The organism is Novilysobacter viscosus (assembly GCF_046600715.1).
In the GTDB taxonomy this organism is placed as follows: domain Bacteria; phylum Pseudomonadota; class Gammaproteobacteria; order Xanthomonadales; family Xanthomonadaceae; genus Lysobacter_C; species Lysobacter_C viscosus.
In genome coordinates, this window is the sequence record NZ_JBJMAV010000003.1 from 288,153 (window position 1) to 370,216 (window position 82,064).

Sequence of the window (82,064 nt, forward strand, 5' to 3'; positions counted from 1 at the left end):
CACCTGGTGGTGTGCGCGCAATCGGCCGCCGCCAACGTCAGCAAGTGCGTGCAGCGCTGCGGCCTGCAGGTCGATGACCTGGTACTGGGCGTGCTGGCATCGAGCCACGCGGTGCTGACCAGCGATGAACGCGAGCTGGGCGTGGTGCTGGTCGACATCGGCGCCGGCACCACCGACATCGCGGTGTTCGTGCACGGCGCCATCGCCCATTCGGCCAGCCTTGGCATCGCCGGCGACAAGGTCACCGAGGACATCGCGCACATGCTGCGCACGCCGACCCCCGAAGCCGAGCAGATCAAGGTCCGCTATGCCTGCGCGCTGGCGCAGATGGCCACCGCGGAGGAATCGATCCAGGTGCCCAGCGTCGGCGACCGCCCGCCGCGCCGCATGCCGCGCCACTCGCTGGCGCAGGCGGTGCAGGCGCGCTACGAGGAAATCTTCGAGATGGTCCAGGCCGAGCTGCGTCGCAGCGGCTTCGAGCAGCACGTCAGGGCCGGCATGGTCCTGACCGGCGGCGCCTCGAAGATGGAAGGCGTGGTCGAGCTGGCCGAGGAAATGCTGCAGATGCCGGTGCGGGTGGGGATCCCCCAGCACGTGACCGGCCTGGGCGAGGTCGTCGGCAACCCGGTGCACGCCACCGGCGTGGGCCTGCTGCTGATGGGCAGCCAGATAGAGAACCCCCGCCGCCCGGTGCTGCCCACGGGGCGTGCCGGCACCTTCTTCAACAAGCTCAAGAACTGGTACCGGGGGGAATTCTGATGTCCCCGGCAATTCATATGCAGTCCCGACGGCGAAGCAGGCGACGAACACGCAGCACCCCGGCAGCAACCCCCACGGCACACAACTAGCACCATATAAAGAGGACTCGGACATGGCACATTTCGAACTGGTAGAGAGCATGGCCCCGAACGCGATCATCAAGGTGATCGGCGTCGGCGGCGGCGGCGGCAACGCGGTCGCCCACATGGTCAGCGGCAACGTCGACGGCGTGGAGTTCATCACCGCCAACACCGACTCGCAGGCGATCAAGAACTGCGGCGCCAAGCTGCAGCTGCAGCTGGGCAGCAACGTCACCAAGGGGCTGGGCGCGGGCGCCAACCCGGAGGTCGGCCGGCAGGCCGCGCTGGAAGACCGCGAGCGCCTGATGGACGCCATGCAGGGCGCGGACATGGTGTTCATCACCGCCGGCATGGGCGGCGGCACCGGCACGGGCGCGGCGCCGGTGGTGGCGCAGCTGGCCAAGGAGATGGGCATCCTGACCGTGGCCGTGGTCACCAAGCCGTTCCCGTTCGAGGGCCGCCGCCGCATGCAGGTCGCGCTCAAGGGCATCGAGGAGCTCAGCCACCACTGCGACTCGCTGATCACCATCCCCAATGAAAAGCTGATCACCGTGCTCGGCCGCAATGCCACCATGATCCAGGCCTTCCGCGCGGCCAACGACGTGCTGCTGGGCGCCGTGCAGGGCATTGCCGACCTGATCGTCCGCCCCGGCCTGATCAACGTCGACTTCGCCGACGTGCGCACGGTGATGAGCGAGATGGGCCTGGCGATGATGGGCACCGGCTCGGCCCGCGGCGACGACCGCGCGCAGGCCGCGGCCGAGTCCGCGGTGCAGAACCCGCTGCTGGACGACATCAACCTGTCGGGCGCCAACGGGATCCTGGTCAACATCACCGCAGGCCCGGACTTCACCATGGCCGAGTTCGACGAGGTCGGCCGCACCATCGAGGCCTTCGCCTCCGAGGATGCGACGGTCGTGATCGGCACCGTGCTCGATCCGGACATGCAGGACGAGGTCAAGGTGACCGTCGTCGCCACCGGCCTGAATCGCGCTGTCGCACGCACCGGGCAACGCGAGACCGGGCGCGCCGTGAGCCACGTCCAGCTGGTGCGCGACGGCACCACCGGCCTGCCGATCGACGCGGTGGCCGACGGATTCACACCGGGATCGGCCACGCCGCCCACCGGATTCGGCCAGCTGCGCAGCCGCACCGCGTCGGCAACTGAAGCCTCGACCCCGGCGGCCAGCCCGGCGGTGGCCGATTTCGGCGGAAGCGACAGCTACCTGGACATTCCTGCTTTCCTGCGCCGACAGGCCGACTGATGCCGTCCTTGGCGCAGGACCGGGGCTTCGGCCCGTCCGGCCCGGCCATCCCTGGCCGGGCGTTCGGCCACGCGCCGGGCAGTGCCCGGCAAGCGCGTGGCCTCACCCTGCGCCGCCAGGCAGACTGATCCGCCGTCCGAGTCCTGCAACACGGCCGCCGGGGCGTCCTCCCCGGGGCCTTTTTGACCGGCCGGTCACGGCCGGCCGGTCAGTTTCCCGGACGTGGGTGACACTCCCGGGACACTGCGTCCTTTTCCGTTCAGGTTCAGCCACCTGCGTGGTACGCTTCCGCCGTTTCGAGGTCGCCGGTCCGTCGTTGCGGGCCCACCCTCGTTACAAGGCCGTTTCCCACCCGTGTCCACGCACCCAAGGCCTGCCCTCCGCCCATGCTGCGCCAGCGAACCCTCAAGAACGTGATCCGCGCCACCGGCGTGGGGCTGCACAGTGGCGAAAAGGTCTTCCTGACCCTGCGCCCGGCACCCGCCGAGACCGGCATCGTGTTCCGACGTGTGGACCTGGATCCCGTGGTCGAGGTGCCCGCACGGGCTGAGCTGGTCAGCGAAACCGTGCTGTGTACCGGCTTGAGCTGCGGTCCTGCCAAGGTGCAGACCGTCGAGCACCTGTTGTCGGCCCTGGCCGGCCTGGGCATCGACAACGCCTATATAGAGTTGTCCGCGCCCGAGGTCCCGATCATGGACGGCTCGGCCGGCCCCTTCGTGTTCCTGCTGCAGTCGGCGGGGATCGAGGAGCAGGACGCCCCCAAGCGCTTCATCCGCATCCTGCGGCCGGTCGAGGTGCGCGAGGGCGGCAAGTTTGCCAGGTTCGAACCCCACGACGGCTTCCGCATCGGATTCACGGTCGAATTCGACCACCCGGCCATCCCGGCGTCGCAGTCGCGGGCCGAAGTCGAGTTCTCCACCGCCTCGTACGTGAAGGAAGTCAGCCGGGCCCGCACCTTCGGCTTCATGCGTGACCTGGAGTACATGCGGGAGCGCAACCTGGGTCTGGGCGGGTCGATGGACAACGCGATCGTCCTGGACGAGTTCCGCGTCCTCAATGACGACGGGCTCCGCTACGTTGACGAGTTCGTACGCCACAAGATCCTCGACGCCGTGGGCGACCTGTACCTGGCCGGGCACCCGATCATCGGCGCCTACGAGGGCTTCAAGTCCGGGCATGCGCTCAACAACCAGCTGGTACGCGCGCTGCTGGCCGAGCGGTCCGCCTGGGAGGAAGTGTCCTTCCCGGGCGACGAGCCCGCGCCCGTCGTTTTCGGGGCGCCGTTGCCGGCCTGAGGCCTCCCCAGCGGCGCTCGCCGCGTTGCGACGCCTCGTTTTCACGAAGCGGGTGCCACGTCACAGAGGTGAACATCCCGTGACGTCATAACGTTTTTTTAACAGAATCCTTCCGAAACGCTTCTGAAGCCTTAACAAACAGGCAGGCAGGCGTCGCTAGGATGCCCCGTCACTTGATCACGCAGCCATCACCGGCATGAACCATGCCAGTGCCCTGCGGATCAGGCGGCGCCGCTGGAATCCGAAGGATCGGGCGTTTCCGATGGTGCCAACGCGGTCTTGAACGCCAACTGGGCGGCCGCGGACAGGGGGATGGCTGGAGCGGTGACCTGCAAGGGGCGGGGCATCGGAGGGGCGGTCTTGATGACCACTTCAGTCGCGGCAAGGCCGAGGGACCGGGCCGCAACCAGCAGTTCCGGCGTTGCGAGCCTCAATTTGGCCCGCCACACCGGTGCATCGACCAAAAACACGAGCCTGCCGTTTTCGACGTTAGCCAGCCGCGCATGCGCGGCCAGCGGATCCGGCAGGAGGGGGCGTAACCGACGGTCCAGCCCGTCGAGCCACAAGGCTCGACGGATCGGGTCGCCAGCAGGCTCCGCCAACAGCGCATCGAGCGCCGGCAGCGGGGATGAGGGCGGACGCGGGGACCTGGACCTGAATTCAGACATCGGACTTATGACCTATCAAACCATCGTAACCAAATCGCGTGCAGGCCTTGAGAACATCCTTGGCCAGGCAGGCAGCCACGGGCAGCGCCGTCCCGGTGCCGCACTGGCCCTCCTGCTGGGCGTCGGCTTCAGCGCAGGAGCGGCCGCCGGCATCGGCTATACCGCCAGCCTACGCGCCGAGGTCAACCAGCAGCAGGCGCAGATCGAAGAAACACGGCGCGACGCGCAGCGCGAGATCAACGCACTCGCCGCCCGGCTCGGCGAACTCCAGGCCGAGGCCAATCGCCTCAATGCGCTTGGCGAGCGGCTGACCCGCATCGGCCAGCTGCAGGATGGCGAGTTCGACTTCGACAAGCCGCTGGGCGTGGGTGGTGCCGGCCCGACCCGCGACATCAGCAAGGGCGAGATCGACGAGGACATGGCCTCCCTGCAGGCCAAGTTCCAGGCATCGGGTGAGCAGCTCACGGTGCTCGAGTCGCTGCTGTTCAACCGTCAGCTGGACCTGAACGCAGTGCCGTCGCGCGCGCCGATCGCCGGCAGCTACATCACCTCAGGCTTCGGCTTCCGTTCCGATCCGTTCGGCGGCGGTCGCGCCTCGCACAAGGGCATCGACTTCCATGCCCGCACCGGTGACCCGGTGCTGTCGGTGGCGGATGGCGTGGTGAGCTTCTCCGGTACGCGCTCCGGGTATGGCCATGTGGTCGAGGTCGACCACGGCAACGGCTACGTGACCCGCTACGCGCACAACTCGCGCCTGACCCGTCGGGTCGGCGAGCTGGTCCGGGCCGGTGGCGAGATCGCCAAGGCGGGCTCGTCGGGGCGTTCGACCGGCCCGCACGTGCATTTCGAGGTGTGGGAGAACGGTCGCGTGGTCAACCCGCGCAAGTTCCTCAACGAGGCCTCGCCGCTGCAGGGTTGATTCGACCCAGCCGGCCACGCGGTTTCGAAAGCACTAGACAACGCCCCGGTTCGCCGGGGCGTTGTCATTAGGGGGCTTGCCGGCCGGGTCGCTGCAGGGGTTCGAAAGACTGGCTTGCATGCGCGTTCCCTCGTTCCGGCCCTTCGCAGCACAGCTGCTACGGGCGCTCGTGGCGGCACAAGCCTTTGGCTTGTAAGCACCGCCCCTCGTTCCGGCCCTTCGCAGCACAGCTGCTACGGGCGCTCGTGGCGGCACAAGCCTTTGGCTTGTAAGCACCGCCCCTCGCCCCCAGCTACAATGCGCGATGCCATGGGGCGCTCGGCGCCCCTTCTTGTTGCCGGGAGTCGCGTGCCACCCATCCGGGTGCCCGCTGCTCCCCTTCCGATTCCCGATTCCGGTACTGAAATGCTCAACAACCTGCTTACCCGCGTCTTCGGCAGCCGCAATGATCGCCTCCTGCGCCAGCTGCAACGCACCGTCGTCCGGATCAACGCGCTCGAGCCGGAGATGGAGAAGCTCTCCGACGCGGAGCTGCAGGCCAAGACCCCCGAGTTCCAGCAGCGCGTCGCCGGTGGCGAGGCGCTCGACAAGATCCTGCCCGAGGCCTTTGCCGTCTGCCGCGAAGCCAGCCGGCGCGTCCTGGGCATGCGCCACTACGACGTGCAGTTGATCGGCGGCATGGTGCTGCATCTGGGCAAGATTGCCGAGATGCGCACCGGCGAGGGCAAGACCCTGGTCGGCACCCTTCCGGTTTATCTGAATGCGCTCGAAGGCAAGGGCGTGCATGTCGTCACCGTCAACGACTACCTGGCCCGCCGCGACTCGGCCTGGATGGGCAAGCTCTACACATGGCTGGGCCTGAGCGTGGGCGTGGTGTACCCGGGCATGCCGCATGGCGACAAGAAGGGGGCCTACGGTTCCGACATCACCTACGGCACCAACAACGAATTCGGCTTCGACTACCTGCGCGACAACATGGCGCTGTCGAAGGATGACCGCCACCAGCGCGGCCTGAACTACGCGATCGTCGACGAAGTCGATTCGATCCTGATCGACGAGGCGCGGACCCCGCTGATCATCTCCGGGCCGGCCGACGAATCCCCGGACCTGTACATCAAGGTCAACCGTATCGTTCCGCAGCTGACCCGGCAGACCGCCGAAGACGGCGAGGGCGACTACTGGGTCGACGAGAAGCAGAAGCAGGTGCACCTGTCCGAAAGCGGCCAGGAGCATGCCGAGGCGCTGCTGCGCGAGGCCGGCATCCTGGAAGGCGAGGAGGACTCGCTCTACGGTGGCCAGAACCTGAGCGTGGTCCACCACCTCAATGCCGCACTGCGCGCGCACGCCATCTACCAGCGCGACGTCGACTACATCGTCCGCGACGCCGAGGTGGTGATCGTCGACGAGTTCACCGGGCGCACGTTGACCGGGCGGCGCTGGTCGGACGGCCTGCACCAGGCGGTCGAAGCCAAGGAGGGCGTGCCGGTCCAGCGCGAGAACCAGACGCTGGCCTCGATCACCTTCCAGAACCTGTTCCGCATGTACGGCAAGCTGGCCGGCATGACCGGTACCGCCGACACCGAGGCGTTCGAGTTCCAGAGCATCTACGGACTCGAAGTGGTGGTCATCCCGACCAATCGCCCGATGCAGCGCAAGGACCACCCCGACCTGGTGTTCCTCAACCGCCCCGGCAAGTACCGCGCGGTGGTCAACGAGATCAAGGAGTGCCACGCCAACGGCCAGCCGGTTCTGGTCGGCACCACGTCGATCGAGGTGTCGGAGCTGCTGGGCAACCAGCTGCGAGAGGCCGGCATCCACCACGAGGTGCTCAACGCCAAGCAGCACGAGCGCGAGGCGACCATCGTTGCGCAGGCCGGCCGCCCGGGCGCGATCACCATCGCCACCAACATGGCCGGCCGCGGCACCGACATCGTGCTGGGCGGCTCGCTGGATGCGGAGCTGGCCGATCTCGAACAGGAAACCGGCGCGCCGATCGACGAAGCCACCCGTACCCGCCTGAAGGCGGCCTGGCAGGAGCGACACGATGCGGTCAAGGCCTCCGGTGGCCTGCACATCATCGGCACCGAGCGCCACGAATCGCGGCGCATCGACAACCAGCTGCGCGGGCGTGCGGGCCGCCAGGGCGACCCGGGCTCCAGCCGGTTCTACCTGTCGCTGGAAGACAACCTGATGCGCATCTTCGCCGCCGACTGGGTGCAGAAGGTCATGGCGCGCATGGGCCTGAAGGAAGACGACATCATCGAAAGCCCGCTGGTGACCAAGCAGATCGCCAACGCGCAGCGCAAGGTCGAGGCACACAACTTCGACATCCGCAAGAACCTGCTGGACTTCGACGACGTCAACAACGACCAGCGCAAGGTGATCTACGGCCAGCGCGACGAACTGCTGGAAGCCGAGTCGGTGGAAGACAACATCACCGGCATCCGGGAGGACGTGGTCTATGAGTTCGTCCACCGCCACGTGCCGATGAACTCGGTGGACGAGCAGTGGGACCTGCCGGGGCTGGAGGCCACCCTGGCCGAAGAGCTGGGCCTGCGCCTGGACCTCGCCGGCCTGGTCCGCGAGCGCCAGGAGATCGATGCCGAGGGCATTGCCGATCACGTCGCCGAGCGCGTCAACGCCCACTTCGCCGACCGCGAAGGGCAGCTGGGCGCCGAGACCATGCGCATGCTCGAGAAGCACATCATGCTCAACGTGGTCGACCAGAACTGGAAGGAGCACCTGGCACGCATGGATTACCTGCGCCAGGGCATCCATCTGCGCGGTTATGCGCAGAAGCAGCCCAAGCAGGAATACAAGAAGGAAGCCTTCGCGCTGTTCTCGGAGATGCTCGACAAGGTCAAGCGCGAGGTCATCACCCTGCTGGCGCGCGTGCGCATCCGCACCGAGGAGGAAGTCGCCGCGATGGAAGCCGCCGAGCGGGCGCAGGCACAGGCCCAGGCGCGGCAGATGCAGTTCCAGCACGCCGATTCGGGCGGCTATGGCGCCGACGAAGAAGCCGAGCAGGCCGAGGCGGCCGCGGCGCAGCAGGCGATGCCCAGCGTCGGCCGCAATGACCCGTGCCCCTGCGGCAGTGGTCGCAAGTACAAGCATTGCCACGGCCAGCTGGCCTGATCGCGTGAGCGGTCATGGGTGATCGGCCGCAACGGACGCCTCGTCGAATCGACGGGGCGTCCTGCATTCCGGCGCCGGGCGCTGGCCTCGCGGCCATGTCTGCGGGGAGCGTTGATCGATGAGCCCGGGCATTTCCCAGCCCGATGGCATGGCGCCGCCTGTCGAAGTCGTCGCCGGCGTCATTCGTGATGCGCGCGGCCGGGTGCTGCTGGCCCGCCGCACGGAAGGCCGCGACCTGGCCGGCCTGTGGGAGTTCCCGGGTGGCAAGCGTGAACCCGGCGAATCCGCCCAGGCCGCGCTGGCGCGCGAACTGCACGAGGAACTGGGCATCGAGGCCGAAATCGGACAGGCCGTGATCCGCGTGCCGCAAGCCTACCCGCACAAACGGTTGCGGCTGGACGTGTATGCGGTGGATCGCTGGAAGGGGACGCTGCGGGGGCTCGAGGGGCAGGCACTGGCCTGGGTGCCACAGGACAAGCTGGTCAAGTACCCCATGCCGCCTGCCGACCGTCCGGTGGTGGCGGCGCTGGAGCAGCCGGACCAGTGCGTGGTGACACCCGCGCCGAAGGACGAACAGCGATGGCTGGCGTCGCTGGAGCGCGCATTGGACGAAGGGGCCTCGCGGGTTCAATTGCGGGCTCCCGGCGTGGATCCGGGAAGGTGGTCGACGCTGGTGGCCCGCGCCATCCGTCGCTGCCGCAAGGCGGGGGCTGAAGTGCTGGTCAATGGCGATGCGGGGCTGGCGTTGGCCAACAACGTCGGCCTTCACCTCCGGGCCCGCCAACTGTTCGAACACGCCCACCGCCCGGTGCCCGACACGGTGGCCTTCTCCGCGTCGTGCCACACGCTGGAGGAGGTGCGACGGGCCGAGGCGCTGGGCTGCGACTTCGCACTGGTCGGCACGGTGACCGCCACGCCCAGCCACCCCGGCGCCGCGACGCTGGACTGGGACGGTTTCGCCATGCTGCGTGAGCAGGTGTCGCTGCCCATCTACGCGATCGGCGGCCTCGGTCCCGGTGACCTGGCCGAAGCCCGGCGGCACGGCGCGCAGGGCATCGCGGGCATACGTGCGCTGTGGCCTGACTCGAGGCCCATGGGAGCGGCTTGAGTCGGAGCATGAAGAGCGATTGCCTGCGGGTCCCCACCCGTACCCCGGCAGCGACTCGCGGCTCAAGCCGCTCCTACGGTTCGACGGTCTCTGCCAGCTCTCGATACATCCGATCAAGCCCGGCCACCCGGGCGTCCAGCGCCTCCAGCGGCCCATCATTGACGACCACGTCGTCGGCCAGGGCCAGGCGCTCTTCGCGCGAGGCCTGCGCGGCCAGCATCGACTCGGCCAGCGCCCGGTCGACGCCGTCGCGCTGCATCAGGCGGTGTACCTGCACCGCGGCAGGCACATCGACCACCAGGATGCGGTCAAGCCATGGGTACGCAGTCCGCCCCCCGCCTTCTGCCAGCAAGGGAACGGCCGCGATGGCGTATGGTCCGGGCGCGGTTTGGCACTGCCGCATCAGCACGGCACGCACGCGAGGGTGGATGATCGCTTCCAGTCGGCGGCGTGCCGACGGATCCTCGAATACCCGGCGCCGCATGGCGGCGCGATCCAGCTGGCCGTCACCTGCCAGCACTCCGGGGCCGAATTCGGCGATCACCTCAGCCAGTCCCGGTGATCCGACTGCAACGGCTTCGCGCGCAGCCACGTCGGCGTCGGCCACCGCCACGCCCAACGCCTCGAACCTGCGCGTGACTTCCGACTTGCCCGAAGCCACGCCGCCGGTTACGCAGATGATGAAATCACTCATGGAGGAAGCATGCCATGCACTCGGCGCGGTGATGGATCCCGTGTGCCGGATCCCGTTTGCCGTGGGGTGAATTGGCTTGCCAAGGAATGGTTCGCATGTCTGCCCGCGCCGGGCGGGCCCTGTAGGAGCGACGTGAGTCGCGACCCGATTTGCCACGGTCACCACGCGGGCGCGACTCACGTCGCTCCTGCAGACGGAGCGAGGGTGCGCGGTGCGGCCTGAGCCGCTGCGGGACTCGTCGTACCCGGTTTCGGGGTCAGGCCATGCCCGCGTAGCGCAGGTAGCCGTCAACCAGCTGGTCGCCCCAGAAGAACGTGATCCAGCCGGCCACCGCAAGGTAAGGCCCGAACGGGATCGGCGTGGCCTTGTCCCGACCCTGGGTGAACAGCCAGATCGAGCCCACCACGGCACCGACCAGCGACGACAGCAGGATGGTCGGCAGGATGCCGCTCAGTCCCACCCATGCGCCGATTGCGGCCAGCAGCTTGAAGTCGCCGAATCCCATGCCTTCCTTGCCGGTCAGCTGCTTGAACAGCCAGAACACCGTCCACAGGCTCAGGTAGCCGGCCATCGCGCCCAGCAGGGCGGCCTTGGGGTTCATGTAGAGGTTGTCGGCCGCGGCGACCAGGCCCAGCCACATCAATGGCAGGGTCAGCTGGTCGGGCAACAGCTGGGTGCGCAGGTCGATGCCCGACAGGGTGATCAGGAAACAGGTGAACAGGCACGCGCCGAACCCCTGCCAGCCGAATCCGAACTGCCAGACGCAGGTCAGCAGCAGCACCGCGGTCAGCAGCTCCACCAGCGGGTACTGGATCGAAATCGGCGTCTTGCAGGTGCGGCATTTGCCGCGCAGGGCCAGCCAGCTGAACAGCGGGATGTTCTCGTACCAGCTCAGCTGTCGCTTGCAGGCCGGGCAGTGCGACCGCTCGACCACGATGCCGGGCGGTGGCGGGTCGTAGGCATCGGGCTCGCCGAGCATCTCGCGGCTGTCGCGCTGCCATTGCCACTCCAGGCGGCGCGGCAGGCGCAGGATCACCACGTTGAGGAAGCTGCCCACCAGCAGGCCGAGGCCGGCCACCAGCGGATAGCCGATGGCCGGGTTTTCGTCGAGGAATGCCATGCGCCGGTCGCGTCGCCTTAGATGGTGGAGGCCAGCTTGAAGATCGGCAGGTACATGCCGACCACCATGCTGCCCACGATCACGCCCAGGATGATCATGATCAACGGCTCGAGCAGGCTCGACAGTGCATCGACGGCATTGTTGACCTCCTGCTCGTAGAACTCCGCGACCTTGAACAGCATCGTGTCCAGTGCGCCGGCCTCCTCGCCGATCGCCACCATCTGCACGACCATGTGCGGGAACAGGTCGACCTGCTTCATCGCCAGGTTGATCTGGTAGCCGACCGATACGTCATCGCGGATGCGGTGTACGGCCTGCTCGTAGACGATATTGCCCGTTGCCCCTGCAACCGTGTCCAGACCCTCGACCAGCGGTACGCCGGCCTGGAAGGTCACCGCCAGGGTGCGGGCAAAGCGCGCGATGGCGGAGTTGTGCAGGATCTGCCCGACGACGGGCAGCTTGAGCATCACCCGGTCGATGAAGTGGGCGAACTTCACCGAACGGTTCTTCGCCATCACGAAGCCGACCCCCGCCCCGATGACCACCAGCAGCACCAGCCACCAGTACGCGATCATGAAGTCGCTGGCGCCCAGGATCATCATGGTGAACGCCGGCAGTTCCGCGCCGAAGCTGGCAAAGGTCTTCTCGAACTGCGGCACCACGAACACCAGCAGGATCGCGCTGACCAGGATGGCCACCGCCACGACCGTGGCCGGGTAGAACAGCGCCTTCTTGATCTTGCCCTTCAGGCTTTCGATGTTCTCCTTGTAGCTGGCGATGGTGTCGAGCACCGTCTCCAGCACACCGGCCGACTCGCCGGCCCGTACCAGGTTGCGGAACAGCTCGTCGAACTGCACCGGGTGCTTGCTCAACGCTTCGTGCAACGACGAGCCGCCCTCCAGGTCACTGCGGATCGAATTGACCAGCTCCTTCATCTTGGGGTTCTTGTGGCCCCCCGCAATGATCTCCAGCGCGGTCACGATCGGGACGCCCGACTTCATCATCGTCGCGATCTGGCGGCTGAAGATCGCGATGTCCAGCGGCGTGATGCGCTTGCCGGCGGAGAACAGCGGCTTGGGCTTGACCTTGACGACCTTGGGGTTGATGCCCTGCTTGCGCAGTTCGGCGCGCAGCATGTTGGCGTTCTTGGCGGGCTGCTCGCCCTTCATCGTGGTGCCGCGCTTGTCCACGCCCTCCCAGACGAACATCTGCAGGGGGTTGGGGCGGCGGGCCGCGGGGGCGGGCTTGGCGGCGGTGCGGGATGCGGACATGGCTTAGTCCTTGGTGACGCGGTTGATTTCAGCGAGGCTGGTGACGCCGTGCTTGACCTTCAGCAGGGCGGACTGGCGCAGGTCGCGCACGCCGGACTTCTTTGCGGCTTCGGCGATCTGCATGGCGTTGCCGCCGGCCAGCACGATGGACTGGATGTCATCGGTCATCGGCATGACCTGGTAGATGCCGGTCCGGCCCTTGTAGCCCTCGGTGCAGTCGGGGCAGCCCACGGCTTCGTAGATGGTGAGCCCTGCGTCGAGCTCGTCCTGGGTGAAGCCTTCGGCCAGCAGCGCGTGGTCGGGCAGGTGCACCGGGCGCTTGCAGTCGTGCAGGCGACGGGCCAGGCGCTGGGCGATCACCACCGTCACCGAGGAGGTGATGTTGAACGGCGCCACGCCCATGTTCATCAAACGCGCGATGGTCTGCGGGGCGTCGTTGGTGTGGAGCGTGGACAGCACCATGTGGCCGGTCTGCGCGGCCTTGATGCCGATCTCGGCCGTTTCCAGGTCGCGGATCTCGCCGACCATGATCACGTCGGGGTCCTGTCGCAGGAAGCTGCGCAGCGCGGCGGCGAAGGTCATGCCGCGCTTGACATTCATCTGCACCTGGTTGATGCCCGGCACGCGGATTTCGACCGGGTCCTCGACGGTGGAGATGTTGCGGCTGTCGTCGTTGAGGATGTTGAGCGCGGTGTAGAGCGACACCGTCTTGCCCGAGCCGGTCGGGCCGGTCACCAGCACCATGCCGTAGGGCTTCTTCACCGAGCTGACGAAGATTTCCTGTTGCTCCGGCTCGTAGCCCAGCTTCTCGATGCCCATCTTGGCGGCGCTGCCGTCCAGGATGCGCAGCACCACCTTCTCGCCGAACAGGGTCGGCAGGGTGCTCATGCGGAAGTCGATCTGCCGGGTCTTGGACAGGTTGAGCTTGATGCGCCCGTCCTGCGGCACGCGCTTCTCGGCGATGTCCAGCTGCGCCATCACCTTCAGGCGCGCCGCGATGCGGGCCTGCAGCTTCACCGGCACCTTGGCGACCTGCTTGAGGATGCCGTCGATGCGCAGGCGCACCCGGTATTCGGTCTCGTAGGGCTCGAAGTGGATGTCGGAAGCGCCGCGGCGGATCGCGTCCACCAGCACCTTGTTGATGAACTTGACGACCGGGGTGTCGTCGCCCTTGGCGTCCACGCCGGTGTCGGTGGACAGTTCCTCGTCACCGCTGCTGACCTCGAGGTTCTCCATCCCCTCGTCGTCGTCGCCGTCGGCCAGCGCATCGCTGGTTTCGAGCATCTTGTCGATGCCACGGCGGATCGAGTCCTCGTCGACGAGGATCGCTTCCACCACCAGGTTGGTCTGGAACTTGATCTCGTCCAGCGCGCGGCTGTTGGTGGGGTCGGCCACGCCCACGAACAGGCGGTTGCCGCGCTTGAACAGCGGCAGCGCGTTGTGCTTGCGCAGCAGTTCCTCGTTGACCAGCCGCGCCGCCGCCTGGCCGGGGTCCAGGGCCAGGGCATCGAAAATAGGTACGCCGAATTCCAGCGAGTTGGCCGCAGCCATCGCCGGCGGGGCAACCAGCTTCTTTTCCGTGAGGTAGGCCGCGATGGGCTTGCGCTCGGCGCTGGCCGCGGCCATGGCCTCGCGCGCGGCACTTTCTTCCAGGGCACCGTCCATGACCAGGCGCCGGGCAATGCCGGTGATGCCGACCAGGTTGGCGGTCGCTACGGTATTCATCCTGCCCCCAGTATTTCCCCGGGCCGACTGTACCGCAATCCACCACTGGCGCGACCGTGCCTGATGCACGCTTCCCGAACGCAGGTCGCGCGGTGGCTCAGCGGCAGGTGGCCGGGAGCTGCGAGTCAGGGACGCCGGCGGTCTCGGTGCACTGCCAGCCGATGCGGCCAGGGGCGTTGTCGGGGCTCAGCTGGAATACCGCCAGCGGGTCCGCGCCCGTGCCCGCGGTTCGGGCGGTGATAACGCCAGCGTTCGAGATGGAGATTCCACTGCAGTACTTGCTCGCCACGAACTCGAAGCCGGTGTCTGCGCCCGTCCAGTTGCTGACGGAATGGATGGTTTCGCCCAGCGCGGCCTTGGCGCCGGAAGCGACGTTCAGGCACTCGGCGTTCTTGGAACGAATCGAGTAGTCACGGTACGCCGGCAAGGCGATGGCGATGAGGATGCCCAGGATGGCGATCACGATCATCAGCTCGATCAGGGTGAAGCCGCGTACCGGGTTGCGCCTGCACATAGCAACCTCCTTTCAGTGAATATCGGAGTCCACCTAAAGGAAACCCCGGCAAGCCGGGGTTTCTTACACGCGCTGATCAGGCCAGGTTACGGAGCCGGAGCAGCAGCGTTGTTGCGGCACTCGCCCGGGATCTGGGCGTCGTTGTCCTGGCCGGCAGCCGTGCAGGTCCACTCGAGGCGACCCTGTGCTTCTTCCGGGGTCAGGGTGAACGTCACATCGGGACCGCCGGTGTCGGCAGTGACTGCGGTAATGACGCCCGTGGTCGCGGCAACGGTAACGTCTGCACAGTAGTCGCTAGCGTCGAACTCATAGCCGGTGTTGGTGGCAGTGATCTGCGCCAGGGTGCCCCGGTCCTGTGCGGTTTCGGCCACTGCCAGCTTGGCACCGGCGGCGACGTTCAGGCACTCGGAGTTCTTGGTGCGGATCGAGTAGTTCTGGTACGCCGGCAGCGCGATGGCGATCAGGATGCCGAGGATCGCGATCACGATCATCAGCTCGATCAGGGTGAAGCCTTTCTGGTTCTTCATCATGGTGTATCCCCTAGGAGTGGTTGGAACTTCACGTGCCTGCAGGGCCGGCAGGTCCGGTCCTTCGGCTTGCCGTGCGTGCTGCACGTGCCAAGTAAGAGTACGCACAACACGTGCCAAGTGCGGGCGCCCGGTCGCCCCGGTCGGGAACTGGTGGGCGCGTCACGGTTTGGGCACTCCGGGGCGCCGGCGGATTGACGCGGTGGGGCAGGTTGGGGGTGTGATGTGACCTTGAGGGTCAGTTTTCCGGGTGCGCCGCCGCGGTCGTGCGCGGCGGTCCGCTGGCTATCGGGTGGCCGCGGGTGCGGGCGTCGGTGCCAGGGCAGGTCGGGACGGACGTCCAGGGTGAGCGGCCGTAGTCGCGGAGACGTCGCATGCGCACGGCTCCGTGCCCCACCAAGCGCGGGTAGGCTTGATTGCCTGTAAGCGTGTATCCGGTGGACCTGCAGCGCACCCGGGGGGCGGGGAGGTGGCGGGCCGTGGGGTGCTTCGCTTTAGCCGGGCTACGGCGCTACCGGGCCAGGCTGCGTGGAAAGCACCCCTCCCCGACCCTCCCCCGCACGCAGGGGATGGGGTCAATCGCGGTCAGTCGATGCCCAGCTTCTTGAGCTTGTAGCGCAGCGCACGGAAGGTGATGCCCAGTGCAGCGGCGGTGCGGGTCTTGTTGTAGCGGTTTTCCTGCAGCGCGTGCTGGATGGCGGCGCGCTCGATCTCTTCTATATAGGACGGCAGGCCGCTGGTGGCGGTGTCGCGGGGGTCCAGGGTGCGCGGGTCGACGCCACCCGGTGCGGTGGCCGCCCCCGGAGCCCCTGCCGCGCCAGTGGCGGCCACCGGTTGCGGCAGGTGCAGGTCACGCGCGCCCAGGCAGTCGCCCTCGGCCAGCGCCAGCGCGCGTTCCAGGATGTTTTCCAGTTCGCGCACGTTGCCGGGGAACGGATAGGCGCGCAGCGCTTCCAGCGCGTCGTCGCCCAGGGTCGGCACGGTGCGGCCCTGGTGGGAGGCCAGGCGGTCCATGATGCGGGCCGACAGGCCCGGCAGGTCTTCCAGGCGTTCGCGCAGGGGCGGCACGCGCAGCTCGATGACGTTGATGCGGTAGTACAGGTCCTGCCGGAACCTGCCGTCGGCCACCAGCTGCGCCAGGTCCTTGTGGGTGGCCGACAGGATGCGCACGTCGACGTTGACCTCGGTGTTGGCGCCCACCGCGCGGATGCACTTCTCCTGGATGGCGCGCAGCAGCTTGACCTGCATCGGCATGGGCAGCTCGGCCACCTCGTCCAGGAACAGGGTGCCGGCGTCTGCGGCCTGGAACAGGCCCGGCTTGTCGACGTGGGCGCCGGTGAAGCTGCCCTTCTTGTGGCCGAAGAACTCGCTTTCCATCAGCTCGGTGGGGATTGCACCGCAATTGACCGGCACGAACGGCCCGGTGGCGCGGCCGCCCTCGGCGTGGATGGTGCGCGCCACCAGCTCCTTGCCCACGCCCGATTCACCGGCGATGTACACCGGCGCCTGGCTGCGCGAGACCTTGGTGATGGTCTGGCGCAGCTCGGCGATGGCCGGGGACACCCCGTACAGGCGCGCCGCCACGGCATTGGCATCGTTGCGCTGGGTCTGCCCGAGTTCCAGGGCGTGGCGAACCAGGTCGCGCAGCACGGTGAGGTCCACCGGTTTGGCGACGAAGTCGAACGCGCCGGCTTTCAACGCCTCCACCGCGGCATCGACATTGCCGAAGGCGGTGATCATCGCCACCGGGGTCGTCGGGTGCTTCTGGCTGATCTCGGACACGATCTCCAGCCCCGAACCGTCGGGCAGGCGCATGTCGGTCAGGCACAGGTCGTAGCGGTTGTGGGCAAGCTGCGCGCGCGCGTCGCCCACGCTGGACGCGGTGTCACAGCGCAGGCCCATACGGCCCAACGTCATGACCAGCAGCTCGCGGATATCGCGCTCGTCGTCTACTACCAGGGCGCTGCGGGTTTCGGCCATCGGTCCTCCGGCCGTCACGATAGCGGAAGCGCCATGCCCGGGCCAAGCCGCGATGGTAGGGGATCACGCGCCAGAACGCGTTACCGCTGGGATCGGTCGCTTGCCCGGGAGGTGTCTCCAGCGACGGCCGGGGGGCGTGGCCGGGCGCCCTGGCCAGCGGCCAGGCGCATCCGGAAGCAGCTGCCGCCGCCCGGCATGGGCACGAAGTCCAGCGACGCCTGGTTGCCGCGGCAGAGCTCGCGGGCGATGTAAAGGCCCAGGCCGGTGCCATGGCCGGAGGTGGTGAAGAACGGCCGGAACAGCTGCTGTGCCACCTGTTGGGGGATGCCCGGCCCGCGGTCGTGCACATCTATCAAGGGCGTGCCGTTGCTGTCGCGATGGACATTGAGATGGATGCGCGCCGGTTCGCCCGGCAGGCGCCCGTACAGCAGTGCGTTGTGCACCAGCACGGTCAGCACCTGGTGGAGCTGGCGCGGATCGAACATGCCGGTGATGCGCGGCTCGCTTCCGGAGGCGCGCAGGTTGTCGTTCTCCAGCGGGTGGCTGGCGGCGTATTCGTCGATGAACTGGCGCGCCAGTGCCACCAGTTCGATGTGTTCGGGCTTGGCCGGCTCGCGCCGGGCCAGGCCCAGCACGTTTTCGATGATGCCGTTCATCCGCGACCCTTGCTGGCGGACGATTTCCAGCAGGCGGCGGTCGCCGGGGCGGATGTCGTCGGACTCCTCCAGCAGTTGCACCGCGTAGTTGATCGCCGCCAGCGGGTTGCGGATCTCGTGCGCGAGGCTGGCCGAGAACCGGCCCAGCGTGGCCAGCGTCAGCGATTCCGCCCGGCGGGCGGCCAGCGAGGTGTCGTCCAGGAAGACCAGGGTCTGGTCGCTGCCCGCCAGCAGACGGGTGAAGCGGGGCACCACTTCGGGCTGGTCGTGCGAGATCCGCAGCGGGGCGTCGCTGGAGGTGGCGTCCAGCCGCCACGCCGCCAGCCGCTCGGCCAACTCCGGCAGCGCCAGGTCCAGCGTTCGCTGGCCGTCGCCGGCTTCGCCCAGCAGCAAGGTGGCGGCTTCGTTGGCCAGGCGCACCCGGTTGTGGCCATCCACGAGCAACACCCCGGTGGGCAGGCGTCGGATGATCAGCTCGTTTACTTCGACCAGCTGGGCGGTCTCGTGCCCGCGGCGCTCCGCCAGCGCGTGGGCGGCACGCATCTGCCTTCCCAGCACGCTGGTCAGGGTGGCGATGGCCAGGTAGCCGATCGAGAACATGATCGGCTCGGCCAGCCGCCGACCTTCGCCTTCCTCGACCACGGCCGTCCAGGCGAACTCACCGATGATCCCCAGCACCGCGACGAGGGCCATGCCCAGGCCGTAGCGCGTGCGCACCAGCAGCGCCGCCGCACCGACGTTGAACATCAGCATCAGCGCAATGCCGGTGCCCGCTCCGGGTACCGAGTGGATGGCCAGGATGCCGAAGGCCAGGTCGGTGGCGATGCCCGCCAGCGCCTGGCCATGGAGTTCGCCCCGCCGCCCGAAGGCGAACAGCAGCGCGGCCAGGGCCAGGTAGGCCAGGGACAGCGAGCGGGCAAAGATGTCGTGGCGCGGCTCGCCGACCAGCCCCTCGATCGGCCCGAACAGCACGAACACCAGCAGCGCCGCTTCCAGCAGCCGGTACAGGGTGAAGAAATACAGCTCTCGGCGCAGCGCACTGTCGGCATCGGCGACGTCGATGGCATGCAGGCGTGGCAGCAAGCGGTGGTCCCCCGGGCGCGGTGCCCGGAGTATAGGCACGGACCCCCCGGAGCTGTAGGAGCGGCTTCCACCGCGAACCGGTGACCGTGGATATCCCGCAGGAGCGACGCGAGTCGCGCCGGGCGATGGCATCACGGGGTCGCGGTCGCGACTCACGTCGCTCCTACAGGAAAGTGGCAGGTCCGGCTCGCCGCTGAAGCCGCCACCACAAGCGGGGCGGAACCGCGCCCCGGCGGCCCTGGAACCCCGGTTTTGCCCGCCATGCCGCAATCGGCGACAATGGCCGGCCCCCTCGCGCCCGCACCGAGCTTTCGGTCGCCGCCGCGCGGGCATCTCGTTCAACTCCCTCGGTGACGCATGAATTTTCACGAATACCAGGCAAAGCAGCTCTTTGCCGAATACGGCATTGCCGTGCCGGCCGGGCGCGTAGCGCGCACCCCGGAAGAAGCCGTTGCAGCCGCCAAGGACATCCCCGGCGACCTGTGGGTGGTCAAGGCCCAGATCCACGCCGGTGGGCGCGGCAAGGCCGGTGGCGTCAAGCTGGCGAAGAACTTCGATGAAGTGAAGCAGTACGCCAAGGCGATGCTGGGTACGAAGATGGAGACCTACCAGTCGGCCGGCGTGGCACTGCCGATCGACACGGTGCTGATTTCCGAGGGCACCGACATCGCCAAGGAGCTCTACCTCTCCGTGCTGGTGGACCGTTCGACCCAGTCGATCACCTTCATCGCGTCGGCCGAGGGCGGCGTGGAGATCGAGAAGGTCGCCGAGGAGAACCCCGACGCGATCAAGGCGCTGCACGTGAACTACGTCCAGGGCCTGCAGCCGTACCAGTGCCGGCAGCTGGGTTTCGACCTGGGCCTCAACGCCAAGCAGGTCGGCCAGCTGACCCGGATCATGCTGGGCCTGTACAGGCTGTTCAACGAGAAGGACCTGGCGCTGGTCGAGCTCAACCCGCTGGCGATCCTCACCAACGGCGACCTCGCGGTGCTGGACGGCAAGGTCAACAGCGACGACAACGCGACCTTCCGCCACAAGGACCTGGCCGCGATGCGCGACATCCGCCAGGAAGACGAGACCGAGGTGGCGGCCAGCCAGCACGACCTCAACTACGTCACGATGGACGGCAACATCGGCTGCATGGTCAACGGCGCCGGCCTGGCGATGGCGACCATGGACGTGATCGCGCTGGAAGGCGGATCGCCGGCCAACTTCCTGGACGTGGGCGGTGGCGCCACCAAAGAGCGCGTGACCGAAGCCTTCAAGCTGATCCTGTCGTCCGACAAGGTGAAGGCGATCTTCGTCAACATCTTCGGCGGCATCGTGCGCTGCGACATGATTGCCGAGGGCATCATCGCCGCGGTCAAGGAAGTCGACGTCAAGGTGCCGGTGATCGTCCGCCTGGAGGGCACCAACGTGGAGGCCGGCAAGGAGTTGCTGAAGAACTCGGGCCTGGCGATCACCCCCGCCGACGACATCAACGACGGCGCCCGCAAGGCCGTCGCCGCCGTCGCCAACGCCGCCTGATCGTCGATTCTTGCAGGAGCGACGTATGTCGCGACCTGCACCGCCGAAGGTCGCGACTTACGTCGCTCCTACAAGAGCACAACAAGGAATACGTTCCATGAGCGTTTTGATCGACAAGAACACCAAGGTGATCGTGCAGGGCTTCACCGGCCAGCAGGGCACCTTCCACGCCGAGCAGATGGTCGAGTACGGCACCAAGGTGGTGGGCGGCGTCACCCCCGGCAAGGGCGGCACCGAGCACCTCGGCCTGCCGGTCTTCAACACCGTGCAGGACGCGGTCGACGAGACCGGGGCGGACGCATCGGTCATCTACGTGCCGCCGCCGTTCGCCGCCGACGCCATCCTGGAAGCGGCCGACGCCGGCATCCGGGTCATCGTCTGCATCACCGAGGGCATCCCGGTGCTGGACATGCTGCGCGTCAAGAACACCCTGAAGGGCTACGACGACGTGGTGCTGGTCGGGCCGAACTGCCCCGGCGTGATCACCCCGGGCCAGTGCAAGATCGGGATCATGCCCGGCCACATCCACATGCCGGGCAAGGTGGGCATCGTCTCGCGCTCGGGCACGCTGACCTATGAAGCCGTCAAGCAGACCACCGACGCCGGCCTGGGCCAGTCGACCTGCATCGGCATCGGCGGCGACCCGATCAACGGCACCAACTTCATCGACGCGCTGAAGCTGTTCCAGGACGACCCGCAGACCGAGGGCATCATCATGGTCGGCGAGATCGGCGGCAGTGCCGAGGAAGAGGCGGCCGAGTACATCGCGCAGTTCGTGACCAAGCCGGTGGTCGGCTTCATCGCCGGCGCTTCGGCGCCCCCGGGCAAGCGCATGGGCCACGCCGGTGCGATCGCATCGGGCGGGCAGGGCACCGCCGCGGGCAAGTTCGAGGCCATGGAAAAGGCCGGCATCACCACGGTCAAGTCGCCCGGCGACCTGGGCGCGGCGATCGCCAAGCGCCTGGCAAAGTAAGGCCGCTTCGCGGTGATCGGGAAGGCCACCTGCGGGTGGCCTTTTTCGTTGGCGCGGCCGCTGCTGACGTCACCTGCCCACCGCCTGCCCTACCATTCGGGGATGACCCAGACCCTTCGCCTCGCCCTCGCCCAGTTCGACTTCCCGGTCGGCGCCATCCGCAGCAACGCCGCGCGCATCGCACAGATGATCGTGGAGGCACGCGACGAGTACGGCGCGCAGCTGGTGCTGTTCCCCGAGCTGGCCATCAGCGGCTATCCGCCCGAGGACCTGCTGATGCGGCCGGGCTTCCTGGCCGACTGCGAGGCCGCGCTGGGGGAGATCGCCGCCGGCGTCAGCGGCATCACCGCGGTGGTCGGCTGGCCGCAGGCGGCGGGCAGCGTGGTCTACAACGCCGCCAGCGTGCTGCGCGACGGCCGCATCACCCACACCTACCGCAAGCGCGAACTGCCCAACTACGCGGTCTTCGACGAGCGCCGCTATTTCGATGTCGATCCCGATGGCGGCCCCTGCGTGTTCGAGGTGGACGGCGTCCGCGTAGGGGTGATGATCTGCGAGGACCTGTGGTTCCCCGAGCCGCTGGCCGAGACCGTCGCGGCCGGGGCGGAGCTGGTGCTGATCCCCAACGCCTCGCCGTTCGAGCGCGACAAGCACGCCCAGCGCGATGCGCTGATGGCCCAGCGGGCCAAGGAAACCCAGGCCCACGGCGTGGGCACGGCGCTGGCCTACCTCAACACCGTGGGCGGGCAGGACGCGCTGACGTTCGACGGGGCGTCGGTGGTCGCCGATGGCGACGGCGCGGTGCACCCGGCCGCCGCCGCCTTCACCGACCAGTGGCTGGTGGTCGATTTCGACCGGGAATCGCGGCGCTTCGAGGCGGTGCAGTGGATGGTTGATGGCGACGAAAGCCGCGATGCGCTGGCGTGGCGGGCCATCGTCCGCGGCACCCGCGACTATTTCCACAAGAACGGCTTCAGCAAAGCCTGGCTGGGGCTGTCGGGGGGCATCGACTCCTCGCTGGTGCTGGCGGTGGCGGTGGACGCGCTGGGGGCGGGGAACGTCACCGCGGTGCGCATGCCGTCGCGCTACACCGCCGACCTGTCCAATGACCTGGCCGCCGAGCAGTGCGTGTCGCTGGGGGTCGAAATGATCACCCTGCCGATCGAGAAACCGTTCCAGGGTTACTTGGACGCGTTGTCGGACATCTTCGAAGGCCACCCGGTCGACACCACCGAGGAAAACCTGCAATCGCGCATCCGCGGTGCATTGCTGATGGCGCTGTCCAACAAGTTCGGCGGCCTCGTGGTGACCACCGGCAACAAGAGCGAGTACGCGGTCGGCTACGCGACGATCTACGGCGACATGTGCGGCGCGTACGCCCCGATCAAGGACCTGTACAAGACCGAAGTGTTCGCGCTGGCGCGCTGGCGCAACACCGTCGGGGGCTCGGCGCCGCACGGCGGGCAGGTGATCCCGCAGGCGGTGATCGACCGCCCGCCCTCCGCCGAACTGCGCGAGAACCAGAAGGACCAGGACTCCCTGCCGCCGTACGACGTGCTCGATGCCATCCTGATGCGCCATGTCGACCAGGAACAGTCACGCGAGGACCTGGTGCACGCCGGCTTCGACCCGGCGACGGTGGACCGCGTGCTGCATCTGGTGCGCATCAGCGAGTGGAAGCGCCACCAGTCGGCACCCGGTCCCAAGGTCTCGCGCCGGGCCTTTGGCCGGGAGCGGCGCTATCCGATCACCAACGGATACGGGAAGTGACGCGCGGGGAAGTGCAGATCGCGCCGACCCTGCAGGCGCGGCTCCCGCCATGATCGTGGCTTCGACCCCTTTGTAGGAGCGACGTAAGTCGCGATCCACGTCACGCCGGATATTGGACGAGGCTTCGAGTTCGGTCGCGACTTGCGTCGCTCCTACAGGTGCATTGGGTTCGGATCGCGGCTGAAGCCGCTCCCGAAGTGGGTGTCCGGAAAGAAAAACGCCGCCCGGGTGGGCGGCGCTCTCGCATCGCGATGTCGCGTCGGCGTCAGTCTTCGTCCAAGGGCGACTGCTCGCCCGCGAACGGGTTCAGCTTGCGCCAGTCGCTGGGGTAATCCGGCCAGTCGCCGCGCAGGTACGGATGGTTGGGGTCGTTCTGCAGCAGCACGCGCTTGGCGTCGGCGGCCAGGGTCTCGTTGCCCAGCCCGGTGTAGGCGGCGGCCAGCGTCGCCACCGCGTCGTTCTGGTAGGCGCTCTGCGGGTAGGTCTCCAGAAGGTCGGTCGCGCGCCCGGCGGCTGCCACGTAGGCCGTGCGGCGCAGGTAGTACAGCGCGATGTCCAGCTCGTGGCGGGCGAACATGTCGCGCAGCTCGCCCATGCGCGCGCGCGCGTCGGCGGCGTAGCGGCTGTTGGGGTAGCGGTCCACGACGATCGAGAAGTCGTTGTAGGCCTGCATCGGCGTGGCCAGGTCGCGGCGGCTGGCATCCAGGCGCCAGACCTTCTGCAGGAACACGGCATCGCGGCGCGAGTTGGTCAGGCCGCGCAGGTAGTACATGTAGGGCGTGTTGCGGTGGGTCGGGTAGGTGCGGATGAAGCGGTCGATGCTGCTGATCGCCTCCTCGTGCTTGCCCGCCTTGTACTGCGCGTAGGCGGTTTCGATCAGCGCCTGCTCGGTGTACGGCCCGTACGGGTACTGCGCGACCAGGCGCTTGTAGGTGGTCTCTGCCGAGCTCCAGTTGCCGTTGCGCATCGAGGTGTGGCCCTTGTCGTAGAGGGCCTCCACGGGCTGGTTCTCGTCGACGTTGTCGTCCTTGAACCAGCCGCCGACGCGGGCGCAACCGGTGCCGGCGAAGGCGACGATCAGCAGCAGGGCAAGCAGGCGGAAGGCAGGGCGGTTCGGGGCGGAACGCTGGGTCATGGCAGGTCTTGGCGGGCGCCGGAGGCACGAAAGACCGATAATAGCAGCCCGTGGCGGGCCCCCGGCCCACCCGGCGCTTAACCGCCCGCCACCCCCCAGCCAAGCCGCAGACCCCATGGATCCCATCCCCCAGGAATTGACCTCCACCGTACCCGGCAGTGCCGCCGGGCGACGTTTCGACGCCGTCCTGGCCGAGCTGTTCCCCGAGTATTCGCGCTCGCGGCTGTCGGCCTGGATCAAGTCCGGCGATGCCCGGCTGGATGGCGAACAGGTGCGCCCGCGCGATGCCGTGCGGGGGGGCGAGGCGGTCAGCCTGAGGGTGGTGCAGGAAGTGCAGACGCACTCCGAACCCGAGGACATCGCCCTGGACGTGCTGTACGAGGACGAGCACGTGCTGGTCATCGACAAGCCGGCCGGGCTGGTGGTCCATCCGGGTGCGGGCAACCCCACCGGCACCTTGGTGAATGCCCTGCTGCATCGCGACGGGTCCCTCAACGCCCTGCCGCGCGCCGGCATCGTGCATCGGCTGGACAAGGACACCTCCGGGGTGATGGTGGTGGCACGCACGCTGCCTGCGCACACCGCGCTGGTGGAGCAGCTGTCGGCGCGTGCCGTGCACCGCCAGTACCTGGCGGTGGTGGTGGGCGCTCTGGTGTCGGGGGGGACCGCCAACCTGGCGATCGACCGCCATCCGCGCGACCGCATCCGCATGGCGGTGCGCGAGGACGGCCGCGACGCGGTCACCCACTACCGCCTGCGCGAGCGGTTCCGCGCGCACACGCTGCTGGAGTGCAGGCTGGAGACGGGTCGCACCCACCAGATCCGGGTGCACATGCAGCACCTCAAGCACCCGATCATCGGCGACCCGCTGTACGGCGGCGCGCTGAAGCTGCCCAAGGGCGCGACGCCCGAACTGATCGAAGCCCTGCGCGGTTTCAGGCGGCAGGCGCTGCATGCCGAGACACTGGAGTTCGCGCACCCGGTCGGGGGCGAGCCGGTGCGCTGCAGCGCACCGATGCCCGCGGACATGAAGGCGCTGGTGGCCGTGTTGCGCAGCGACAGCGCGGCGGCCGCGGAGCGGGCACGCTGACCGTGGCGCACCCCGCGCTGCTGCGGGCCGACTGGCCGGCGCCGCCGGGGGTGCGTGCCTTCACCACGCTGCGGCACGGCGCAGGGGCGTCGAAGGCGCCGTTCGACCGCTTCAACCTGGGCCTGCGCAGCGGCGACGCGCTCGAGTCGGTCCTGGCCAATCGCGAAGAACTGGCGCGCATCGCCAGCCTGCCCGCGCCGCCGGCGTGGCTGCATCAGGTGCACGGAGCCGCGATGGTCCGCGTCGACGCGGGCGCGCTGGCGTCGGAGCCGGAAGCCGACGCTGCGGTGACGTCCACGCCCGGGACGGTCCTGTCCATCCTCACCGCCGACTGCCTGCCGGTGCTGCTGTGCTCAAGCGCCGGTGACGAGGTCGCCGCGGCCCATGCCGGCTGGCGCGGACTGGCCGCCGGCGTGCTGGAGGCCACCGTGGCGGCCATGCGCACCCCGGCCGACCGGGTGCTGGCGTGGCTGGGGCCGGCAGCGGGCCCCGCCGACTACGAGATCGGGGTGGAGGTGTATGACGCCTTCGTCTCGCGCGACTGGCGTGCCGGCGCGGCGTTCAGCTGCACCCGCCCCAACCACTGGCGGGTCGACCTGTACGCGCTGGCGCGCCTGCGCCTGCAGCAGGCCGGGGTGGACGCCGAAGCGATCCATGGCGGGGGGCTGTCGACCATCGCCGAACCCGCGCGCTTCTACTCCCACCGGCGCGACGCACGCACCGGCCGGATGGCCAGCGTGGTGTGGTTCCAGTCGGGCGAAAAATAGGTCACGTCCTGCGCCGGGGCGACCGAGCCGCTGCGCGCGGTCCGGGGGGCTGCCGCTTGCGGCTGTCTTTTACGCGCGTGCGTTCCGGGCCAGCCAGGCGCGGACATCGGCCGGCGACGCCAGGCGATGGGCCGCCCGGCTGGGTTGGCGATCCCCGACCAGCACCGCGATTCCGCCGTGGGCGAGCACCGCGTCGAAGCCGTCCTCGTCGGTGTGGTCGTTGCCGACGAACACCGGGGTGCGGCCGGCGAACGGCGGCTGGTCCAGCATGCGTCCGACCGCGGCACCCTTGTTGTCGCCTTGCGGGCGCACTTCCAGCACGTGGTCGCCCTCCTGCAGCCGGTAGCCGGGCAGCCACGCCATGGCCGCCTCGACGAGCGAGCGCAGGGCCGGCTCGGCCTGCGGATTGCCACGCCAGTGCAACGCAATCGTCGCACCCTTGTCCTCGACCACCGCGCCGGGGTGGCGCAGGGCCACGCTGCGCGCCTCACCGCGCAGCGTGCGCAGCGGCGTGGGCGGCCTGGCGAACGGCGCGTCGTCGCGGTGCTCCAGGCCGTGCAGGCCCGCCGCTGGCAGCCGCAGCGGCGAGAACAGGTGGTCGATCTGCTCCAGCGAACGTCCGCTGACCAGTGCCAGGGCGCCACCAAGCCGGCCATGCAGGGTGTCCAGTGCGTCCAGCATGGCCGGGTCCACGTGGACCTGGTGGGGCGCGTCGGCCACATCGAGCAGGGTGCCATCCACGTCCAGGAACAACGCCCAGTGGTCGGACCAGGCGGGCGGTGGGGGCAGGTCGGTCGGGCGCATGCACGCCATGGTGAGCGTGCAGGTGTAAGCATCCGGTGGACAGACAGGCATACCGTTGAAGAGACCCGGCACCAGCCGCATCTAGCAGGCATCGCGGCCCGCGGCCGCACATCGAACCCGAGGACTCCCCCATGCGGATGGACAAGCTCACGTCGCGCTTCCAGCAGGCGATCGCCGATGCGCAATCGCTCGCGGTCGGCCGCGACCACACCATCATCGAGCCGGTACACCTTTTGGTGGCGCTGATCGACCAGTCCGGTGGCAGCACCCGGCCCCTGCTGTCGCAGGCCGGCGTCAACGTGCCGCTGCTGCGCGAGCGCCTGGGCGAGGCGCTGGAAAAGCTGCCCCAGGTGTCGGGACAGGCCGGCAACGTCAGCGTCGGCAACGACCTCTCGCGCCTGCTCAACGTGACCGACAAGCTGGCCCAGCAGCGCGGCGATGCCTTCATCGCCAGCGAGCTGTTCGTGCTGGCCGCGCTGGAGGACGGCGGCGAGGCCGGCCGCGCGCTCAAGGCCGCCGGCGCCGACAAGGCGCGCATCGACGCGGCCATCGCCAAGGTGCGCGGCGGTGAAAGCGTGCAGTCCGAGAACGCCGAGGACCAGCGCCAGGCACTGGAGAAGTTCACCATCGACATGACCGCGCGCGCGGAGGGCGGGAAGCTCGACCCGGTCATCGGCCGTGACGAGGAGATCCGCCGCACCATCCAGGTGCTGCAGCGTCGCACCAAGAACAACCCGGTGCTGATCGGCGAGCCGGGCGTGGGCAAGACCGCGATCGTCGAAGGCCTGGCCCAGCGCATCATCAACAACGAGGTCCCCGAGGGGCTGCGCGGCAAGCGCCTGCTGTCGCTGGACATGGGCGCGCTGATTGCCGGGGCGAAGTTCCGCGGCGAGTTCGAGGAGCGCCTCAAGGGCGTGCTCAACGACCTGTCCAAGAACGAGGGGCAGGTGATCCTGTTCATCGACGAGCTGCACACGATGGTGGGCGCGGGCAAGGCCGAAGGGTCGATGGATGCGGGCAACATGCTCAAGCCGGCACTGGCTCGCGGCGAGCTGCACTGCATCGGCGCGACCACCCTGGACGAGTACCGCAAGTACGTGGAGAAGGACGCCGCGCTCGAGCGCCGGTTCCAGAAGGTGCTGGTCGGCGAGCCCTCGGTGGAGGACACCATCGCCATCCTGCGTGGCCTGAAGGAGCGCTACGCGGTGCACCACGGCGTGGAAATCACCGACCCGGCGATCGTTGCCGCCGCCACGCTGAGTCACCGCTACATCGCCGACCGCCAATTGCCGGACAAGGCCATCGACCTGATGGACGAGGCGGCCAGCCGCATCCGCATGGAGATCGACTCCAAGCCCGAGGAACTGGACCGCAAGGAGCGCCGGCTGATCCAGCTGAAGATCCAGCGCGAGGCGCTGAAGAAGGAGAAGGACGCCGAAAGCAAGCAGCGCCTGGCCGACCTGCAGGCCGAGATCGACACGCTGGAGCGCGAGTTCAACGACCTGGAGGAGGTGTGGAAGGCCGAGAAGGCGACGCTGCAGGGCGCCACCCGGATCAAGGAGCAGATCGAGTCCGCGCGCCTGGACCTGGAAGCGGCGCAGCGCAAGCAGGACTTCGCGCGCATGAGCGAGCTGCAGTACGGCACGCTGCCCGAGCTGGAAAAACAGCTGAAGGCCGCGCAGGAGGTCGAGACCACCGGCTTCACGCTGCTGCAGGACAAGGTGACCGCCGAGGAAATCGCCGAGGTGGTGTCGCGCTGGACCGGCATTCCGGTCAGCAAGATGCTCGAGGGCGAGCGCGAGAAGCTGCTGCAGATGGAATCCCACCTGCACGCACGCGTGGTCGGCCAGGACGAGGCGATCAAGGTGGTGTCCGACGCGGTGCGCCGCACGCGCGCCGGCCTGTCGGACCCCAACCGGCCGAGTGGCTCGTTCCTGTTCCTGGGCCCCACCGGCGTGGGCAAGACCGAGCTGTGCAAGGCGCTGGCCGAATTCCTGTTCGACAGCGCCGACGCGATGGTGCGCATCGACATGAGCGAGTTCATGGAGAAGCACGCGGTGAGCCGGCTGGTGGGTGCGCCCCCGGGGTACGTCGGCTACGAGGAGGGCGGCTATCTCACCGAGGCCGTGCGCCGCCGCCCCTACAGCGTGATCCTGCTTGACGAAGTCGAGAAGGCGCACCCGGACGTGTTCAACATCCTGCTGCAGGTGCTGGACGACGGCCGCCTGACCGACGGCCAGGGCCGCACGGTGGACTTCCGCAACACCGTCATCGTGATGACCTCCAACCTGGGCAGCCAGATGATCCAGGAGCTCAGCGGCGAAGGGGGCACGGGCCCGGATGGCAAGGCCTCCGGTGAGGCCTACACGCAGATGAAGGCGGTGGTGATGGGTGTGGTGCAGAACCACTTCCGGCCCGAGTTCATCAACCGGCTGGACGACATCGTCGTATTCCACCCGCTGGACAAGGCGCAGATCCGATCGATCGCCCGCATCCAGTTGGCGGGGCTGGAGAAGCGCCTGGCCGAGCGCGGCCTGAAGCTGCAACTGTCCGACGACGCGCTGGCCCTGCTGGCGAACGTCGGCTTCGACCCGGTCTACGGCGCCCGACCGCTCAAGCGTGCGATCCAGCAGCAGCTGGAGAACCCGCTGGCGCAGCGGATACTGGCCGGCACGTTCGCCAGCGGCGAGACGGTGCGGGTCGATGCCCAAGGCGGCGAGCTGGTGTTCGACAAGGCCTGAGGGACACGGGGCGCGTCCGCCACGCGCCGTCGCGTCACGTGTACGGGTGGTTTCGGTTGTGATCGGGAACCCGGCTGGCGTTTCGCGACTTACGTCGCTCCTACAAGGGTGTCGGGTTACAAGGGTGTCGGGTTACGCCACCGCTGGCGGAAGGCGGTGGTCGCCGCGGTAGGGGGGCGTGGCCATCACCATCTCGGCCAGGCTGTGGGCGAGCTCGCGCTCTGCCATCACCGCGGCGTCCGCGCCGTGTTCCAGCAGGTGCTTGACCTCGGCATCGGAGTGCGCCCGGGCCACGATGGTCAGCCCCGGGTTGATCCGGCGCAGGTTGGCGATGACTTCGCCGGCCTCGAGCACGTTGGGAATCGCGACCAGCACCGTCTTGGCGCGCTCGGGCTGCGCCTCGCGCAGTACCCGCTCGTCGACCGCGTTGCCACGGATGGCCGGCAGCCCGGCTGCACGCGCCCGCTCGACCAGGTCGTCCTCGCCGTCGATGACCACCACCGGCACGTGTTTCTCGGTCAGCAGCCGGCCCAGCTCGCTGCCCACCCGGCCGTGCCCGATCAGGATCACGTGGTTCTGGATGTCGTCGGGGATGGGGGGTTCCATCAGCGACTGGGGAGCGGCCGGTCCGACCTCGTCGAGGGCAGCGCTCCGGTCCGCCCAAGCAAAGAGCAACGGGTTGACGATGATCGACAGCAGGGCGCCCGCCAGGATCAGGTCCTGTCCCTCCACGGGCAGCATGCCCAGTTGCAGGCCCAGCCCGGCCAGGATGAAGGAGAACTCGCCGATCTGCGCCAGGCTGGCCGACAGGCGAAGCGACATCGAGCGCGAGTTGCCCACGATTCGCATGGTCCCGAACGCCACCAGCGATTTGGCCAGCACGATGACCAGGAAGGTCGCCAGCACCTGCAGGGGCTGTTCGAACAGGATCGTCGGGTCGAACAGCATGCCCACCGATACGAAGAAGAGCACGGCGAAGGCATCGCGCAACGGCAGGGTATCGCTCGCGGCCTTGTGGCTGAACTCGGACTCGTTGAGCAGCATGCCGGCGAAGAACGCGCCCAGCGCGAATGACACGCCGAACATCTCCGCCGAGCCGAACGCCACGCCCAGTGCGATGGCGAGCACGCACAGCGTGAACAGCTCCCGCGAGCCGGTGCCCGCCACGCGCTCGAGGATCCACGGGATCACCCTGCGCCCGACCAGCAGCATGAAGGCGACGAAGCCGCCCACCTTCGCGAACGTGGTCCAGATCGCGGTCCAGAGATCGCCACCGCCGACCTGCTCCCCCTGGAGCACTTCGGCCAGCGGTGGCAGCAGCACCAGCGCCAGCACCATCGCCACGTCTTCCACGATCACCCAGCCGATGGCGATGCGGCCCATGCGGGTCTCGAGCAGCCGGCGGTCCTCCAGTGTCCGCAGCAGCACCACCGTGCTGGCGACCGACAGCGCCAGCCCGAATACCAGCCCGGCGCTGGCCGGCCACCCCATGAAATAACTGAAGCCAAGGCCCATCAGGCTGGTGGCGGCGATGCGCACCAGCGCGCCGGGCACCGCGACCGCCTTCACCTCCATCAGGTCGCGCACCGAGAAGTGCAGGCCGACCCCGAACATGAGCAGGATCACGCCGATCTCGGCCAGCTGGGGGGCCAGCTCCTGGTCGCCTACGAACCCCGGCGTGAACGGCCCGGCGATGATGCCCGCCACCAGGTAGCCCACCAGCGGCGAGAGCCTGAGCCGCTGCGCCAGCGATCCGAAGACGAAGGCCAGCACGAAGCCCGCGACCAGGATCGTGATCAGAGGGGTGTGGTGGGGCATGGGGGGTCCTTGCGCGGGATCGGTTCAGGATGGGCGTCCCCCCCGGCGGGGGCAAGCACGGCATCGGGCGCCGCCGGGCCGGCACGTACAATGGCCGAATGATTGCATTCCGAGATTTCGCCCTCCGTCGTGGCGAACGCCTGCTGCTGTCCAACGTCGACCTGGCCCTGCATTCGGGCTGGCGCGTAGGCGTGATCGGCCGCAACGGCACCGGCAAGTCCTCGCTGTTCGCCGCCATCCAGGGCGAGGTCGAGGCCGACCGTGGCGACATCGACGTGCCCAGCCGGGTGCGCATCGCCAGCGTCGCCCAGGAAACCCCGGCGCTGGACGACCGCGCGCTGGATTTCGTGCTCTCGGGCGATGCGCCGGTGCACGCCGCGCTGCAGGCCGAGGCGACGGCATTCGCCAACGAGGACTGGGAAGCCGTCGCCGAAGCCCACCACCGCATCGAGGAACTGGGCGGTTACGACGCCACCGCCCGTGCCGGCAAGTTGCTGCACGGACTGGGATTCTCGGCGGATACGCATGACCGGGCGGTCAAGGCGTTTTCCGGCGGCTGGCGGGTACGGCTGAACCTGGCGCGCGCGCTGATGACGCCGTCGGACCTGCTGCTGCTGGACGAGCCGACCAACCACCTCGATCTCGACGCCGTGCTGTGGCTGGAGCAGTGGCTGCTGCGCTACCCGGGCACGCTGCTGCTGATCAGCCACGACCGCGAATTCCTGGATGGCGTGTCGACCCACACCCTGCACCTGCACGACGGGCGGGCGAAGCTCTACACCGGCGACTACACCGCGTTCGAGCGCCAGCGCGCCGAACAGCTGCGCCAGCAGCAGATTGCCCACGACAAGGAGCAGGTCGAACGCGCCCACCTGCAGAGCTTCATCGACCGCTTCAAGGCCAAGGCCAGCAAGGCCAAGCAGGCGCAGTCGCGCATGAAGCGGCTGGAGAAGCTGGCCGGTACCGAGGCGGTGCGGGTGGAGCGCGCGCTGCGGATCGAATTCCCCGTGCCCGATCGCCTGCCGCACGCGTTGCTACGGCTGTCGGATGCCGATTGCGGGTACGCGACCGATCATTCCGAAGCCGCTGCCGGGGGGGGCGAGGCCATCACGATCCTGCGCGACGTCGGCTTCATCCTCGAAGCCGGCGACCGCGTCGCATTGCTGGGCCCCAACGGTGCCGGCAAGTCGACCCTGGTCAAGACCCTGGTCGGCGAATTGCCGCTGCTGGCCGGCGAGCGCGCCGGGCACCCGGACCTGCGCATCGGCTACTTCGCCCAGCACACGGTGGAATCCCTGCGCGAGGGCGCCAGCCCGATGGACCACCTGGCCGACATCGCCCCGGGCGTGGGCAGCCAGCCGCTGCGCGATTTCCTGGGCAAGTGGAACTTCCCGGGCAACCGCGCATTCGAGTCGGTCGACGGATTCTCCGGCGGCGAGCGCGCGCGCCTGGCGCTGGCGCTGATCGCGTGGCGCAAGCCCAACGTGTTGCTGCTGGACGAGCCCACCAACCACCTGGACCTGGACATGCGCGAGGCGCTGGCCGAGGCGTTGAGCGATTTCGATGGCGCGATCGTGATGGTCAGCCACGACCGCCACCTGATCGGCCTGGTCTGCGACACCTTCTGGCGCGTCGCCGACGGGCAGGCGCTGCCGTTCGACGGCGACCTGGACGAATACGCCAGCTGGCTGCGCACCCGCGATGCCAGCAACGACGGCAAGCCTGCACGCGCGGGCGCCGCGCCGGCTGCCTCCCCTGCGGCGGTGAAGGCCGCTCCGGCCGCCGCGCCGGCGCGCCGCAAGGCCAACCCGGTCAAGGTCGCCGCCGCCGAGGCCCAGGTGTCCACGCTGGCCGCCCAGCTGGCCGAGGTCGAAACGGCGCTCGCGGACCCGGACGCCTATGCAGGGGGCGGCGAGCGCGCGGCCGAGCTGGGACGCGAGCAGGTCAGACTGCGCACACGGTTGGACGATGCCGAGGCGGCCCTGCTGGCCCTGTACGAGTCCGACGCCGCCTGACCGGGGTTGCCCTCGCCCCGTCCGGCCGCGACCATGCGTGCCGGTCCCGGGCCCCAGGCGTTCATGAGCAACGAGTTGATCTACCTGCTGCTGATCTTCGGCCTGCTGGTCATCCCGCGGGCGCTGCAGCGGTTCAAGCTGCCCGCGCCGATCACCTGCCTTGCGCTGGGCATCGGCGCGATGCTGCTGTGGGGCGACCGCACCCACGACCCGGTGGTGGTGCTGTTGTCCACGCTGGGCATCTCCTCGCTGTTCCTGTTCGCGGGGCTGGAAGTCGATCCGGCGCAGCTTCGCCGCGGGCTGCGCCCGCTGCTGGCGCACCTGGCGATCCGCAGCCTCTCGCTGGCGGCGGTGGCCTGGCTGGCCTGGCGATGGCTGGGACTGGGCTGGCAGCCCGCCGCGCTGGTCGCGCTGGCGCTGCTGACGCCTTCCACCGGCTTCATCCTGGACACGCTGGAGCGACTGGGCCTGGACGAGGAGGAGCGCTTCTGGGTGACCAGCAAGGCGATCGCCGGCGAACTGCTGGCGCTGGTGGTGCTGTTCGTGGTGCTGCTGGCCGATGACCCCGTGCAGCTGGGGGTGTCGTCGCTGGCCATGGTCGGCCTGATCGTGGGCCTGCCGCTGCTGTTCATCGCATTGGGCCGCTGGGTGATGCCACACGCCCCCGGGTCGGAGTTCTCGCTGCTGGTGATGGTCGGTCTGGTGGCGGCGTACGTCACCTACAAGCTGGGGGTGTACTACCTGGTCGGCGCGTTCGTCGCCGGCCTTGCCGCGCGCCTGCTGCACCGGCGGATGCCGCGGCTGGCCTCCGACGACAACCTGCATGCGCTGCGGCTGTTCGCCAGCTTCTTCGTGCCGTTCTATTTTTTCCACGCCGGCACCGGCATCGTGCGCGATGCGCTCAGCTGGGACGCACTGTGGCTGGGGCTGGCGATGACAGCGGTGGTGGTGCCGGCGCGCGTGGGCGTGGTCTGGGCGCAGCGGCGGCTGATGTTCGGCCAGCGCGGGCGCGGCAACCTGCGGGTGTCGGTGGCGCTGGCGCCGACGCTGGTGTTCACCCTGGTGCTGGCGCACATCCTGCACGCGCGATTCGCGATCGACAGCGCGCTGATGGGTGCGCTGATCCTCTACACGGTGCTCAACACCATGCTGCCGTCGCTGGTGCTGAAGGCGCCATTCGACGTGAGTCCGCTGGATGCGCGCACCGTCCCGCACCCGGAAGACGTGTTGTTGGAGCCGACCGCCGCGCCGGCAGTGCGGCCTCCCGCACGCTGAGCGACGTCATCGAAGGGGCCTGGTGGCAGGTGACGGGCTTCTGCTGCCCCCGGCACGCTGTGGCGGGCACGGCCGATACCGCGATCGACTCCCCGGGAGTCCGCACCTGCAGGCGCGAGGCGAGGCGCGACCTTCGAGCCGGGGGTGGCGCCACGGGGTCGCGACCTACGTCGCTCCTACAACGGGTGCCGGTCTCTACGTTGTCCTGCAGGTGCGGTTTGCGATTACGGCTGAAGTCGCTCGTACACCGCACACAGGCGGTTCCCCGTCACGCCACCTCGTTGCTCGGCATTGCGTAGCGGTGCTCACCGGCGCCGCTGCCGGCGGCCTGTACCGCGTCCAGGAAATCGCGGCCCCAGCGCTCCACGTCGTAGCGGGTGACGATGTCCATCAGCTGGCGCTGGCGGCCATCGGCCTCGTCGGCGGGCATCGCCAACGCCTGCGAAAGGCCGGCGACCAGGTCGGCGGGATCGTGCGGGTTGGTCAGCACCGCGCCCTTCAGTTCGGCCGCCGCGCCGGCGAACTCCGACAGCACCAGCACGCCGGCGGTACCTTCCACCCCGTGCGCGGCGACGTATTCCTTGGCCACCAGGTTGAGGCCGTCGCGCAGCGGCGTGATCCACATGACATCGGCCGCGGCGTAGTGCGCCAGGACCTGTTCGAACGGCAGCGCGCGCGCGAAGAACCGCACGGGCGACCAGTCCAGGTCGGAATAACGGCCGTTGATGCGGCCCACCGCCTGCTCGATCTGCGTTTCGAGCTCGCGGTAGATCGTCATCTCCCTGGCCGCGGGCACGCACACCATCAGCAGCGTTACATTGCCGCGCAGTTCCGGCTGGTGCTCCAGCAGTCGCTCGAACGCCAGCAGCTTCTCGAGCGTGCCCTTGGTGTAGTCCAGCCGCTCGATCGACAGCACCAGCTTGCGGCCGGCGAATTCATCGCGGATCGCGCGGATCCGGTCCTGCACCTCCGCCTGCGCCAGCCCGTCGCGGATGCGGGCCAGGTCGGTGCCGACGGGGTGAGCGCCCAGCCCGATTTCGCGATCGCCCACGCGGATGCGGGTGGTCACCGTGTCCAGGCCGACCGCGCAGCCATAGGTGAGGAACCGCGGCGCGCAGCTTTCACGCTCCAGCGTCTCCACCGGCATCGCCCCGCGAACCACGTCGACGAAGTTCTCCACCTGCCGGGGGATGTGGAAGGCCACGTAGTCGCACTGCAGCAGGCTGCCCAGGATCTCGCGCCGCCACGGCACCACGTTGAACACGTCCGCCGACGGGAAGTAAGTGTGGTGGAAGAAGGCGATCTTCAGGTCGGGGCGCATCTCGCGCAGGCAGGCCGGCACCATCCACAGGTTGTAGTCGTGCAGCCACACCGTGGCACCTTCGGCGGCTTCGGCGGCAGTGGTCTCGGCGAACTTGCGGTTGACCTCGACGAAGGTCTTCCAGTCTTCCTCGCGGAACCGCGCGCGCTCCCAGAAGGTGTGCAGCATCGGCCAGAAGGCCTCCTTGGAGAACCGCTTGTAGAACGCATCCACCTCCGACCTGGTCAGCTTCACCCGCGCCGCGGTGAGGTTCGGGAAGCGCGCCCCGTCGACCGGGGTGCGGACCTCGAACTCGCCGTGCCCTGGCTCGTCGATGCTCCAGGCCACCCACGAGCCCTTGCGGCCGCTGCCGAAGAAGCCCAGCAGGCTGGGGATGATGCCGTTGGGCGAGGTCGGCCGCCGGCGCTTGCGCACGCCACCCTCGACGTACTCCTCGTAGGGCAGGCGGTGGTAGACCATCACCAGCTCGGACGTCCCCATCCCGCGCGCCTTCGGTGCGCGACGGTGCGGGTCATCGACGGCCAGCAGGTCGAAGTGGTCGATCGCCTCCAGGATGCCGCCGCAGCCCGGTGACCGGGCGTGCAGCACGTTGGCCAGCTGCTGGGTGGCCCGCACCAGCGCCGGCTCGGAGCGGCCGACCGCCACGCCCTGGAAGCCGGCAGTGAACATCGACAGGTCGTTGAGCGTGTCCCCGGCCACCAGCACGCAGCCGTGCCGCACGCCCAGGTGGTCGGCCAACGCCGCCAGCGTGCGGCCCTTGTCGGTGTCGGGCGGCAGGATGTCGAGGTAGCGGTCGGCCGAATACAGCACCGAACACTGCAGCGTGCGTGCCGCGGCCTCCACCTCGCTGCGGATCGGGTCCAGCTGGTCGGGTTCGCAGAAGTACGAGCAGCGCCGCTCCTGCGGTACGTCCTGGCGCACCAGCCCCGGGAAGCCGTCGATGGCGTCGGACACCGCATGCTCGCCGGGCCAGCGTGCGTCGATCTCGGCCTGCAGCGGCTGCACCGGCTGCAGGGTCAGCCCGTCCACCACGGTCGCGCCCACATCGCAGATCACGTAGTCGGGGCGCGGCAGGATCGGGTCCGACAGCAGCGGCATCACGTGTTCCAGCCCGCGCCCGGTAACGAACACCAGGCTGATCTCCGGGTGGCGGTCGACCAGGCGGTAGAGCTTCTGCCGCTGCTCGGCAGTGCCGGCCAGGAACGTGCCGTCCAGGTCGGTGGCCAGCATCAGCCGGGCCGTGGCGTGGCCGCCGGCGCCTGTGCGCGGCTCGGTAGGGCGCGGGGCGGGGCTGCGGGCGGGTTCGGGGGTGCGGGCGGGTTCAGGGGTGCGGAGTGCGGTTCGGCGTTCGGTGCGGGTGGAAGTCAACGGCATGCCTTTCAGTTCGAATGGGGGTGTGGGGTCGGTTCCTCGGGGTGAGGGGGAAGCGGTCCAGGGTGGTCGGAATCGGTTTCCGGAAGCAGTTCCAGTGCCGCCGGGGTGGTGCGCAACATCGCGTGGAACCGGGCCGGCTGATCGAGCGACCGGCGCCGCAGAAGGCGACGCCCGGCCGCGACCGCCGCCAGTACCGCCAGCGTCACGGCGAAGAACGCCGGCAGTGCGGCCGGGCCGAAGCGGCCCATCGCCACGCCGGCCAGTGCCGGGCCCAGCGCGGAGCCGACGCCGTTGACCAGCAGCAGGCTGCTGCAACCGGCCAGCAGGTGCTCGGCCGGCAGGTGGTCCAGCAGATGGGCCACGCAGATCGGGTACAGCGCGAACGACAGCCCGCCGAAGGCGAAGAACAGGGTGAACAGCAGGCCCCGGTCCTGGGTGCCGACCACCCACATCGTGGTCGCCACCACGGCGGCGGCCAGGCTCACCATCGCCAGCGTGGTGCGGCGGTCGCCACCGTCGGAGAGGTGGCCGATCGGCCACTGAAGCAGCGCGCCGCCCACGATGGTCAGGCTCATCAGCGTCGCGATGCCGGGCAGGTCCAGGCCGATGCGGGTCGCGTAGACCGCACCCAGTCCCCAGAACCCGCCCATCGCCAGCCCCGCCAGGAACGAGCCGGCGGTGGCCGCGGGTGCGGTGCGGTACATCGCCGCCAGGGCCAGCCGTGGCGAGGGCGGGAGCTCGGGCTGGACCATGCGGCTGGCGGTCACCGGCAGGGCGGCCAGGCAGACCAGGATCGCCACCACGCTGAACAGGACGAAGCCGGTGGGCGAGGCCAGGGCCAGCAGCCACTGCCCGCCCGCCAATGCCAGCAGGTTGACCGCCATGTACACCGCGAACACCCGGCTGCGCTGTGCGGGCGCGGCCTGCGCGTTGAGCCAGCTTTCGATGACCGTGTACAGGCCCACCAGCGCCACGCCGGTCAGCACCCGCAGGCCGCCCCACGCCCAGGGGTCGACGAGGATGGGGTGCAGTAGCACCGCGCTGGCGCACAGGGCGGCGTAGAAGGCGAAGGCGCGGATGTGGCCGATGCGCTGGATCAGCCGGGGCGCGGCGTACGTGCCCAGGAAGAAGCCGACGAAGTAGCCCGACATGATCAGGCCCAGGGCCTGGTCGCCGAAGCCCGCCTCCCGGCCCCGAACCGCGAGCAGGGTGCCCAGCAATCCGCTCCCCGCCAACAGCAGGGCCACGCCCGCCAACAGGGCGGCCAAGGGTCGGACGGCTGAGATCATCGCTCCTGCGCGGATGGCGGCATTGAATCAGCCGCGCATCCTAACATGTTGATAGATCAGGGAAAACGCCCGTGCGGCGGTCGCCCCGCACCGGGCACCCGCTCAATCGCGGAGGAAGTACTCCACCGTGGTCACCACCCGCACGGTCTTTACCTGCGGGCTGCCCTGGTCGCGGTCGGTAATGGAGACCACGCCCTGGTTGGCGTTGCGGATCCCGCCCAGGCGGGCGCCGGAGTCCTTGGCGAACTGCTCGGCGGAGACGCGTGCGGCGCTGGTGGCTTCGGCGATCAGCGCCGGCTTGATCGTGTTGAGCCGGGTGTAGTCGAACTGCGGCTGGCTGCCCTCGCCGATCATCACCCCGCGCGCCACCAGCTCGCCGCTGCGACGCAGCGCGGCCAGTGCCTCCTCGACCCGGACCGTGCGCAGGGTGACGGTGGTCGAATAGCGATAGCGCTCGGGGGGGCGCTGGTCGCCGTAGGCATAGGCGAAGCGGTCCTCCAGGCGCGGTGGCGACAGGACGATTTCGTCGCCCTTGAAGCCGGCCTGCTCGAAGAAGCCGCGGATGGTCGCGGTGTTGGTGTCGAGCGCCTGCTGGACCTGCGCCAGGTCGTTGCCGCCCACCGCGTGCGGAAGCGGCCAGACCACCAGGTCGGCGGCGACTTCGCGTTCGGCCGAGCCCTTCACCACCACGAAGCGGTCGCCGGTGCGCAGGCGTTCCATGCCCTTGGCCGCGAACCAGCCCGCCAGCGCCAGGCCGATGGCGACCAGCGCGCCGGCGACCATCAGCCCCAGCGCGGGGCGGGCGGGGTCATCTGAGCGCGGGTCGGTCATGGCGGCGTTCCGGGAGGGGCAGTCGGCGAGGATAACGCTGCCCGGCGACTTGAGAAGGACGCCCGCCGCCCCCACCCGTGGGCGATCCGTCGAGTTTCGAAATCCTCCCATGCCGATCTATGCCTTCGAGTGCGCCGCCTGCGGCCACCGGTTCGACCGCCTGCAGAAGCTCTCCGATGCCGACCCGACCCGGTGCCCGCAGTGCGAGGAAGCGCAGGTGCGTCGCCAGCTGACCGCGCCGCAGTTCCGCCTGGCCGGCGGCGGCTGGTACGAGACAGACTTCAAGAAGGACGGCGATACCAGGCGCAACCTGGCCGGCGATGCCGGTTCGGGCGAAAAGGCCAAGCCGGCCGAGGGGGGCGCGTCGGGCGGGGATGCCGGCGCCAAGCCCGAGGCCAAGCCGTCCAAGCCCGCCGAATCCAAGCCCGCCACGCCCGCCAAGCCGACCACCCCGTCCAGCTGATTCCGCGTCGGGGTCCGTAGGAGCGGCGTCAGCCGCGGCAAACGCGTTCGCTCAAGTGCGTTGTAGGAGCGACGTGAGTCGCAACCGTACCCTCCGGACACGGCGAGGGTCGCGACTCACGTCGCTCCTACCCATGCCGTGCAGGTTCCATGGCGGCTGAAGCCGCTATGCCAGCTGCTAGAGCGCGGCGGTGGCGCGCGCCATCGACGCGGCGGCGCTGACGAACACCGCGCTGCAGCCGCGGTCCACCCAGACCACGCCGTTGCGGTGGCCCCAGTTGCCGCCTTCCACGCACATCACCTCCGACACCTCGTGCGAAAGCCGCACCGGGCCGCGGAACGGCAGGCGGCATTCGCGCAAGCCCAGGCCCGGGCTGTCGCAGCGGACCTGCGCATCGGCGTTGGCGTCCTGCGACAGGTCGCTGCCGGCGTCCTCCGCCTCGGGCGGGGCCACGATGGTCAGGCCGACCTGCATCGTCCCGCGGGAGGCGCCTGCCAGCATGGGGCCGGCGTGGCGCAGAAGGCCGGGCGCTGAAGCCGGAACCGAAACCGGAGCCAATGAAGGCCGGGCCGGCACGGTCCGGGCGCCTGCCGACAGGGGCAGGGCACACAACGCCAGCGCCAGCAGTCCGGGGTGGAGCGTGCGCGTGATCGTCATGTGGGGTTCTCCCTGTGCCGCTTGCCGGTGTGTTGCAAGTAGCGGGCCGTGCTGCTGGTCCGGAACTTGCCTTTCAGTTCGTCAGCGACCTGTACGGGGGTTTCTTGAGCGGATGCCTCCAGCGCCGTTCCGATCCGCAACAGGCGTCTCAGTTCGAATGCGACGCAGCTACGGTCCGGCCGTTGCGCCTGTCCCGGGCCCGGCCGCCCCCGGGGCCCGCACGCACCGGCCGGTGCCGGTAAAATGGCGGGTCGTAGTGCGCGCCGCCGTCTGGCGCGCGTCCATCGGCCCCGCCGGCCCCGACCGGCGTGCCGTCATCCGGAGTTCCCATGCGTACCCATTTCTGTGGCCTCGTCGACGAGCGCCTGATCGGCCAGACCGTGACCCTGTGCGGCTGGGCCGACGTCGCCCGCGACCTCGGCGGCCTGTGCTTCATCGACCTGCGTGACCACGAGGGCATCGTCCAGATCGTGGCCGAGCCGGCGGACGTAGACGGCAATGCCGCCGTGGTCGCGGCAGCCGCGCAGGTCGGGTACGAGGACTGCCTGCGCATCACCGGCACCGTGCGCAGGCGCGAATCGGTCAACGACAGGATCCGCACCGGCCAGGTGGAAGTGGTCGCCACGGCCATCGAGGTACTGAACAAGGCGGAGCCGCTGCCCTTCCATGCCCACGAAAACCCGGGCGAGGACATCCGCCTGAAGTACCGCTACCTGGACCTGCGCACCCCGGACATGCAGCGCAAGATGCGCACCCGCACGAAGCTGGTGCAGGCGCTCCGCCACTGGCTGGACGCGCGCGGCTTCCAGGACATCGAGACGCCGATCCTGACCAAGGCCACGCCCGAGGGCGCGCGTGACTTCCTCGTGCCGGCACGCATGCACGAAGGCGAGTTCTACGCGCTGCCGCAGAGCCCGCAGCTGTTCAAGCAGATCCTGATGATGGCGGGCTTCGACCGCTACTACCAGGTCGCGCGCTGCTTCCGCGACGAGGCGCTGCGCGCGGACCGCCAGCTGGAGTTCACCCAGCTCGACATGGAGTTCGCCTGGGTCTCCGAGCGCGACGTGCAGGACTCCGTCGAGCAGATGATCCGCGACGTTTTCGTGGAGGTGATGGACGTGGAGCTCGGCGAGTTCCCGCGCATCACGTATGCGGAGGCGATGCGCCGCTTCGGCTCGGACAAGCCCGACCTGCGCCTCCAGCTGGAGCTGGTCGACATCGCCGCGCTGGTCAAGGGCTGCGAATTCAAAGTGTTCACCGACTGGGCCAATGCCGAGGGCGGGCGCGTGGTCGCGCTGCGCGCGCCGGGCGCGGCGTCGCTGTCGCGCAAGCAGATTGACGAGCTCGGCGCGCACGCGGCCAAGTACGGCGCCAAGGGCCTGGCGTGGATGAAGGTGGAGGCGGCCGGGCAGGGCGCGGGCGGGGTCAACTCGCCGATCGCCAAGTTCCTTGACGACGCCACCGTCGATGCCATCGTCGAGGCGACCGGCGCACAGGCCGGCGACCTGCTGCTGTTCGGCGCCGGGCCCTACGCCACGGCCTCGGATTTCATGGGCGCGGTGCGGCTGAAGATCGGCCGCGACCTGGGCCTGGTCGCCGAGGGTTGGAAGCCGTTGTGGGTCACCGATTTCCCGATGTTCGAGTGGGACGAAGAGGCACGGCGCTACGTGGCGCTGCACCACCCGTTCACCGCCCCGGCGGTGGACAGCATCGACGACCTGCGAGCCAACGCCCGCACCGCGGTGAGCCGCGGCTACGACATGGTGCTCAACGGCAACGAGATCGGCGGCGGTTCGATCCGCATCCACCGACCGCAGATGCAGGCGGCGGTGTTCGACCTGCTGGGCATCGGCGCGGACGAGCAGCAGGCCAAGTTCGGCTTCCTGCTGGACGCGCTGAAGTACGGTGCGCCGCCCCACGGCGGCATCGCCTTCGGCATCGACCGGATCGCCGCGCTGATGGCCGGCACCGAGTCGATCCGCGACGTCATCGCCTTCCCCAAGACCACCGGCGCGCAGTGCATGATGACCGACGCGCCGTCGCCCATCGACGAGGCCCAGCTGGCCGAGGTGCACGTCGCGGTGCGGCCGAAGGCAGCGCGCTGACCCGCATCGTGTAGGCGCGTCTCCAGCCGCGACCTTCGCGGCCGATCGGCCTGTCGCGGTCGCGACTCACGTCGCTCCTACAGGATGCGGTCGCAGTTCGATCGCGGCTTAAGCCGCTCCTACAATGGCGCAATGACCGCAACGACGTCGCTTGCCATCCGCCGCGCCGGCCCCGATGACGCGGCCGCGCTGTCGCGGCTGGCCGCGCAGACGTTCAGCCAGGCCTTCGGCCACCTGTACCCGGCGGTGGACCTGGCGGACTTCCTGCGCGAGTCCTATTCGATAGAACGCCAGGCGACCATCCTGTCCCACCCCCGGTATGCGGTGTGGTTCCTGGAGGACGCGGGCACGCCGGTGGGCCACGTCGCTGCCGGTCCCTGTGGCCTGCCGCACCGCGAAGTCGGCGCCGCGGACGGCGAAATCAAGCGCCTGTACGTGCTGGCCAGCCACCAGAACGGCGGCTGGGGCGGGCGGCTGTTCGATACGGCGGTCCAATGGCTGCAGTGCGACGGTCCGCGGACGCTGTGGGTCGGCGTGTGGTCCGGGAACCCGGGGGCACAGCGCTTCTATGCACGGCAAGGCTTCCGGCACGTCGGCGACTACGAGTTCCCGGTGGGGCGGGTGCGCGACCACGAATTCATCCTGCGTCGGCCGGCGGGGGATGCCTGATGGGCCGGCCGGTGGTGCTGGTGCACGGGCTGTGGATGCCGCGGGTCTCGATGCTGCCGCTGTCGCGGCGGCTGGTGCGCGCGGGTTTCGCGCCGCGCCTGTTCGGCTATTCGACCGTTGCCGGCGGCCCCGAGGAGGCGGTGCCGCGCCTGGCCGCCATCCTGCGCGAAGGTACCGACGTGGTGGCGCACAGCCTGGGCGGGCTGGTCACGCTCACGGCGTTGCAACGCGAACCCGGCCTGCCGGTGAAGCGCGTGGTGTGCCTGGGGTCACCGCTGTGCGGCAGCGCCGCGGCCAAGGGCCTGTCCAGCCGGCAGACGTTCGCGCTGACCCTGGGACGCAGCGCCGACCTGCTGCGCAGTGGCTGTCAGCCCTGGAGGGGAGGGGCGCAGGTAGGCATGGTGGCCGGACGCACGCCCTTGGGGCTGGGTCAGTTCTTCGGCGGCCTGCGCGAGGCCAGCGACGGGACCGTGGCCGTCGCCGAAACCCGGCTGGCGGGGCTGTCGGACCACGTCACGGTGTCGGCCAGCCACAGTGGCCTGTTGCTGTCCCGGGTTGCGGCCCGGCAGGCGGTGGCGTTCCTGCGAACGGGCCGGTTCGAGCACCCGCCCTAGCCCGGTCCGTATAATCGCCGGTCGCTTCGACGCAACCCGGGTTCCAACGCATGGCCGGCCATTCCAAATGGGCCAACATCCAGCACCGCAAGGGCGCGCAGGACGCCAAGCGGGGCAAGATGTTCACCAAGATCATCCGCGAGATTTCCGTGGCCGCCCGCAGCGGCGGCGGCGATCCGGCGCATAACCCGCGCCTGCGCACCGCGCTGGACAAGGGCCTGGGCGCGAACATGTCCAAGGACGTGCTGGAGCGCGCGGTCAAGAAGGCCACTGGCGAGCTTGAAGGCGTCAACTACGAGGAAATCCGCTACGAGGGCTACGCCCCGGGCGGGGTCGCGGTGATCGTCGACTGCCTGACCGACAACAAGGTCCGCACCGTGGCCGACGTGCGCCACGCGTTCGGCAAGTTCGGCGGCAACCTGGGCACCGACGGCTCGGTCGCCTTCATGTTCAACAAGGCCGGGGTGCTGAGCTTCGCCCCGGGCAGTGGCGAAGACGCGGTGACCGAAGCGGCCATCGAGGCCGGTGCCGACGACGTGGTGGTGTACCCGGACGACGGCGCGATCGACGTGCTGACCTCGCCCGATGCCTTCGACGCGGTGAAGGCCGCGATGCTCGCCGCGGGGCTGGAGCCGGCGCAGGCCGAGGTCACCTGGCGCGCCGACAACGACATCGCCGTCAGCGGCGACACCGCCCAGCAGGTGGTCAAGCTGCTGGACTGGCTGGAGGACCTGGACGACGTGCAGAACGTCTATTCCAACGCCGAGCTGGGCGAAGACGCGTACGCTTGAGCACATGCTCGGCCAAACGGGTGCACACCATCACTTCCAATGACGCCGTTGCCGCGGCCCGGGCCGGCCGGGACGCATGATCCGCGTCCTCGGCATCGACCCGGGCTCACAGCGCACCGGCATCGGCGTGATCGACGTGGCCGGCGACGGGCGCTGCACCTACGTGCATTGCGAAGCGCTCAAGCTCCTGGACGCCGACGACTTCCCTGCGCGGCTGGGCCTGCTGTGCGAAGGCCTTGAGCGCGTGCTGGATGCCTGGCAGCCACACCACGTTGCCATCGAGACCGTGTTCATGGCCAAGTCGGCGACCTCCGCGCTCAAGCTGGGCCACGCCCGCGGCGCGGCGCTGGCCACGGTGGTGCGCCGGCAGTTGAAGGTCAGCGAGTACGCGCCGCGCGTGATCAAGCAGTCGCTGGTCGGGGGCGGAGCGGCCGACAAGCAGCAGGTCCAGCACATGGTACGGCTGCTGTTGAACCTGCCCGGGATGAAGCTGCAGGCCGACGCCGCCGACGCGCTGGCAGTCGCCCTGACCCATGCCCACATGAGCGCGACCGCCGGCCGGACCGGCATCAGCGTGGCGATGTTGAGGAGGCGGTAATGATCGACCACCACGCAGTGCGGCGCTCCCCGCGGGATGCGCGAACGACCACGGGAGCCACGCCATGATCGGACGCCTCAAGGGCATCGTCGTGCACAAGCAGCCGCCGTGGCTGGTGGTCGACGTCAATGGCGTGGGCTACGAGCTGGAGGCGCCGATGAGCACCTTCTACGACCTGCCCGAACTGGGCCGCGAGGTGTCGCTGTTCACCCACTACGCGCAGAAGGAGGACAGCGTGTCGCTGTATGGCTTCCTGCGCGAGGCCGAGCGGCGACTGTTCCGCGACGTGCAGAAAGTCACCGGCATCGGCGCGAAGATCGCACTGGCCGTGCTGTCGGGCGTGCCGGTGGACGAGTTCGCGCGGCTGGTGCAGGCCGGCGACGTGACCGCGCTGACCCGCATCCCCGGCATCGGCAAGAAGACCGCCGAGCGCATGGTGGTGGAGTTGCGCGACCGCGCCGCGGACCTGATCGGCGGAGGCAACACCCTGGGCAGCCACGGGCTGCCCGGCGACGCCCAGTCGGAAGCGGTCATCGCGCTGCAGCAGCTGGGCTACAAGCCGGCCGAAGCCGTGCGCATGGCGCGCGATGCCACCGAGGCCGGCGACGATGCCGCCACCATCATCCGCAAGGCGCTGAAGTCCGCGCTGCGCTGACCTCAAGTCCAAGCAGACCAGGAAGGCCCATGGCCACCGCCACCAAGACGCCCCGGAACGAACCGTCCGGCACACCCGCCAATGGCAACGTCGGCCTGGCTGGGCTGGTCGTGGGCGCGATCGGCGTGGTGTTCGGCGACATCGGCACCAGCCCGCTCTACACCATCCGGGAGGCCTTTTCGGGCCAGTACGGACTGGTCGCCGACCACGACACCGTGCTGGGGCTGCTGTCGCTGGTGTTCTGGTCGCTGATGCTGGTGGTCACGCTCAAGTACGTGACCGTGCTGCTGCGCGCCGACAACGAGGGCGAAGGCGGGATCATGGCGCTGATGGCGCTGGCGCAACGCACGCTGGCGAAGGGCTCCACACCCGCCTACCTGGTGGGGATCGTGGGCATCTTCGGGGCGGCGCTGTTCTTCGGCGACGGCGTGATCACCCCGGCGATCTCGGTGCTGGCGGCGGTGGAGGGACTGGACCTGGTGGCGCCGGGCCTGCACGACTGGATCGTGCCGGTGGCGGTGTTGATCCTGGCGACCCTGTTCGCGTCGCAGCGCTACGGCCACGCACGGGTCAGCCGGATGCTGTTCGGGCCCATCGCGGTCGCCTGGTTCTCGGTGCTGGCGGTGATGGGCGTCGCCAACATCCTGCACGACCCCGAAGTACTGCACGCCGTCAATCCTGTCTGGGCGGTGCGCTTCTTCGTCGACCACGCCTGGGGCGGGATATTCATCCTCGGCGCGGTGGTGCTTGCGGTAACCGGTGGCGAAGCGATCTACACCGACCTGGGCCGCTTCGGCGCGCGCCCGATCCGGCGCGCCTGGTACTTCTTCGTGCTCCCGGCGCTGATGCTCAACTACCTGGGCCAGGGCGCACTGCTGCTGGAAAACCCGGAGACCGCGCGCAACCCGTTCTACATGGGCGTTCCGGAGTGGGGACTGTTGCCGCTGATCGCGCTGTCGACCGCGGCGACGGTGATGGCGTCGCAGGCGGTGATTACCGGCGGGTTCTCGGTCGCCCAGCAGGCCATGCAGCTGGGCTACATCCCGCGCATGACCGTGCGCTATTTCTCCAGTTCCAACATGAGCCAGGTCTACATCCCCGGCATCAACTGGACCATGATGCTGATCGTCATCGGCCTGGTGATCGGCTTTGGAAGTTCCTCGGAGCTGGCCAGCGCCTACGGCGTGTCGATGTCGATGACGATGCTGATCGACACCGTGTTGCTGGCGATCGTGGCGCGCGCGCTGTGGCCGCGCTGGCGCCTGTGGGTGCTGCCGCTGTGCGCGGTGCTGCTGTGCGTGGACCTGGCCTTCCTCACCGCCAACTTCGCCAAGATCCCGCAGGGCGGGTGGTTCCCGGTCGCGCTGGGGGTGGTGCTGTTCACCCTGCTGCGGACCTGGCGGCGCGGCCGCCAGCTGCTGCGCGCGGAAATGCATAAGGACGGCATCCGCATCGACACCTTCCTGTCCGGGCTGATGCTGTCGCCGCCGGTGCGGGTCCCGGGCACGGCGGTGTTCCTGACCGCCGACAAGAACGTCGTGCCGCACGCGTTCATGCACAACCTCAAGCACAACAAGGTGCTGCACGAGCAGAACGTGTTCCTGACCGTGGTCACGCTGAACGTGCCCCACGCGCACCGGCGCGTGATCGTGGAAGGCATCGGCGGGGGGTTCCAGCGAGTGGTGCTGCGCTTCGGCTTCATGGAGACGCCGGACGTGCCCGTGGCGCTGATGCAGGCCTGCGATGTCAGCGACTTCTGCCTGGACCCGATGGACACGACCTATTTCGTCAGCCGCGAGAGCATCGTCGCCCGCGCCCGGTCGGGCATGCCGATATGGCGGGACAAGCTGTTCGCGCTGATGCACCGCAATGCCGTGCCGGCGTCGAGCTACTTCCACATCCCGGGCAATCGCCTGGTCGAGCTCGGGACCCAGGTGGAGATCTGAGCCGCGCGGGAATGCACGCCGCCCGGCGTGCGACCGATCACGCCAGGGAGGAGAACTTCTCCACCAGCCGGGTCGGGCCGGACACGATGAGGATGTCGCCCGACTCGACGTAGGTGTCGGCCTGGGCGTAGGTGAAGTCGGCGTGCCGCCGCTTCAGGCCCACCACGGTGATGCCGTACTTCTGGCGGAGGTTGGACTCGCTCAGGGTCTTTTCCCAGGACTCGCTGGGCGAGTTGGTCTTGGCGATGGCGAAGCCGTCGTCGAACTCGATGAAGTCGATCATGCGCCCGGTCACCAGGTGCGCCACGCGTTCGCCCATGGCCGCCTCCGGGTAGACCACGTGCTGGGCGCCCACGCGCTCCAGGATCTGGCCATGCTTGGACGACACCGCCTTGGCCCAGATGTCGGTGATCCCGACCTCCTCCAGCGCGAGCACCGTAAGCACGCTGGCCTCGACGTCGCTTCCGATCGCCACGACCGCACGCGAAATGTCCTTTGCCCCCAGCTGGCGCAGCGCCTCGCTACGGGTCGAGTCGGCCTGGACGACGTGGGTGAGGCGTTCGGACCAGCGCTGCACGATCTCGGCGTCCTCGTCGATCGCCAGCACCTCGTGGCCGAGGTGGATGAGCGATTCGGCCACCGCGCCGCCGAAGCGGCCCAGTCCGACCACCAGCACGGTGTCGCGTTGCGATGCGGTCTTGTCAGCCAACGATGGGGCGCTCCTCTGGATAGCGGTACAACCGCGTGTGGCCACGAAGGGCCACGGCGGTGACGACGGTGACCAATCCTACGCGCCCCACGAACATCAGCGCGACCAGGATCGACTGCCCGGCGGGAGGCATCTGGGCGGTGATGCCGGTCGACAGGCCGACGGTGAAGCTGGCCGAGATCGCCTCGAACAGCACGTCCTTGAGCGCGAAGTCGGTGACGCTCAGCAGCGCCAGCGTACCCATCGCCACCAGGGTGAGCGCCATGAGCACGACCGTGACCGCCAGTCGAAGGCTCTGCTCGGGGATGCGCCGGCCGAAGGCCACGGTGTCGCGCTGGCCGCTCACCTCCGCCCAGACCACGAAGCCCAGAAGGAAGAACGTGGTGATGCGGATGCCGCCGGCGGTACTGGCGCTGCCGCCGCCGATGAACATCAGGACCCAGTTGATCGCCTGGGTCTCGATCGTGGTCGCGGCCATGTCGATGGTGGAGAAGCCGGCGGTGCGCGCGGCCACCGACTGGAACATCACGCTGTTCAACTTCGCGGTCACGTCGAGGGCGCCGAGCGTGGCGGGGTTGTTCCACTCGTACAGGCCGATGCCCAGCGCCGCCGCCGCGACCAGCACCGCGCTGCCCGCGACGGTCATCTTGCTGTGCAGCGACCAGCGGGCGAATGCGAACGAATGCCGGCGCAGGTCGTACATCACCGGGAAGCCAAGGCCCCCCAGCAGCACGGCCAAGGCGATGGGAACGATGAAAACCGGGTCGCCCGCGAAGCGCACCAGGCTGTCGGACCAGGTCGAGAAACCCGCGCTGTTGAAGGCCGATACGGCCTGGAACAGGCCATGCCAGAGCGCATCGCCCCACGCCAGGCCGTAGCCGAAGTACAGGCGCGACGACAGCGCCGCAGTGGCCACCAGCTCGACTGCCAGGGTGGTGACCACGGCGACCCGGATCACGCTGGTGACATCGCCAAGCCCACTCTTGGTCTCGGCCTGGGCCACCAACCGGGTGCCCAGGTTGAGACGGCCCGCCACCAGCAGCCCCAGCAGGGTGGCGCTGGTCATGATGCCGAAGCCGCCGGCCTGGAACAGGCCCATCACCACCACCTGGCCGAAGGTGGACCAGTAGCTTGGCGTATCCACCACCACCAGGCCGGTCACGCACACGGCGGAGGTCGCGGTGAACAGTGCGGTCAGGAACGGCGCACCGCCGGCTCCCACGGTCGCCCAGGGCAGCATGAGCATCGCCGTGCCCAGCGCGATCATGGCCATGAAAGCCAGGGGCACCAGCCGCGCAGGATGTTGGATACCACCTCGGCGCAAGCCCGACTCCGGTACGGATCACTGGCAACGGCGCGGATTGTGACACGCCGCCCCGGCGACGGTGTCGCGGTGCACCGCAGCGTCAGGCCCCCGCGGAACATATGCCCGCGACTGGCGGCGCATGCGACCATGGGCGCCATGACCGACGACCGCATCATCGCGCCCGCCGCAACCCGCGAAGACGACCTGGCGGAGGCCTCGATCCGCCCCCGCGTGCTGGACGAGTACCTGGGCCAGCAGCCGGTCCGCGAGCAGATGAAGATCTACATCGAGGCCGCCAAGGGGCGCGGCGAGGCGCTCGACCACGTGCTGATCTTCGGGCCGCCCGGGCTGGGCAAGACCACCCTGAGCCATGTCATCGCCAACGAGCTGGGCGTCAACCTGCGGGTGACGTCCGGGCCGGTGATCGAGAAGGCCGGCGACCTGGCCGCGCTGCTGACCAACCTGCAGCCCCACGACGTGCTGTTCGTCGACGAGATCCACCGCCTGTCTCCGGTGGTTGAAGAAGTGCTGTATCCGGCGATGGAGGACTTCCAGATCGACATCATGATCGGCGAGGGTCCCGCGGCGCGCTCCATCAAGCTCGACCTGCCGCCCTTCACCCTGATCGGCGCCACCACCCGCGCGGGGCTGCTGACCGCGCCGCTGCGCGACCGCTTCGGCATCGTCCAGCGGCTGCAGTTCTACAGCGCCGAGGAGCTCACCCGGATCGTGCGCCGCTCCGCACAGATACTCGGCATCGACTGCGAACCCGACGGCGCCAGCGAGATCGCCCGCCGCTCGCGCGGAACCCCGCGCATCGCCAACCGCCTGCTGCGGCGCGTTCGCGACTTCGCCCAGGTGCGTGCCAGCGGACGGATCGACCGCGCCACCGCCGATGGCGCGATGGCGATGCTGAAGGTGGACCCGGAGGGCTTCGATGAACTGGACCGGCGCCTGCTGTCCACGATCATCGAGTCGTTCAACGGCGGCCCGGTCGGGGTCGAGTCGCTGGCGGCGGCGTTGAGCGAGGAACGCGGCACGCTGGAAGACGTCATCGAACCGTTCCTCATCCAGCAGGGCTACCTGGTGCGCACGGCGCGCGGCCGCGCCGCCACGCCCAAGGCCTACCGGCACATGGGCATGGAACCCGTCGGCCGGGACGCCTCGCTGTTCTGAAACTTGCGCCGCGAGCGCGCGACGAATGATTTCCATGGAGCAACTTCAAACAATGTTCAGCCTTCCGGTCCGGGTTTACTGGGAAGATACCGACGCTGGCGGGGTGGTCTACCACGCGCAGTACCTGGCGTTCCTGGAGCGCGCGCGCAGTGAATGGATGCGCGCCAACGGGTATGGGCAGGACCTGCTCCGCAACCAGCACGACCTGGTGTTCGCGGTGCGGGCGATGACGGTGGACTTCCTCAAGCCGGCACGGCTCGACGATGCGCTGGAGGTGACCGCGCAACTGCGCGACTGCCGGCGCGCCAGTGCGGTGTTCGACCAGGCCGTGCTTCGGGGCGGCGTCACGCTGTTGACGGCGCAGGTGCGGGTGGCGGCGCTGGACCCCACCGGGTTTTGCCCCCGGGCGATCCCGGCGGCGTTGTACGGACAACTCAAGGCGTTGGAGCGTCCCGCCTGATGGGCGCGCGAAACCGATCAACGGCCCCCGGGCCCGGAGAGCACCTGGCATGACTGCAACGATGACCGCCCAGCTGGCCACCACCGTCGAGCCACTGCCCGAGGAGGCGGTCGGGTCCATGGTCGAGGCGGCAGCGTCCGCCGCAACCGCCGAGCCGGCGGTGCTGGGCAACGACCTGGACCTGCTCCAGCTGGTCCTGCACGCCTCGATCCCGGTGCAGCTGGTGATGGTGCTGCTGCTGGCCGCGTCGATCGCCTCGTGGGTCATCATTTTCCGCAAGAAGCGCGTGCTCGACCGCGCCGAGCGCGAGGCCAACCAGTTCGAGGAGCGCTTCTGGTCGGGGGCGGAGCTGTCCAAGCTGTATGCCGGCTCGACCGGCCGCAATCGCGACATCGGCGGCCTCGAGTCGATCTTCGAGGCGGGATTCCGCGAGTTCGGGCGCCAGCGCCAACGCCGCGGCGCCGACAGCCGCATGCAGCTCGAAGGCGCGCAGCGCGGGATGCGCGTGGCGTCCGCGCGCGAGATCGACGGGCTGGAGCACAACCTGGAATTCCTCGCCAACGTCGGCTCGATCGCGCCCTACGTCGGCCTGTTCGGCACCGTGTGGGGGATCATGATTTCGTTCCAGGGCCTGGCCAACATGAAGGAGGCGACCATCGCCACCGTCGCGCCGGGCATCTCCGAAGCCCTGATCGCCACCGCGATGGGCCTGTTCGCCGCGATCCCGGCGGTGTGGGCCTACAACCGCTTCGCGACCAAGGTCGACCGCCTGGGCGTGCGTTACGACGCCTTCGCCGAGGAGTTCTCCTCGATCCTGGAACGCCAGGCCCACGTCGACGACACGCCGGCCGCGGCGCCGAACGTCCCCGTCCGTTGACCCGCATGGCCCGCCTCGGGCGTTGAACGCAGCCACACGAGAGGAACGCCATGTCCGCCATCACCTCGCGCCGCCACCGCAAGCGCAAGCTCAAGGCCGAAATCAACGTCGTGCCGTATATCGACGTCATGCTGGTGCTGCTGATCATCTTCATGGTCACCGCGCCGCTGCTGAACCTGGGCGTGGATATCGAGCTGCCCAGGTCCAACGCCAAGTCGATGCAGGAAAAGAAGGACCCGGTGATCGTCAGCGTGGATGCCGCGGGCAACTACTTCCTGACCGTGGAGGCCGGCAGCAACGAGGCGCTCACCCCGGGTGAACTGGAGGCCAGGATCGGCGCGATCGTGCGCCAGAATCCGCAGGTCCCGGTCTTCGTTGCCGGTGACGGCACCGCCAACTACCAGAAGGTCATGGACGCGATGGTGCTGCTGCAGCGCGCCGAGGTCGAACGCGTCGGCCTGATGAGCCAGCCCAGCGGCGAAGGCGCCGAGTAATGCGCGAGACGCGCGCCGACACCGCGCAGGCCGTCCTCCTCGCGGTTGGCCTGCATGCACTGCTGCTGGTCGTGCTGTTGCTGGGCATGTGGTTGAGCGACAGCAGCGAGCAGGTCTCCGCGGCCGGCTCGCCGATTTCGGCCGAGCTGGTCGACGCCAACGCACTTTCGCAGGCGATGCAGGACACGCTGGAGGACCGCCCCGAACCCGCGGTCGAGCCGCTGCCCGCCGCCGTGGTCGAGCCCGAAGCGGCTACGCCATTGCCGCAGCCGCTCCCCGAGCCGCTGCCACAGGACGCCCCCACGCCGCCGCAGGCCACGCCGCAGGAGTTCCTCCCCGACCCGGACACGGAAAACCGGGACGCGGTGACCGACCAGCCCACTCCGACCCCGACCGACGAGCGCGAGGTCCGGGAGGAGCGCCGTCGCCAGGAGCAGGTCGACCTGACCGAGCAGCGCCGCCAGCAGGAGGCCCAGCGGCAGCGCAGGCTCACGGAGATGGAGCGCGAGCGCCAACAGCAACTGGCCGACATCCGGCGCCAGCGCGAGGCGGCCGCCCGCGAGGCCGAGCAGGCGCGTCGGCAACTGGAGCGCATCGCCCAGGCGCGTGCCCGCAGCGCGGCCGAGGACGCCGCCCGCAGCGATGCCGCTGCCAGTGGCCCGGCCGGCAACAACGGCGTGGATACCGGATTGCAGGCCCGCTACGCGGCGGCCCTGCAGCAGGCCATCCTGTCCAAGTGGACCCGGCCCGACACCGTCCCGCTGGGTGCGGCCTGCCGCCTCACCATTCGCCAGCTGCCGGGCGGCGAGGTCATGAGCGCGGAAGTCTCCAGCCCGTGTGCCTACGACGAGCAGGGCCGGCGATCGATAGAAGCGGCCGTGCTCAAGGCCCAGCCGCTGCCCTATGCCGGCTTTGAATCCGTGTTCCAGCGCACCCTGACGCTCAACTTCCGTGCAGAGGACCGCTGATTTCCCGGGTTCAGCTTTGAGACAGCGTTCACGTACAAGCTGTTTATCCTTCCCCCGCTCCCCCTTGGACCTGCCGATGAAACGACCCGTGCGCTGGCTCGCCGCGCTGCTTGCCGTCCTGCTTCCGTTCGCCGCCGCCGCCCAGCAACAGGGCCTCGAGATCGACATTGTCGGCGGCAACGCCGCGGCCCTGCCGATCGCCGTCGTGCCGATGCCCTACCAGGGCGCGGGCGGCGCACCGGAAACCGACATCGCCGCCGTCATCACCGCCGACCTCAACCGCTCCGGCCAGTTCCGCGGGCTGCCGCTGGGCGACATGGTCGAGCGCCCGACCCGCGGCAGCGAGGTCAGCTACCCCACCTGGCGCGCGCTGAACCAGGATTACCTGGTGGTCGGGCGGGTCTCCGACGCCGGGTCCGGCAGCTACAGGGTCGAGTACGAGTTGTTCGACGTCGCCACCCAGCAGCGCCTGCTGGGCTTTGCGCTCACCGCACGCGGCAACGCGATGCGCGACGTCGCCCACCAGATCGCCGATGCGGTCTACGAGAAGATCCTCGGCGTGCCGGGTGCCTTCTTCACCCGCATCGCCTACGTGACCGCCACCGGCGTCGGGCAGGGCAGCCGGTACGCGCTGATGGTGGCCGATTCGGATGGCTACAACCCGCAGACCGTGGTGCGTTCGTCCGAGCCCCTGATGTCGCCGTCGTGGAGCCCGGACGGTGGCCGCCTGGCCTACGTCAGCTTCGAGGGCGGCAGTTCCTCCATCTACATCCAGAACATCGCCTCGGGCAGCCGCGAGCAGGTCGCCCGTTTCCGTGGCATCAACGGCGCGCCCTCGTTCTCGCCCGACGGGCGCCGACTGGCGCTGACGCTCTCGCGCAGCGGCAACCCCGAGATCTACGTGATGGACCTGGGCAGTCGCGCGCTGACCCAGCTCACCAACCACTTCGGCATCGACACCGAGCCGAGCTGGAGCGCGGATGGCAGCTCGATCTACTTCACATCCGACCGCGGCGGCAATCCGCAGATCTACCGCGTCGCATCCGGTGGCGGCAGCGCCAGCCGGGTCACGTTCCAGGGCAGCTACAACGCCAGCGCCAGCGTGTCGTACGACGGCAAGAAGATCGCCACCGCGCAGGGCGCCGGCAACAACTACCGCGTCGCGCTGATGGACAGCAGCCTGGGTTCCGCGCGCTGGAGCACGCTGTCCCCCGGCTCGCTGGACGAGTCCCCGAGCTTTGCGCCCAACGCCAGCATGCTCCTCTATGCTGCGCGCGAGGGCGAGCGGGGCGTGCTGTATGCGGTGTCCGCCGATGGGCGCGTCCGCCAACGCCTGGTACTGGCCGATGGCAACGTGCGCGAGCCCTCCTGGGGTCCGTACCGCACGCCGCGCTAGAGTTGAAGGCGAAGGCCCGTAACGCGTCTTGACCTGATGTTGACCTTGCACAACCCACCCTGAAAAGCCCCGTTCACGAATCGACAAGGAAATCCCAATGAACAGCTCCGTCCGCCTCATCGCCGTCGCCGCGCTCTGCACCCTTGCCGTGGCCTGCTCCAAGAAGGTCAAGGAAGAGCCGGTCTACACCACCCCGACCACGCCGGTGACAGACCCCGCCCCGACCGCCCCGGGCGCCTACACCCCCGCCGACCTCAACACCGATGCCTGCCTGCGCCAGCGCACGATCTACTTCGACCTGGACCAGGACACCCTGCGTCCGGAGTTCCAGGCCATCGTCGGCTGCCACGCCAAGTACCTGCGTGACCGTCCGTCCTCGCGCATGACGCTGGAAGGCCACGCCGACGAGCGCGGCAGCCGCGAGTACAACATGGCCCTGGGCGAGCGTCGCGGCAATTCGGCCTCATCGGCGATCCAGGCCAACGGCGGCTCGGGCAGCCAGATCAACGTGACCAGCTACGGCGAAGAGCGCCCGACCTGCACCGCGTCGGGCGAAGACTGCTGGGCCAAGAACCGTCGGGTCGAGATCATCTACACCGCGCAGTGATGCAACGACGGATGACCATCAAGCGACACTTCCTGGTGTCTGCAACGGTTGCGGCGGCCCTGGTGGCCGCCGCACCCGCGTGGGCGCAACGTGCAAGCCTTGCCGACCGCGTGGCCCTGCTGGAGCAGCGTGCCGCCGACAACCAGGCCAACGTCCTGTTGCTCAACCAGGTCAATCTGCTGAAGGGCGAGTTGACCAGCCTTCGCTCGCAGGTGGAAGAACTCCAGCACACGCTGGAGCAACTGAAAGCGACCTCGCGCAGCCAGTACCTCGACCTTGACGGCCGACTGGACCGGATGGAAGGCGGTGCACCTTCGGGACCTTCCATGGACGCCGGTCCGGTCCTGGACGCGGATCCAGGGGTGGGCGCCACGGTCCCCGTAGACAGCCCGCCAACAGGACAGGATCTTGCTGGTGGGGCCGATGACACCCCGCCGCCGGTGTATGGCGATCGTGGGAGCATGGCGCTCGCGGAGGGCGAGCGGGAGGCCTACGACGCCGCGTTCGAGGCCCTCAAGGCGGCCCAGTACGCTGAATCGGCCCGCCGGTTCCAGGCATTCCTCGCCCAGTACCCCGGTGGGAGCTATGCCCCCAACGCGCTCTACTGGCTCGGCGAGAGCTATTACGTGACGCAGAACTACCGCATGGCGAAGGAGCAGTTCCAGGCGCTGCTGGACCGCTATCCGACCCACGACAAGGCGCCCGGCGCCCTGCTCAAGGTCGGTCTGAGCCGGTACGGGCTGGACGACCTCGACGGCGCCGAACGCACGCTGGAGGACGTGGTGGCCCGTTATCCGACCAGCGATGCAGCACGCACCGCCGCCGACCGCCTCGGTGCGATCCAGCTGGGGCGGTTGCGCTAGGACGCCCGGGCAGCGGAGGCGTAGCGGGCTCGGTTAAAATTGCCGGATGCCCGCCGTTGCCCACGACGCGGCCGCCTCGCACGAGCGACTGCGGCTGACCGAAGTCTTCCTCTCCCTGCAGGGCGAGGCCCGCAGCATTGGCTGGCTTACCGTCTTCGTCCGCCTTACCGGCTGTCCCCTGCGATGCCGCTATTGCGACACCGCGTACGCCTTCCACGGCGGTGAGTGGTGGACGTTCGACGCGATCCTGGCGGAAGTGGCCCGCCACGGCGCGCGCCATGTCTGCGTCACCGGCGGGGAGCCGCTGGCGCAGAAGCGCTGCGTCGCCCTGCTGGAGCGGCTGTGCGACCAGGGCTTCGAGGTGTCGCTGGAGACCTCCGGTGCCATCGACATCAGCGAGGTCGACCCTCGGGTCTCGCGGGTGCTGGACATCAAGACTCCCGCCTCCGGCGAAGTCGAACGCAACCTGTGGTCCAACCTGTCGCTGTTGACGGCGCACGACCAGGTCAAGTTCGTGGTCTGCGACCGCGTCGACTACGAGTGGGCCAAGCACGTCGTCGTCGAACACGGCCTGACCGATGTCTGCGACGTTCTGTTCTCACCCAGTTTCGGCCAGGTGTCGGCGCGGGACCTGGCCGACTGGATCGTCGCCGACCGCCTGCAGGTCCGTTTCCAGGTGCAGCTGCACAAGCTGCTTTGGGACGATGAGCCCGGGCGATGACCGCTTCGCCGCCACAACGCTAGTGGGCGCCGCCACGCGGTTCCATCCGCGCGCGGTGGTGGACCGCGCCGTGTTCGAGGTCCCCTCCCCCCACACCCTCGTCGAGCCCTGATGTCGAACATGCCCTTGCCCACCCCCAGCCCCCCTGCCCAGCCCGCAGTTGTCCTCCTCTCGGGGGGCATGGACTCGGCGGTCGTCATGGCGCTGGCACGCGAGCAGGGCTTTGCAGTGCACGCGCTGAGCGTGGGCTACGGCCAGCGCCACACTTCCGAGCTTGCGGCCGCTGCCACGCTGGCCAGGACCATGGGCGCGGCAGCGCACAAGACGGTCAACGTGGACCTGCGCAGCATCGGCGGCTCCGCGCTGACCGACGACATCGACGTGCCGCTCGGCCAGTCCGGATCCGCCGACATCCCGGTGACGTACGTGCCGGCGCGCAACACGATCATGCTCTCGGTCGCGCTGGGCTGGGCCGAGGTGCTGGGGGCAGCGGACATCTTCTGCGGCGTCAACGCTGTCGACTACTCCGGCTATCCAGATTGCCGCCCGGCGTTCATTGCAGCATTCGAGCGCCTCGCCAACCTGGCGACCCGCGCCGGCGTGGAGGGTGCGGGCATTCGCATCCACGCCCCGTTGCAACACATGGGCAAGGCCCGGATCGTCAGCGAGGGGTTGCGCCTGCAGGTTGATTTCGCCGCGACCGTCTCGTGCTACCAGGCCGATGACGATGGCCGGGCCTGCGGACACTGCGATGCGTGCCGGCTGCGCGCACAGGGCTTCACCGAGGCGGGAGTGGTCGACCCGACCCGCTACCGGTAGCCCGGCGCCGGCCGGGAAGCGGCAAGGCCGGCAGTGCGAATGGCGATGCCGTCACGTGCCCCGGAACACGTGGTCGACCCGGTCATTCACCGAGGTTGCGCACCAGCAGGCGCAGGCGTTCGGATCGGGCGCGCAGGCTTTTCAGGCGCGCGCGGGTCAACACGTCGCTGAGCAGGCACAACGGCAGGACCAGCAAGGGACTGTAGGCCATCGCCACGGGCAAGTCGGGGTGGATCAAACCGACCACGCCGGCCAGCACGAACAGGGAAAACGCGACGCCGGCCACCCACGTCAGGACACGATTCACCTGCCAGAACCGGGTCGACGCCCGGGCAGCGGAAAGCGCTGCCCGCAGGGTGTCTTCGGTGTTGCGGGTGCCCATCCGCCATGCGGCACGTCGCGCCAGAAGGCTCCAGGCCGAGAGTGAACAGGCGCCCAGAAGGAGCACCGCGACGATCACGCCGGCGATGCCCGACAGCCGACCCTGCAGGGCCAGCGACGTCGCCAGCACCCCGCCGGCCAGGACAGCGGCGCCTTCGAGCCACCACAGGGCCCGGGTGCGTCGCACGTGGCGCCGGATGCCGTGGACCAGGGCGCGGTCGGCCGAACCGTCCGCCTCCTGCGCACTCCACTGCTGCTGCAACTGCGTCCAGTGTTCCGATTCAGTGTCCTGGTGGGTCATCTTCATTTGCTCATCAGTTCACGGAGGGTGCGCCGCGCGCGGCTCATGCGCTGGGCGGTGGCGTCCTGCTCGATCATCAGGGCGTGGGCGATCTCGACAAGGCTGAATCCCTCGAGCGACAGGACCACCACCTGCCGCTGGCCCAGCGGAAGCAGGCGCACGCACTCCAGCAGGGTACGGCGGGACTGTTGGGTCTGTGCATGCTCCACCGGGCTGTGTTCCGGGTCGACAAGGCTGTCGGCCAACTCCGTCTCGGCGCGCGGCGCGTGGCGTGCCACGTGGTCGGCGCAGCAGTTGTGGGCAATGCGCGCGACGTAGCCCTTGAGGGGACCATCGCCACGCCAGCGGGCAAGCGACCGCCACAGCGCGATGCTGATTTCCTGCAGCAGGTCCTGTTGCAGCGCGCGGTCATGCTCATAGGTGGCAACCGTCCGTGAAAGCATCGGGCCGAATTCGCCGAGGACGTCTTCAACGGTCGGGGTCGAGTCGGGCATGGACAGTCCTGTAGATCGCATAGGTGGAGCAAAGACCGAACGGCAACAGCAGGAGCAGCAGCGCGGGAACACGGGGGGCGGGAACGACCAGTGCCACCTGGATGGCGGTGAAGATCGCCACGCAGGGCCAGTGACGCGTGGCCAGGACGATGCTCCTGCGGATCGCGTTACACGGCGTCTGCCCGTCGAGGACGACCAGCGGCAGCACGAACATCAGCACCGCTCCGGGCAGCAGGCCCGACGCGAACACCCAGCCCAGCGTCGTAGGCGAGATGGCCAGGGCCGCATTCTGTCCGGTCGCAAGCAGAGCGGCCTGCGCCGGACCGACCACGACGCTGCACACCAGCAACTGGAAGGCGAACACCGCAACGCCCAGCAGCGCAACACCGAACACCCCCGGCGCCCGCAGCAGGCGGCGGCATTGTCGTGCGGGATCGGCTGCGCCATTGCGGACCACCGCATCGACCACCAGCAGGGCCCAGCCCGAGGCGATCACCACCGCCAACTTCGAAAGCACCACGCCGACGATCGGCACCATCTGCAGCAGCCCCTCGAGCAGGACCGGGGCGAACGCGACCAGCGTGAGTCGGACGGGCGCCTGCTGCCAGACGCCGAGGGCGACGCCGAGCCATGCATGGGCACGGGTGGAATGCAAGGGGATTGCGGGTGCGGAAGAAGACATCGGGAACTCCAGCAGAGAAGACACCCCTTCAGTCCGCCGGTTGGAGAAATTCCTGACAGCGGTGGGCTACAGCACGGCCATCTGGGCACGCATCGATTGCGCCTGGCGCCGGGAGATCTCGCACTTGGCGCCCGACTCCATGGTGGCGACGAGCCCGCCGCCCACTTCCGACTCGACATCGCGGATCGCGTCGATCCGGAGGATCTCTCCACGGTTGGCCCGGAGGAAGTACTTGGGGTGCAGGCGGCCTTCAAGCCGCGTGATGGTGCCGACCAGCAGCGCGGCACCGAAGCGGCAGTGCACCGCCACATAGTTCCCTGCGCTCTCGAAACGCTCGATCTCCCCCAGCCGGACGACCCGGCTGACGTCGTCGAACTTCAACATCACCGCGAAGTCCATGGGCAGGTGCTCGACCTCCGGCCGCTCGCAAGCCCCCAGGCGGCCGACGGCGCGCGCCAGCGACTCGGGCGACACCGGCTTCATCAGGTAGTCGACCGCGTTGAGCTCGAAGGCCTCCGCGGCGAAGGCGCTGTGGGCGGTGCAGAAGACCACCCGGGTCGCATCCGTAAGCGTCCGGGCGAAGGTCAGGCCGGAGTCGCCGGGCATTTCGACGTCCAGGAAGACCACGTCAGGCTGCAGCTCCCTGACCTTCCGGCCCGCCTCGACCACCTCGGTGGCTTCGCCGACGATCTCCACGCCGGGATGGACCTGCAGCAGGCGCCTGAGTTCGACACGGGCCAGGCGTTCGTCGTCCACGATCAGGGCGCGGATCATTCGGGGATCTCCATGCGCAGGTGGAAGGTGTCGCGTTCGGTCCATTGCTCGACCTTGGCCGCGCCGTTGGTGCTCAGCAGGAGACGCTCGCGCAGGTTCTTCAAGCCGATTCCCGTGCTCTCGGCGCTGCTGGGGGCGCCGTACGAATTGGCCACCTCCAGGACGCAGCCGTGGACACCGCGGTGGGCGCTGATGCGGATCCACCCGGGCCCCGTGTTGGGGACGATGCCGTGTTTGATCGCGTTCTCCACCGCCGTCAGCACGGTCAGCGTGGGCAGCACGAACTGCTCGCAATCGCGGGGGACGTCGAAACTGAAGGCCAGGCGGGGCTCAAGGCGTGCCAGCTCGATCTCGAGGTAGTCGCGGGCCATGCGGCACTCGTCGCGCAGGGACTGGTGGGTGTCCTCGTTCAACCCCAGTTGCACGCGCAGCAGGTCCGAGAGGCGGGTGATCAGCTGGGCGGCGCGGTCGCGGTCCTCGTACATCAGGCCACGGATCGAGTTGAAGGCATTGAACAGGAAGTGGGGACCCATCTGCCGGGTCAGCTGCCACAGCCGGGCATGGCGCACCTGGCGGCTGAGTTCCCGTCGTGCCTCGATGGCCTTCCAGCCCAGGTAGACGGCCACCCAGAGCATGTAGGCCGCCAAGGCGTTGACCACCTGCATGACGAACAACTGCCAGCCCACCAGGGCGACGCCGAATTCCGCGGCGCCCGTATTGAAGCGGATTTCCTGCACCGGCCGGTGCTGCAGGGACAGCGACGTCAGCAGGTCGCCGGCCAGCACGGTGATGGAGGCGGAGAACAGCAGTGCAGCGGCCAGCACCCCCCACGCCCTTGCCGTTGGGCGCTGGTGCACGAGGGTACCCAGGAGAAGCGGGCGGATCAGCAGGTGGGTGGTGGCCAGCAGCATCACCGCATCGAGCACGGCCCCGGCAAGGACGTTGCCATGGCCGCTGATGTCGCCGCTCATCTGCGCGGCAGACCGGAGGATCTGGACCGTCAGGAAGACCGAACCCAGCGCGTTGATCACCTGCAACGACCAATAGAAGCGCGATGCGTGCGTGATCGTCTTCAGCCACTGGCGCCAGTGGTACCAGGCGGTCGGGTCGGGCGACTCTGCCGTGCCCCCGCCCGGGCCAAGCTTGCCCAGTGCTGCCTCGCTCATCGCCTTTCCCTGTGATGACCCCGGCGCCGATTGTGCCCCGCACCCGGGTCCGTGGCCAGCGGCCACCCCGTGTTTCGACCGTTCGCCGTGTTTTTCGACCGATCGGGCCCGGATCGTCCCACGGCCCCCGGGCCCGGGCGCAGGGTACGCCTGCCCCAAGACAGGACATGCACGTGGACACGACTCTTTCACCGGCCCAGGCCCTGGTCACCATCTTCACCGAGCCCCGTCGCGTCTTCGACACGATTCCGCGTCGAAGCATGGCGTACCTGCCGCTGTTGCTGGCGCTCGCTGGCCATGTCGCGATCTGGGTCTGGTACTACCAGGTCGTCGACATCGCATGGCTGCAGGATCGACTGATCTCCCAGCATGCCGGGCTGACCGATTCCGCATCGCGGCAGGCCGCGGCCTCGGTGCTGTCGCGTGGGGGGTTGCTGACCATGTCGGTGTCCAGTGCGCTGCTGGTCACCCCGCTGCTGCTGCTGGTACTTGCCGCCTACTTCTTCCTGGCCGGCCGCGCGCTGGGGCAGGGCCGCCCCTACCGGCAGTGGTTCGGCTTCGTGGCCTGGGGCACCGCGCCGGCGCTGCTGCTGGTGCCGGTGATGGCGCTGCAGATCCTGCTCAACAGCAACGGGCAGATCTCGCCTGAAGCACTCAACCCGCTTTCACTCAATTCGCTGGTGTTCGGGCTCGAGGCGGTTTCGCCGTGGCACGGAATCCTGAGCAGCCTCAACCTGACCACGCTGTGGACCATCGGCCTGCTCGCATTCGGCCTGCACGTCTGGACCGGCCGCAGCTGGGCCCAGGCCGTGCCTGCCGCCGTTCTGCCCTTCGCGGCGGTCTACGCCGCCTGGGCGCTCAAGATCGCGACGGGGGCCTGACCATGAAGACCCGCGCACTGGGCATCCTTGCGATCGCGACGTTGGTATCGGTCCCGGTGTTCGCCCACTGGCGGACCGGTGACCAGGGTAAGCAGGTGGACATCGAAGCGGTCCAGAGCCGCCAGATCCGCGCCTCGATCCTCACCTCCGGAACGCTGGTGTACGAACAGCAGGCGCTGCTGTCACCGGAGGTGATCGGCCGGGTCCGCCACGTCAACGTCCGCGAGGGCGACCGGGTCGAGAAGGGCCAGGTGCTGCTGGTGCTCGACGACGAGATGCTGCGCGCCGAAGTGGAGCAGCACGAGGCCATCGTGGCCCAGCAGCGCACCGCGATCGAACGCCAGCGCGTCGAGCTCCAGGCCGCCCGCAGGCAGGCCGCGCGAATGGACCAGCTTTTCAGTTCCCGCATGATCGATGCGCGCCACCACGAGCAGGAGCAGCAGGCCGCGCAGCTGGCCGAGATCGGCCTGCGCACGGCGCGCGAGTTGCTGGGCCAGTCCGCCGCGCAACTCCAGCAGGCCCGGCAGCGGCTCGCCAAGGCCACGATCCGCGCGCCGATGTCGGGCGTGGTGGTGGCCATCTCGATCAAGGAAGGCGAGACCGCGGTGCCCAGTGCCTCGGGGATTGCCGGATCCAGCCTGATCACCATCGCCGATCCCACGACCCTCAGCACCGAGGTGAACGTCGACGAGGCCGACATCCCGCGCGTCAACGTCGGCCAGCAGGCGGCGGTGTTCGCGGCCGGCAACCCCGATGCACCGGTGAGTGCCCGCGTCGCGCACATCGCGCTGACTCCCCGCACCGCGTCGCCGGGCGCCCCAAGCGCCGGCCGCAGCTACACGGTGCGCCTGCGATTCGGCGACGAAAGCCAACTCACCCTGCGCCCTGGCATGTCGTGCCGCGCCGAGATCTACACCCGGACCGCATCCGACGTGCTCTCCGTTCCCCTGCAGGCGGTGCTGAGCAACAACTCCGAGACAGCCGACCCCATGGCCGAAGACGCCGGGCAGCACTACGTCTACGTGGTCGAGCAGGGGCGCGCGGTCAAGCGTGTGGTCGAGCCCGGTCTGGCCGATGACCAGTTCCAGCAGGTCAGCGCCGGGCTCACGGCCGACGACCAGGTGGTGGTCGGCCCCTACAAGCAGCTGCGCCACCTGCGCGCAGGCGACAGCGTGAGCCCAGCCCAGGCGGCGCGGCAATGAACGAGATCAGCCAGCCCCTGCTGCAGCTGCGGGCGATCCGCAAGGCCTACCGCATGGGCAGCGAGACGATCGTGGCGCTCGATGACGTGGACATGGACATCCACCGCGGACAGTCCGTGGCGTTCGTCGGCTCCTCGGGTGCAGGCAAGTCAACGCTGCTCAACATCCTGGGTTGCCTTGACCGTCCCGACTCGGGTTCGTACTGCCTCAACGGCCGCAATGTCGACATCCTGGACGAACGCGACCTGGCGATGGTCCGCAATCGCGAGATCGGCTTCGTCTTCCAGAACTTCCAGCTGCTGTCGCGTGCCACCGCGCTGCAGAATGTCGCGCAGCCGCTCATGTACCGCCCGATGAGGCCCGCCGACCGCGTCGAGCAGGCGCGCCGCGCGCTGGATCGCGTCGGCCTGTCCGATCGTGGCCATCACCTGCCGAGCCAGTTGTCGGGCGGGCAGCGCCAGCGCGTGGCAATCGCCCGCGCGCTGTGCGGCCAGCCGTCGATCCTGCTGGCCGACGAACCGACCGGCAACCTGGACTCCAGGACCGGCGAATCGATCATGCGGTTGTTCGATGAACTGGTCGAAGACGGGCACACCGTACTGATGGTCACCCACGAGCCCGAGGTCGCGCAGCGCTGCGAACGCGTGCTGCGCCTGTTCGATGGCCGGCTGGTGTCGGAGAAGTGCAACACAGGAGAGCGCAATGCGCGCGCTGCTTGACGTCGCCGGCTCCGCTCTGGGAAGCATCCGGGCCCACGGATTCAGGAGCCTGCTGACGACCCTGGGCATCGTGATCGGCGTGGCCGCGGTGATCGCCGTCGTCTCGGTCATGTCAGGGCTGTCGCGATCGATCACCCAGAAGTTCTCGGGCCTGGGCGGCGACAGCCTGACCGTGCGCTCCTACACCCCGCTCGAGCTGTCGATGCAGGGGCGTCGCAACCGCCTGTCCCTGCGCGACTACGAATTCATCGTCGAGCACATCGATGATATCCGCGACGTGTCGCCGATGTTCATGGCGGTCAGCGACTTCGGAACCGATGTCGCGGTGCGCGGCAACAAGACATTCACCCGCATCCTGGCCACGACCGAGGGCTACCAGGACGCCCGGCAGCTGTTCCCGCGCGTGGGCCGCTTCATTACCGACCACGACAACCGTTCGCGGCGGCGGGTGTGCGTCATCGGCGAGAAGGTGCGTGATGCGCTCGAGCTTCCGCGTGATCCGGTCGGTCAATTCATCAACATCGCCGGCGAGCCGTTCCTCATCGTCGGCGTCATGGAACCGCGCGGCGAGATCTTCGGCTTCAGCCAGGACGACTTCGTGCTGATTCCCTTCAAGACCGGCATCGCGCTGGGCGACGGCAGCGAACCGGACGTGAGCGTCACGCTGAAGGTCGATTCGCTGGAGGGCGTCGACCAGGCGGCCGAGCGCATCACCGGGCTGCTGCGCCAACTGCATCGCCTCAAGCCCGGGGAGCCCAACGATTTCAAGGTGCAGACCGCAGCGGAACTGAACGAATCGTTCTCCGAGATCGTCCGGATGACCGGGGTCGTGCTGGCGGCGATGGTGAGCGTCTCCTTGCTGGTCGGCGGCATCGGGATCATGAACATCATGCTGGTATCGGTCACCGAGCGGACCCGCGAGATCGGTATCGCCAAGGCGCTGGGTGCCACGCCCGGCCGGATCATGCAGCAGTTCCTGCTGGAGGCGGCGCTGCTGTCCTTTGCAGGCGGTGCGGTAGGCGTCGCCATCGGCTACGCGATCGGTTTTGTGGTCAGCACGATCCTGCCCGGTGTAGGCGCGGCAGTCGTTCCCTGGTGGGCGGTAGGGCTGAGTTTCGCCTTCTCGACCGCCGTTGGCCTGGTCTTCGGCCTGCTGCCCGCAGCGAAGGCCGCACGCATGGATCCCATCACGGCACTCAGGTACGAGTAGCCCGCGCAGGAGGCGCGGGCCGGCACCCGATGTCCGGGTGCCACACGGAATGCGGCAAATGGACGCCGCAAGGAGGAAGTAACGCATGGACGCTTGGAGCAGTACCCATCAACCAAGGAGAAACACATGAACATCAGTCAGATCCCGTCGCTGGACATGGAAGTCGGCATGCCGAGCTCGCGTACGCAGAACAGCCTGCTGGAGCCGGTGACGCTGGCGATCCTCATCGCCATCGCCATCCTCGACCCGCAGTGAGGCCCGACATGAACATCAACAGCATCCCCACCCTGGATTTCGACGTGGCTGTCGTTGGTTCGGAAACGCAGGACTCAACCGTTGGTGGCGTCTGCGTCATCGTCGGCGTGGTCGCCGGCGTGATGATCAACCAGCAGACCCACGAAGCCGCCGCCTGACCCCGCGGGCCGGGCAACCGGAGCCCGGCCGGCAACTCACAAGGACTTGAAAACATGAAGACGAACCTGATCGCAGCAGTACCGCGTTTGGACATGGATGTCGGCGTCGTCGGCACCGAGGTCCAGGATTCCACCGTAGGTGGCGTGTGCGTGGCCGTCGGCATCATCGCCGGCGTGTTCATCAACACCAATACCGAAGCGGCGACTCTTTGAAGTCGGTGCGGGGCGGTCTTGCCGCCCCGCTTCTTCCCAGGCTCAGGCGGTCTTGCCGCCGAGCTTCTTCCAGGCCTCAGGCGCGACTTCGCCTGCTTCTCCCAAGGCTAGTGGTGGTTCAGCCGCCGCGCTTCTTCCCAGGCCGATGGCGGTGCGTCCGCCAAGGCTCCACATCAAAGGACGATAACGTGGAAAACAGCCAGTTCTTCCTGTCGCAGTACGCCAACAATCCCGACGAGCAGGCCAAGTTCTTCGGCGCTGCTCGGGCCGCCAGCGACCGGCACGCGGAACTCGCCGAGATTGCGCTGATCAAGTCCTCGATCGGGGCGATGGCTGCCCCCACGTTCGAAGACATGCGGCCGCACTTCAGCCGTTTCCTTGCCTCCGACGCGATTGCCGGGTTCTTCCGCAACGAGGTGGAATGCTCGCTCGAGAGCGACATCCACCAGGCGCAGGGCCAGAGCATCGACAACGAGGCCATGACCGGCCTCCAGTTCATCGACACCGACCATTTCGCGGTGGCCACGGTCGTGGCCGACCCGACCTCGGTGGCATTCAAGAAGCACCGCAACCGGTCCAAGCCAAGCTCGATCATGATGACGCCCAAGGACCTGCTGGTGCGCTTCATCAAGGGCGGCAATGCCGTCGTGACCGTCTACACCTGCGATGCGATCACCGATGAAAGCCCTGCCACGCCCGACACCTCCTGCAGGGTCCTGCGGACCTTCCGGGTGGAGGACGGCGACGAGCTGGTCCTGCGCGCCGGGCGCGACTCGTTCACGTTCGAATCTGCCGAAACGGTGGTCTGTTTCGCCCAGGCCTACGCCAAGCAGTCCACGGCGTCGGTCATGCCGGAGTTCGACTCCGCCACCCACCGGCTGATCGGCCTGTCGGCCACCAACGACAAGGCCTCGCGGATCCAGATGATGGCCACCATCCTGCGGCTGTTCGAGCACGGCGACGCCTTCGAGGCGTGCCTTCCGTTCGCCGGACATACCGACTATTTCGTGCGCTGGTACGTGATGCGCGAGCTGCTCGCCATCGATGCCGACCGGGCATGGCCGCTGGTCGAGAAGATGGCCGAGCAGGACCCGCACCCCGATGTTCGCAGGACCGCGCGCCGGACCTTGGAACACTTCCGCACCCCCATCGCCGCCTGATCAGGACCACTCCCATGCCCATTGTCATCGACACCGAAGAAACCCGCGTACTGCAGCTGGAAGAGCTGATCGAGCGCCTCGACCGCGGACTGGATACGCGTTGCCACGACAGCATGCTGGAAGCCGCTGGCGACCTGAAGGCACTGTCCAACAACCGCACCTTCCTGGCCGATGTGGTCGCGCGGGAGCTCAAGGACCTGGCGACCATGCAGCGGGGCAACACGTACACGCCACAGGTCGTGATGCTCCACCTGGACCCCTGCAAGAACTACTTCCTGCGGGCCAACATCTGGCCCAGCGCCAACGACGCGGTGATGCAGGCCAGCGGGCCGGACCCGTTCTTCTACCACAAGCCCCACGACCACAACTTCAACTTCCTGACGGTGGGTTACCACGGCCCGGGATACTGGAGCGACTACTACGAGTACGACTACGACAAGGTCGCTGGCTACCCCGGCGAATCGATGGGCCTGCGGTTTGTCGAGCGCTCCGCGCTCAACCGGGGCAAGGTGATGCTGTACCGCGCATTCGTGGACGTGCACGACCAGCTGCCCGCGGACGAGCTGTCGATCTCGCTCAACATCATGGAAAACACCCTGCGCCCGGTGGTAACCGACCAGTACGCGGCGGATACCGCAACCGGCGTGGTCAAGAAAATGGTCAATCGCAACAACATGGTGTGCGTGCTTTCGGTTGCAGCCGCCATCGGAGACGAGAATACGGTCGACATCATCGACCACATCGCCCACAAGCACGTCAATCCGCGGGTGCGCTTCGCCGCGCTCAAGAGCCTGGGTTCGCGGGTGGCCGATCCCGACCAGCGCATCGAGCTGATGATGCAGGGCATGAACGATGATTCGGCGCTGGTGCGTGAATCGAGCCGCGTCGAGATCCAGAAGGTCAACGCTCCCCGGCAGGAGATCGAGCATGTCTTCGCTTGAGGTCACCGGCGTCACCAAGCGCTACCCGGGGTTCGAGCTGCACCCGACGTCGTTCTGCGTGGAGCCGGGCGAGATCTTCGCCGTACTCGGCCTCAACGGCGCAGGCAAATCGACCCTGCTCAGGACGATCGCCGGAACGGTTCTGCCCGATGCCGGAGAGGTACGGGTCAATGGCATGGTGCGCAAGCCCGGCCGTGTCGATCCGACGCTGAGCGTGGTGCTCGATGGCGGACGCAGCCTGTACTGGAAGATGTCGGTGGGCGAGAACATCGACTACTTCGGCGCGCTCAAGGGTGCGTCCGCCAAGGCGCGAGGAACGCGGCGCAACGAGGTGCTGGTGCGGGCGGGGCTCGTGGACAAGGCCTCCAGCCTGGTGGGAACGCTGTCGCGTGGCATGCAGCAGCGCCTGGTGCTGGCAATAGCGGTGATGTGCGAACCGCGGGTACTGCTGCTGGACGAACCGACGCTGGGCGTCGACCTTGTGCACGAGCGACAGATCCTGCAGAGCATCGAAACGCTGCGTGAGCGGGGCTGCGCCATCGTGCTGACGTCCCACCAGCTGGACTTCGTGGAGCGGCTGGCCAGGCGCGCCCTTGTGCTGGCGGATGGGCGCCCCGGGGAATCCCAGACAATCGGGCAGCTGCAGGACGTGCTGTGTCGCCGGGTCCTGGAGGTGGAACTGGAGCAGGCGCCGGCCGATGGCACCGTCGAGCGATTGCGCGCCATGGGAGTGTCGGTGGTCGAACGCAGCCTGCGCGCGGATGCCACCAGCACCTGTCTTTACAGCGTCCTGGAAGCGGTCCGTCCGGCGCCGATCATCTCGTGCACGGTAGGTCGGGCCAGCCTGCGCGATGCAATGGAGCAGTTGGCCCACAAGGAGGCGGCATGATGTACATGATCTGGATGGAGCTGCGCAGGTCGTTGTTGCAGATGCGCCGCTACCCCGTCGAAACCACGCTCTCGTTCCTGATCCTTTCGGGCATGTTCTTCGGCATCGCGTATGGCACGGATGCAGCGTTCGGTACCGGCGCGCCGGCCGATCGCGTGGCAACGCTCACCGTGGTCTCGTTCATGGGATGGATGCTGTGCATGAATCTGCTCTCGGGCGCGGCGTCCGAGCTCGAGGCCGAAGCCCAGGGCGGGACGGTGGAGCAGCTTTTCACCGGCGGGCTGACCCTGCAGCGCATCCTCCTGGCCCGCATGGTGGCTGGGGTGGTCGTGACCGGCACGATCGTGGCGGTCATCGTCCTGGTGGTGGGGCGCCTGGCCGACATCGGGCTGGTGGCGCCGGCCGTTGCGTCGGTCGCGCTTGCGCTGTTGACGGCGGCCGGGGGCGGGTTCCTGCTAGCCGGCGTGGCCCTGCTGGTCAAGAAGACGCGGGCCCTGGTACTGCTGGCCACGTTCGGACTGATGCCGGTAATGATGGCCGACAGCGCGGTCCAGTGGATCGGCGCGACGCCTTCGATGCTGCTGCTGCCCTTCGTGGGGCCGATGGGGCTGGCCAAGGCGGTGCTGCTGGGTCACCCGGCGTGGAGCTGGACGGCGTTCGCCATCACGGCCGCGGTGTCGGTGGTGTACTTCGCGATCGGCTACCTGCTTTTCAGCCGCATGCGGATCGCGGCGATGCGTCGCGGCACGATCGGCCACTACTGAGCCATTACTGAAAATGGACCACTGCATAGCAAGGGAGGCTTGGGGATGCGACTGACGGATGAAGAGCTCAAGCATGTGCTCAATGTCGATTGGGGCATGCGGTTCTGGTCCTGGTTCCGCTGGGTGATGGTGGCGGTTCTGCTGCTCGCGGCGACCGGCGGGTACACGGGACTGGTGAGCCCGCCACGTCCGGAGTGGATCGTCGCGGGCTTCGTCTACCTGCTGGTCGCGTGGCCGGGCCTGTGTCGGGCTCACGTCTACCGCGCATTGCGCCGGGTGATCGACGCCGATCCGGAAGCGCGCGAGCAACTGCAGCTGGCGCGGGCGCGCGATCGCCGCGCATGATCCGGGGCGAGCGTCCCTGGGCAATGGGCGCCGTGCGTAACCGCCACGGGTAGGGGCGGCGGGCTTCCGCCCGGGAGGCACGGATACCCGGGCGCGAGCCCGCGGCGCGATCAGGGGCCGGGCGCAATCAGCGGCAACCCATCGCCTGGACGAGCGGATGCCGGGTTCGCGGGCTCTGTGGCACAATCGCGCCCCGGCAGCGTGTGCTTGCCGCACAGGCAGATTGGCCGTGCGGGTCGTTAGCTCAGTTGGTAGAGCATCGGACTTTTAATCCGCTGGTCGATGGTTCGAATCCATCACGACCCACCATGGCCACCCGCCGCCTGCCCAGCAGGAAAACCCCGCCGACGCGGGGTTTTGTCGCTCTGGCCGCCGAGCCTGCGCCCGCGGCTGCAATGCGCGCCCGCCACCGCAAAGGCCGGTCACGCCGCCGCATCGCAATCGAACAGGTGCTGCAGCACCGCGTCACCGTAGCGGTCGAGCTTGGTCTGGCCGATGCCGGGGATGCGCGCCAGGTCATCCAGGTCTTCCGGTGCGGACTGCGCGATCGCGCGCAGGGTGGCGTCATGGAAGATGACGTAGGCGGGGACGTTCTGTTCGCGGGCAGTGGTGGCCCGCCACTCGCGCAGGGCATCAAAGCGCAGTTGCGAATCCGCCGGCAATTCGATCATTGCGCTGGCTGCGCCGCGACGCTCCCGGCGCCCGCTGCGCGGCAGCTCACGGCGCAGCGCCAGGCGCTGTTCGCCGCGCAGTACCGGGCCGGCCTGGTGGGTCAGGCGCAGCGCGTTGTGGCGATCTATATCGGCTTCCAGCAGGCCGAAGGCGACCAGTTGCCGGAACACGCCGCTCCACTGGCGCGCATCCAGGTCTCCGCCGATCCCCCAGGTGCTGATCGATTCGTGCCCGAACCGTTGCGTCTTTTCGGTCGATGCACCCCGCAGCACGTCGATCACGTGGCCGGCGCCAAAGCGCTGGCCGGTGCGGTACACGCACGACAGCGCCTTGCGCGCCGCCTCTGTTGCATCCCAGGTCTGCGGCGGCTCGATGCAGTTGTCGCAATTGCCGCACGCGCCTGCGTGCGACTCGCCGAACCATTCAAGCAGGGCCTGGCGGCGGCAGCGCGTGGACTCGCAATAGCCCAGCAGGGCGTCGAGCTTGCGCAACTCCAGTTGCTTGCGCTCTTCGGGCGCGTCGCCCTGGCCGATCATCTGGCGCAGGTTGACCACGTCGCCCAGGCCGTAGCTCATCCATGCCTCGGCCGGCGCGCCGTCGCGGCCGGCGCGCCCGGTTTCCTGGTAATAGCCCTCGATCGACTTGGGCAGGTCGACGTGGGCGACGAACCGGACGTCGGGCTTGTCGATGCCCATGCCGAAGGCGATGGTGGCCACCATCACCACGCCGTCTTCCTGCAGGAACCGGCGCTGGTTGGCGGCGCGCACCTCGGCGGCCAGGCCCGCGTGGTAGGGCAGGGCCTTGATGCCCGCGGTGGCGAGCTGGTCGGCGAGGGTGTCCACCCGCTTGCGCGATAGCGCGTAGACGATGCCGCTTTCGTCGCGATGGCCGTCAATGAAGTGCAGCAACGCGCGCGCGCCGCTTCCATCCTTCTGCACCACCCGGTAGCGGATGTTGGCCCGGTCGAAGGAGCTGACAAACGTGCGCGCGTCCTCCAGCGCCAGTCTTTCGGCGATCTCCCGGCGGGTGGGTGCGTCGGCGGTGGCGGTGAGCGCGATGCGCGGGATATCGGGCCAGCGCTCGTGCAGGACGGTCAGCTTGCGGTACTCGGGCCGGAAGTCGTGGCCCCATTGCGACACGCAGTGCGCCTCGTCGATGGCGAACAGGGCGATGTTCGCGCGGTCCAGCAGGTCCAGGCAACGCCCCGTGAGCAGTCGCTCGGGCGCCACGTACAGCAGGTCCAGGTCCCCGCCGATCAAGCGGCGCTCCACGTCCGCGGCGGTGGCCGCGTCCAGCGTCGAATTCAGGCAGGCCGCGCGCACGCCCAGCTGCAGCAGGGCGTCGACCTGGTCCTGCATCAGTGCAATAAGCGGTGAAACGACAATGCCGCAGCCTTCGCGCAGCAGCGCCGGCAGCTGGTAACACAAGGACTTGCCGCCACCGGTGGGCATCAGCACCAGCGCGTCGGCGCCGTTGACCAGGCAGTCGACGATTTCGGCCTGTTCGCCGCGGAAACCCGGGTGGCCGAAGGTGGAGCGGAGCAGGTCGAGCGCGCGGTCGGTCATGGGTGCAAAGGGTAGCAAGCACCCGTCGCAGGCACTGCGGCCAGCCGCCCCCGGGAGCGTCGGAAAGTGCCGACAATCCGGGTCGGGGCTACCACAGACAAAGAAAAACCCGCCGGGGCCGCGGCGGGTCCTTCGATCAGGCCAAGGGGGTTTACTGGAGCAGTGAGCGCAGCATCCAGGCGTTCTTCTCATGGACCTGCAGGCGCTGGATGAGCAGGTCCTCGGTGGGATTGTCGTCAGCGTCGTCGGCCAGGTCGGCCACCTTGCGGGCGGTGCGGCATACCGCTTCGTTACCGACGGTGAGCTGGCGCACCATCTCGCGCCAATCGGCGGCGTCCGACAGGCCGGGCTCCTCGGGGATGGACGACAGTCGGGTGAACTCGGCATACGAACCCGGCGCGTTGAACCCCAGGGCGCGGATGCGCTCGGCGATCTCGTCCAGCGCGTTCCATTGTTCGGTGTACTGGTTCTCGAACATCACGTGCAGCGCGTTGAACATCGGGCCGGTGACGTTCCAGTGGAAGTTGTGGGTCTTCAGGTACAGCGTGTAGCTGTCGGCGAGGAAGCGCGACAGGCCTTCGGCGATCTTCTTGCGATCGGCGGTATTGATCCCGATATCGATGACCGGCGCGCTGGATGCCGGCGACGGCGAGGCAGCGGGAACGTTGGATGGCTTTTGCCCGGCCTTGGGCTTGGAGCCCGAGGCCTTTTGCCCCGCCTTGGGTTTGGAACTCGACGCTTTTTGCCCGGCCTTGGGCTTGGAACTCTTGGTCTTGGCCATGAGGTTTCTCCCTTCGTTGGGGTTGCAGTGACAATACGTGTCGCGGCGTACCGCGTGAAATGGTTTGTTCTTCTCGATCCGATCAATGAAGCCTATCGACCGCCCCGACAGCATGGCGTCAACAAAAGCCGCCCTGCGTGAGGGGCGCGGCGCGATCGACGGCGCCCTCAGCCGCGACCGCGGCCGCCTGCATTCATTGTGGTCACGTTGGAACGGGCGTCCCGAGGACACGGAGGCCCGCCGGGCGTTCACGGACCGGCTGTCGCAATCGGTCGCCCAGCGCGAGTCGCGCGCGGCCGCCCTGCCGCAGGCCCCGGTCGACCCGGGGCTGCCGATCGCCACCGAGGCCGACCGCATCGTCCAGCTCATCCGGGACCACCCGGTGGTGGTGATCGCGGGCGAGACGGGCTCGGGCAAGACCACGCAGATCCCCAAGCTGTGCCTGGCGGCCGGTCGCGGCGCGGCGGGGATGATCGGCTGCACCCAGCCCCGCCGGATCGCCGCGCGAGCGGTGGCGCGGCGCGTGGCCGAGGAGCTGCGCGTGCCACTGGGCGGCGCGGTCGGCTACCAGGTGCGCTTTACCGAGAACGTCGGCGAACAGACCGCGGTGAAGTTCATGACCGACGGCATCCTGTTGGCGGAGATCGCCTCGGACCGCTGGCTGTCGCGCTACGACACCATCCTGATCGACGAGGCGCACGAACGCAGCCTCAACATCGACTTCCTGTTGGGCTACCTCAAGCAACTGCTGCAGCGCCGACGCGACCTCAAGGTGATCGTGACCTCGGCGACCATCGATACTGCGCGCTTTGCCGCCCATTTCGACGACGCGCCCGTGGTCACGGTCGAGGGCCGCGGCTATCCGGTGGAGGTCCGCTACCGCCCGCTGGAGGGGGACGGTGAGTCCGACGGCGAGCGCACCGTCAACCAGGCGATCGTGGCCGCGTGCGACGAGATCGCGCGGGAAGACCCGCGTGGTGACGTGCTGGTGTTCCTGCCCGGCGAGCGCGAGATCCGCGATGCCCACCAGGCCCTGGAGCGCCGCAAGTACCGCCACACCGAAGTGTTGCCGCTGTATGCGCGCCTGTCGGTGAGGGACCAGGATCGCGTCTTCAACCCGGGTCCACAGCGTCGCATCGTGCTGGCCACCAACGTCGCCGAAACGTCGTTGACGGTGCCGCGGATCCGCTACGTGGTCGATCCGGGACTGGCCCGGGTCAAGCGCTACAGCCCGCGCGCCAAGCTCGACCGGCTGCACATCGAACCGGTCAGCCAGGCCAGCGCAGACCAGCGCAAGGGCCGCTGCGGCCGCATTTCCGAAGGCACGTGCTACCGGCTGTATGCGCAGGCCGACTTCGAGTCGCGGCCGCGCTACACCGACCCGGAAATCCGCCGGGCCGCCCTTGCCGGGGTGATCCTGCGGATGTTGTCGCTCGGGCTGGGTTCGATCGAGGCGTTCCCGTTCCTGGAGCCTCCCGAGCCGCGTGCGGTGGCCGACGGCTGGCAGGAGCTGGCCGAACTGGGCGCGGTCGACCACGCCTCCGACCGCGACCGACGCGTTCTCACCCCGGTTGGCCGGGTCATGTCGCGGTTGCCGGTGGACGTGAAACTGGCACGCATGCTGGTCGCCGCGAACGCGTCGGGCTGCCTGCACGGGATGCTGGCGATCGCCTCGTTCCTGGGCATCCAGGATCCGCGCGAGCGGCCAGCCGACCAGCGCGCGGCGGCCGACAACGCGCATGCGCAGTTCGCCGATCCCAAGTCCGAGTTCGTGGGCATCCTCAAGTTGTGGGAGGCCTACCAGCTTGCGCACGAAGAGCTGACCCAGTCGAAGTTGCGCGGCTGGTGCGAAAAACACTTCCTGGGGTTCCTGCGGATGCGCGAATGGCGCGAGCTGCACCGCCAGCTGAAACTGCAGTGCGAGGAGCTGGGTTGGGACGTCGAGCGCGCGGCGGCCGTGGCGGCGGTCACTGGCGACGCCGCCCACCGGGCGGCGGGATCCGGCGAACCCGTGGCCGCCCGGGGGCGACGCAGGGGCGGCCGCGAGCGCCGTGCGCCGGGACCCGACCGCACGGGGCCCGATGCAGCGCCGCCTGCAGAGACGGGACCGCAGCGGTTCGACACCGGCCACTACGCCCGCCTCCACCGCGCGCTGCTCACCGGGTTGCCCACGCAGGTGGGGCATCGCGCCGACCGCGGGGTGTACGACGGGCCGCGCGGCCGCAAGTTCCAGCTGTTCCCCGGCTCGGCGCTGGCAAGGAAGCCACCACCGTGGGTGCTGGCGGCCACGCTGCTGGATACCGAGCGGGTATGGGGGCTGACCAACGCGGCAATCGAGCCGGAATGGGCCATCGAGGCGCTGCCGCACCTGCTGGCCCGTCGCCACCACGACCCGCGCTGGGCGCGGTCGCAGGGGCGCGTGGTCGGCAGCGAGCAGGTGTCGCTGTTCGGGCTGGTGCTGGCGCCCAAGCGCCCGGTGCACTACGGCGCGCTGTACCCGGAGGAGGCGCGGGCCATCTTCGTCCGCGAAGCGCTGGTCACCGGAGAGATCAACACGCGGGCGGCCTTCCTCTCGCGCAACCTTGCGGTGCTCGAACAGGCCCGGCAGGAGGAGGCCAAGCAGCGCCGCGTAGGACTGGTGGTGGATGAGGAATGGATGGCGCAGTGGTACCTCGACCGCCTGCCGCCGCACGTGCACAACGCCCACGCTTTGGACGCGTGGCTGGGGAAGCTCGATGCCGCCGCCCGGGCCGGGCTCGAGTGGTCGATGGACGAGTTGATGGTGGGCGACGAAAGTGACGCCTCCCGGTTCCCGGCGGTACTTGCGGTCGGCGACGCCCGGCTGGCGGTGGTCTACCGGTTCGAGCCCGGTGCCGCGGATGACGGCATGACGGTTACCGTACCCCTGCACCTGCTGGGAGCGCTGGACCCGGCACAGGTGTCATGGCTGGCGCCGGGCTTCGTCGCCGAGCGGGCGGCCGCGCTGATCCGCGCCCTGCCCAAGACGCTGCGGCGGAACTTCGTTCCCGCACCCGACTTCGCCCGAGCGTTCGCCGAAGCGCACCCCCGGTACGAGGCGGACGACTTCACCGGTACGTTGTCCCGGTTCCTCGGGCGTGCCACCGGTGCCGGGGTATCCCGCGGCGACTTCGACGAGTCGGTGCTGGAACCGCACCTGCGGATGAACCTCCGGCTGCTGGACCGGGACGGCCGTGCAGTGCTGGCCGAGTCACGCGATATCGACGCGCTGAAGCGGCGGTTCGGCGCCGCCGCCGCCGAGGCGTTCGCCGAGCGGGCCGCCGATGGCCTTGCCCGCCAGGGGCTGGTGGCCTTCCCGGAGACGCCGGTGCCGCATTCGGTTCCGGGGGCAGGTGGGGTACCGGCGTGGCCGGCATTGCACGATGACGGCGACACGGTCTCCCTGCAGGTCCACGCGCAACGCGAGGTGGCCGACCTCGCCCACCCGGCCGGTGTGCGGCGCCTGCTGGTGCTGGCGTTGGCCGACCGCCTCCGCCAGGCGCGCAAGCAACTGCCGGTGTCGGCGCGAACGGCCTTGCAGTACGCCGCGCTTGAATCCCTGGGCGTCCGGCCGGCCCCCGCGCCCGCGGAAGGCGACCGGCTGCGCGCGGACCTTGTGCAGGGTGCATTCGACGCGCTCACCGCCGAAGGGCTCGATGACATCCGTGACGCGGCTGCATTCGCGGCGCGCCGCGACGAAGTGGGCAAGGGTCTGTTCGGCGAGTCCATGGAACGGCTCAAGCTGGCCGAGTCGATCCTGGACGGCGTCGCCGAAGCCCGGGGATCTCTCGATTCCCCGCTGATGGGCTGGGCGAGCGGCAACCTGGATGACATGCGCGCGCACCTGGCCGCCCTGGCGCCTCCCGGATTCATCAGCACGACGCCCCAGCAGGCCCTGCGCGACTACCCGCGCTACCTGAAGGCACTGGCCCTGCGCGGCGAGCGCGCGCTGCGCGACCCGATACGCGACCAGGCGCGGATGCTCGAGATCAAGCCCTTCGCCGATGCGCTGCGGGAAGCAGAGCGTCAGGGGGTGGCCGACCATCCGGACTGGAACGCGCTGCGCTGGGACCTGGAGGAACTGCGGGTGTCGCTGTTCGCACAGGAGCTGGGCGCGCGCGGGGTGTCGCCCAAGAAGCTGGCCACGCGGCTGGCCGCCATCGGCCGCCGACCCGCAGTGCCTACTTGATCCGCTTGACCTTGGCGCGCCGGTTGTAGCCGTCCACCGCCAGGTACCAGACGTTCCCGACCAGTGCCGGGGCAATGGTGACGCCCGGGTCCTGAAGGCGGACCCCGGCCAGGCGTGCATCGTCGACCTGCTCCCAGACGTGGCCGTTGTCCAGCGTGTAGCTGCGGCCCTGGCCGAAGCCCCGGAACTCTCCGGCGATGCGCGCGACGATCGGTTCGGACGAGCCGAAATCGAGGAACCCGCGGTTGGCCTCCTTCACCTGCGCCCGCGCGGTTTCCGCGGCCTTCGCGGTTTCCGCATCCAGGGTGCGCCCCAGCCAGACATTCAGGCGTGCCAGCTGGTCGGCGGTCAGGCCATCCAGCCCGGCGGCGCGAAACTCCTCGGGGGTCATTTCCAGCTCGATCCGTCGCGGCGCGTCCTGCGCCAGCAAGGCGAAGGGCACGGCGGCCAGCACGAGCGAGAGGAAGAGCGGGCGAAGCACGGGGGTGCGGTGTGGAAGCATGGCCTGTTCCTCTGGCGGGATGCTCGCTAGTGTAGTCGGGAAATTTTGCCTGCGACCCGCTCCACGATGCACCCCGCGCCCCACTTCCCCGCAGCCGTGCTGGACCACCCGGCGGTGGCCGCGCTGTCGCCTGCCTGGCGGCAGGCGCTGCTTGCCGATGCGCCACCGCGAGGCGGCGCGGCGGTCGAGCCGGTCGAAGTGACGCTGGGCGTGCTGGACGCGCTGGCCCGGCTGGATGCCGACGCGGACACCGTGTTGGCGGCGTTGGTGCATGCCTCGCCGGGCCTGGTCGCCGCGCTGGGTGCCGAGTTCGCGGCCCGCTATCCCGCGGTCGTGGCGCTGCTGGATGGCCAGGCCGCGGCGGCACAGGTATGGGCGCTGCACGCCGAGCGCAGCGGCAGCGCGGGCAGCGAAGGCCTGCGCCGCCTGCTGCTGGCCATCGTCCGCGACCTGCGGGTCGTACCGATCCTGCTTGCCCGCCAGTTGGCGTGGATGAAGCAGGCCGGGACGTTGCCGGAGGCGCAACGGCGGGAGCTGGCCACGCTGACCCGCGATATCCATGCGCCGTTGGCCAACCGGCTGGGCATCTGGCAATTGAAGTGGGAGCTCGAGGACCAGGTTTTCCGGCATCTGGAGCCCGACACCTACCAGCGCATCGCGCGCCTGCTGGATGAAAAGCGTGGCGCCCGCGAGCGCTACATCGAGCACGTCACCCAGGTGCTGCGCGAGGCGATGGCCGCGCAGGGGATCGCCGCGGACGTGGCCGGGCGGCCCAAGCACATCTACAGCATCTGGCGGAAGATGCAGCGCAAGGGCGCGCCCATCGGCGAGCTCTACGACCTGCGAGCGGTGCGGGTGCTGGTCCATGACGTCGCGTCGTGCTACGCCGCGCTGGGCGTGGTGCATGCCACCTGGGTGCCGGTCCCCAGCGAGTTCGACGACTACATCGCCCGGCCCAAGCCCAACGACTACCGGTCGCTGCACACCGCGGTGATCGGGCCGGAAGGCAAGACGCTCGAAGTGCAGATCCGCACCCACGACATGCACCGGCAGGCCGAGCTCGGCGTGGCCGCCCACTGGCGCTACAAGGAGGGCGGCCGCGGCGGCGATGCGGCATTCGACCGCAAGATTGCCTGGATGCGCCGGCTGCTGGAGGACGGCGGTGGCCGCGATGACGCCGCGCTGGCGGGGGAGCTCGATACCGAGCTGGTGGAAGACCGCATCTACGCGCTGACCCCCAAGGGAGAAGTGGTCGACCTGCCCGTCGGTTCCACGCCGCTGGATTTCGCCTACCGCGTGCATACCGAGGTGGGGCATCGTTGCCGGGGCGCCAAGGTCGACGGACGGATCGTGCCGCTGGACCATTGCCTGCGCACCGGCGACCGGGTCGAGATCATGACCGCCAAGACCGGTGAGCCCCGGCGTGACTGGCTGGTGGAGTCCAATGGCTTCCTGGCCAGCCCGCGCTCGCGCGAGAAGGTGCGCGCGTGGTTTCACCGGCTTGACCGCACCCGCAACGAAGCCGAAGGCCGCGAACTGCTGGACAAGGAACTGCGCCGTCTGGGCCTGCTGGGTGCCGACCTGGCCCCGGCGCGTGAGCGCTTCCACCTGGCGGGCGACGGTGAGCTTTACGTGCAGGTCGCCCTGGGCGATCTCGGCCCCCACCAGGTGGCGCGCGCCCTGGCCGAACACCAGCGGGCGGCTGACGCGCCGGTCGAGCCCGCCCACCTGCCGGCCGAAGCGCGCAGGCCCGCCCGCGGGCGCCCAGGCGATTTCACCGTGCAGGGCGTGGGCAACCTGCTGGTGCAACTGGCGCGGTGTTGCCAGCCGCTGCCAGGCGAGCCGATCCTGGGCTACCTCACCCGCGGACGCGGCGTGACCGTGCACCGGCCGGACTGCGGCGCCCTGCAGCGACTGCTTGCACGGCAGCCGCAGCGCGTGATCCCGGTGGAGTGGGGGCGCACGGGCAGTGGTTACGACGTTGACGTGGAACTGGTCGCCCTCGACCGCAAGTGGTTGCTCAAGGAAGTGACCAACGCCATCGCCCAGGCCAACGCGCACGTCAACGCGATCCGTAGCGACCACCAGCGCAACGGGGCCAGGGTGCGACTCCGGCTGACCCTGCGGGTGAGCGACTACGGGCAGCTCTCGTCGTTGTTGGGCAAGCTGGCCTCGCTTCCCGGCGTGGAGCGGGCGGGGCGTCTCTAGATCCCGCCCACGCTCGGCCGGATCACGCTCCAGCGGCGCCGCGCGTCTATCCTTTGCCGGCGATGCCGCCCCTCCCCGACTCCAAACCCGCCCGCATGGCGTCCGCCCTGGCCACCCTGCGGGCGCACGCACGGACCCTGTCGCGCTCGCGCTGGCGCTGGGCGCTGCTGCTGCCGGTCCTGCTGCTGGCGTTGTGGGTCCTGCGGCATCCCCTTTCGGACCGCATCTGGCCGGAGACCCGCGCGCAGCAGCTGCGCCGGGAAGCCGCCGAAGCACTCGCGTTCGGCCACTTGAGCTCGCCCGACGGCACCGGCGCGCGCGAACTGTACGAAGCCGCGCTGGCACTGGATCCGGATCGCCCGCAGTCGCGGGACGGCCTGAGCCTGGTGGGCCACGCGGCGCTGGCGCGTGCGGATGCCCAGATCGCGGCAGGGCGCTTCGCCGAGGCGCGCCAGTCACTGGCGCTGGCGCGCGCGCTGAGCGTCCCGCAGCCGCGGCTGCACGAGCTGGAAGCCCGGCTGCACAAGCGCGAGCTGGGTGATGCAGGGGTGGATCGGCTGCTCGACGTGGCCGACGCCGCACGTCGCGGTGGCCGACTGGACGGCGAGGGCTACACCGCGCTGCGGCTCTACCAGCGTGTGCTCGCTCTGGAGCCGGGGAACGTGCGCGCACTGGAGGGTCGCGAGGACACGTTATCCGAGCTGCTCACCCAGTCGCGTTCGATGCTGGGTCGAGGCGCACTGTCGGACGCCGCGGCGGTGCAGGCGCGGGTCGCAGCGGCCGACGCGGGCCATGTCGACCTGCCCGAGGCCCGCGCCGCGCTGGCGGCGGCGGTCGACGAGCGGGTGCGGCGCGCGGAAACCGACCTGTCACAGGGGCGCCTGCCGGAGGCTCTTGCAGGGTTCCGCGCCGCGCTGGAAGCCCGCCCCGATGACACCCGCGCCGCGACCGGCGTGCGGCGGACATCGCAGGCGTATGTACGGCGCGTGGTCGAACTGGCCTCGGACTTCCGCTTTACCGAAGCGGAGGCCGCATTGGCGCGGGCTGTCGCCGCCGACCCCGCGATGCCGGGCCTGCAACTGGCCACCATCAACCTGTCCGGCGCGAGCATTGAGGACGACGCGTTGGCCACGCTGGTGCTGGACCTCATCGAACAGCACGGCATCGACCC

At 68.9% G+C, this 82,064-nt stretch carries 73 protein-coding genes, 1 tRNA gene and 1 pseudogene (1 of these 75 only partly in view); 49 read left to right on the forward strand and 26 right to left on the reverse strand.

Annotated features, from left to right (window positions below; all coding sequences use genetic code 11):
• The 3 genes from ftsA to lpxC form a co-directional block, all read left to right on the forward strand.
• Positions 1-759, forward strand: partial view of a cell division protein FtsA gene (ftsA, locus tag ACJQWL_RS07100; protein ID WP_411300801.1) — the 3' portion only. 492 nt of this gene lie to the left of the window's left edge; the window shows 759 of its 1,251 coding nt (coding positions 493-1,251); the start codon falls outside the window, past its left edge; it ends in the stop codon at positions 757-759.
• A gap of 112 nt (positions 760-871) precedes the next feature.
• The gene (gene ftsZ / locus ACJQWL_RS07105; RefSeq protein WP_330968402.1) at positions 872-2,104 is read left to right on the forward strand and encodes a cell division protein FtsZ; all 1,233 of its coding nucleotides are present in this window, start codon (positions 872-874) and stop codon (positions 2,102-2,104) included.
• Positions 2,105-2,490: 386 nt separating this feature from the next.
• On the forward strand, positions 2,491-3,399 hold the full coding sequence (gene lpxC, locus ACJQWL_RS07110) for a UDP-3-O-acyl-N-acetylglucosamine deacetylase (protein WP_330968401.1): 909 nt from the start codon (positions 2,491-2,493) through the stop codon (positions 3,397-3,399).
• Between the two features lie 221 nt (positions 3,400-3,620).
• On the opposite strand, the gene ACJQWL_RS07115 is transcribed toward lpxC, so the two are convergent.
• Positions 3,621-4,067, reverse strand: coding sequence for a DciA family protein (locus ACJQWL_RS07115; RefSeq protein ID WP_411300802.1), 447 nt, complete (start codon positions 4,065-4,067; stop codon positions 3,621-3,623).
• 7 nt (positions 4,068-4,074) lie between these two features.
• Between ACJQWL_RS07115 and ACJQWL_RS07120 the strand changes: the two genes are divergently transcribed.
• From ACJQWL_RS07120 to ACJQWL_RS07130, 3 genes are all read left to right on the forward strand, one after another.
• A complete protein-coding gene (locus ACJQWL_RS07120; protein WP_330968400.1) occupies positions 4,075-4,986 on the forward strand; it encodes a peptidoglycan DD-metalloendopeptidase family protein in 912 nt (303 codons plus the stop codon).
• A gap of 405 nt (positions 4,987-5,391) precedes the next feature.
• Complete coding sequence (gene secA / locus ACJQWL_RS07125; protein WP_330968399.1) at positions 5,392-8,121, forward strand: preprotein translocase subunit SecA; 2,730 nt, start codon at positions 5,392-5,394, stop codon at positions 8,119-8,121.
• A gap of 118 nt (positions 8,122-8,239) precedes the next feature.
• On the forward strand, positions 8,240-9,229 hold the full coding sequence (locus tag ACJQWL_RS07130; protein WP_411300803.1) for a Nudix family hydrolase: 990 nt from the start codon (positions 8,240-8,242) through the stop codon (positions 9,227-9,229).
• A 73-nt stretch (positions 9,230-9,302) separates the two neighbouring features.
• Here ACJQWL_RS07130 and coaE read toward each other — a convergent pair whose 3' ends face one another.
• The 8 genes from coaE to ACJQWL_RS07170 form a co-directional block, all read right to left on the reverse strand.
• The gene (gene coaE / locus ACJQWL_RS07135; RefSeq protein WP_330968398.1) at positions 9,303-9,923 is read right to left on the reverse strand and encodes a dephospho-CoA kinase; all 621 of its coding nucleotides are present in this window, start codon (positions 9,921-9,923) and stop codon (positions 9,303-9,305) included.
• Between the two features lie 256 nt (positions 9,924-10,179).
• Positions 10,180-11,043, reverse strand: coding sequence for a prepilin peptidase (locus ACJQWL_RS07140; protein ID WP_330968397.1), 864 nt, complete (start codon positions 11,041-11,043; stop codon positions 10,180-10,182).
• A gap of 17 nt (positions 11,044-11,060) precedes the next feature.
• A complete protein-coding gene (locus tag ACJQWL_RS07145; protein ID WP_330968396.1) occupies positions 11,061-12,314 on the reverse strand; it encodes a type II secretion system F family protein in 1,254 nt (417 codons plus the stop codon).
• A 3-nt stretch (positions 12,315-12,317) separates the two neighbouring features.
• Positions 12,318-14,039 carry a type IV-A pilus assembly ATPase PilB gene (gene pilB, locus ACJQWL_RS07150; protein ID WP_330968395.1) on the reverse strand — a complete coding sequence of 574 codons (1,722 nt, stop codon included), beginning with the start codon at positions 14,037-14,039 and terminating at the stop codon, positions 12,318-12,320.
• Between the two features lie 97 nt (positions 14,040-14,136).
• Positions 14,137-14,553 (reverse strand): pilin, encoded by a 417-nt coding sequence (locus tag ACJQWL_RS07155; protein WP_330968394.1) that lies wholly within the window; start codon positions 14,551-14,553, stop codon positions 14,137-14,139.
• A gap of 86 nt (positions 14,554-14,639) precedes the next feature.
• Positions 14,640-15,080, reverse strand: a complete 441-nt coding sequence (locus ACJQWL_RS07160) for a pilin (protein WP_330968393.1) — start codon at positions 15,078-15,080, stop codon at positions 14,640-14,642.
• 585 nt (positions 15,081-15,665) lie between these two features.
• Complete coding sequence (locus tag ACJQWL_RS07165) at positions 15,666-17,060, reverse strand: sigma-54-dependent transcriptional regulator (RefSeq protein WP_330968392.1); 1,395 nt, start codon at positions 17,058-17,060, stop codon at positions 15,666-15,668.
• Between the two features lie 80 nt (positions 17,061-17,140).
• Positions 17,141-18,799: a sensor histidine kinase gene (locus ACJQWL_RS07170; RefSeq protein ID WP_411300804.1), complete on the reverse strand. Its 1,659-nt coding sequence runs from the start codon at positions 18,797-18,799 to the stop codon at positions 17,141-17,143.
• Between the two features lie 357 nt (positions 18,800-19,156).
• Between ACJQWL_RS07170 and sucC the strand changes: the two genes are divergently transcribed.
• The 3 genes from sucC to ACJQWL_RS07185 all read left to right on the forward strand — a co-directional run bounded on the left by sucC (position 19,157) and on the right by ACJQWL_RS07185 (position 23,069).
• On the forward strand, positions 19,157-20,326 hold the full coding sequence (gene sucC / locus ACJQWL_RS07175; RefSeq protein ID WP_330968391.1) for an ADP-forming succinate--CoA ligase subunit beta: 1,170 nt from the start codon (positions 19,157-19,159) through the stop codon (positions 20,324-20,326).
• A gap of 97 nt (positions 20,327-20,423) precedes the next feature.
• Positions 20,424-21,299: a succinate--CoA ligase subunit alpha gene (gene sucD, locus ACJQWL_RS07180; protein WP_330968390.1), complete on the forward strand. Its 876-nt coding sequence runs from the start codon at positions 20,424-20,426 to the stop codon at positions 21,297-21,299.
• Positions 21,300-21,401: 102 nt separating this feature from the next.
• Positions 21,402-23,069, forward strand: coding sequence for an NAD+ synthase (locus ACJQWL_RS07185; RefSeq protein WP_330968389.1), 1,668 nt, complete (start codon positions 21,402-21,404; stop codon positions 23,067-23,069).
• Between the two features lie 265 nt (positions 23,070-23,334).
• On the opposite strand, the gene ACJQWL_RS07190 is transcribed toward ACJQWL_RS07185, so the two are convergent.
• Entirely contained in the window at positions 23,335-24,204 is an 870-nt protein-coding gene (locus tag ACJQWL_RS07190) for an outer membrane protein assembly factor BamD (RefSeq protein WP_330968388.1), read from the reverse strand.
• A gap of 115 nt (positions 24,205-24,319) precedes the next feature.
• Between ACJQWL_RS07190 and rluD the strand changes: the two genes are divergently transcribed.
• Complete coding sequence (rluD, locus tag ACJQWL_RS07195) at positions 24,320-25,294, forward strand: 23S rRNA pseudouridine(1911/1915/1917) synthase RluD (RefSeq protein WP_330968387.1); 975 nt, start codon at positions 24,320-24,322, stop codon at positions 25,292-25,294.
• The gene (gene pgeF, locus ACJQWL_RS07200) at positions 25,291-26,061 is read left to right on the forward strand and encodes a peptidoglycan editing factor PgeF (protein WP_330968430.1); all 771 of its coding nucleotides are present in this window, start codon (positions 25,291-25,293) and stop codon (positions 26,059-26,061) included. The genes rluD and pgeF overlap by 4 nt, the downstream gene beginning before the upstream one ends.
• 69 nt (positions 26,062-26,130) lie before the next feature.
• Here the strand turns inward: pgeF and otsB are convergent, their stop codons facing one another.
• On the reverse strand, positions 26,131-26,865 hold the full coding sequence (gene otsB, locus ACJQWL_RS07205; RefSeq protein WP_411300805.1) for a trehalose-phosphatase: 735 nt from the start codon (positions 26,863-26,865) through the stop codon (positions 26,131-26,133).
• Between the two features lie 131 nt (positions 26,866-26,996).
• Between otsB and clpB the strand changes: the two genes are divergently transcribed.
• Positions 26,997-29,606: an ATP-dependent chaperone ClpB gene (gene clpB / locus ACJQWL_RS07210; RefSeq protein ID WP_330968385.1), complete on the forward strand. Its 2,610-nt coding sequence runs from the start codon at positions 26,997-26,999 to the stop codon at positions 29,604-29,606.
• Between the two features lie 132 nt (positions 29,607-29,738).
• On the opposite strand, the gene ybaL is transcribed toward clpB, so the two are convergent.
• Entirely contained in the window at positions 29,739-31,424 is a 1,686-nt protein-coding gene (gene ybaL / locus ACJQWL_RS07215; protein ID WP_330968384.1) for a YbaL family putative K(+) efflux transporter, read from the reverse strand.
• A 98-nt stretch (positions 31,425-31,522) separates the two neighbouring features.
• On the opposite strand from ybaL, the gene ACJQWL_RS07220 reads away from it, so the two are divergent.
• Both ACJQWL_RS07220 and ACJQWL_RS07225 read left to right on the forward strand, forming a co-directional pair.
• Complete coding sequence (locus ACJQWL_RS07220; protein WP_330968383.1) at positions 31,523-33,439, forward strand: ABC-F family ATP-binding cassette domain-containing protein; 1,917 nt, start codon at positions 31,523-31,525, stop codon at positions 33,437-33,439.
• A 63-nt stretch (positions 33,440-33,502) separates the two neighbouring features.
• A complete protein-coding gene (locus tag ACJQWL_RS07225) occupies positions 33,503-34,714 on the forward strand; it encodes a cation:proton antiporter (RefSeq protein WP_330968382.1) in 1,212 nt (403 codons plus the stop codon).
• Positions 34,715-34,982: 268 nt separating this feature from the next.
• Here ACJQWL_RS07225 and ggpS read toward each other — a convergent pair whose 3' ends face one another.
• From ggpS to ACJQWL_RS07240, 3 genes are all read right to left on the reverse strand, one after another.
• Positions 34,983-37,265 (reverse strand): glucosylglycerol-phosphate synthase, encoded by a 2,283-nt coding sequence (ggpS, locus tag ACJQWL_RS07230; RefSeq protein WP_330968381.1) that lies wholly within the window; start codon positions 37,263-37,265, stop codon positions 34,983-34,985.
• A gap of 149 nt (positions 37,266-37,414) precedes the next feature.
• Positions 37,415-38,698, reverse strand: a complete 1,284-nt coding sequence (locus ACJQWL_RS07235) for an MFS transporter (RefSeq protein WP_330968380.1) — start codon at positions 38,696-38,698, stop codon at positions 37,415-37,417.
• A gap of 102 nt (positions 38,699-38,800) precedes the next feature.
• Positions 38,801-39,529 carry an SIMPL domain-containing protein gene (locus ACJQWL_RS07240; protein ID WP_330968379.1) on the reverse strand — a complete coding sequence of 243 codons (729 nt, stop codon included), beginning with the start codon at positions 39,527-39,529 and terminating at the stop codon, positions 38,801-38,803.
• A gap of 109 nt (positions 39,530-39,638) precedes the next feature.
• Here ACJQWL_RS07240 and ACJQWL_RS07245 point away from each other — a divergent pair, with 109 nt between their 5' ends.
• Positions 39,639-39,992: an FmdB family zinc ribbon protein gene (locus ACJQWL_RS07245; protein ID WP_330968378.1), complete on the forward strand. Its 354-nt coding sequence runs from the start codon at positions 39,639-39,641 to the stop codon at positions 39,990-39,992.
• A gap of 177 nt (positions 39,993-40,169) precedes the next feature.
• On the opposite strand, the gene ACJQWL_RS07250 is transcribed toward ACJQWL_RS07245, so the two are convergent.
• A complete protein-coding gene (locus ACJQWL_RS07250) occupies positions 40,170-40,649 on the reverse strand; it encodes a DUF3011 domain-containing protein (RefSeq protein ID WP_330968377.1) in 480 nt (159 codons plus the stop codon).
• Positions 40,650-40,978: 329 nt separating this feature from the next.
• Here ACJQWL_RS07250 and aspS point away from each other — a divergent pair, with 329 nt between their 5' ends.
• From aspS to ACJQWL_RS07285, 7 genes are all read left to right on the forward strand, one after another.
• Positions 40,979-42,754 carry an aspartate--tRNA ligase gene (gene aspS, locus ACJQWL_RS07255; protein ID WP_330968376.1) on the forward strand — a complete coding sequence of 592 codons (1,776 nt, stop codon included), beginning with the start codon at positions 40,979-40,981 and terminating at the stop codon, positions 42,752-42,754.
• 132 nt (positions 42,755-42,886) lie between these two features.
• Positions 42,887-43,423, forward strand: a complete 537-nt coding sequence (locus ACJQWL_RS07260) for a GNAT family N-acetyltransferase (RefSeq protein ID WP_330968375.1) — start codon at positions 42,887-42,889, stop codon at positions 43,421-43,423.
• Positions 43,423-44,037, forward strand: coding sequence for an esterase/lipase family protein (locus tag ACJQWL_RS07265; RefSeq protein WP_330968374.1), 615 nt, complete (start codon positions 43,423-43,425; stop codon positions 44,035-44,037). The genes ACJQWL_RS07260 and ACJQWL_RS07265 overlap by 1 nt, the downstream gene beginning before the upstream one ends.
• Positions 44,038-44,087: 50 nt before the next feature.
• The gene (locus ACJQWL_RS07270) at positions 44,088-44,828 is read left to right on the forward strand and encodes a YebC/PmpR family DNA-binding transcriptional regulator (RefSeq protein WP_330968373.1); all 741 of its coding nucleotides are present in this window, start codon (positions 44,088-44,090) and stop codon (positions 44,826-44,828) included.
• Between the two features lie 76 nt (positions 44,829-44,904).
• Positions 44,905-45,426, forward strand: coding sequence for a crossover junction endodeoxyribonuclease RuvC (gene ruvC, locus ACJQWL_RS07275; RefSeq protein WP_330968372.1), 522 nt, complete (start codon positions 44,905-44,907; stop codon positions 45,424-45,426).
• Positions 45,427-45,490: 64 nt separating this feature from the next.
• Positions 45,491-46,081: a Holliday junction branch migration protein RuvA gene (ruvA, locus tag ACJQWL_RS07280; RefSeq protein WP_330968371.1), complete on the forward strand. Its 591-nt coding sequence runs from the start codon at positions 45,491-45,493 to the stop codon at positions 46,079-46,081.
• Positions 46,082-46,110: 29 nt separating this feature from the next.
• Positions 46,111-48,027 (forward strand): potassium transporter Kup, encoded by a 1,917-nt coding sequence (locus tag ACJQWL_RS07285; RefSeq protein WP_330968370.1) that lies wholly within the window; start codon positions 46,111-46,113, stop codon positions 48,025-48,027.
• Positions 48,028-48,064: 37 nt separating this feature from the next.
• On the opposite strand, the gene ACJQWL_RS07290 is transcribed toward ACJQWL_RS07285, so the two are convergent.
• Together ACJQWL_RS07290 and ACJQWL_RS07295 are read right to left on the reverse strand one after the other, a co-directional pair.
• Positions 48,065-48,736 carry a potassium channel family protein gene (locus ACJQWL_RS07290; RefSeq protein WP_330968369.1) on the reverse strand — a complete coding sequence of 224 codons (672 nt, stop codon included), beginning with the start codon at positions 48,734-48,736 and terminating at the stop codon, positions 48,065-48,067.
• Positions 48,729-50,024: a TrkH family potassium uptake protein gene (locus tag ACJQWL_RS07295; protein WP_330968368.1), complete on the reverse strand. Its 1,296-nt coding sequence runs from the start codon at positions 50,022-50,024 to the stop codon at positions 48,729-48,731. The genes ACJQWL_RS07290 and ACJQWL_RS07295 overlap by 8 nt, the downstream gene beginning before the upstream one ends.
• A gap of 174 nt (positions 50,025-50,198) precedes the next feature.
• Between ACJQWL_RS07295 and ruvB the strand changes: the two genes are divergently transcribed.
• From ruvB to queC, 11 genes are all read left to right on the forward strand, one after another.
• Positions 50,199-51,218, forward strand: coding sequence for a Holliday junction branch migration DNA helicase RuvB (gene ruvB, locus ACJQWL_RS07300; RefSeq protein WP_330968367.1), 1,020 nt, complete (start codon positions 50,199-50,201; stop codon positions 51,216-51,218).
• A 25-nt stretch (positions 51,219-51,243) separates the two neighbouring features.
• Positions 51,244-51,678 carry a tol-pal system-associated acyl-CoA thioesterase gene (ybgC, locus tag ACJQWL_RS07305; protein WP_330968366.1) on the forward strand — a complete coding sequence of 145 codons (435 nt, stop codon included), beginning with the start codon at positions 51,244-51,246 and terminating at the stop codon, positions 51,676-51,678.
• 49 nt (positions 51,679-51,727) lie between these two features.
• The gene (tolQ, locus tag ACJQWL_RS07310) at positions 51,728-52,555 is read left to right on the forward strand and encodes a protein TolQ (RefSeq protein ID WP_411300806.1); all 828 of its coding nucleotides are present in this window, start codon (positions 51,728-51,730) and stop codon (positions 52,553-52,555) included.
• Between the two features lie 50 nt (positions 52,556-52,605).
• A complete protein-coding gene (tolR, locus tag ACJQWL_RS07315; RefSeq protein ID WP_330968365.1) occupies positions 52,606-53,049 on the forward strand; it encodes a protein TolR in 444 nt (147 codons plus the stop codon).
• On the forward strand, positions 53,049-54,017 hold the full coding sequence (locus ACJQWL_RS07320) for a TonB C-terminal domain-containing protein (protein WP_330968364.1): 969 nt from the start codon (positions 53,049-53,051) through the stop codon (positions 54,015-54,017). The genes tolR and ACJQWL_RS07320 overlap by 1 nt, the downstream gene beginning before the upstream one ends.
• 76 nt (positions 54,018-54,093) lie before the next feature.
• On the forward strand, positions 54,094-55,413 hold the full coding sequence (tolB, locus tag ACJQWL_RS07325; RefSeq protein WP_330968363.1) for a Tol-Pal system beta propeller repeat protein TolB: 1,320 nt from the start codon (positions 54,094-54,096) through the stop codon (positions 55,411-55,413).
• A 97-nt stretch (positions 55,414-55,510) separates the two neighbouring features.
• Positions 55,511-56,020 carry a peptidoglycan-associated lipoprotein Pal gene (gene pal / locus ACJQWL_RS07330; protein ID WP_330968362.1) on the forward strand — a complete coding sequence of 170 codons (510 nt, stop codon included), beginning with the start codon at positions 55,511-55,513 and terminating at the stop codon, positions 56,018-56,020.
• An 11-nt stretch (positions 56,021-56,031) separates the two neighbouring features.
• Positions 56,032-56,883, forward strand: a complete 852-nt coding sequence (gene ybgF, locus ACJQWL_RS07335; RefSeq protein WP_330968361.1) for a tol-pal system protein YbgF — start codon at positions 56,032-56,034, stop codon at positions 56,881-56,883.
• Positions 56,884-56,929: 46 nt separating this feature from the next.
• Complete coding sequence (queE, locus tag ACJQWL_RS07340; RefSeq protein ID WP_330968360.1) at positions 56,930-57,604, forward strand: 7-carboxy-7-deazaguanine synthase QueE; 675 nt, start codon at positions 56,930-56,932, stop codon at positions 57,602-57,604.
• Positions 57,588-57,716, forward strand: coding sequence for a hypothetical protein (locus ACJQWL_RS07345; RefSeq protein ID WP_330968359.1), 129 nt, complete (start codon positions 57,588-57,590; stop codon positions 57,714-57,716). Before queE ends, ACJQWL_RS07345 begins: the two co-directional genes overlap by 17 nt.
• A gap of 8 nt (positions 57,717-57,724) precedes the next feature.
• A complete protein-coding gene (gene queC / locus ACJQWL_RS07350; RefSeq protein ID WP_330968428.1) occupies positions 57,725-58,423 on the forward strand; it encodes a 7-cyano-7-deazaguanine synthase QueC in 699 nt (232 codons plus the stop codon).
• Between the two features lie 82 nt (positions 58,424-58,505).
• Here queC and ACJQWL_RS07355 read toward each other — a convergent pair whose 3' ends face one another.
• The 5 genes from ACJQWL_RS07355 to ACJQWL_RS07375 form a co-directional block, all read right to left on the reverse strand.
• Positions 58,506-59,111, reverse strand: coding sequence for a hypothetical protein (locus tag ACJQWL_RS07355; RefSeq protein ID WP_411300807.1), 606 nt, complete (start codon positions 59,109-59,111; stop codon positions 58,506-58,508).
• The gene (locus ACJQWL_RS07360) at positions 59,108-59,599 is read right to left on the reverse strand and encodes an RNA polymerase sigma factor (protein ID WP_330968357.1); all 492 of its coding nucleotides are present in this window, start codon (positions 59,597-59,599) and stop codon (positions 59,108-59,110) included. Before ACJQWL_RS07360 ends, ACJQWL_RS07355 begins: the two co-directional genes overlap by 4 nt.
• Positions 59,574-60,281, reverse strand: coding sequence for a hypothetical protein (locus ACJQWL_RS07365; protein ID WP_330968356.1), 708 nt, complete (start codon positions 60,279-60,281; stop codon positions 59,574-59,576). Before ACJQWL_RS07365 ends, ACJQWL_RS07360 begins: the two co-directional genes overlap by 26 nt.
• Positions 60,282-60,347: 66 nt before the next feature.
• Entirely contained in the window at positions 60,348-61,055 is a 708-nt protein-coding gene (locus ACJQWL_RS07370) for a LytR/AlgR family response regulator transcription factor (RefSeq protein ID WP_330968355.1), read from the reverse strand.
• Positions 61,052-62,221, reverse strand: a complete 1,170-nt coding sequence (locus ACJQWL_RS07375; RefSeq protein ID WP_330968354.1) for a sensor histidine kinase — start codon at positions 62,219-62,221, stop codon at positions 61,052-61,054. Before ACJQWL_RS07375 ends, ACJQWL_RS07370 begins: the two co-directional genes overlap by 4 nt.
• A 173-nt stretch (positions 62,222-62,394) precedes the next feature.
• Between ACJQWL_RS07375 and ACJQWL_RS07380 the strand changes: the two genes are divergently transcribed.
• From ACJQWL_RS07380 to ACJQWL_RS07440, 13 genes are all read left to right on the forward strand, one after another.
• On the forward strand, positions 62,395-63,102 hold the full coding sequence (locus ACJQWL_RS07380) for a YIP1 family protein (protein WP_330968353.1): 708 nt from the start codon (positions 62,395-62,397) through the stop codon (positions 63,100-63,102).
• 2 nt (positions 63,103-63,104) lie between these two features.
• The gene (locus ACJQWL_RS07385) at positions 63,105-64,304 is read left to right on the forward strand and encodes an efflux RND transporter periplasmic adaptor subunit (protein ID WP_330968352.1); all 1,200 of its coding nucleotides are present in this window, start codon (positions 63,105-63,107) and stop codon (positions 64,302-64,304) included.
• Positions 64,301-65,023 carry an ABC transporter ATP-binding protein gene (locus tag ACJQWL_RS07390; RefSeq protein WP_330968351.1) on the forward strand — a complete coding sequence of 241 codons (723 nt, stop codon included), beginning with the start codon at positions 64,301-64,303 and terminating at the stop codon, positions 65,021-65,023. Before ACJQWL_RS07385 ends, ACJQWL_RS07390 begins: the two co-directional genes overlap by 4 nt.
• A complete protein-coding gene (locus tag ACJQWL_RS07395; protein ID WP_330968350.1) occupies positions 65,007-66,233 on the forward strand; it encodes an ABC transporter permease in 1,227 nt (408 codons plus the stop codon). The genes ACJQWL_RS07390 and ACJQWL_RS07395 overlap by 17 nt, the downstream gene beginning before the upstream one ends.
• A 126-nt stretch (positions 66,234-66,359) precedes the next feature.
• Positions 66,360-66,488, forward strand: a complete 129-nt coding sequence (locus ACJQWL_RS07400; protein WP_330968349.1) for a hypothetical protein — start codon at positions 66,360-66,362, stop codon at positions 66,486-66,488.
• Positions 66,489-66,496: 8 nt separating this feature from the next.
• The gene (locus ACJQWL_RS07405; protein ID WP_330968348.1) at positions 66,497-66,646 is read left to right on the forward strand and encodes a hypothetical protein; all 150 of its coding nucleotides are present in this window, start codon (positions 66,497-66,499) and stop codon (positions 66,644-66,646) included.
• Positions 66,647-66,700: 54 nt separating this feature from the next.
• Positions 66,701-66,859: a hypothetical protein gene (locus ACJQWL_RS07410; RefSeq protein WP_330968347.1), complete on the forward strand. Its 159-nt coding sequence runs from the start codon at positions 66,701-66,703 to the stop codon at positions 66,857-66,859.
• Between the two features lie 188 nt (positions 66,860-67,047).
• Entirely contained in the window at positions 67,048-68,019 is a 972-nt protein-coding gene (locus ACJQWL_RS07415; protein WP_330968346.1) for a HEAT repeat domain-containing protein, read from the forward strand.
• A gap of 14 nt (positions 68,020-68,033) precedes the next feature.
• Positions 68,034-68,960, forward strand: coding sequence for a transposase (locus ACJQWL_RS07420; protein ID WP_330968345.1), 927 nt, complete (start codon positions 68,034-68,036; stop codon positions 68,958-68,960).
• On the forward strand, positions 68,947-69,849 hold the full coding sequence (locus ACJQWL_RS07425; RefSeq protein ID WP_330968344.1) for an ABC transporter ATP-binding protein: 903 nt from the start codon (positions 68,947-68,949) through the stop codon (positions 69,847-69,849). The genes ACJQWL_RS07420 and ACJQWL_RS07425 overlap by 14 nt, the downstream gene beginning before the upstream one ends.
• On the forward strand, positions 69,846-70,613 hold the full coding sequence (locus ACJQWL_RS07430; RefSeq protein ID WP_330968343.1) for a hypothetical protein: 768 nt from the start codon (positions 69,846-69,848) through the stop codon (positions 70,611-70,613). The genes ACJQWL_RS07425 and ACJQWL_RS07430 overlap by 4 nt, the downstream gene beginning before the upstream one ends.
• Before the next feature lie 45 nt (positions 70,614-70,658).
• Positions 70,659-70,958, forward strand: coding sequence for a hypothetical protein (locus ACJQWL_RS07435; protein WP_330968342.1), 300 nt, complete (start codon positions 70,659-70,661; stop codon positions 70,956-70,958).
• Between the two features lie 233 nt (positions 70,959-71,191).
• Positions 71,192-71,267: transfer RNA gene (locus ACJQWL_RS07440), tRNA-Lys, on the forward strand.
• 113 nt (positions 71,268-71,380) lie between these two features.
• Here ACJQWL_RS07440 and recQ read toward each other — a convergent pair.
• Together recQ and ACJQWL_RS07450 are read right to left on the reverse strand one after the other, a co-directional pair.
• Complete coding sequence (gene recQ / locus ACJQWL_RS07445; protein WP_330968341.1) at positions 71,381-73,195, reverse strand: DNA helicase RecQ; 1,815 nt, start codon at positions 73,193-73,195, stop codon at positions 71,381-71,383.
• Between the two features lie 151 nt (positions 73,196-73,346).
• Entirely contained in the window at positions 73,347-73,976 is a 630-nt protein-coding gene (locus ACJQWL_RS07450) for a Dps family protein (RefSeq protein WP_330968340.1), read from the reverse strand.
• 85 nt (positions 73,977-74,061) lie between these two features.
• Here ACJQWL_RS07450 and hrpA point away from each other — a divergent pair, with 85 nt between their 5' ends.
• Positions 74,062-78,183 carry an ATP-dependent RNA helicase HrpA gene (hrpA, locus tag ACJQWL_RS07455; protein WP_330968339.1) on the forward strand — a complete coding sequence of 1,374 codons (4,122 nt, stop codon included), beginning with the start codon at positions 74,062-74,064 and terminating at the stop codon, positions 78,181-78,183.
• Here hrpA and ACJQWL_RS07460 read toward each other — a convergent pair.
• Positions 78,176-78,685, reverse strand: coding sequence for a hypothetical protein (locus tag ACJQWL_RS07460; RefSeq protein ID WP_411300808.1), 510 nt, complete (start codon positions 78,683-78,685; stop codon positions 78,176-78,178). The genes hrpA and ACJQWL_RS07460 overlap by 8 nt on opposite strands.
• 42 nt (positions 78,686-78,727) lie before the next feature.
• Between ACJQWL_RS07460 and ACJQWL_RS07465 the strand changes: the two genes are divergently transcribed.
• Both ACJQWL_RS07465 and ACJQWL_RS07470 read left to right on the forward strand, forming a co-directional pair.
• Entirely contained in the window at positions 78,728-80,893 is a 2,166-nt protein-coding gene (locus tag ACJQWL_RS07465; RefSeq protein WP_411300816.1) for a RelA/SpoT family protein, read from the forward strand.
• Positions 80,894-80,988: 95 nt separating this feature from the next.
• Positions 80,989-82,064, forward strand: a pseudogene (locus tag ACJQWL_RS07470) (hypothetical protein); the annotation flags it as partial.

What these genes read in the sequence shown, in the direction of transcription:
- ACJQWL_RS07115 (WP_411300802.1), bottom strand. Translation starts at nt 4,067, where the DNA reads ATGTCTGAATTCAGGTCCAGGTCCCCGCGTCCGCCCTCATCCCCGCTG.
- aspS (WP_330968376.1), top strand. Translation starts at nt 40,979, where the DNA reads ATGCGTACCCATTTCTGTGGCCTCGTCGACGAGCGCCTGATCGGCCAG.
- ACJQWL_RS07390 (WP_330968351.1), top strand. Translation starts at nt 64,301, where the DNA reads ATGAACGAGATCAGCCAGCCCCTGCTGCAGCTGCGGGCGATCCGCAAG.
- ACJQWL_RS07400 (WP_330968349.1), top strand. Translation starts at nt 66,360, where the DNA reads ATGAACATCAGTCAGATCCCGTCGCTGGACATGGAAGTCGGCATGCCG.
- ACJQWL_RS07450 (WP_330968340.1), bottom strand. Translation starts at nt 73,976, where the DNA reads ATGGCCAAGACCAAGAGTTCCAAGCCCAAGGCCGGGCAAAAAGCGTCG.
- ACJQWL_RS07245 (WP_330968378.1), top strand. Translation starts at nt 39,639, where the DNA reads ATGCCGATCTATGCCTTCGAGTGCGCCGCCTGCGGCCACCGGTTCGAC.
- queE (WP_330968360.1), top strand. Translation starts at nt 56,930, where the DNA reads ATGCCCGCCGTTGCCCACGACGCGGCCGCCTCGCACGAGCGACTGCGG.
- ACJQWL_RS07395 (WP_330968350.1), top strand. Translation starts at nt 65,007, where the DNA reads ATGCGCGCGCTGCTTGACGTCGCCGGCTCCGCTCTGGGAAGCATCCGG.
- ACJQWL_RS07345 (WP_330968359.1), top strand. Translation starts at nt 57,588, where the DNA reads ATGAGCCCGGGCGATGACCGCTTCGCCGCCACAACGCTAGTGGGCGCC.
- ACJQWL_RS07375 (WP_330968354.1), bottom strand. Translation starts at nt 62,221, where the DNA reads ATGAGCGAGGCAGCACTGGGCAAGCTTGGCCCGGGCGGGGGCACGGCA.
- secA (WP_330968399.1), top strand. Translation starts at nt 5,392, where the DNA reads ATGCTCAACAACCTGCTTACCCGCGTCTTCGGCAGCCGCAATGATCGC.
- clpB (WP_330968385.1), top strand. Translation starts at nt 26,997, where the DNA reads ATGCGGATGGACAAGCTCACGTCGCGCTTCCAGCAGGCGATCGCCGAT.
- ACJQWL_RS07235 (WP_330968380.1), bottom strand. Translation starts at nt 38,698, where the DNA reads ATGATCTCAGCCGTCCGACCCTTGGCCGCCCTGTTGGCGGGCGTGGCC.
- ACJQWL_RS07225 (WP_330968382.1), top strand. Translation starts at nt 33,503, where the DNA reads ATGAGCAACGAGTTGATCTACCTGCTGCTGATCTTCGGCCTGCTGGTC.
- sucC (WP_330968391.1), top strand. Translation starts at nt 19,157, where the DNA reads ATGAATTTTCACGAATACCAGGCAAAGCAGCTCTTTGCCGAATACGGC.
- ACJQWL_RS07250 (WP_330968377.1), bottom strand. Translation starts at nt 40,649, where the DNA reads ATGACGATCACGCGCACGCTCCACCCCGGACTGCTGGCGCTGGCGTTG.
- ACJQWL_RS07140 (WP_330968397.1), bottom strand. Translation starts at nt 11,043, where the DNA reads ATGGCATTCCTCGACGAAAACCCGGCCATCGGCTATCCGCTGGTGGCC.
- coaE (WP_330968398.1), bottom strand. Translation starts at nt 9,923, where the DNA reads ATGAGTGATTTCATCATCTGCGTAACCGGCGGCGTGGCTTCGGGCAAG.
- ACJQWL_RS07365 (WP_330968356.1), bottom strand. Translation starts at nt 60,281, where the DNA reads ATGTCTTCTTCCGCACCCGCAATCCCCTTGCATTCCACCCGTGCCCAT.
- tolB (WP_330968363.1), top strand. Translation starts at nt 54,094, where the DNA reads ATGAAACGACCCGTGCGCTGGCTCGCCGCGCTGCTTGCCGTCCTGCTT.
- ACJQWL_RS07165 (WP_330968392.1), bottom strand. Translation starts at nt 17,060, where the DNA reads ATGGCCGAAACCCGCAGCGCCCTGGTAGTAGACGACGAGCGCGATATC.
- ruvC (WP_330968372.1), top strand. Translation starts at nt 44,905, where the DNA reads ATGATCCGCGTCCTCGGCATCGACCCGGGCTCACAGCGCACCGGCATC.
- ruvA (WP_330968371.1), top strand. Translation starts at nt 45,491, where the DNA reads ATGATCGGACGCCTCAAGGGCATCGTCGTGCACAAGCAGCCGCCGTGG.
- ACJQWL_RS07355 (WP_411300807.1), bottom strand. Translation starts at nt 59,111, where the DNA reads ATGAAGATGACCCACCAGGACACTGAATCGGAACACTGGACGCAGTTG.
- ACJQWL_RS07190 (WP_330968388.1), bottom strand. Translation starts at nt 24,204, where the DNA reads ATGACCCAGCGTTCCGCCCCGAACCGCCCTGCCTTCCGCCTGCTTGCC.
- ACJQWL_RS07320 (WP_330968364.1), top strand. Translation starts at nt 53,049, where the DNA reads ATGCGCGAGACGCGCGCCGACACCGCGCAGGCCGTCCTCCTCGCGGTT.
- ACJQWL_RS07145 (WP_330968396.1), bottom strand. Translation starts at nt 12,314, where the DNA reads ATGTCCGCATCCCGCACCGCCGCCAAGCCCGCCCCCGCGGCCCGCCGC.
- ACJQWL_RS07435 (WP_330968342.1), top strand. Translation starts at nt 70,659, where the DNA reads ATGCGACTGACGGATGAAGAGCTCAAGCATGTGCTCAATGTCGATTGG.
- ACJQWL_RS07155 (WP_330968394.1), bottom strand. Translation starts at nt 14,553, where the DNA reads ATGTGCAGGCGCAACCCGGTACGCGGCTTCACCCTGATCGAGCTGATG.
- ACJQWL_RS07240 (WP_330968379.1), bottom strand. Translation starts at nt 39,529, where the DNA reads ATGACCGACCCGCGCTCAGATGACCCCGCCCGCCCCGCGCTGGGGCTG.
- ACJQWL_RS07260 (WP_330968375.1), top strand. Translation starts at nt 42,887, where the DNA reads ATGACCGCAACGACGTCGCTTGCCATCCGCCGCGCCGGCCCCGATGAC.
- ACJQWL_RS07160 (WP_330968393.1), bottom strand. Translation starts at nt 15,080, where the DNA reads ATGAAGAACCAGAAAGGCTTCACCCTGATCGAGCTGATGATCGTGATC.
- ACJQWL_RS07405 (WP_330968348.1), top strand. Translation starts at nt 66,497, where the DNA reads ATGAACATCAACAGCATCCCCACCCTGGATTTCGACGTGGCTGTCGTT.
- pal (WP_330968362.1), top strand. Translation starts at nt 55,511, where the DNA reads ATGAACAGCTCCGTCCGCCTCATCGCCGTCGCCGCGCTCTGCACCCTT.
- ACJQWL_RS07285 (WP_330968370.1), top strand. Translation starts at nt 46,111, where the DNA reads ATGGCCACCGCCACCAAGACGCCCCGGAACGAACCGTCCGGCACACCC.
- otsB (WP_411300805.1), bottom strand. Translation starts at nt 26,865, where the DNA reads ATGCGCCCGACCGACCTGCCCCCACCGCCCGCCTGGTCCGACCACTGG.
- ACJQWL_RS07360 (WP_330968357.1), bottom strand. Translation starts at nt 59,599, where the DNA reads ATGCCCGACTCGACCCCGACCGTTGAAGACGTCCTCGGCGAATTCGGC.
- ybaL (WP_330968384.1), bottom strand. Translation starts at nt 31,424, where the DNA reads ATGCCCCACCACACCCCTCTGATCACGATCCTGGTCGCGGGCTTCGTG.
- ybgF (WP_330968361.1), top strand. Translation starts at nt 56,032, where the DNA reads ATGACCATCAAGCGACACTTCCTGGTGTCTGCAACGGTTGCGGCGGCC.
- ACJQWL_RS07220 (WP_330968383.1), top strand. Translation starts at nt 31,523, where the DNA reads ATGATTGCATTCCGAGATTTCGCCCTCCGTCGTGGCGAACGCCTGCTG.
- recQ (WP_330968341.1), bottom strand. Translation starts at nt 73,195, where the DNA reads ATGACCGACCGCGCGCTCGACCTGCTCCGCTCCACCTTCGGCCACCCG.
- rluD (WP_330968387.1), top strand. Translation starts at nt 24,320, where the DNA reads ATGGATCCCATCCCCCAGGAATTGACCTCCACCGTACCCGGCAGTGCC.
- hrpA (WP_330968339.1), top strand. Translation starts at nt 74,062, where the DNA reads ATGAAGCCTATCGACCGCCCCGACAGCATGGCGTCAACAAAAGCCGCC.
- ACJQWL_RS07270 (WP_330968373.1), top strand. Translation starts at nt 44,088, where the DNA reads ATGGCCGGCCATTCCAAATGGGCCAACATCCAGCACCGCAAGGGCGCG.
- tolQ (WP_411300806.1), top strand. Translation starts at nt 51,728, where the DNA reads ATGACTGCAACGATGACCGCCCAGCTGGCCACCACCGTCGAGCCACTG.
- ACJQWL_RS07370 (WP_330968355.1), bottom strand. Translation starts at nt 61,055, where the DNA reads ATGATCCGCGCCCTGATCGTGGACGACGAACGCCTGGCCCGTGTCGAA.
- ACJQWL_RS07410 (WP_330968347.1), top strand. Translation starts at nt 66,701, where the DNA reads ATGAAGACGAACCTGATCGCAGCAGTACCGCGTTTGGACATGGATGTC.
- ACJQWL_RS07185 (WP_330968389.1), top strand. Translation starts at nt 21,402, where the DNA reads ATGACCCAGACCCTTCGCCTCGCCCTCGCCCAGTTCGACTTCCCGGTC.
- pilB (WP_330968395.1), bottom strand. Translation starts at nt 14,039, where the DNA reads ATGAATACCGTAGCGACCGCCAACCTGGTCGGCATCACCGGCATTGCC.
- lpxC (WP_330968401.1), top strand. Translation starts at nt 2,491, where the DNA reads ATGCTGCGCCAGCGAACCCTCAAGAACGTGATCCGCGCCACCGGCGTG.
- sucD (WP_330968390.1), top strand. Translation starts at nt 20,424, where the DNA reads ATGAGCGTTTTGATCGACAAGAACACCAAGGTGATCGTGCAGGGCTTC.
- ACJQWL_RS07430 (WP_330968343.1), top strand. Translation starts at nt 69,846, where the DNA reads ATGATGTACATGATCTGGATGGAGCTGCGCAGGTCGTTGTTGCAGATG.
- queC (WP_330968428.1), top strand. Translation starts at nt 57,725, where the DNA reads ATGCCCTTGCCCACCCCCAGCCCCCCTGCCCAGCCCGCAGTTGTCCTC.
- ACJQWL_RS07265 (WP_330968374.1), top strand. Translation starts at nt 43,423, where the DNA reads ATGGGCCGGCCGGTGGTGCTGGTGCACGGGCTGTGGATGCCGCGGGTC.
- ACJQWL_RS07460 (WP_411300808.1), bottom strand. Translation starts at nt 78,685, where the DNA reads ATGCTTCCACACCGCACCCCCGTGCTTCGCCCGCTCTTCCTCTCGCTC.
- ftsZ (WP_330968402.1), top strand. Translation starts at nt 872, where the DNA reads ATGGCACATTTCGAACTGGTAGAGAGCATGGCCCCGAACGCGATCATC.
- ACJQWL_RS07425 (WP_330968344.1), top strand. Translation starts at nt 68,947, where the DNA reads ATGTCTTCGCTTGAGGTCACCGGCGTCACCAAGCGCTACCCGGGGTTC.
- ACJQWL_RS07130 (WP_411300803.1), top strand. Translation starts at nt 8,240, where the DNA reads ATGAGCCCGGGCATTTCCCAGCCCGATGGCATGGCGCCGCCTGTCGAA.
- ACJQWL_RS07385 (WP_330968352.1), top strand. Translation starts at nt 63,105, where the DNA reads ATGAAGACCCGCGCACTGGGCATCCTTGCGATCGCGACGTTGGTATCG.
- ruvB (WP_330968367.1), top strand. Translation starts at nt 50,199, where the DNA reads ATGACCGACGACCGCATCATCGCGCCCGCCGCAACCCGCGAAGACGAC.
- ybgC (WP_330968366.1), top strand. Translation starts at nt 51,244, where the DNA reads ATGATTTCCATGGAGCAACTTCAAACAATGTTCAGCCTTCCGGTCCGG.
- ACJQWL_RS07420 (WP_330968345.1), top strand. Translation starts at nt 68,034, where the DNA reads ATGCCCATTGTCATCGACACCGAAGAAACCCGCGTACTGCAGCTGGAA.
- tolR (WP_330968365.1), top strand. Translation starts at nt 52,606, where the DNA reads ATGTCCGCCATCACCTCGCGCCGCCACCGCAAGCGCAAGCTCAAGGCC.
- ggpS (WP_330968381.1), bottom strand. Translation starts at nt 37,265, where the DNA reads ATGCTGGCCACCGACCTGGACGGCACGTTCCTGGCCGGCACTGCCGAG.
- ACJQWL_RS07120 (WP_330968400.1), top strand. Translation starts at nt 4,075, where the DNA reads ATGACCTATCAAACCATCGTAACCAAATCGCGTGCAGGCCTTGAGAAC.